This is a genomic window from Streptomyces sp. NPDC047042 (assembly GCF_040644035.1).
Classification (GTDB): Bacteria; Actinomycetota; Actinomycetes; order Streptomycetales; family Streptomycetaceae; genus Streptomyces.
The window spans coordinates 1-115,343 of sequence record NZ_JBEYVP010000024.1; the positions used below are offsets into that span (position 1 = coordinate 1).

93 protein-coding genes, 3 pseudogenes and 1 riboswitch (1 of these 97 running past the window's edge) are annotated in these 115,343 nt (G+C 70.5%); of the genes and pseudogenes, 26 read left to right on the top strand and 70 right to left on the bottom strand.

Annotated features, from left to right (window positions below; translation table 11 throughout):
- Positions 1–140 precede the first annotated feature (140 nt).
- The 9 genes from ABZ855_RS27015 to rimP all read right to left on the bottom strand — a co-directional run bounded on the left by ABZ855_RS27015 (position 141) and on the right by rimP (position 12,504).
- Positions 141–1,088: a bifunctional riboflavin kinase/FAD synthetase gene (locus ABZ855_RS27015; RefSeq protein ID WP_360811066.1), complete on the bottom strand. Its 948-nt coding sequence runs from the start codon at positions 1,086–1,088 to the stop codon at positions 141–143.
- Between the two features lie 255 nt (positions 1,089–1,343).
- A complete protein-coding gene (locus ABZ855_RS27020) occupies positions 1,344–4,991 on the bottom strand; it encodes a trypsin-like peptidase domain-containing protein (protein ID WP_360811068.1) in 3,648 nt (1,215 codons plus the stop codon).
- Positions 4,992–5,249: 258 nt separating this feature from the next.
- Positions 5,250–6,158 (bottom strand): tRNA pseudouridine(55) synthase TruB, encoded by a 909-nt coding sequence (truB, locus tag ABZ855_RS27025; RefSeq protein WP_360811070.1) that lies wholly within the window; start codon positions 6,156–6,158, stop codon positions 5,250–5,252.
- A complete protein-coding gene (gene rbfA / locus ABZ855_RS27030) occupies positions 6,155–6,598 on the bottom strand; it encodes a 30S ribosome-binding factor RbfA (protein WP_319214048.1) in 444 nt (147 codons plus the stop codon). The genes truB and rbfA overlap by 4 nt, the downstream gene beginning before the upstream one ends.
- Before the next feature lie 63 nt (positions 6,599–6,661).
- A complete protein-coding gene (locus ABZ855_RS27035) occupies positions 6,662–6,955 on the bottom strand; it encodes a DUF503 domain-containing protein (RefSeq protein ID WP_360811072.1) in 294 nt (97 codons plus the stop codon).
- Positions 6,956–7,250: 295 nt separating this feature from the next.
- Complete coding sequence (gene infB, locus ABZ855_RS27040) at positions 7,251–10,400, bottom strand: translation initiation factor IF-2 (protein ID WP_360811074.1); 3,150 nt, start codon at positions 10,398–10,400, stop codon at positions 7,251–7,253.
- A gap of 147 nt (positions 10,401–10,547) precedes the next feature.
- Positions 10,548–10,826, bottom strand: coding sequence for a YlxR family protein (locus ABZ855_RS27045; protein ID WP_360811076.1), 279 nt, complete (start codon positions 10,824–10,826; stop codon positions 10,548–10,550).
- 101 nt (positions 10,827–10,927) lie between these two features.
- A complete protein-coding gene (nusA, locus tag ABZ855_RS27050; RefSeq protein ID WP_360811078.1) occupies positions 10,928–11,986 on the bottom strand; it encodes a transcription termination factor NusA in 1,059 nt (352 codons plus the stop codon).
- A 2-nt stretch (positions 11,987–11,988) separates the two neighbouring features.
- Positions 11,989–12,504 (bottom strand): ribosome maturation factor RimP, encoded by a 516-nt coding sequence (gene rimP / locus ABZ855_RS27055; RefSeq protein WP_360811080.1) that lies wholly within the window; start codon positions 12,502–12,504, stop codon positions 11,989–11,991.
- 215 nt (positions 12,505–12,719) lie between these two features.
- On the opposite strand from rimP, the gene ABZ855_RS27060 reads away from it, so the two are divergent.
- The 3 genes from ABZ855_RS27060 to ABZ855_RS27070 are packed head-to-tail and all read left to right on the top strand — an operon-like array spanning position 12,720 to position 14,777.
- The gene (locus ABZ855_RS27060; protein WP_360811081.1) at positions 12,720–13,283 is read left to right on the top strand and encodes a hypothetical protein; all 564 of its coding nucleotides are present in this window, start codon (positions 12,720–12,722) and stop codon (positions 13,281–13,283) included.
- Positions 13,280–13,795, top strand: a complete 516-nt coding sequence (locus tag ABZ855_RS27065; protein ID WP_360811083.1) for a ferritin-like domain-containing protein — start codon at positions 13,280–13,282, stop codon at positions 13,793–13,795. Before ABZ855_RS27060 ends, ABZ855_RS27065 begins: the two co-directional genes overlap by 4 nt.
- Before the next feature lie 40 nt (positions 13,796–13,835).
- Positions 13,836–14,777 (top strand): aminoglycoside phosphotransferase family protein, encoded by a 942-nt coding sequence (locus ABZ855_RS27070; RefSeq protein WP_360811085.1) that lies wholly within the window; start codon positions 13,836–13,838, stop codon positions 14,775–14,777.
- 258 nt (positions 14,778–15,035) lie between these two features.
- On the opposite strand, the gene ABZ855_RS27075 is transcribed toward ABZ855_RS27070, so the two are convergent.
- The 6 genes from ABZ855_RS27075 to dxr all read right to left on the bottom strand — a co-directional run bounded on the left by ABZ855_RS27075 (position 15,036) and on the right by dxr (position 22,581).
- Positions 15,036–16,739 (bottom strand): proline--tRNA ligase, encoded by a 1,704-nt coding sequence (locus ABZ855_RS27075; protein ID WP_360811087.1) that lies wholly within the window; start codon positions 16,737–16,739, stop codon positions 15,036–15,038.
- 90 nt (positions 16,740–16,829) lie between these two features.
- On the bottom strand, positions 16,830–17,405 hold the full coding sequence (locus ABZ855_RS27080; protein ID WP_360811089.1) for a GNAT family N-acetyltransferase: 576 nt from the start codon (positions 17,403–17,405) through the stop codon (positions 16,830–16,832).
- Between the two features lie 96 nt (positions 17,406–17,501).
- On the bottom strand, positions 17,502–18,356 hold the full coding sequence (locus ABZ855_RS27085) for a GNAT family N-acetyltransferase (RefSeq protein WP_360811091.1): 855 nt from the start codon (positions 18,354–18,356) through the stop codon (positions 17,502–17,504).
- A 197-nt stretch (positions 18,357–18,553) separates the two neighbouring features.
- Positions 18,554–19,711 carry a flavodoxin-dependent (E)-4-hydroxy-3-methylbut-2-enyl-diphosphate synthase gene (gene ispG, locus ABZ855_RS27090; protein WP_360811093.1) on the bottom strand — a complete coding sequence of 386 codons (1,158 nt, stop codon included), beginning with the start codon at positions 19,709–19,711 and terminating at the stop codon, positions 18,554–18,556.
- Between the two features lie 252 nt (positions 19,712–19,963).
- Entirely contained in the window at positions 19,964–21,256 is a 1,293-nt protein-coding gene (locus tag ABZ855_RS27095; RefSeq protein ID WP_360811307.1) for a site-2 protease family protein, read from the bottom strand.
- Positions 21,257–21,264: 8 nt separating this feature from the next.
- The gene (dxr, locus tag ABZ855_RS27100) at positions 21,265–22,581 is read right to left on the bottom strand and encodes a 1-deoxy-D-xylulose-5-phosphate reductoisomerase (RefSeq protein WP_360811095.1); all 1,317 of its coding nucleotides are present in this window, start codon (positions 22,579–22,581) and stop codon (positions 21,265–21,267) included.
- 154 nt (positions 22,582–22,735) lie between these two features.
- Here dxr and ABZ855_RS27105 point away from each other — a divergent pair, with 154 nt between their 5' ends.
- A complete protein-coding gene (locus tag ABZ855_RS27105; RefSeq protein ID WP_319209909.1) occupies positions 22,736–23,188 on the top strand; it encodes a lamin tail domain-containing protein in 453 nt (150 codons plus the stop codon).
- 89 nt (positions 23,189–23,277) lie between these two features.
- On the opposite strand, the gene ABZ855_RS27110 is transcribed toward ABZ855_RS27105, so the two are convergent.
- Positions 23,278–25,257 (bottom strand): acyl-CoA dehydrogenase family protein, encoded by a 1,980-nt coding sequence (locus ABZ855_RS27110; protein ID WP_360811097.1) that lies wholly within the window; start codon positions 25,255–25,257, stop codon positions 23,278–23,280.
- A gap of 338 nt (positions 25,258–25,595) precedes the next feature.
- Here ABZ855_RS27110 and ABZ855_RS27115 point away from each other — a divergent pair, with 338 nt between their 5' ends.
- The 3 genes from ABZ855_RS27115 (at position 25,596) to ABZ855_RS27125 (ending at position 30,204) form a co-directional block, all read left to right on the top strand.
- The gene (locus tag ABZ855_RS27115; RefSeq protein WP_360811099.1) at positions 25,596–26,609 is read left to right on the top strand and encodes a LacI family DNA-binding transcriptional regulator; all 1,014 of its coding nucleotides are present in this window, start codon (positions 25,596–25,598) and stop codon (positions 26,607–26,609) included.
- Positions 26,610–26,810: 201 nt separating this feature from the next.
- Complete coding sequence (locus ABZ855_RS27120; RefSeq protein WP_360811101.1) at positions 26,811–28,862, top strand: glycoside hydrolase family 31 protein; 2,052 nt, start codon at positions 26,811–26,813, stop codon at positions 28,860–28,862.
- 154 nt (positions 28,863–29,016) lie between these two features.
- The gene (locus ABZ855_RS27125; protein ID WP_360811102.1) at positions 29,017–30,204 is read left to right on the top strand and encodes a sulfotransferase; all 1,188 of its coding nucleotides are present in this window, start codon (positions 29,017–29,019) and stop codon (positions 30,202–30,204) included.
- A gap of 37 nt (positions 30,205–30,241) precedes the next feature.
- Here ABZ855_RS27125 and ABZ855_RS27130 read toward each other — a convergent pair whose 3' ends face one another.
- The 7 genes from ABZ855_RS27130 to ABZ855_RS27160 form a co-directional block, all read right to left on the bottom strand.
- Positions 30,242–30,961, bottom strand: a complete 720-nt coding sequence (locus tag ABZ855_RS27130; RefSeq protein ID WP_360811104.1) for a hypothetical protein — start codon at positions 30,959–30,961, stop codon at positions 30,242–30,244.
- Between the two features lie 94 nt (positions 30,962–31,055).
- Positions 31,056–33,407: a glycoside hydrolase N-terminal domain-containing protein gene (locus tag ABZ855_RS27135; RefSeq protein WP_360811105.1), complete on the bottom strand. Its 2,352-nt coding sequence runs from the start codon at positions 33,405–33,407 to the stop codon at positions 31,056–31,058.
- Positions 33,404–35,368, bottom strand: a complete 1,965-nt coding sequence (locus ABZ855_RS27140) for a beta-galactosidase (RefSeq protein ID WP_360811107.1) — start codon at positions 35,366–35,368, stop codon at positions 33,404–33,406. The genes ABZ855_RS27135 and ABZ855_RS27140 overlap by 4 nt, the downstream gene beginning before the upstream one ends.
- A complete protein-coding gene (locus tag ABZ855_RS27145; protein ID WP_360811109.1) occupies positions 35,368–37,602 on the bottom strand; it encodes a 1,4-beta-glucanase in 2,235 nt (744 codons plus the stop codon). Before ABZ855_RS27145 ends, ABZ855_RS27140 begins: the two co-directional genes overlap by 1 nt.
- Before the next feature lie 157 nt (positions 37,603–37,759).
- Positions 37,760–38,686, bottom strand: coding sequence for a carbohydrate ABC transporter permease (locus tag ABZ855_RS27150; protein ID WP_360811111.1), 927 nt, complete (start codon positions 38,684–38,686; stop codon positions 37,760–37,762).
- Positions 38,683–39,825, bottom strand: a complete 1,143-nt coding sequence (locus ABZ855_RS27155; RefSeq protein WP_360811113.1) for an ABC transporter permease subunit — start codon at positions 39,823–39,825, stop codon at positions 38,683–38,685. The genes ABZ855_RS27150 and ABZ855_RS27155 overlap by 4 nt, the downstream gene beginning before the upstream one ends.
- Positions 39,825–41,504: an extracellular solute-binding protein gene (locus ABZ855_RS27160; RefSeq protein WP_360811115.1), complete on the bottom strand. Its 1,680-nt coding sequence runs from the start codon at positions 41,502–41,504 to the stop codon at positions 39,825–39,827. Before ABZ855_RS27160 ends, ABZ855_RS27155 begins: the two co-directional genes overlap by 1 nt.
- A gap of 363 nt (positions 41,505–41,867) precedes the next feature.
- Here ABZ855_RS27160 and ABZ855_RS27165 point away from each other — a divergent pair, with 363 nt between their 5' ends.
- Positions 41,868–44,774: a glycoside hydrolase family 3 C-terminal domain-containing protein gene (locus ABZ855_RS27165; protein ID WP_360811117.1), complete on the top strand. Its 2,907-nt coding sequence runs from the start codon at positions 41,868–41,870 to the stop codon at positions 44,772–44,774.
- Positions 44,775–44,892: 118 nt separating this feature from the next.
- Here the strand turns inward: ABZ855_RS27165 and ABZ855_RS27170 are convergent, their stop codons facing one another.
- The 3 genes from ABZ855_RS27170 to ABZ855_RS27180 all read right to left on the bottom strand — a co-directional run bounded on the left by ABZ855_RS27170 (position 44,893) and on the right by ABZ855_RS27180 (position 50,802).
- Positions 44,893–46,350, bottom strand: coding sequence for an aldehyde dehydrogenase family protein (locus ABZ855_RS27170; protein WP_360811119.1), 1,458 nt, complete (start codon positions 46,348–46,350; stop codon positions 44,893–44,895).
- A gap of 209 nt (positions 46,351–46,559) precedes the next feature.
- The gene (locus ABZ855_RS27175; RefSeq protein ID WP_360811121.1) at positions 46,560–48,311 is read right to left on the bottom strand and encodes a PucR family transcriptional regulator; all 1,752 of its coding nucleotides are present in this window, start codon (positions 48,309–48,311) and stop codon (positions 46,560–46,562) included.
- A gap of 97 nt (positions 48,312–48,408) precedes the next feature.
- A complete protein-coding gene (locus ABZ855_RS27180) occupies positions 48,409–50,802 on the bottom strand; it encodes an ATP/GTP-binding protein (RefSeq protein WP_360811123.1) in 2,394 nt (797 codons plus the stop codon).
- A 307-nt stretch (positions 50,803–51,109) separates the two neighbouring features.
- Between ABZ855_RS27180 and gabT the strand changes: the two genes are divergently transcribed.
- Both gabT and ABZ855_RS27190 read left to right on the top strand, forming a co-directional pair.
- Positions 51,110–52,444 carry a 4-aminobutyrate--2-oxoglutarate transaminase gene (gene gabT, locus ABZ855_RS27185; protein WP_360811125.1) on the top strand — a complete coding sequence of 445 codons (1,335 nt, stop codon included), beginning with the start codon at positions 51,110–51,112 and terminating at the stop codon, positions 52,442–52,444.
- 183 nt (positions 52,445–52,627) lie between these two features.
- Positions 52,628–53,470: a phosphatase PAP2 family protein gene (locus tag ABZ855_RS27190; protein WP_360811127.1), complete on the top strand. Its 843-nt coding sequence runs from the start codon at positions 52,628–52,630 to the stop codon at positions 53,468–53,470.
- Here ABZ855_RS27190 and ABZ855_RS27195 read toward each other — a convergent pair.
- The 9 genes from ABZ855_RS27195 to ABZ855_RS27235 form a co-directional block, all read right to left on the bottom strand.
- The gene (locus tag ABZ855_RS27195) at positions 53,462–54,244 is read right to left on the bottom strand and encodes a hypothetical protein (protein WP_360811129.1); all 783 of its coding nucleotides are present in this window, start codon (positions 54,242–54,244) and stop codon (positions 53,462–53,464) included. The two genes, ABZ855_RS27190 and ABZ855_RS27195, sit on opposite strands and share 9 nt — an antisense overlap.
- On the bottom strand, positions 54,241–54,939 hold the full coding sequence (locus ABZ855_RS27200) for a hypothetical protein (RefSeq protein WP_360811131.1): 699 nt from the start codon (positions 54,937–54,939) through the stop codon (positions 54,241–54,243). Before ABZ855_RS27200 ends, ABZ855_RS27195 begins: the two co-directional genes overlap by 4 nt.
- A 142-nt stretch (positions 54,940–55,081) precedes the next feature.
- A complete protein-coding gene (locus ABZ855_RS27205; RefSeq protein ID WP_360811133.1) occupies positions 55,082–55,534 on the bottom strand; it encodes a hypothetical protein in 453 nt (150 codons plus the stop codon).
- A 178-nt stretch (positions 55,535–55,712) separates the two neighbouring features.
- Positions 55,713–57,146, bottom strand: coding sequence for an FAD-dependent oxidoreductase (locus ABZ855_RS27210; RefSeq protein WP_360811135.1), 1,434 nt, complete (start codon positions 57,144–57,146; stop codon positions 55,713–55,715).
- Positions 57,147–57,158: 12 nt separating this feature from the next.
- A complete protein-coding gene (locus ABZ855_RS27215) occupies positions 57,159–57,974 on the bottom strand; it encodes an ABC transporter permease (protein WP_360811137.1) in 816 nt (271 codons plus the stop codon).
- Positions 57,975–58,901 carry an ABC transporter permease gene (locus ABZ855_RS27220; RefSeq protein WP_360811139.1) on the bottom strand — a complete coding sequence of 309 codons (927 nt, stop codon included), beginning with the start codon at positions 58,899–58,901 and terminating at the stop codon, positions 57,975–57,977.
- A complete protein-coding gene (locus ABZ855_RS27225) occupies positions 58,901–60,064 on the bottom strand; it encodes an ABC transporter ATP-binding protein (RefSeq protein WP_360811141.1) in 1,164 nt (387 codons plus the stop codon). Before ABZ855_RS27225 ends, ABZ855_RS27220 begins: the two co-directional genes overlap by 1 nt.
- Positions 60,065–60,117: 53 nt before the next feature.
- Positions 60,118–61,365, bottom strand: coding sequence for a spermidine/putrescine ABC transporter substrate-binding protein (locus ABZ855_RS27230; RefSeq protein ID WP_360811143.1), 1,248 nt, complete (start codon positions 61,363–61,365; stop codon positions 60,118–60,120).
- Positions 61,366–61,422: 57 nt separating this feature from the next.
- Positions 61,423–62,946 (bottom strand): gamma-aminobutyraldehyde dehydrogenase, encoded by a 1,524-nt coding sequence (locus tag ABZ855_RS27235; protein WP_360811145.1) that lies wholly within the window; start codon positions 62,944–62,946, stop codon positions 61,423–61,425.
- 207 nt (positions 62,947–63,153) lie between these two features.
- On the opposite strand from ABZ855_RS27235, the gene ABZ855_RS27240 reads away from it, so the two are divergent.
- Positions 63,154–63,750 (top strand): NADAR family protein, encoded by a 597-nt coding sequence (locus ABZ855_RS27240; protein ID WP_360811147.1) that lies wholly within the window; start codon positions 63,154–63,156, stop codon positions 63,748–63,750.
- An 865-nt stretch (positions 63,751–64,615) separates the two neighbouring features.
- Here ABZ855_RS27240 and ABZ855_RS27245 read toward each other — a convergent pair.
- Positions 64,616–65,557 (bottom strand): DUF4190 domain-containing protein, encoded by a 942-nt coding sequence (locus tag ABZ855_RS27245; protein ID WP_360811149.1) that lies wholly within the window; start codon positions 65,555–65,557, stop codon positions 64,616–64,618.
- Between the two features lie 193 nt (positions 65,558–65,750).
- Here ABZ855_RS27245 and ABZ855_RS27250 point away from each other — a divergent pair, with 193 nt between their 5' ends.
- Positions 65,751–66,815 carry an adenosine deaminase gene (locus tag ABZ855_RS27250; RefSeq protein WP_360811151.1) on the top strand — a complete coding sequence of 355 codons (1,065 nt, stop codon included), beginning with the start codon at positions 65,751–65,753 and terminating at the stop codon, positions 66,813–66,815.
- Positions 66,816–66,852: 37 nt separating this feature from the next.
- Entirely contained in the window at positions 66,853–67,536 is a 684-nt protein-coding gene (locus ABZ855_RS27255) for a glycerophosphodiester phosphodiesterase (RefSeq protein WP_360811153.1), read from the top strand.
- 12 nt (positions 67,537–67,548) lie between these two features.
- On the opposite strand, the gene ABZ855_RS27260 is transcribed toward ABZ855_RS27255, so the two are convergent.
- Positions 67,549–69,240 (bottom strand): sigma-70 family RNA polymerase sigma factor, encoded by a 1,692-nt coding sequence (locus ABZ855_RS27260; RefSeq protein ID WP_360811155.1) that lies wholly within the window; start codon positions 69,238–69,240, stop codon positions 67,549–67,551.
- 272 nt (positions 69,241–69,512) lie between these two features.
- Between ABZ855_RS27260 and ABZ855_RS27265 the strand changes: the two genes are divergently transcribed.
- Positions 69,513–70,739 (top strand): serine hydrolase domain-containing protein, encoded by a 1,227-nt coding sequence (locus ABZ855_RS27265; protein WP_360811309.1) that lies wholly within the window; start codon positions 69,513–69,515, stop codon positions 70,737–70,739.
- On the opposite strand, the gene ABZ855_RS27270 is transcribed toward ABZ855_RS27265, so the two are convergent.
- The 3 genes from ABZ855_RS27270 to ABZ855_RS27280 form a co-directional block, all read right to left on the bottom strand.
- Positions 70,681–71,208, bottom strand: coding sequence for a hypothetical protein (locus tag ABZ855_RS27270; RefSeq protein WP_360811157.1), 528 nt, complete (start codon positions 71,206–71,208; stop codon positions 70,681–70,683). The two genes, ABZ855_RS27265 and ABZ855_RS27270, sit on opposite strands and share 59 nt — an antisense overlap.
- An 89-nt stretch (positions 71,209–71,297) precedes the next feature.
- The gene (locus ABZ855_RS27275; protein ID WP_360811159.1) at positions 71,298–72,488 is read right to left on the bottom strand and encodes a spermidine/putrescine ABC transporter substrate-binding protein; all 1,191 of its coding nucleotides are present in this window, start codon (positions 72,486–72,488) and stop codon (positions 71,298–71,300) included.
- Between the two features lie 170 nt (positions 72,489–72,658).
- The gene (locus ABZ855_RS27280) at positions 72,659–74,098 is read right to left on the bottom strand and encodes a gamma-aminobutyraldehyde dehydrogenase (RefSeq protein WP_360811161.1); all 1,440 of its coding nucleotides are present in this window, start codon (positions 74,096–74,098) and stop codon (positions 72,659–72,661) included.
- Between the two features lie 166 nt (positions 74,099–74,264).
- Here ABZ855_RS27280 and ABZ855_RS27285 point away from each other — a divergent pair, with 166 nt between their 5' ends.
- The 7 genes from ABZ855_RS27285 (at position 74,265) to ABZ855_RS27315 (ending at position 81,080) form a co-directional block, all read left to right on the top strand.
- Positions 74,265–74,780, top strand: a complete 516-nt coding sequence (locus tag ABZ855_RS27285) for an Lrp/AsnC family transcriptional regulator (RefSeq protein ID WP_360811310.1) — start codon at positions 74,265–74,267, stop codon at positions 74,778–74,780.
- 2 nt (positions 74,781–74,782) lie between these two features.
- The gene (locus ABZ855_RS27290) at positions 74,783–76,183 is read left to right on the top strand and encodes an aspartate aminotransferase family protein (protein WP_360811163.1); all 1,401 of its coding nucleotides are present in this window, start codon (positions 74,783–74,785) and stop codon (positions 76,181–76,183) included.
- A 183-nt stretch (positions 76,184–76,366) separates the two neighbouring features.
- On the top strand, positions 76,367–77,131 hold the full coding sequence (locus ABZ855_RS27295) for an ATP-binding cassette domain-containing protein (RefSeq protein WP_360811165.1): 765 nt from the start codon (positions 76,367–76,369) through the stop codon (positions 77,129–77,131).
- A complete protein-coding gene (locus ABZ855_RS27300; RefSeq protein ID WP_360811167.1) occupies positions 77,113–78,552 on the top strand; it encodes a hypothetical protein in 1,440 nt (479 codons plus the stop codon). The genes ABZ855_RS27295 and ABZ855_RS27300 overlap by 19 nt, the downstream gene beginning before the upstream one ends.
- Before the next feature lie 118 nt (positions 78,553–78,670).
- Positions 78,671–79,084, top strand: coding sequence for a VOC family protein (locus ABZ855_RS27305; protein ID WP_360811169.1), 414 nt, complete (start codon positions 78,671–78,673; stop codon positions 79,082–79,084).
- A gap of 23 nt (positions 79,085–79,107) precedes the next feature.
- On the top strand, positions 79,108–80,229 hold the full coding sequence (locus ABZ855_RS27310; RefSeq protein WP_360811171.1) for a Rossmann fold nucleotide-binding protein: 1,122 nt from the start codon (positions 79,108–79,110) through the stop codon (positions 80,227–80,229).
- A gap of 152 nt (positions 80,230–80,381) precedes the next feature.
- The gene (locus ABZ855_RS27315) at positions 80,382–81,080 is read left to right on the top strand and encodes an LAETG motif-containing sortase-dependent surface protein (RefSeq protein ID WP_360811173.1); all 699 of its coding nucleotides are present in this window, start codon (positions 80,382–80,384) and stop codon (positions 81,078–81,080) included.
- Between the two features lie 81 nt (positions 81,081–81,161).
- Here ABZ855_RS27315 and ABZ855_RS27320 read toward each other — a convergent pair whose 3' ends face one another.
- From ABZ855_RS27320 to rlmN, 5 genes are all read right to left on the bottom strand, one after another.
- Entirely contained in the window at positions 81,162–81,962 is an 801-nt protein-coding gene (locus ABZ855_RS27320) for a maleylpyruvate isomerase family mycothiol-dependent enzyme (RefSeq protein ID WP_360811175.1), read from the bottom strand.
- A gap of 25 nt (positions 81,963–81,987) precedes the next feature.
- Positions 81,988–83,004, bottom strand: coding sequence for an ABC transporter ATP-binding protein (locus ABZ855_RS27325; RefSeq protein ID WP_360811177.1), 1,017 nt, complete (start codon positions 83,002–83,004; stop codon positions 81,988–81,990).
- Positions 83,005–83,006: 2 nt separating this feature from the next.
- Positions 83,007–84,698 carry an iron ABC transporter permease gene (locus ABZ855_RS27330; protein WP_360811179.1) on the bottom strand — a complete coding sequence of 564 codons (1,692 nt, stop codon included), beginning with the start codon at positions 84,696–84,698 and terminating at the stop codon, positions 83,007–83,009.
- Entirely contained in the window at positions 84,674–85,756 is a 1,083-nt protein-coding gene (locus ABZ855_RS27335) for a thiamine ABC transporter substrate-binding protein (protein ID WP_360811181.1), read from the bottom strand. The genes ABZ855_RS27330 and ABZ855_RS27335 overlap by 25 nt, the downstream gene beginning before the upstream one ends.
- An 81-nt stretch (positions 85,757–85,837) precedes the next feature.
- Positions 85,838–85,943: riboswitch (TPP riboswitch) on the bottom strand.
- Between the two features lie 34 nt (positions 85,944–85,977).
- The gene (gene rlmN / locus ABZ855_RS27340; protein WP_360811183.1) at positions 85,978–87,084 is read right to left on the bottom strand and encodes a 23S rRNA (adenine(2503)-C(2))-methyltransferase RlmN; all 1,107 of its coding nucleotides are present in this window, start codon (positions 87,082–87,084) and stop codon (positions 85,978–85,980) included.
- Between the two features lie 259 nt (positions 87,085–87,343).
- Between rlmN and ABZ855_RS27345 the strand changes: the two are divergent.
- The 3 genes and pseudogenes from ABZ855_RS27345 to ABZ855_RS27355 form a co-directional block, all read left to right on the top strand.
- A pseudogene (locus ABZ855_RS27345) lies at positions 87,344–88,001 on the top strand (ATP-binding protein); the annotation flags it as partial.
- A 115-nt stretch (positions 88,002–88,116) separates the two neighbouring features.
- Positions 88,117–88,558: pseudogene (locus ABZ855_RS27350) on the top strand (hypothetical protein); the annotation flags it as partial.
- Positions 88,559–89,288: 730 nt separating this feature from the next.
- Positions 89,289–89,537: a hypothetical protein gene (locus ABZ855_RS27355; RefSeq protein ID WP_360811185.1), complete on the top strand. Its 249-nt coding sequence runs from the start codon at positions 89,289–89,291 to the stop codon at positions 89,535–89,537.
- A gap of 1,096 nt (positions 89,538–90,633) precedes the next feature.
- Here ABZ855_RS27355 and ABZ855_RS27360 read toward each other — a convergent pair.
- From ABZ855_RS27360 to rpsB, 6 genes are all read right to left on the bottom strand, one after another.
- Entirely contained in the window at positions 90,634–91,305 is a 672-nt protein-coding gene (locus ABZ855_RS27360) for a hypothetical protein (protein WP_360811187.1), read from the bottom strand.
- A 125-nt stretch (positions 91,306–91,430) separates the two neighbouring features.
- A complete protein-coding gene (locus ABZ855_RS27365; RefSeq protein WP_360811189.1) occupies positions 91,431–92,558 on the bottom strand; it encodes a phosphatidate cytidylyltransferase in 1,128 nt (375 codons plus the stop codon).
- Complete coding sequence (gene frr, locus ABZ855_RS27370) at positions 92,558–93,115, bottom strand: ribosome recycling factor (protein ID WP_055532806.1); 558 nt, start codon at positions 93,113–93,115, stop codon at positions 92,558–92,560. The genes ABZ855_RS27365 and frr overlap by 1 nt, the downstream gene beginning before the upstream one ends.
- Positions 93,116–93,264: 149 nt before the next feature.
- Positions 93,265–94,023: a UMP kinase gene (pyrH, locus tag ABZ855_RS27375; protein WP_360811191.1), complete on the bottom strand. Its 759-nt coding sequence runs from the start codon at positions 94,021–94,023 to the stop codon at positions 93,265–93,267.
- 203 nt (positions 94,024–94,226) lie between these two features.
- The gene (gene tsf / locus ABZ855_RS27380) at positions 94,227–95,063 is read right to left on the bottom strand and encodes a translation elongation factor Ts (RefSeq protein WP_319209820.1); all 837 of its coding nucleotides are present in this window, start codon (positions 95,061–95,063) and stop codon (positions 94,227–94,229) included.
- A gap of 99 nt (positions 95,064–95,162) precedes the next feature.
- Positions 95,163–96,059, bottom strand: a complete 897-nt coding sequence (gene rpsB, locus ABZ855_RS27385; protein WP_360811193.1) for a 30S ribosomal protein S2 — start codon at positions 96,057–96,059, stop codon at positions 95,163–95,165.
- Between the two features lie 271 nt (positions 96,060–96,330).
- On the opposite strand from rpsB, the pseudogene ABZ855_RS27390 reads away from it, so the two are divergent.
- Positions 96,331–96,921, top strand: a pseudogene (locus ABZ855_RS27390) (M23 family metallopeptidase); the annotation flags it as partial.
- A gap of 130 nt (positions 96,922–97,051) precedes the next feature.
- Here ABZ855_RS27390 and ABZ855_RS27395 read toward each other — a convergent pair.
- From ABZ855_RS27395 to ABZ855_RS27475, 17 genes are all read right to left on the bottom strand, one after another.
- A complete protein-coding gene (locus tag ABZ855_RS27395; protein ID WP_360811312.1) occupies positions 97,052–97,609 on the bottom strand; it encodes a helix-turn-helix domain-containing protein in 558 nt (185 codons plus the stop codon).
- A gap of 88 nt (positions 97,610–97,697) precedes the next feature.
- The gene (whiG, locus tag ABZ855_RS27400) at positions 97,698–98,540 is read right to left on the bottom strand and encodes an RNA polymerase sigma factor WhiG (RefSeq protein WP_360811195.1); all 843 of its coding nucleotides are present in this window, start codon (positions 98,538–98,540) and stop codon (positions 97,698–97,700) included.
- Positions 98,541–98,863: 323 nt separating this feature from the next.
- The gene (dprA, locus tag ABZ855_RS27405; protein ID WP_360811197.1) at positions 98,864–100,069 is read right to left on the bottom strand and encodes a DNA-processing protein DprA; all 1,206 of its coding nucleotides are present in this window, start codon (positions 100,067–100,069) and stop codon (positions 98,864–98,866) included.
- Positions 100,066–101,691, bottom strand: coding sequence for a YifB family Mg chelatase-like AAA ATPase (locus ABZ855_RS27410; protein ID WP_360811199.1), 1,626 nt, complete (start codon positions 101,689–101,691; stop codon positions 100,066–100,068). Before ABZ855_RS27410 ends, dprA begins: the two co-directional genes overlap by 4 nt.
- Positions 101,691–102,089 (bottom strand): YraN family protein, encoded by a 399-nt coding sequence (locus ABZ855_RS27415; RefSeq protein ID WP_360811201.1) that lies wholly within the window; start codon positions 102,087–102,089, stop codon positions 101,691–101,693. The genes ABZ855_RS27410 and ABZ855_RS27415 overlap by 1 nt, the downstream gene beginning before the upstream one ends.
- Positions 102,090–102,195: 106 nt before the next feature.
- Positions 102,196–102,504 carry a DUF2469 domain-containing protein gene (locus ABZ855_RS27420; RefSeq protein ID WP_003965949.1) on the bottom strand — a complete coding sequence of 103 codons (309 nt, stop codon included), beginning with the start codon at positions 102,502–102,504 and terminating at the stop codon, positions 102,196–102,198.
- Positions 102,505–102,559: 55 nt separating this feature from the next.
- Positions 102,560–103,096, bottom strand: coding sequence for an NUDIX hydrolase (locus ABZ855_RS27425; RefSeq protein ID WP_360811203.1), 537 nt, complete (start codon positions 103,094–103,096; stop codon positions 102,560–102,562).
- Positions 103,086–103,838, bottom strand: a complete 753-nt coding sequence (gene lepB, locus ABZ855_RS27430; RefSeq protein ID WP_360811205.1) for a signal peptidase I — start codon at positions 103,836–103,838, stop codon at positions 103,086–103,088. Before lepB (ABZ855_RS27430) ends, ABZ855_RS27425 begins: the two co-directional genes overlap by 11 nt.
- 37 nt (positions 103,839–103,875) lie before the next feature.
- The gene (gene lepB / locus ABZ855_RS27435) at positions 103,876–104,895 is read right to left on the bottom strand and encodes a signal peptidase I (RefSeq protein ID WP_360811207.1); all 1,020 of its coding nucleotides are present in this window, start codon (positions 104,893–104,895) and stop codon (positions 103,876–103,878) included.
- Positions 104,786–105,868, bottom strand: coding sequence for a signal peptidase I (lepB, locus tag ABZ855_RS27440; protein WP_360811209.1), 1,083 nt, complete (start codon positions 105,866–105,868; stop codon positions 104,786–104,788). The genes lepB (ABZ855_RS27435) and lepB (ABZ855_RS27440) overlap by 110 nt, the downstream gene beginning before the upstream one ends.
- Positions 105,861–106,577 (bottom strand): signal peptidase I, encoded by a 717-nt coding sequence (gene lepB / locus ABZ855_RS27445; RefSeq protein ID WP_360811211.1) that lies wholly within the window; start codon positions 106,575–106,577, stop codon positions 105,861–105,863. The genes lepB (ABZ855_RS27440) and lepB (ABZ855_RS27445) overlap by 8 nt, the downstream gene beginning before the upstream one ends.
- 60 nt (positions 106,578–106,637) lie before the next feature.
- Positions 106,638–106,988 (bottom strand): 50S ribosomal protein L19, encoded by a 351-nt coding sequence (gene rplS, locus ABZ855_RS27450; protein ID WP_013000407.1) that lies wholly within the window; start codon positions 106,986–106,988, stop codon positions 106,638–106,640.
- A 133-nt stretch (positions 106,989–107,121) separates the two neighbouring features.
- The gene (gene trmD / locus ABZ855_RS27455) at positions 107,122–107,943 is read right to left on the bottom strand and encodes a tRNA (guanosine(37)-N1)-methyltransferase TrmD (RefSeq protein ID WP_360811214.1); all 822 of its coding nucleotides are present in this window, start codon (positions 107,941–107,943) and stop codon (positions 107,122–107,124) included.
- Positions 107,943–108,509 carry a ribosome maturation factor RimM gene (rimM, locus tag ABZ855_RS27460; RefSeq protein ID WP_360811216.1) on the bottom strand — a complete coding sequence of 189 codons (567 nt, stop codon included), beginning with the start codon at positions 108,507–108,509 and terminating at the stop codon, positions 107,943–107,945. The genes trmD and rimM overlap by 1 nt, the downstream gene beginning before the upstream one ends.
- Before the next feature lie 83 nt (positions 108,510–108,592).
- Entirely contained in the window at positions 108,593–108,832 is a 240-nt protein-coding gene (locus tag ABZ855_RS27465; protein ID WP_006373563.1) for an RNA-binding protein, read from the bottom strand.
- Between the two features lie 2 nt (positions 108,833–108,834).
- Positions 108,835–109,254 carry a 30S ribosomal protein S16 gene (gene rpsP, locus ABZ855_RS27470; protein ID WP_319209782.1) on the bottom strand — a complete coding sequence of 140 codons (420 nt, stop codon included), beginning with the start codon at positions 109,252–109,254 and terminating at the stop codon, positions 108,835–108,837.
- Between the two features lie 352 nt (positions 109,255–109,606).
- Complete coding sequence (locus ABZ855_RS27475; protein WP_360811219.1) at positions 109,607–110,203, bottom strand: hypothetical protein; 597 nt, start codon at positions 110,201–110,203, stop codon at positions 109,607–109,609.
- 595 nt (positions 110,204–110,798) lie between these two features.
- On the opposite strand from ABZ855_RS27475, the gene ABZ855_RS27480 reads away from it, so the two are divergent.
- Positions 110,799–111,647 carry an SAM-dependent methyltransferase gene (locus ABZ855_RS27480; RefSeq protein WP_360811221.1) on the top strand — a complete coding sequence of 283 codons (849 nt, stop codon included), beginning with the start codon at positions 110,799–110,801 and terminating at the stop codon, positions 111,645–111,647.
- A 91-nt stretch (positions 111,648–111,738) separates the two neighbouring features.
- Here the strand turns inward: ABZ855_RS27480 and ffh are convergent, their stop codons facing one another.
- Entirely contained in the window at positions 111,739–113,298 is a 1,560-nt protein-coding gene (gene ffh / locus ABZ855_RS27485) for a signal recognition particle protein (RefSeq protein WP_360811223.1), read from the bottom strand.
- Between the two features lie 118 nt (positions 113,299–113,416).
- On the bottom strand, positions 113,417–115,343 hold the 3' portion of the coding sequence (locus tag ABZ855_RS27490) for a [protein-PII] uridylyltransferase (protein WP_360811225.1). Its footprint extends 551 nt past the window's final position; 1,927 of the gene's 2,478 nt are visible here — the last part of the coding sequence; its start codon lies off the right edge, out of view; its stop codon occupies positions 113,417–113,419.

Below are 115,343 nucleotides of genomic sequence, written 5' to 3' on the forward strand. Positions count from 1 at the left end.
GGCCCCCCATACCCGCGCCCCACCCCCCCCACACCCAACCGGTCCCCCCCCTCTCGGGTTTTATTTAGTCCGGCGCCCGGTGCCCTCGGGCACCGGCCGCCTTCTCTTGTGTACCTAGCTACCCACTGCCTACCTCGGCGCTATTCCGCCGCCGCGATCAGCTCACGGCACTTCTTCACGTCCTCCGACATCTGCACGAGCAGCGCGTCCAGGGAGTCGAACTTCGCCTGGCCGCGCACGAACTCCAGGAAGTCGACGGCGACGTGCAGACCGTACAGATCGAGGCCCACCCGGTCGATGGCGTACGCCTCCACCGTCCGCTCCGTGCCGTCGAACTGCGGGTTCGTGCCGACGGAGATCGCGGCCGGCATCGCCTCGCCGTCCGCGTGCAGCCAGCCCGCGTACACACCGTCGGCCGGAATCGCGGTGTGCGGCAGCGTCTCGACGTTGGCCGTGGGGAAGCCGAGTTCGCGGCCTCGCTGGGCTCCCCGGACCACGACGCCCTCCACCCGGTGCGGGCGGCCGAGGATCTCGCGCGCGCCACCGAGGTCGCCCTCGCCGACGAGGCGCCGGGTGAGCGTGGACGAGAACGGCTCGCCGCCGCCCGCCTCGCCCGACACGAACAGGTCGACGACCTCGACCTCGAAGTCGTAGGTGCGGCCGAGTTCCGCCAGGAACTCCACGTTGCCGGCGGCCTTGTGACCGAACCGGAAGTTCGGGCCCTCGACGACCGCCCGGGCGTGCAGCTTGTCGACCAGGACCTTGACGACGAAGTCGGCCGGGGAGAGCTTCGAGAACTCCTTGGTGAACGGGAGGATCAGTACGGCGTCGACACCCAACTCGGCCATCAGTTCGGCGCGACGGTGGTGCGGGGCCAGCAGCGGCGGGTGGCTGCCGGGGCGCAGGACCTCGCTGGGGTGCGGGTCGAAGGTGACGACGACCGAGGGAATGCCCAGCTCACGAGCGCGGTCCACCGCGTGCCGGACGATCAGCTGGTGTCCGCGGTGGACTCCGTCGTAGGAGCCGATGGTGACGACGCTGCGTCCCCAGGCCTCGGGGATGTCCTCCAAGCCACGCCAGCGCTGCACTGTGACCGCTCCTCGTCGAACCCGTGTCCGTGTCTGCCTCTTACTCAGGCCTTCTCACGCAGGCCTTCTCACGCAGGTCTAAGGGTGCCATGCCGAGCGCGCCCCGCCCGCATCGGCATGGAGGCTGTGACAGGGCGCACGCGACCGATTGTCGACTGTCGCCTCGAATGTCGCCCCGGAGCGGGCCTCGGAACGTGGTCCGGAGCATGATCCGGGCGGAAACCAGGGGAAAATCAGGCGGGAACCAGGCGGGAATCAGGCATGACTGTGCGCGGACCAGGCGGGGGCCCGGACACCCGCCAGGTTCTCGATCATGCGGCGGGTGCTGGGGCCGACCACCGCCGCCCATTCCCCCGGGGTCTCGGTCAGCCAGCCCGCCACCAGCACCGCGAACCCGGGTACGCGTCTGCTCAGCTCGACCAGGAGGCAGTCGAAACGCGTCGCGCCGTCCGGTGTGCGGACGAGCAGCAGCCCGCAGCGGTGCACCAGCCCGCGGGTGCGCGCCTCGCCATGGCGGTGCGCGCCCTCCACGGTCGCCCTGAGCAGCGCGGTCAGGACGGTGGGGTCGTGCTCCTTGGCGAGGAGGGCTTCGAGGAGTTCATGCCGCAGGGGGTGTGAGGCGGGCGTCCCGGGCGCGGCGAGCACGGTCGCCAGGGCCGCGCGCACCGATGCGGGGCCGCCGTCGAGGAGACAGGTGATGAGGGGCAGGAGTACGGGCCGGACCGCGGGACCCCGGCCCAGGCGCCGGTCGACGTACTCGGCCATGTGCCCGGCGGTCTCCGGCCGACGGCCCACCACCTCCCCCACGAGGGCGGCGACCCGGCGGGCCAGGGCCGGGGTCGTCAGGTCGGCAAGGGTGTGCAGGGCGTCGTCGGCCGTCGGCCCGAGCAGCCTGGTCCGGAACGCGTCGAGGACCGGTTCCGGGTGGGTCGCGAGAGCCGCGCCCAGGGCGCTCGGCGGGAGATGCGGGTCACCGGACGTGAAGTGCCGCAACGCCTGCGGGAGATGACGGTCGCGGGTGTGTGGATCACGGACGAGGAGCGCGAGCGCACCGCCGTGCAGGGTGCAGTCTGCCGGGCGGGCGAGCAGCGCGAGGGCCGCGTAGCGCAGGAGGTCGCGGTCGGCCTCGGTGCGCGCATGAGGTGCGGCGCGCGGTGCGTACGCCATCGCCGCGACCCGCCGGGCCGGCCGCTCGTCGTGCGCCCATCGGTCCACGGCCCGACAGAGGGCGGACGGCTCCTCCTCGGCGAGCACGGCGAGGAGTTCGTCCCCGCGCCGGTGCCCGCTGTCGACGAGCACCTCGGTCAGATCGTCCAGGGCCCGGTGGCGGTGGGTGTGCAGCAGCGCCTGTGCCGCGGTCGCCACGGTCGCGTCCGGCATCGCGGGCAGCGGACGGTCGTCGTCGAACCAGCACGCGAGAAGCGGCTGCACGGCGGTGGGGTCGGCGGCGAGCAGGTCGGCCACGGCGTCCAGGTAGCGGGGCCGGTCGGACCGGTCCGGAGGGTCGTCGCCGGCGACCAGCCGGCGCAGGAGGTCGACACGGGTGGCTTCGGGGAGCGGGAGGGCGGTCCAGAAGGAGGGACCCCACTCCGGAGGCACCGGCCGGTTCTGTCGGCGGCAGCTCACGATGTGGTCGGCGAGGAGACGCAGGACATGGGTGTACGGGGTCGCGTCGGGGACCTGGCGGAGTACGTCGGTCAGGAGATGGATGGCCCACCAGGTGGAGGCCGTGGCGCGGGGCGCGGACCCGGGGTTCAGTGCCTGCACCAACTCCCGCAGCCGGTGCGCCAGTTCGGGGGCGCCGTGCTGGCGGGCGAGCAGCAGCATCGCCTGGACGACCGGCCCGATGCGGTGGTGCGGTACGGGGACGGGAGCCGTGTCCCTGTCCTTGCCGTTGTCCGGGCGGCGCCGGTGGACCAGGGCGTGCAGTGCCTCGTCCAGGTCCAGGTGCGTGCCCTGGATCCAGTCGGCGAGTTCCTCGTGGGCGAAGCGGTAGCCGGTGCCCGCGGGGACGAGGAGTCCCTCGGTGAGGACGGCGGAGGCCCAGCCCGTGCCGCCGCCCAGGCGGGCCGGGGCGGGGCCCCAGGGGAACACGGACTCGAAGGACGCGCGGTCCAACTCGCCCTGACCGGGGCCCAGGCTGCGCCGGGCGGCCTCGTGGACCTGGCCGGACACCCTGGCGGCGAGTCGGCGTACCGACGTGCCACGCAGGCCGTTCTCGACGGCGAGGCGGACGGCGATGCGCAGGCACATCAGGTCGAGGTAGGCGGTGAAGACGGTGTGGCGGTCGAGCCGGGGGGTGCGGGCGTCGGGGGCTTCGGGAAGTGCGGGCAGGGCGGCGCGGACTTCGGAGAGGAGACGGAGGGTGAGGGGGTGGCGGGCGTCCTGGGGCGTCAGGGCGGACGGAGGGATGGCGTAGCGGACTTGGGCCTGCCGTGCCTCGGCTTCGGTGAGGTCGGTGAGGAGGAGGTGGTGCGGAGGATGGGGCTGGGGGTGGGACTCGGGCTGGGGGTGGGACGGGGACTCGGGTTGGGGTGCGCGTTCGGATGCGCCCGCCGTCTGCTCCCAGTACTCCGGGCGGCAGGCCATCACCAGGCGGGCGTTCGTCTCGTGGAGCCAGGTCTGCGTCGCCCTTGTCCAGTCCTTGGCGCGGTGGGCCAGGAGCGGCGGCATCTCCTCCGGGCCGTCGAGGAGGAGCAGAAGGGGGCGGCCGGTCCGGTGGGCGAGGCGGGCCAGGCGTTCCGGGGTGATGTCGCCCAGGTCGGTGCCGTACGCACCCGACGCGGCCACGATCCGGGCCGCGCGGTCCAGTGCGCGGCGGGCCGCGTCCGCCACCGACGTGTCGTCGTCGCGCAGGTCGGCGCCGCGCAGCCACAGGGTGGGCGCCGGTTCCGTGTCCTGGTGGCGGCGGGCGGCGAGGGCCGCGAGTTCCGTCGTACGGCCGCTGCCCGGGGCCCCGACCAGGCCGAGGAGGACGGCCGGGGTCGCGCGTTCGACGGTGAACGCCTTCAACTCGCGGGCCAGTTCCGCCCGTTCGACCGGCTCGACCGCTCCCGCGTCCACACCGGCCGACGTACGCCCCATGAAGCCCGCCAGCGCGCCCGGCGGTCCGTCCGAGCCCACCGAGGTGGCCGTGAGTTCCAGGACGCCGGCGAGATTCAGGTCGGCGCCGTAGGCGGGCACCGTCGCCGCGTTGCGGGCGAGGAGGTCGGTGAGCGGGCCGAGGCCGCCCGGCTGCCGGTCGCGCAGCGGGAGGGCGAAACCGGCCGCCCGATGTCCGGCCGGTTCTCCCGGCGCCGCCGTGGGCTGCGGTGACAGGGCGGTGCCCAGGACGCCCAGCACCGCTCCCGTCGTACGGTCGAGCACCGGTCCCCCGGCCGCGCCGCCGCCCAGTCGCAGTGCGTCACTACCCGCAGTGCCGATGGCCAACTCGAGGGCGTCGGAGAGGAGATGGAAGCGGTCCGTTGCCGTGTACCTGACGTCCGTGGTGCCGAGCACGCGCGCCTCGCGCCAGCCGCCCGCCATGATCCGTACATACGTGCCGGTCGCGACCCGGTCCCTTACGGAGACGGGGAGCGGGTCCACCCGCAGGCCCTCGGTGTGTACGAGGGCCAGGCCGAGCGCCGGAAGAGGGGTGACCGCGTCCGCCGTCGACACCGCGCACGTACGGTCTGCGGCGCTGTGCAGGACCAGCCGGGCCAGGCCGTCGACCGCCTCGTGGCTGGTGATCAGCGTGCCGTGGTGGTCGGCGACGAAGCCCATGCCGCGTGGGCGTCCGGCCAGGTCACACACCCGGACGAGCGAATCGTCGGCAGCCTCCGCGGCCGCTTCGCCGTCCCGCTCCTTGGGCGCACCGGCCGACGGCCGACGGCCGCCCCCGGCGCGCGGGCCCCGTCCCGTCATCGTCGACCTCCCCGCCGAACACGCGAGCCTGCGTACGCACGCGTCTACGTCGACGGTAGGCAATCGATGATCAGCAGGACAGGGCGTGCGGCGAACGCGCCCCCTTCCGCCCCCTCAGTTCACTCCGAGCGCCTGCCCGGACGGGTGAATGAATCCTGAGGGGTGGATACACCTCTGGGTGGGGGAACCGAGGGGGAACCGTGGAGCGGCGGGAACGTGTCCCCGTGATCGCCGCTCCACGGCGCGGCAGCGGCAGGCTCAGACGAAGACCGCGAGGCTCTTCGCCTTGCCCTTCTCCTCCTCCACCAGGGCGAGGAACCGCCCGGCGGGATCGAACACGGCGACGGCGCCCGCGCCCGCGTACTCCTCGGGCATCTCCAGCCGTACACCGTTCGTCAGCAGGCGTGCCCGACGCTCGTCCACGTTCCAGCGCGGGAACGCGGCCGTGGCTGCCTCGCCGATCGGCATCACCGTCAGCTCCTGCTGCAACTGGTCGAGCGTCCGCGCCCCGTCCAGCTTGTACGGGCCGACCCGCGTCCGGCGCAGCGCGGTGAGGTGACCGCCGACCCCGAGATCGGCGCCCAGGTCCCGGGCCAGGGCGCGGATGTACGTGCCCGAGGAGCACACCACCGACACGACCAGGTCGAGTACGGGGGTCCCGTCGGCCGCGACCGCCTCCCGGACGTCGTACACCGCGAAGGACGAGACGGTGACCGGGCGGGCCGGGATCTCGAAGTCCTCGCCCTCACGGGCCCGTTTGTAGGAGCGCACGCCGTCGATCTTGATGGCGCTGACCTTGGACGGCACCTGCATGATGCGGCCGGTCAGCTTGGCGACGCCGGCGTCGATGCCCTCGCGGGTGACCGCGGAGGCGTCGGTGGAGGAGGTGATCTCCCCCTCGGCGTCGTCGGTGAGCGTGTTCTGGCCGAGGCGGACGGTGCCCAGGTACTCCTTCTCTGTCAGCGCCAGATGGCCGAGCAGCTTGGTCGCCCGCTCCACCCCGAGGACGAGCACGCCCGTGGCCATGGGGTCGAGGGTGCCGGCGTGTCCGACGCGGCGGGTCCTGGCGATCCCGCGCATCTTGGCGACGACGTCGTGCGAAGTGAAGCCCGACGGCTTGTCGACAATGACAAGACCGTCGGGCGTCCTGGTGTTCTTCTGCGTCATTCGGCGGTGTCGTCCTCGTCGTCCGGCTTCTTGTACGGGTCCGCGTCACCGGCGAACGCGGCGCCCGCGGACGCCTGGCGCACCTGTGCGTCGGAGGCACGGGCCTTGTCGAGGAGGTCCTCGATGTTCTTGGCCGTGTCCGGGAGGGCGTCCGCGACGAAGGTCAGGGTCGGCGTGAACTTCACACCCGCGGCCTGGCCGACCGCGGAGCGCAGAACGCCCTTGGCGCTCTCCAGACCGGCGGCCGCGGCTGCCCGCTCCTCCTCGCCCCCGTACACCGTGTAGAAGACGGTCGCCTCCCGGAGGTCCCCGGTGACCCGGGTGTCCGTGATGGTGACCTGGGTGCCGAGCCGCGGGTCCTTGATCCCGCGCAGCAGCTTCTGGGCCACCACCTCTCGGATGAGGTCAGCCAACCTCTTCGCCCGCGCGTTGTCGGCCACTGGTCCGTCTCCCGTTCTTTCTGTTCTGCGTTTTCGGTCGTTCGTCCGTGCTGGGCACCGGCGCTAGTCGTCCTCGCCGTGGAGGCGCCGTCGTACGGACAGCAGTTCCACTTCGGGGCGGGCGGCGACCAGTCGCTCGCACTGGTCCAGCACATCGGTGATGTGCTCCGTGTCCCCTGCCACCACCGCCAGGCCGATGCCGGCTCTGCGGTGCAGGTCCAGGTGCTCGACCTCGGCCGCGCTCACCGCGTACTTGCGCTGCAGTTCGGCGACGATCGGGCGGACGACGGAGCGCTTCTCCTTCAGCGAGCGTACGTCGCCGAGCAGGAGGTCGAAGGACAGAGTCCCCACGTACATGTGTGTATCCGGATGACCCGCCGGTGCGGGATCGATGGCCCCGCCGACGGTGTGGGCGGGGACATCGAGAACGGTACAGCGTGTGGGCCGGTGGCTCGACGGGATTGTTCCTCGCCCCCGCCGCCCCTACCCGTCCCATCCCTGGGGGCTGCGCCCCCAGACCCCCCTTTCGCGCTGAAAGCGCTCGTCCTCAAACGCCGGACGGGCTGAAAATCAGCCCCTCCGGCGTTTGAGGACAAGGTTCGTTCAGCCCCAGCCGGCCGACGGGGACCTCTCCCTGTCGGCCAGCTACCGCTTAGCCGCGCGGCTTCTCGCGCATCTCGTAGGTCGCGATGACGTCGTCGACCTTGATGTCGTTGAAGTTGCCGAGGTTGATACCGCCCTCGAACCCTTCGCGGATCTCGGTGACGTCGTCCTTGAAGCGACGCAGACCGGAGATGGTGAGGCTCTCCGCGATGACCTTGCCATCGCGCAGCAACCGCGCCTTGGTGTTGCGCTTGACCTCGCCGGAGCGGACCAGCACACCGGCGATGTTGCCCAGCTTGGACGAGCGGAAGACCTCGCGGATCTCCGCCGTACCGAGCTCGACCTCTTCGTACTCCGGCTTGAGCATGCCCTTGAGGGCCGCCTCGATCTCCTCGATGGCCTGGTAGATCACCGAGTAGTAGCGGACGTCGACGCCCTCGCGCTCCGCCATCTGCGCCGCGCGGCCCGCAGCGCGGACGTTGAAGCCGATGACGATGGCGTCGGAGCCGGTCGCCAGGTCGATGTCCGACTCGGTGACCGCACCCACACCGCGGTGCAGGACGCGGATGTCGACCTCGTCGCCGACGTCGAGCTGGAGCAGCGAGGACTCGAGAGCCTCCACCGAACCGGACGCGTCGCCCTTGATGATGAGGTTGAGTTCCTGCACCAGACCGGCCTTGAGGGCCTCGTCCAGGTTCTCCAGGGAGAACCGGACACCCCGGCGGGCGAAGTTGGCGTTGCGCTCGCGCGCCGCCCGCTTCTCTGCGATCTGACGCGCCGTACGGTCCTCGTCGACGACCAGGAAGTTGTCGCCGGCGCCCGGGACGTTGGTGAGACCCAACACCAGGACGGGGGTCGACGGGGTCGCTTCCTCGACGTTGTTGCCGTTGTCGTCGAGCATGGCCCGGACTCGGCCGTACGCGTCGCCGACCACCATCGTGTCGCCGATGCGCAGCGTGCCGCGCTGGACCAGGACCGTCGAGACGGCACCGCGGCCACGGTCGAGGTGGGACTCGATCGCGATGCCCTGCGCGTCCTGCTCCGGGTTGGCCCGCAGGTCGAGCGAGGCGTCCGCGGTGAGGACCACGGCCTCCAGTAGGGCGTCGATGTTGAGGCCCTGCTTGGCGGAGATGTCGACGAACATCGTGTCGCCGCCGTACTCCTCGGCCACCAGACCGAACTCGGTGAGCTGACCGCGCACCTTGGTCGGGTCGGCGCCCTCGACGTCGATCTTGTTGACCGCGACCACGATCGGCACGTCGGCCGCCTTGGCGTGGTTCAGCGCCTCGATCGTCTGTGGCATCACACCGTCGTTGGCCGCCACCACGAGGATCGCGATGTCGGTCGACTTGGCACCACGGGCACGCATGGCGGTGAACGCCTCGTGACCCGGGGTGTCGATGAAGGTGATCTTGCGCTCTTCGTCGTTGACCTGGGTCGTGACCTGGTACGCACCGATGTGCTGGGTGATACCGCCGGCCTCGCCCGCGACGACGTTCGTCTTGCGGATGGTGTCGAGGAGGCGGGTCTTACCGTGGTCGACGTGACCCATGACGGTCACGACCGGCGGACGCGCGACGAGGAACTCCTCGCCACCCTCGTCCTCGCCGAACTCGATGTCGAAGGACTCGAGCAGCTCGCGGTCCTCCTCCTCCGGGCTGACGATCTCGAGGACGAAGTTCATCTCGTCCGCGAGGAGCCTCAGCGTCTCGTCGGAGACGGACTGCGTGGCGGTGACCATCTCGCCGAGGTTCATCATCACGCCGACGAGCGACGCCGGGTTGGCGCCGATCTTCTCGGCGAAGTCGGTCAGGGAAGCACCACGCGACAGGCGGACGGACTGTCCGTTGCCGCGAGGCAGCATGACGCCGCCGACCGACGGGGCCTGCATGGCCTCGTACTCCTGGCGCCTCTGCCGCTTCGACTTGCGACCACGACGCGCGGGACCACCGGGACGACCGAAGGCGCCCTGCGTGCCACCACGGCCACCCGGACCACCGGGACGACCGCCGAAGCCGGGACGACCGCCGCCGCCACCGCCGGGACCACCGGGACGGCCGGCGAAGCCGCCGCCACCGCCACCACCGGGACCGGCCGGACGACCGGCGAAGCCGCCACCGCCGCCACCGGGACGACCGGCGAAGCCGCCGCCGCCACCGGGACGACCGCCGCCACCGCCGGGACCGCCCGGACGACCGCCGCCGCCACCGGGACCGCGGCCACCGGGGCCACCACCGGGACGGGGGCTGCCGGCAGCGGGACGCTGCGGCATCATGCCGGGGTTGGGACGGTTACCGCCGGGGCCGCCACCGGGACGCGGAGCGCCACCGGGACCACCCTGCGGACGGGGCATGCCGCCCGGGGTCGGACGGGCGCCGCCCGGACCCTGGGGACGGGGAGCACCCTGGCCGCCGCCCGCACCCTGCGGACGCGGACCGCCGGCGCTGGGAGCGCCACCGGGGCCACCCTGGCCGCCGGGACGCGGGGCGCCCTGCGGACGGGGCGACTGGGGACGCGCCATGCCGGTGGAACCACCGGACGTGAAGGGGTTGTTGCCCGGACGCGGACCCGCGGGACGGGCACCGCCGGGACGCGGGGCGGCCTGGCCACCCGGACGCGGGGCGCCCGGACGCTCGGCACGGCCCTGGCCGCGGTCCTGACCCTGGCCCTGGCCCTGGCCGGGACCCGAGGGACGGGCACCGGGACGCGGGGCGCCGGGACGGGCACCGCTGCTGGGACGCGGGGCCTGTGCGGCGGCCGGAGTGACCGGGGCCGACGGCGGAGCGGTGAACTCCGGCGTGGTCGGCGCCGCGGGGGCCGGCCTCGGCGCGGGCCGGGGACCCGGCGTCGGACGCGAGCCCTGAGGGGCAGGCGTGACGGGGGTGACCGGCGCGCTCGGTGCGGCGGGCGCCGCCGGGCGCTCGGCCGCGGCGGGCTTGGGGGCCGGCGGCCGCGGGGCAGCCGGACGGGCCGACTGCGCCGGGGAGGGCGCGCCGGGCTTGGGGGCAGGCTTGCGCGGGGCGCCGGGCTTGGCGCTGCTGCCACCCTGGAAGGCGTCTGTCAACTTGCGTACTACGGGCGCCTCGATCGTCGAGGATGCCGATCGGACGAATTCACCGAGTTCCTGGAGCTTGGCCATGACAGCCTTGCTCTCCACCCCGAACTCCTTGGCGAGTTCGTATACCCGGACCTTAGCCACTTCGCTCCTTTTAGGTCCGGGTTGCGGCCGGACCGTCGCTACTTCATGGGCGTACTCATCGCGTGCTCATCGAGTGCTCATCGCAATCTCGACCTACTTCCAACTCGCGGGGGTACCAGAGCCGCACGGGGTTCCGCGCGACGCGTCCTACGGTGTTGCCTGCTCGACGTACTGGCGCAACGCCACGGTGTCGAGCACTCCCTGGGCACGCAGTGCCCGTGGGAACGCCCGGCGGCGTACCGCCAGGTCGAGACAGACCACGGCGGGGTGCACGTACGCACCCCGGCCGGGCAGCGTACCGCGATGATCAGGGACACATTCGCCCTCGACCGCCACGATGCGCAGCAGATCCTTCTTGGCCGCTCGCTCCCGACACCCCACACAGGTGCGTTCAGGGCATACGCGGGCACGCGTCCGGCCAGACACTCCTAAGTCTACCTCCCCGCAGCGACCTCACCCATTTGAGGCAAGAATCGAACGGTTGTTGTCGTGATCTCAGCCACCTGCGGCTTGGATCTATTCCCCCGCTAGTCCCGGGACCGTCCGCCAGGCCTCTCGGCAGCCCTCTCATCAGCCCTTTCGGGCTGCCTGTCGGACTGCTGATCGGACGGCTGCTCGGTGTCCGGACGGATGTCGATCCGCCAGCCGGTGAGCCTGGCCGCGAGCCGGGCGTTCTGGCCTTCCTTGCCGATCGCCAGCGACAGCTGGTAGTCGGGGACCGTCACGCGCGCGGAGCGGGCCGCGAGGTCGACGACCTCCACCTTGTTGACCCGGGCGGGTGACAGCGCGTTCGCCACCATGTCGGCCGGGTCGTCCGACCAGTCGACGATGTCGATCTTCTCGCCGTTCAGTTCCGCCATGACGCTGCGCACCCGGCTGCCCATGGGACCGATGCAGGCCCCCTTGGCGTTCAGGCCGCTGCGCGTCGACCGTACGGCGATCTTCGTGCGGTGACCGGCCTCACGCGCGATGGCCGTGATCTCCACGGAACCGTCGGCGATCTCGGGCACCTCCAGCGCGAAGAGCTTCTTCACGAGGTTGGGGTGCGTGCGCGAGAGGGTGACGGACGGACCGCGCACGCCCTTCGCCACTCGTACGACGTACGACCGCAGCCGCAGCCCGTGCTGGTAGGTCTCGCCGGGGACCTGCTCCTGCACCGGCAGGATGGCCTCCAGCTTGCCGATGTCGACCAGCACGTTCTTCGGGTCGCGGCCCTGCTGGACGACACCGGTGACGATGTCGCCCTCGCGGCCCGCGTACTCGCCGAGCGTCGCGTCGTCCTCGGCGTCGCGCAGGCGTTGCAGGATGACCTGCTTGGCGGTGGTGGCGGCGATCCGGCCGAAGTCCGACGGAGTGTCGTCGAACTCGCGTGCCTCCTGCCCCTCCTCCAGCTCCTGGGGGTCCTCCTTCGCCCACACGGTCACATGACCGGTCTCCCGGTCGAGCTTCACGCGCGCGTGGCGGCGGCTTCCCTCGGTGCGGTGGTAGGCGATGAGGAGGGCCGACTCGATCGCTTCGACCAGCAGGTCGAAGGAGATCTCCTTCTCCCGCACCAAGCCCCGCAGGGCACTCATGTCGATGTCCACGGCTACGCCTCCTCCTCTTCCGTCATGTCTTCCTGCTTGCCCTTGCGGTTGAACTCGACCTGGACGCGGGCCTTGTCGATGTCGTCGAAGGCGAGCCTGCGGGCGGTGGCCTTGCGGCCCTTCACGCCCGGTACCTCGAGGTCCACGCCCGCGTCGTCCACGGTCAGGATCCTGGCGACCACTTCGCCGCCGCCCTCGGTGAGCTGGAACCTCACCAGCCGGTCCACGGCACGTACGTAGTGCCGGTGCTCGGTGAGCGCGCGCTCGGCGCCGGGGGTGCCGACCTCCAGGGTGTACTCCCCCGCGCCCATCGCGTCGGTCTCGTCGAGCTTCGCCGAGAGCGCACGGCTCACATCGGCGACCGCGTCCAGATCGGCACCGTCGTCGGAATCGACGACGACCCTCAGCACTCTCTTGCGCCCGACGGACTCCACTGCGATCTCTTCGAGATCGAGACCCTGCGAGCTGACGAGCGGCTCCAGGAGCTCTCGAAGCCTCTCGCTCTGGGTGGTGCTCATCCGGGTGACTCCTCGGCCGCGTGTGCTGTTGTGGGTAGGTCGTGTGTCAGGTCAAAGGGTATCCGGTCCCGGAGGGTGTTGCCGTCCACGGGAACACCGGCCCTCGCCCGGCTGCGCCGGTGGCGGGTGGCGGGTCGGGGCGCGGGTACGGTGATCACGGGCGTGCCGCCCATCCCTGGTGTTCCGTTCGTACGAGCCCTGCGAGGACGTCTGCCGTGCCGTTCCCCCCGCCGTCGCACACTCCGCCGGGAACCCCTCCTGGTCCGCGCCGAAGGACCCTGCTCGCCTCGGCCGCGGGCGCCGCCCTCCTCGTGGGCTGCTCCGCCGAGCCCGACACGGACGCCACGAGCGCCGGCAGTCCGTCGGTCGCCGAACGCACACGCGCGCGTGCGGCTCAGGACAGCGCGGGTCTCGTACGGCAGTACGACACGGCGATCGCCGCGTTCCCGGTGCTGGCGGAGCGGCTGTCGGAGCTGCGGGCGGAGGTCGTGCGCCACGCGGAGGTGCTCGGGGGCGCCAGGCAGACGCAGACGCCCACGCCCTCGCCGGTGTCGCCGTCCGCGTCGCCCACGGCTGCCGCTTCGGCTTCGGCTTCCGCTGCTGCGGCTCCGACTAGCGAGCGGGACGCTCTCGCCGGGCTCGCCGCCGCCGAACGGACGCTTGTGGACCGGCGTATGAAGGCGCTGCTCGATGTGCCCGGGGAGCTGGCGCGGCTGCTGGCCTCGGTCGCGGCTGCCGGGGCCGCGCATGTGTATCTGCTGACGGAGGGCGTGAAGTGAGCGGGGCTGGTTTTCAGGGGGCGGAGAAGACACGGAAGGCGGAGGAGGACGCCGGTGAACTGACCGCGCTCCAGGCCGCCTTGGGCGCCGAGCACGCGGCGGTGTACGGGTACGGGGTTGTCGGCGGGCTGATCGGCGAGGACCGCCGGGGCGAGGCACGGGCCGCGTACGACGCCCATCGGGCCCGGCGCGACGAGCTGGCGCGCGCGGTGCGGGCCCTCGGGGGTACGCCGGTCGCGGCGGCCGCCGGGTACGCGCTGCCGTTTGCCGTGTCGGACTCCGACGCCGCCGTCCGTCTCGCCGCCGAGCTCGAGGAGCGGGTCGCCGGGGTGTACTCCGACCTGGTCCGGGCGACCGGGGGCGAGCGGCGCCGGACGGGTGCCGAGGGGCTGCGGGAGGCCGCGGTGCGGGCGGTGCGCTGGCGGGGTGGGAGCGTACCCTTCCCTGGTCTCGCCGAGCGGGCCGGCGCCGCGTCGGCACCGGGCACGGCGTCGGCGACACCCACGGCGTAGCCCGTACCGCGTACCGCGCACCGGAAGGAACGACTCGCGCATGGCTTTCGAACCGCCGCCCCGTCTGGTGAGGGCGCTCGGCGAGACGGTACCGGACGGTGACGACTGGCTGGCGCGGCTGCCCGTGGTGGCCCAACAGGCCGTGGATCTACGCGTGTTGAGCGTGGAGCGGGTGCAGGTTCCGGGCGGTCGCAGCAGTCTGGTCGTACTGGTGCGACGGGCTGACGGCACGCCCGCCGTCCTGAAGCTCGCGCCGCGCCGGGCCCGGCCGGAGAGCGAGCGGGCGGCGCTCGCGCACTGGGGTGGGGCGGGCGCGGTGCAGTTGCTGGAGTCGTCCGCCGGTTCCGCCGGTTCCGCCGGTGGTACCGGTTCCGCCGACGAGGGTGTGCTGCTGCTCGAACGGCTGCATCCGGATGTGTCGGTGCGGTCGCTGCCCGAGGCGAAGGCGCTGCTCGAGGCGGCGGGGGCACTGCGGCGGCTGTGGGTGGAGCCTCCGGCGGGCTCGGCGGCGGTGTTCGAGACGGTGGCCGCGCGGACCGGGCGGCAGGCCGAGGCGATGTCGGCGAGTGCGGGTGTGGACGCGCAGGTGGAGTCACTGGTCGGGGCTGCGCTGGCCGCGCGCGCGGAGTTGCTGGTGGCGCCGCCCGAGGCGCGGTTGCTGCATGGGACGTTCCGACAGAGCAAGGTGCTGGCGGCGGAGCGGGTGCCGTGGCTGGCGGTGGGACCGGATCCGGTGGTCGGGGAGTGCGCGTTCGATTTGGCGCGGCTGGTGCGGGACCGGGTGGAGGATCTGATCGCGTCGCCGTCGGGGGCGGCGATCACTCGGCGGCGGGTGAGGCGGCTGGCGGAGTCGCTGGATGTGGATCAGGAGCGGTTGCGGGGGTGGACGTTGTTCCGGGCGGTGGAGTCGGGGGTGCGGGCGCTTCGGGTGGGGCGGGTGCGGGATGCGGAGTTGTTGTTGGAGTTTGCTGGGTGGCTTTGAGGAAGCGGGGCGGTTTCGGGTGCCGGTGGGTGGGGGGTTTCGCGCAGTTCCCCGCGCCCCTGAATCAGCCGGTGCGTACTCGGGTGCCGGTGGGTGGGGGGTTTCGCGCAGTTCCCCGCGCCCCTGAATCAGCCGGTGCGTACTCGGGTGCGGGGTGGTGGGGGCTTGGCGCGCAGTTCCCCGCGCCCCTGGGGGGCGGCTCCACCTGGGGTGGGACGTGGTCCCAGGCCGTGGGGGGACGGCCTGGGAGGTGGGGGGTCAGGTGGTGGTCAGGCGGGTGATTGCTTCCTCTACCGTCAGTTCCTCGCGTTCGCCCGTGCGGCGGTCCTTCAGTTCGAGGATGTTTTCGGCTGAACGGCGGCCTGCCACCAGGATCTTCGGTACGCCGATCAGTTCCGCGTCCGTGAACTTGACGCCCGGGGAGACGCCGGCGCGGTCGTCGACCAGGACGCGGGCGCCGGCCGCGGCCAGCTTGTCGGAGACCTCGAGGGCCAGTTCGGTCTGGAGGGCCTTGCCGGCGGCGACCACGTGGACGTCGGCCGGGGCGATCTCCTTGGGCCAGCACAGGCCCTGCTCGTCGGCGTGCTGCTCGGCGAGGGCCGCGACCGCGCGGGAGACGCCGATGCCGTACGACCCCATGGTCACGCGGACGGGCTTGCCCTGCTGGCCGAGGACGTCGAGGCTGAGGGCGTCGGCGTACTTGCGGCCGAGCTGGAAGATGTGGCCGATCTCGATGGCACGGTCCAGCTTGAGGCCGGTGCCGCAGACCGGGCAGGGGTCGCCTTCCTGGACCACGACGGAGTCGATGTACTCGTCGACCTCGAAGTCACGGCCGACGACGACGTTCTTCGCGTGCAGGCCGTCCTTGTTGGCGCCGGTGATCCACGCGGTGCCGGGCGCGACGCGCGGATCGGCGAAGTAGCGGACCTTCTCCAGGCCCTGCGGGCCCACGTAACCCCGTACGAGGTCGTCGCGGCCCGTGAAGTCCTCGGCGGTGACGAGTTCCACGGCGGCGGGCGCGAAGTGGGCCTCGACCTTGTCCAGGTCGACCTCACGGTCGCCGGGGACGCCGATCGCGACGATCTCGCCGTCCACCTTGATCAGGAGGTTCTTGAGCGTGGCGGAGGCGGCCACGTTCAGATACGCGGCGAGCGTCTCGATGGTCGGGGTCTCGGGGGTGGGGATCTCTTCGAGGGCGGGGACGGCCGAACCGTCGACCGGCTGGAGCGCGTACGTGATCGCCTCGGTGTTGGCGGCGTAGTCGCAGTTGGGGCAGTCGGCGAAGGTGTCCTCGCCCGCCGCGGCGGGGGCGAGGAACTCCTCGGACTTGGAGCCGCCCATCGCGCCGGCGGTGGCCGCGCAGATGCGGTAGTCGAGGCCGAGACGGGCGAAGATCTTCTGGTACGCCTCGCGGTGCAGGGCGTACGACTGGGCCAGCCCCTCGTCCTCCAGGTCGAAGGAGTAGGAGTCCTTCATCAGGAACTCGCGGCCGCGCAGGATGCCGGCGCGCGGGCGGGCCTCGTCGCGGTACTTGTTCTGGATCTGGTAGAGGATCACGGGCAGGTCCTTGTAGGACGAGCACTGGTCCTTGACCAGGAGGGTGAAGATCTCCTCGTGGGTGGGGCCGAGGAGGTAGTCGCCGCCCTTGCGGTCGTTGAGACGGAACAGCTCGGGGCCGTACTCCTGCCAGCGGCCGGTCGCCTCGTAGGGCTCCCTCGGCAGCAGGGCGGGCAGCGTGACCTCCTGGGCGCCGATGGCGTCCATCTCCTCGCGGACGACGCGCTCGACATTGGCCAGGACCTTCTTGCCGAGCGGCAGCCAGGACCACAGACCGGCGGCCGTACGGCGCACATAACCGGCCCTGACCAGCAGTTTGTGGCTGAGCACCTCGGCGTCGGCCGGGTCGTCACGCAGTGTCTTGACCATCAAACGGGACATGCGCTGGACCTGGGCCTGGGCCATGATTCTCGACTCCTGCTGCGTAAGGGTGATGGCAGGAGGTTAGCCGGGGGGTGCGGGGCGGTGGAAATCGGTTATCCGCGGGGACACCCCTCAGCGGCGGCGCAACGGCAGGGGGGCGCCCATCACGGCGTACGGCTTCGGGGCGCTGGGGAAGAGCACCTGGCGGGCCAGGTCCTCGTAGCCGAGGGAGTGGTAGAGGCCGCGGGCCGGGCTGTCGGTGTCGATCGCGGAGAGGATCGAGCGCGGTTCGGCCGCGCCGTCGGTGATGGTGGTGATGAGGGCGCGGCCGACGCCGATGTTCTGGTAGGTCGGGTGAACGTGCAGTTCGGTGATCACGAAGGAGTCGTCGAGCCAGGCGTCGTGGCCCTGCCTGCGCAGATAGGGCTCGACGACGGTGGACCACCAGTGCGTGCGGTCGTTGGGCATGCCGTAGACGAACCCGGCGAGCCGTCCCTCGGGGGTGGTCGCGCCGAGCGCGCGGGCACCGGGATAGGTCATGTGCCGCAGAACGATCTGCCGGCGTACGGCGACCTCGTCGGCGCCGAGTCCGAACGCCACCGCCTGGACGGCCAGCGCCTCGTCGACCCGGGCGGCGAGGTCGAGGGGGCCTACGACCACGTCGTGGCGGTGGGGGTGACGGTGGCCCTGACCGGGGAAGCGCGGCATGTCGGGAGACTACAGGGGGTGCGGAGGCCGTTCGGCGGGGGCGGGCGGATGTGGCTGAGCCTCGCCCCCGGGGTCGCACGACCAACGGCCGCCGTTTCAGAACAGGACGCTCATGAACGCGCCGACCTCCTGGAAGCCCACCTTCAGATACGTCCGGCGGGCAGGGGTGTTGAAGTCGTTCACATACAGGCTGACCACCGGGGCCACGTCCGCGAGGGCGTAGCGCAGTACGGCGGCCATGCCGGGGGCCGCGAGGCCCATGCCCCGGTACTCGGGGGCCACCCAGACGCCCTGGATCTGGCAGGCCTGCGAGGTCGCGGCGCCGATCTCGGCCTTGAAGGCGACCCTGCCGTGCTCGTCGAGGCGGGCGAAGGAGCGGCCGGAGCCGACCAGTTCGGCGACCCTGGCCTGATAGAGGAGGCCGCCGTCACCGGCGAGTGGCGAGATTCCGACCTCCTCGGTGAACATCGCCACGCACGCCGGCATGATCGTCTCCATCTCGTCCTTGCGGATACGGCGGACGTACGGATCCGGGGCGACGAGGGCCGGGTCGGGGAGCCGGTCGGTGACCATCAGGGGCTGGTGGCGGCGGACTTCGCGGGCGGGGCCCCAGCTCGGTTCGAGCAGCCGCCACAGCTGGGTGGTGGCTTCGGCGGGGCCGACGATGGAGGAGCAGCGGCGGCCGGCTCGCCTGGCGCGGTCGGCGAAGGCGCGTACGGCTCGGGGGGTGGCGCAGATCGGGACGAGGTTGGCGCCCGCGTAGCAGAGGCTCGTGAGCATGCCGTCCTCGTACCAGCCCCACATCTCGCCGCCGAGGCGCCAGGGGTCGAGGCCGGCTACCTGGACACGGGAGGTCACGAAGGCGTTCGCGACCGGCTCGCGGCCGAGGACGGCGAGTGCGGCGTCCAGGTCGCCGGGTTCGAGCACCCGGGAGGTGGTCTGCGTCAACACGTGCGGGGCCTCACCAATGCGGTCTGCTAGATCTCCGCACTGTACCTGCGGAAGCTGGGCGGCGTCGTGCTGTGGGTGATGCCGCTTGCTTGTGCGTGACCGTTGGCTTGGGTGGCCGGCCCTGAACGGGCCTTGTCCTCAATCGCCGGACGGGCTGGTTGGTCAGCTCCTCCGGCGTTTGAGAAGCGGGGGTTCGATCAGCCCGCCACGGCCACCGAAGGTTCGCCGGAAGCGATTCCGTCCGCCTCCATCTGTTCGGCGATCTTCAGGGCCTCCTCGATCAGGGTCTCCACGATCTTCGACTCGGGGACGGTCTTGATGACCTCGCCCTTCACGAAGATCTGGCCCTTGCCGTTGCCGGAGGCGACGCCGAGGTCCGCCTCCCGCGCCTCGCCGGGGCCGTTCACCACGCAGCCCATGACCGCGACGCGCAGCGGGACCTCCATGCCCTCGAGGCCCGCCGTGACCTCCTCGGCAAGCTTGTAGACGTCGACCTGGGCTCGGCCGCAGGAGGGGCAGGAGACGATCTCCAGGCCGCGCTGGCGGAGGTTCAGCGACTCCAGGATCTGGTTGCCGACCTTGATCTCCTCGACCGGCGGCGCGGACAGCGAGACGCGGATCGTGTCGCCGATGCCCTCGCTGAGGAGCGCGCCGAAGGCGACCGCCGACTTGATGGTGCCCTGGAAGGCGGGACCGGCCTCGGTGACTCCCAGGTGGAGCGGGTAGTCGCAGGCCTCCGCGAGCTGCCGGTAGGCGTTGACCATGATCACCGGGTCGTTGTGCTTGACCGAGATCTTGATGTCCCGGAAGTCGTGCTCCTCGAACAGCGACGCCTCCCACAGCGCCGACTCGACGAGCGCCTCGGGGGTTGCCCTGCCGTACTTCTGGAGCAGCCGCTTGTCGAGCGAACCGGCGTTGACGCCGATGCGGATCGGCGTGCCGTGGTCCTTGGCAGCGCGCGCGATCTCCTTGACCTGGTCGTCGAACTGCTTGATGTTGCCGGGGTTCACGCGCACGGCGGCGCAGCCGGCCTCGATCGCGGCGAACACGTACTTCGGCTGGAAGTGGATGTCCGCGATCACGGGGATCTGCGACTTGCGCGCGATGGTCGCGAGCGCGTCCGCGTCGTCCTGAGTGGGGCACGCGACGCGGACGATCTGGCAGCCGGACGCGGTGAGTTCGGCGATCTGCTGGAGCGTGGCGCCGATGTCCGACGTACGCGTCGTCGTCATCGACTGCACCGACACCGGGGCGTCGCCGCCCACGGCCACCGAACCGACCTGGATCTGTCGGCTCTTGCGGCGTTCGGCGAGCTTCGTCGGAACGGACGGCATGCCGAGAGAAATCGCAGTCATCTGCTGTGCAACCCCAAGTTGTGGTTCAAGGTCCGGTCCCGGGAAACAGCGGGCTCCAGGCTTCGAGATTACGGCACGTGCCCAGGCCCGGGCACATCCCGCACGTAAACCCACTCATTGGGGATAGCAATGGGGACAGCAATGGGAACGGCCGGGCGCGGTGAGGTTCTCCCACCGTGCCCGGCCGTCGCTGTCGCCACAGTGAACGTCAGAGCGAACATCACTGCGAACGTCTCCGTGACCGCCGTATGTCTACGAGATGCGCACCGGGTTGACCACGTCCGCCACCAGGACCAGGAGCGTGAAGCAGATGAAGATTCCCGCCACCACATAGGCGACCGGCATCAGCTTCGCCACGTCGAACGGGCCCGGGTCCGGGCGCTTGAGCACCTTCGCCGTGTTCCGGCGCAGCGACTCCCACAGGGCGCCCGCGACATGGCCGCCGTCGAGGGGCAGCAGCGGGAGCATGTTGAAGAGGAACAGGGACAGGTTGAAGCCCGCCACCAGCATCAACGCCATCGCCAGTTGCTGGGTGGGCGGGATGTCCAGGGTGAAGATCTCGCCGCCCACGCGGGCCGCGCCGACCACGCCCATCGGGGAGTCCGGCGCGCGTTCGCCGCCGTCGAAGGCCGCGTTCCACAGGGCGGGGATCTTGCCGGGCAGGCTCGCGATGGAGTCGACGGCCTCGCCCATCCGGTCGCCCATCCAGGTCAGCGAGTCGCCGAAGTCCTGGCGGACGATGCCGGTGGCCGCGCTGAAGCCGAGGAAGCCGGCCGTGACGTACTTGCCCTGGACGATCTGGCCGCTGGAGTCCTTCTTCGCGACCTGGTTCGTGGCGATCTTCGCGTGGAGGGTGACCTCCTCGCCCTTGCGGTCGACGACGATCGCCACCTCCTTGCCGGGGTTGGCGCGGATCTCGTCCGACAGCTTGTTCCAGGTGTCGACCTGGACCCCGCCGAAGGAGAGGATCTTGTCCCCCGCCTTGAGGCCGGCCGCCGCGGCCGGGGAGGCAGCGTCGGTCTTGCGGCAGTCGTCGCGGCCCTCGCTCTGGGCGATGACGCACTGGGAGACCGAGCTGACGCTGGTGGTCTGCTGCGAGACGCCGAAGCCCATGAGGACGGTCAGGAACAGGCCCACCGCGAGGATCAGGTTCATGAACGGGCCCGCGAACATCACGATGACGCGTTTCCACGGCTTGCGCGTGTAGAACAGGCGCTTCTCGTCACCCGGCAGCAGTTCCTCGTAGGACTGGGCGCGCGCGTCCTCGATCATGCCGCGCCAGGGGGAGGTCGAGCGGGCCTCTATGCGGCCGTCCGCGCCCGGCGGGAACATGCCGATCATGCGGATGTAGCCGCCGAACGGGATCGCCTTGATGCCGTACTCGGTCTCGCCCTTCTGGCGGGACCAGATCGTCGGGCCGAAGCCGACCATGTACTGCGGTACGCGGATGCCGAACAGCTTCGCCGTGGACAGATGCCCCAGCTCGTGCCAGGCGATCGACACCAGCAGGCCGATCACGAAGACGACTATGCCGAGGATCATCATCAGTGCCGTCATGCACGGGCCTCCGCCGCTTGCTGTGCGTTCGCTTGCTGTGCGCTCGCTTGCTGGGTCATCTCTCGCTGTGTCTTCGTCCGCTGTGTCAGTTCCCGGGTCCTCGTCCGTGCCCAGGTCTCCGCCTCAAGGACGTCCGCCACGGTCAGGGAAGTTCCCGTACGGGGTGTGCCGTGCTCCTCGACGACCCTGGTCACGGTCTCCATGATTCCGTTGAAGGGCAGTGCGCCGCCGCGGAACGCCTCCACGCACTCCTCGTTCGCCGCATTGAACACCGCGGGGGCCGTGCCCGCGAGCTGCCCGACGTGCCGGGCGAGGCCGACCGCCGGGAAGGCCTCCGTGTCCAGCGGGAAGAACTCCCACGTCGACGCCTTGCTCCAGTCGAAGGTGGGGGCCGCGTCGGGAACCCGCTCCGGCCAGCCCAGGCCGATGGCGATGGGGCCGCGCATGTCGGGGGGCGTGGCCTGCGCCAGTGTCGATCCGTCCGTGAACTCAACCATCGAGTGGACATACGACTGCGGGTGCACGACCACCTCAATGCGGTCGAAGGGAATGTCGTAGAGAAGGTGTGCCTCGATCACCTCCAGGCCCTTGTTGACGAGCGTCGCGGAGTTGATCGTGATCACCGGGCCCATCGCCCAGGTGGGGTGCGCGAGCGCGTCCGCCACCGTCACATCGGCCAGCTGCGCCTTCGTACGGCCGCGGAAGGGGCCGCCGGACGCCGTGACGACGAGCTTGCGCACATCGGCGCGGGTGCCGGCCGCCAGCGCCTGAAACAGGGCCGCGTGCTCGGAGTCGACCGGGATGATCTGGCCGGGTTTCGCGAGCGCCTTGACCAGCGGGCCGCCGACGATGAGCGACTCCTTGTTGGCGAGCGCGAGAGTGCGGCCGGCCTCCAGGGCGGCGAGGGTGGGGGCGAGGCCGATCGATCCGGTGATGCCGTTCAGCACCGTGTGGCAGGCGGTGGCGGCGAGGTGGGTGGCCGCGTCCGGTCCGGCGAGGATCTCGGGGAGCGGCTGCCCGGCGCCGTACCGCGCGGTCAGCGCCTCGCGCAGGGCCGGTACGGCGTCCTCCCGGGCCACGGCGACCGTGCGTACGCGCAGCTGGTGCGCCTGTTCGGCGAGGAGCTCGATCCGACCGCCCGCGGCGGAGAGCCCGGTGACCCGGAAGCGGTCCGGGTTGCGCAGCACGAGGTCGATGGCCTGGGTGCCGATCGACCCGGTGGAACCGAGGATCACCACGTCCCTGGAGCCGCCTTCGGCGACGGGGTCGAAGACGAGGTGCGGGTCTGCGAGTGGGGCTGGACTGTCGGTCATCCCTCCATTGTGGCCGTAGCCACCGACAGTGAGGACAGGGCGTCCCTCGGGTGAGTGGCTATAAGGGGAACTCACACATAGATCATGTGATAACACTTCTGTCCTGGTCGGCGTATGCCCGGCCAGTCGTGGACGAAATCCTGGGGGGATCTCGATGCGCATTCGACGCGCTGCCCTGCCCGCACTCGCGGGCGCCGTGGCCCTGACCGGCGCGGTTCTGAGCACTCCGGCCGAGGCGGCCGGCGGTGTGGTCATCCGGCACGTGTGGTTCGACAGTCCGGGTTCGGACACCGGCTCCAACGCCTCCCTCAACGGGGAGTGGGTGGAGATCAAGAACACCGGCTCGGCGGCGATATCGCTCAAGGGCTGGATCCTGAAGGACGTCGCCAACCACAAGTACACCTTCGCCAATCTGAAGATCGGCGCGGGCAAGACGATGAAGATCCACACCGGCCAGGGCAGGGACACCACGGTGTCCAAGTTCCAGAACCGGCGCGCGTACGTCTGGAACAACACCAGCGACACGGCGATCCTGACCAGAGCGAACGGGGCGAAGGTCGACGACTGCAAGTGGTCGACGAGGGACCCCAGCGACAAGTGGTGTTAGCTCCGCTGGATGGGCGGTGCATTGCCCGCGGGTAGGTGGGGGCTTGTCGCGCAGTTCCCCGCGCCCCTTTGAGGGGCGCGGGGCCCGTGTCAGCGGATGGGGCGGTGGACGTTTTCGTGGTGGGTCGGGCCGGGGGTGGCGTCCGCGATCCAGGGGCCCTCGCCCGAGAGGTCGACCACACCCTCCTCCAGCCAGGTGTACGTACCGGCGAGGACGCCCTTGACCACCGTGCGGTCGACGTCGTCGGTGTTGTTCCACAGCCGGCCGAAGAGTTCCTCGACGCGGACGCGGGCCTGGCGGCAGAAGACGTCGGCCAGTTGGTAGGCCTCGCGGCCGTTCTGGCCCTGGGTGCGCAGGAGTTCGGCGCGTACGCAGGCCGCGCTCATCGCGAACAGTTCGGCGCCGATGTCAACGATTCGGCCGAGGAAGCCCTGCTTGGTCTCCATCCGGCCCTGCCAGCGCGACATGGCGTAGAAGGTGGAACGGGCCAGCTTGCGGGCGCTGCGCTCGACGTACCGCAGATGCGGCGAGAGGTCGACCTCGTGCTTGAACTCGCTGTAGGAGTTCGGCAGTTGACCCGCGCCGGTGACCAGCTTCGGCAGCCACTTGGCGTAGAACACCCCGGCGTTCGCGCCCGCCCTCGCCTTGTCCGAGAGGGACTTGTCGGGGTCGATGAGGTCGCCGGCGACCGTCAGATGGGCGTCGACCGCCTCGCGGGCGATCAGCAGGTGCATGATCTCCGTCGAGCCCTCGAAGATGCGGTTGATCCTCAGGTCGCGCAGCATCTGCTCGGCGGGGACCGCCCGTTCGCCTCGGGCGGCGAGCGACTCGGCGGTCTCGAAGCCGCGTCCGCCGCGGATCTGGACGAGTTCGTCGGCCATCAGCCAGGCCATCTCGGAGCCGTACAGCTTGGCGAGGGCGGCCTCGATGCGGATGTCGTTGCGGTTCTCGTCGGCCATCTGGGAGGACAGGTCCAGGACGGCCTCCAGGGCGAAGGTGGTGGCCGCGATGAAGCTGATCTTCGAGCCGACCGCCTCGTGCAGCGCGACCGGCCTGCCCCACTGCTCCCGTACGCCCGACCACTCCCGGGCGATCTTCAGGCACCACTTCCCGGCGCCCACGCACATCGCGGGCAGTGACAGGCGGCCCGTGTTCAGGGTGGTCAGGGCGATCTTGAGGCCGGCGCCCTCGGGGCCGATCCGGTTGGCGGCCGGGACGCGCACCTGGTGGAGGCGGGTGACGCCGTTCTCCAGGCCGCGCAGGCCCATGAAGGCGTTGCGGTGTTCGACGGTGACGCCCTCGGAGGCGGTCTCGACGACGAACGCGGTGATCCCGCCCTTGTGGCCCTCGGACTTCGGTACCCGGGCCATGACGACGAGGAGGTCGGCGACGACTCCGTTGGTCGTCCAGAGCTTGACCCCGTCGAGGACGTAGTCGTCGCCGTCCGGTACCGCGGTGGTGGCGAGGCGGGCCGGGTCGGAACCGACGTCCGGTTCCGTCAGCAGGAACGCGGAGATGTCGGTGCGGGCGCAGCGCGGGAGGAACTCGTCCTTCTGTTCCTGGGTGCCGAAGATTTTCAGCGGCTGCGGTACGCCGATCGACTGATGGGCGGAGAGCAGCGCGCCGAGCGCCGGGTTCGCGGAGCCGACCAGGGCGAGCGCCTTGTTGTAGTACACCTGGGTGAGGCCGAGGCCGCCGTACTTGGTGTCGATCTTCATGCCGAGGGCGCCGAGCTCCTTGAGCCCGTTGATCACCTCGTCCGGGATCCGGGCCTCGCGCTCGATGCGGGCCGCGTCGATCTGCGTCTCGCAGAAGTCGCGCAGCCTGGTGAGGAACGCCTCGCCGCGCTGTGCGTCCTCGGTGGGCGGCAGCGGGTGCGGGTGGATGAGGTCGAGCCGGAAACGGCCCAGGAACAGTTCCTTGGCGAAGCTGGGCTTTCGCCAGCCCTGTTCCCGGGCGGCCTCCGCGACCTGGCGGGCCTCCCGCTCGGTGACGGTGGGCCTGGCGTGGGGACCGGCGGGGGGTTTGCCCGCGGGGTCGACGGTGGGTTTGACTGGGCTTGCGGACATGAGGCACACCTCGCCGCGAATCGGGATCTTGAGGACCATGCGTTACTGATCAGTGCTACTCGATCGTTGGTACCCGATTCCGGGCGACCTCACCAGTCCTCGTGCGGCCATCCGGCCGGGCGGGGATTCGCGCGAGTACTCCCCAGCGGCCACACGGGGTGCGAAAGTTGCCGTCCTGGCCGAAAAACCTCCGAGAAACCTAGTCGAAGCGCTTCGACAACATATGGACACCCACCTCGGGTGGGGATACTGTCGTTCCACCCCACACTCGCCGTTACCCGTCACTGTTGTCCGTTACGCGCACTGTCGAAGCGCTTCACACATGCTTGGAGAGCTGGATGGTCACTCTCGCCGAGGTCGCGCAGCACGCCGGAGTCTCGGCGAGCACGGTGAGCTATGTCCTCAGCGGCAAGCGGTCCATCTCCGCGAGCACCCGGCAGCGGGTCGAGCTGAGCATCCAGCAGCTCGGCTACCACCCGAACGCGGGCGCCCGGGCGCTGGCGAGCAACCGTTCCAACATCATCGCCCTCATGGTCCCGCTGCGTACGGACATGTACGTGCCCGTGATGATGGAGATCGCCATCGCGGTCGCCACCAGCGCCCGCACGCACGGGTACGACGTGCTCCTGCTCACCGGCGAGGAGGGTCCCGACGCCGTGCGCCGGGTGACCGGCAGCGGGCTCGCCGACGCGATGATCCTGATGGACGTCGAACTCGACGACGAGCGGCTGCCGTTGCTGCGCGGGACGGACCAGCCGTCGGTGCTCATCGGGCTGCCGGCCGCCACCGAGGGCCTGACCTGCGTCGACCTCGACTTCGGGGCCACGGGAGCGTTGTGCGCCGAGCATCTCGCGAAGCTCGGGCACCGCGACATCGCCGTCATCGGCGAGGCGCCCGCGGTCTACGAACGGCACACGGGTTTCGCCGAGCGCACGCTCGACGGACTCCGGTCCCGGTCAAGGGAGTTGGGGGTGCGGGTGCTGCACCGGCCGTGCGAGGGCGGGTACGACGCGATGACCGTGACCCTGGCCCGGATCTTCGACGAACGGCCGGGCACCACGGGGTTCGTCGTGCAGAACGAGTCGGCGGTCGAACCCCTGCTCGCGCTGCTGCGCCAACAGGGACGCGCGGTGCCGGAGGACGTGTCGGTCATCGCGGTCTGCCCGGACCAGGTGGCCACCCAGGCCTCGGTGCGGCTGACGTCCGTCGCCATTCCGGCGCAGGAGATGGGACGCCGTGCGGTGGAACTGCTGATCGCGAAGCTCGACGGGCACGGCGGCGACGAAGTCGCGCTGATCGCACCCGAGTTGACGGTGCGGGCGAGCACGGGCCCGGCGCCGGTCGCTTCCTGATCCGCGCATCTCCCGCGCTTGTCTCCTGGTTCGTCCGTCCGATAGTTCGTCCGCCCGACCCCACAACCTCTACTCACACGCACACTCACACCCGACTCCCGGATGTCCGACGGGCGTTGGGGACCCCTGCCTGTCCCGGTCCGGCAGAGCCTTGCCGGATTCGGTTCCTCTCCCCCCACTCCTTCCTTCAGGAGCCGCCACGTGAACCAGCCCGCCGAAACCCTGCCCCCGTCCGGCACGGTCAGCCTCGCGCAGTCCTCCCCCACCGTCGGTACGTTCCGTGAGCGGGACGGCGCGCTGGAGTGGAGCGGCCGCCAGGAGACCGTACGGATAGAGCCCTGGGGCCCGGACGCGGTCCGGGTCAGGACCCGGCTCGGCGGGCCCGTCCTGGAAGGGCTGCCGGGTGCCCTCCTCGACACGCCGGAGTCGACGCCGTACACCGTCAAGATCGAGGACGGGCAGGGGCAGTTGACCGTCGGGGCGTTGACCGTCGAGGTGAGCGCCGAGGGCCTGATCCGCTTCCTGCGCACCGACGACGCCGGCGAACTCCTCGCCGAGGAGCGGGCGCACTTCTGGTGGCCGGGCTCGCGCCTCTACACGGCCGTCGGCAACGGCTACCACCGGCTGGAGCAGCGGTTCGCCGCCTACGAGGACGAGAAGCTGTACGGGCTCGGCCAGCACCAGCACGGTCTGTTCGACCAGAAGGGTGTCGTGCTGGACCTGGTGCAGCGCAACGCCGAGGTGTCCGTGCCGGTGCTCACCTCCAGCCGGGGGTACACCCTGCTGTGGAACAGCCCGGCGATCGGGCGGGTGGAGCTGGCGGGCAACGGGACGCGCTGGGTGGCGGATTCGGCCCGGCAGATCGACTACTGGATCACGGCCGGGCAGCCGGCCGACGCCCAGCGGCGCTACAGCGCGGTGACGGGACGTACGCCGATGCTGCCGGAGTGGGCGGCGGGCTTCTGGCAGTGCAAGCTGCGCTACCGCACCCAGGACGAACTCCTGGACGTGGCAAGGGAGTACAAGCGGCGCGGGCTGCCGCTGCGCGCCATCGTGTGCGACTTCTTCCACTGGACTCATCTGGGCGAGTGGAAGTTCGACCCGGCCGAGTGGCCCGACCCGGCCGCCATGGTCCGCGAGTTGGAGGAGATGGGCGTCAAACTCGTCGTCTCCGTCTGGCCCTCGGTGTCGCCGCTCTCCGAGAACCACCAACTCATGGAGCAGCGCGGCTACTTCATCGGCACGCAGTACGGTCCGATGGCGCACGCCGACTGGCCGGACAAGGGCGTCGCGTCCACCGTCCAGGTCGCGTTCTACGATGCCACCAACCCCGAGGCACGCGAGTTCGTGTGGTCGAAGATCCGCGACAACTACCTTGCCCCGTACGGCATCACGGCCTTCTGGCTGGACGCCTGCGAGCCGGAGCTGAAGCCGGGCTTCCCGGAGAACCTGCGGTACTGGGCGGGCCCGGGGCTGGAGGTCGGCAACCTCTACCCGGTCGAGAACGCCCGCACCTTCTACGAGGGCCTGATCGCGTCCGGCGAGGACGAGGTGATCAGCCTCAACCGCTCGGCGTGGGCGGGCAGTCAGCGCTACGGAGCCGCCCTGTGGTCCGGTGACATCGGCGTCGACTTCCCGACCCTGCGCCGCCAGATCGCGGCCGGCCTCAACACCGCCCTGTCCGGCATCCCCTGGTGGAACACCGACATCGGCGGGTTCCACGGCGGCGACCCGGACGACCCGGCGTACCGGGAGGTGATGGTCCGCTGGTTCCAGTTCGGCGCGTTCTCGCCACTGATGCGGCTGCACGGGTTCCGTGACCCGGGGATGCCGCTGGGTCCCGACATGACCGGTGGGCCCAACGAGGTGTGGTCGTACGGGGAGGAGGCCGGCGCGATCCTGGAGCGGTATGTGCGGCTGCGGGAGCGGTTGAAGCCGTATGTGCTGCGGGTGATGCGTGAGGCGCACGAGGAGGGGCTGCCGGTGATGCGGCCGCTGTTCCTGGAGTTCCCGGACGACCCGGCGGCGTGGGGCGTCGACGACGCGTATCTCTTCGGGCCCGATCTGCTGGTCGCGCCGGTTCTGTCGGCGGGGGCGACGAGCCGGACGGTGCGGTTGCCGGCGGGGGCGGGCTGGACTGACGCGTGGACCGGTGAGGTGTATCAGGGTGGGAGTGAGGTCACTGTCGATGCGCCGCTCGACCGTATTCCGGTGTTTTTGCGGGACGGGGTGAGTTTGCCCATCGCGGAGTAGGGGTTGCCCTTGGCTTCGGGGGGGGTGGGGTGCGGTTGGGGGGTGGGTGCGGGTGCTTCGTGGCTTGTCGCGCAGTTCCCCGCGCCCCTATAGGGGCGCCTCTGCCCCCGGGAATACTTCAACTGCCTTGGTCTCACGCCGGAAGGAAGCTTTCGTGTCTGCTGTTCCCCTCGCCCTGACGTTCGCCAATCTTTTACTGCGGCCCGCCTTGGGGTCCCGGCGTGAGCCCGAGCGGGTGTTTGAGCGGATCGTCGGGAAGGCGGGTGGGGCCGAGGGGGACGAGGCGTTTGTCGAGAGCTTTCGGCCGTTGCTCGTCGAGTGGGCGGGCGACGAGGAGCTCTCGCCCATCGGGTGGCAGTCGGCTCAGGCCCATGTGCGCCGGCATCTCACCAACCGGGCCCGGATCCGGCGGCTGATAGCCGAGCAACCCGCCATCGCCGAGGAGCCCATCGAGAAGCCGGTGTTCGTGGTGGGCCTGCCGCGCACCGCCACCACGCTCACCCACGGCGTGCTGTCCCTCTCCGACGAACACCGCTGCCCCCGGCTCTGGGAGTTGCTCGCCCCGGGCCTCGAACCGTCGCCCCAGCAGCGGCAGAAGGCGATCACGTCCGCTCGCCGGACCCTCGACGGCACGTACCGGCTCAGCCCGCGTTTCCGCGAGATCCACCCCATGACCGCCGAAGGCCCGGAGGAGTGCACCTTTCTCCTGCCGCACGCCCTGGTGCCCCTGTCGCAGGCCCGTCTGCCCGAGTACCACGCCCGGCAGTTCGAGCGGGACTTCATCCCCGACTACCGCCATCTCAAGGAGTGCTTCCAGGTACTCCAGTACGGCCGGCCCCGGCGCCGCTGGATCCTCAAGTCGCCCATGCACACCGGGAATCTCGACGCCCTGCTCACCGTGTTCCCCGATGCCACGCTCGTGTGGACCCACCGCGACCCGGCGACCGCGGTCGCCTCCTTCTGCAGCCTGGTCGAGTGCGGAATGGTCCTCTCCCGGCGCACGGTCGACCTGCCCGCCCTCGGCGCCACCTGGCTCGACCTGCTCAGCCGCTCGGTACGGCGGGGACTGGCGGCCCGGGCCGGCTTCCCGCGCGAGGCGCTGGTGGACGTGCCCTACTCGTGGCTCGGCTCCGACCCGGCCGCGGGTGCGCCGAAGCTCTACGACGCCGTCGGCGCCCGCTGGACCGAGGCCGACGCCGCCCGGCTCCCGACGGTCTCCACCCACCTCAGGGGCAGCCGACCCCACCGCTACGACCTGGCCCGCTACGGCCTGACCAGGGAGGACGTCGAGGCGGCCTTCGCCGACTACAACACCCTGCGGGCCGAGGTCGACCGCGCCTGAACGGCGCGGCCGGCCCCGGCCCGTCGGTACTCCCGCGTCAGCTGCTGCTGACCGTCAGGCTGTTGGTGGCGAAGTCCAGACCGCCGGAGGACGAGGTGATCTCGAACCCGAACTGCACGTCACCGATGGTCTCGTTGCCGAACCAGCCCTTGGTGTCCTTGATCCACTTGAGGATCGGGAGGATGTTGACGGAGCCGGACGTCGAGTTGGAGGTGCGGACGAACGAGAAGACCTCGTTCGCGCCGTTGTTGCCCTTGTAGACGGTCCAGGTGTGGCCGCCCAGTGTCACGTTGCCCTGCGAGGTGCCGAGCGGGCCGACGGCTCCGGTCTTGTTGACCCAGAGCATGATCTCGTAGTCGTAGTCGGTGTCCCAGATGTCGTACGACGTGTTGTACGCGCCGGACGACGGGACCGTGACGTTGTAGTTGCTGGTGAGCGAACCGAGCGAGGTGATCGACTTGTTGACCACCTTCTTGGAGTTGGGGTACGACTTGATGCCGCCGGTGTTCGGGTGGTTCGCCCAAACACCCCAGTTGGTGCCGGAGTTGGCCCAGAAGCACTGGCTGCCGGCGCCGGAGCCCCAGATGTTGTTGTAGAGGGTGTAGCCGTTCAGGCTTGTGTTGCCGTACTGGTCGCAGGTGTTCCAGACGGCGGCCGAGGCGGGGGCGGAGGCGACACCGACGGTGACGCCGAGCGCCAGAGCGGGGGCCAGCATGGCCTTGGTGATCCGGCTCAGCATGCGGGTGCGTGTTGCCATGGGGGTTCCTTCCAAGGGTGGGGGGAAATGCGTGTGTGGGGATTGCGAGTGGGGGGTTGTCTGCTGTTGTCTGTCGCGCTGTTCCTCGGTGGGATTACCGCGGTCCCAGGTCGAGAACGCGGTCTTCTCCGGCGACGAGATCGAGCGGGCGTGCGCCGGAGGAAGTCCTGAGGTCGATCCGGTGGGTTCGGGTGGGTCGTACGACGGCCCGGCCTCGCCCCGGCCCCCAGTCGAGGTCGACCTCCGCGCCGAACCTCGTCCGTACGCCCCGGAGTCGGCCCGAGGGCCAGGTCGCCGGGAGCGCCGGAAGGAGGACCAGTCGGTCGGGGGTCGACTGGATGAGCGCCTCGATGAGCACCGCGGGCAGGGCGTGGGCGGCGTCCGCGTTGTAGACGTCCCGCCCGGGGTAGTGGGCGCTCATCAGGGAGGCGTGGAAGAAGTCGCCGTCGAGCACCTGACCGAGGGCGTGGGTGACCCGTTCGCCGTCGCGGAGGCGGGCCGCGATCAGCGCGTGGTGCAGGTGTCCGTGCGCCGAGTCGTTCTCGGCGCCCCGGAGTTGGAGCGCACGGTGAGCGGCGGCGGCGAGGTCGGGGGTGTCGTAGGGGTTGATCTCGTCGAGCGGCCAGACACCGTAGAGATGGCTGAGGTGTCGGTGGTCGTAGGTGTCGTCCAGGCCGGGCCACGCCCATTCGGCGAGCGCGCCGTCGGCGTTGACGCGGTGTGGCGGTAGGCGGTCGGCCAACTCCCGCCAGCGGTCGGCCCGTTCGGAGTTTCCGGGGTCTCCGGGGTCTCCGGGTTCTCCGGGGTCTCCGTGGTCTCCGGAGTAGTGGTCGGCGGCGGTGAGCAGGGCGTGCCTTGCCGCCGAGAGGTCCATGGCCGCGTTGATCGCGCCCCAGCTCGCGCCTGCGGGACGGTTCTCCGGTGAGTAGGAGGGGACGACGACGAGGTTGCCGTCGGCGTCGGTGCGGGTGAGGAAGTCCTCGTAGAACAGGGCTACTTCGGCGAGCAGGGCGGCTGTGCGCGGATCGCGGACGCCTTCGGTTTCGTCGTGGTCGACGAGCGGTTTCAGCAGCCAGTCGGCGCCTGCCGTCCAGAGGTGGAGCGGATACTCGCGGGAGAAGTGGTACGCGCCTCCCGACTCGCCGTCGGTGTGCGAGGGCGCGACCAGGCCCCGGGCACCGAAGACCGCGCGGGCGTTCTCCCGCCAGTCGTCGATCTGACGGTTGATCAGAGATGCCTGTGCTGCGGTGACTTCAGGGAGGGCGCCGGCCACCGCCGACGCGGTCTGGAGGTTGAGGTTGGCGTTGGTGGTGAACGCTCCGGACCACGCGGTGTTCCAGTCGCCGGTCCACAGGCCGGGCAGCCGGGGCGGGAGCATTCCGCTGGCGGAGAGCAGGTGGTAGCGACCGGCGGCGAAGAGACGCTCCAGGAGCGCGGGGCTCTTCGTCCGGGCGAGCAACTCGGTGCCGGGGAGGGCACGTTCGGCTTGTTCGGCGTCGAGTTCGAGGGTGACGCGTTGGTAGGCGGTGCGGTGGAGGGGGATGTGGCGGGCGAGGAGCCGGTCGTACGTCCGCTCGCCCGACGTAAGTGCGCCGTCGCCCGACCCGGGTTCGCCGTCGTCCGACCCGGGTTCACGGTCGTCCGGCCGCGGGCGCTCGTCGTCCTCCGCGTCCGACAGCAGGTCGCGCAGGGCCCGGGCGTCCTCCGCCGTGTCCCGTTCGCCGAGGTGCCGGACGACCCGGGTCAGCAGCAGCACGGACTCCGCGCCCTCCGCCCGGACGCCGGGCGGGGCGAGGGTGGTGGTCCCGCCCGTCGGGACGACGAGGGTCACGCCGGTGTACGCGCGGTCGCTGCCCGGGTAACGGACACGGAGGGTGATCAGGGCGCCCTCGGGGGTGCGCACCACACTCTGGCCGACGCCCAACTCGGCTGGGGCGTTGGGGAGTCGGTGATCGAGGTCGATGTCGAGGGTGTGGTGGGGGGCGAGGGTGACGTGCTGGACGATGACGTCGTCCGCGCGGGACACGAAGACCCGGCTGCGCCACCCTTCGCACTCCGCCTCGACGACCCCGGTGGTGAAGTCGACGGACCGGCGGTATTCACCGGCCTCCGCCGTCGGTGGTCCGCCGCGCAGGCGCACCTGGAACGCCGGGTGGAAGGGCTGCACCCACTGCAGCTCCCGCCCGTCGGTGAAGCCTTCGGCGGCCGTCGTGTCCCCGGCCAGCAAGCGGTCCTGGACGGTGGCCAGTTGGTCCGCGAGGTGCGGTGGGCGGGCGTGTTCGCTGCCGTTCGGGCGGACCAGGGTGTGGTGTGTGACGACGACACGGTCACCGTCCGGGGCGCCGAGAACCAGGGCGCCGTGGCGGCCGTTGCCGCTCAGGTAGCCGTCTTCCCAGCGCGCGGCGGGACATGGTTCCCAGGTTCCGTGGACGGGTCCGTCGGTCATGGCTTCAGCACCGCCACCCCGTAGCGGCCCAGCGACACCTCGTCCATGACGATGTCGCCGGTCAACAAGTCGCGGTGCACACCGGGGACTTGGACGGTCACGGGGTCGGTGCCGTGATTGAGCACGAAGAGCAGCTCACCGCGCCGGACCGCCTCGACCCCGGCCGGCAGCGCGTCCAGCACCGGTCGGACGCCCGCGTCGGCGCCGATCCGGGCGAGGAGGTCCCGCAGCGCGTCGGGCTCGGGGAGCGTGGAGAGGTACCAGGCGTTCCCCTTGCGCAGTACCGCGGGCAGCCCGTCGAGTTCGCCGCCCTTGTACGCGGTCACCTCGTCGGGGTCGTCGGCCTCGAGTTCCTCGGACCACAAGTGCCCCTGGAAGCCGTCCACTTCGACCGTCTCACCCGCGTCCAGTGGCCACCACTCGTGCAGGGTGCGCAGTCCGAAGAGGCCGCGCAGCCGGGCGTCCATGCCGCCGGGCCGTACCCGGTCGTCCTCGTCGGCGACGCCGGTCAGGAAGCCGCAGACGAGGGTGCCGCCGCCGCGTACGTAGGCGAGGAGGTTGTCGATCGCCGCGTCCGTGAGCAGGTACAACTGCGGTACGACCACGAGCCGGTAGGCGGACAGGTCGTGCTCGGGATGGGCGAAGTCCGTCGTGAGATGCGCTTCCCACAGGGCCCGGTGCCAGGCCCGTACGACCTGCGGGTAGTCCGCCTCGGAGGAGAGCCGCCCCTCCTGGGCGCCGCCCCACCAGGCGTGCCAGTCATGGAGAACGGCGATGTGGTTCGTCGTCTGACTGTCCGTCACTGCAGTGCTGATGGAGGCCAGTTCGGCGCCGAGCTGCTTGACCTCCTGGTAGGTGCGGCCGTGCTCGCCGGCGTGGCTGACCATGCCGGAGTGGAACTTCTCGGCGCCCTGCCGGGACTGCCGCCACTGGAAGTAGCAGACGGCGTCGGCACCGCGCGCCACCGCCTGGAGCGACCAGAGACGGTTGAGCCCGCGCGGCTTGGGGTGGTTGACGCCACGCCAGTTGACCGGACCGGCCGCCTGTTCCATCAGCATCCACGGTCCGCGTGCCTGCGAACGGGTCATGTCCTGTACGAGTGCGCCCTGCTGGGCACCGAACGGGTCGCGCGGGTCGGGATAGAGGTCGACGGAGACGACGTCCTCCTCCTCGGCCCAGCGCCAAGCGTCCTGACCCACCCACATCGGCATGAAGTTGGTGGTGACCGGCAGGTGCGGGGTGTGGCGGCGGACGATGTCGCGTTCCGCGAGGTAGCACTCCAGAAGCGCGTCGGAGGTGAACCGTTTGAAGTCGAGCACCTGGGCGGGATTGCGCATGTAGTGCGGAAGGCGTGGCGGCAGGATCTCGTACCAGTCGCCGTACCCCTGGCTCCAGAACGCCGTCCCCCAGGCCTCGTTGAGAGCGTCCAGCGTGCCGTACCTGTCCTGGAGCCAGCGGCGGAACGCGGCGGCCGACTCGTCGCCCCAGTCGTAGGTGCAGTACTCGTTGTTGATGTGCCACATGGTGAGGGCCGGATGACTGCCGTAGCGGGCGGCCAGGTCCTCGGTGATGGCGGCGGCGTAGCGGCGGTAGACCGCGCTGGAGTGCGAGAAGTGCTGGCGCCCGCCCCACCATTCGATCCGCCCGTCCTCGGCGACCGGCAGGGTCTCCGGGTGCAGCCGGCCCATCCAGGGCGGCGGCGAGGAGGTGGGCGTGGCGAGGACGACGCCGATTCCGTCTGCGTGCATGAGGTCCATCAGCCGGTCGAGCCAGCCGAACTCCCGTGCGCCGGGCCGGGGTTCGAGCTTCGCCCAGGAGAAGACGCCGAGCGTGACGGAGTTGACCCCGGCATCCTTCATCAGCCGGACGTCCTCGTGCCAGGTCTCCTCGGGCCACTGTTCGGGGTTGTAGTCGCCGCCGAAGAGGATCCGCCCCCGGGTGGCGTCGCCGAGCCCCGGCATCAGACGGGGTCCCCGTACTGGATACCGCGCCCGTTGGTGGCGAGGTAGACGCGGCCGTGGATGCGCGGGTCGCCGGTGATCACTTCGCCGGTCCAGCCCCACTGATGGGCGTCGTCGTTGATCCGCGTCCAGGACTTCGCCTCGTCGTCGGAGCGGTAGACGGCGGTGATGGTGTCGGTGGAGCCCACCATGTAGACGGCGGGGTAGGCGGCACCCTCGGCCGCGCGGCCGAAGCCGAGCGTGTACGCCGCCCAGCAGCTCGCCACCTTGGTGAAGGTGGCCCCGCCGTCGGTGGACCGGTAAAGCCCGTTCCACTTGACGCTCAGCCACAGGTCACCGGACCTTCCCGGCGCCGCGACCAGCTCGAACTGGCTGTCGCCTGCGGGCAGCCCGCCCGCACGGGCAGTGAACGAGAGGCCACTGTCAGTGCTGGCGTATAGCGTTCCTATGTCGGTGTCGTATGCGTAGAAGCGCGTCGGGTCGGCCGGGTCGGCGACCGGCGTGGCGCCCTTCGGGAAGGAGGAGATCTCGGACCAGGTCGTGCCGTTGTCCGTGGAGCGGTGGGCTGGGTACTTCGTGCCGTCCCAGTGCACGAAGGTCCACAGCAGCACGCTGCCGTCGGCGTTGGTGGCGATCGGCCCCGGTGCGTTCTTGGCGATGTCGGGCTGGGCAGCGAAGGGCGCCCAGCTCCGCCCGCCGTCGTTCGAGAAGGCGCCGTTGCCGTTGTCGCCCCACCCGGTACGGACGACGTACGACGGCTTGGCCGCGGCCTGGGCGAGTCCCGTCGCCGACCCGAACACGGGGTTCGACGCCATGCCGCGCGACGGAGACGCCGTGAGCCGCTCGTGGTACATCACGCCGATGTCCCCGAGTCCGCTGAGCAGGTGCGCCTCCCCGACCGGGGGCGAGATCAGCTGGCGCACGGACGTCTCCTCCAGGCCGCGGATCTGCGGGGCCCAGTGCTTGAGGTCGCGGGTGCCGTAGAGAGTCGCGCCGGTCCCGTACACGATGTGGCGGGAGTCGTAGGGGTCGAGGGCGAGGGCCTGGATCCACCAGCCGAACTTGGGCGCTGCGGCGCCCCACTTGAGAAAGGGGGTTTCGGACACGTCGAACACAGCGGTGTCCTTGAGGGACGTCCAGGTACGGCCACCGTTGGTGGAACGGAACACCGTGTCGATGTCGGCCCAGCGGTTGTTGGTCGAGACGACGAGGGTGCCGGCCCGGCAGGCGTCGACGGCGACTCCGCCGTAGGCGAAGGTGTCGGCGGAGCCGTCGGCGGTGGTCCCGCCAGGCCTGACCGGGGTCACGTCCGTCCAGCGGCCGGTCGTGGTGCGCAGCCTGTGCACGCTGCCGTCCGACTGGCCGTTGGGCCCTGCCGCGTTGCCGTACGTCACGTACAGGTCGCGGGTGTGGTGGTCGTAGGCGGCGCGGATCGGCACCTTGGCGGAGGTGGCGCCGACGGGCTGTCCGGGTACGGCTTCCCAGGTGGTGCCGTCGGAGGTGCGGTACAGGTTGGCCGTACCGGCGGTGCCGTTGCCGTCGCCGTCGCCCCACCCGGCGTAGACGGTGCGGCCGGCCGCGACCAGGAAGGTGACGCCCTGGCCGCTCGCGCTCGGGGTGGCCGGGAAGGTGGTCGCGGGTGCCCAGGTGGCGCCCCGGTCGGTGGACTTGAGCAGTCCGTCGTGCCGGGTTCCCAGCCACAGGGTGTCGCTGTCGCGCGGGTCGACGAGGAGCCGTTCGCCGGTGCCTCGCCCGTCCTCGTTGGCGCCGAGCTTCACGGTCAGGTCGGTACGGGCCCAGGTCGCGCCCCGGTCCTCGGAGCGCAGGACGGCACCGTTGCCGGCCCACGACTGGGCGTAGGTGCCGAGGGACAGGTAGACGCGGTCGGGGTGGGCGGGGTCGACGGCGATCGCCTCGACTCCGAGGAGGTTCCAGTCGTCCCACCCGAGGTGATCGGTGAGCGGCGTCCAGCGCGCGGCTCGCTCGTCCCAGCGGTAGGCGCCGCCGATGTCGGTACGGGCGTAGGCGAGTCCCCGTACGGAGGGGTGGAAGAGCACTCCGGTGACGAATCCGGTGCCGCCGATGACGGCGGTGCGCCAGCGGTAGGCGGGGGACGCGGCCTCGGCGGAGGTGGCCGCCCGGGCCGCCGTACCGGAGAGAGACACGACGGACACCGCGGCGACAGCGGCCGAACCGGCAAGAACAGCACGTCTACTCGGACGGGACGAAGACATGACTTACCTCGATCTTGAAAAAAGGGGAGGAAGACGCGCCCCAAAGGGGCGCGGGGCGGTGACATTTGCGGCTCCGCCGCGTGGGCGCGATCAACCACAACGGCCCCGCGGCCGCCATCAGCCCGCAAGAGGCATCGTGTACGGCGAACCCTGAGCGTCAGCCCTTGATCGCCCCGGTCAGCATCCCCTTCTTGAAGTGGCGCTGGACGAACGGCGACGCCACCGCGACAGGGATCAACGCGAGGACCATCACGGCCATCTGCAGCCCCAGCGCCGACAACTGCCCGGTACGGACCGCCTGTTGCAGTCCCGTGGGGTTCGCCGTGTTCTTCTGGACGAGCTGGATGAGCACGTTCTGCAACGGCATCATGTCCTGATCGCTCAGGTAGATGGACGCGTTGAACCAGGCGCTCCAGTACCCGACCGCGTAGAACAGGGAGATCACGGCCAGCACCGCCCGGGAGAGCGGCATGATGATGGTCAGCAGGATCCGCAGATCCCCCGCCCCGTCGATCCGCGCGGACTCGGTGAGCTCGGGCGAGATCCCCATGAAGAAGGCCCGCAGGACAAGGATGTTGAAGACGCTGACCGCGCTGGGCAGGATCAGCGACAGATAGGTGTCGGTGAGGCCCAGCGTCTGCACCAGAAGGTACGTCGGGATGAGGCCGGCCCCGAAGAACATGGTCGCCATCATGGTCAGCAGGAAGAACCGGTGGCCAAGGCTGCCCGGCCGGGAGAGCCCGTAGGCAGCGAGCACCGAGACCGCCATCGAGAACAGCGTGCCGAACAGCGTGACACCGCCCGAGACCATGATCGCCCGGCTGACCTGGCCGCCGCTGAGCAGTTCCGTGTAGTTGACGAACGTGATGCCCTGGGGGATCACGACGAGCCCGCCGACCCGGTCGATCACCGGTTTCGGGGAGAGGCTGGTGACGATCACGATCCAGAGCGGGCCGAGCACGCCCAGACAGCAGAGCGCGAGGAAGCCGCCCTTGGCGGTGAGGCCGACCTTGCTCGGCGCCTCCTCCCACACGGGGCGGGCGGGGGCCCGGAGGCTGCGGACGAGCTGCGTGTTGAGGCTCACTTCTTGTACACCCCCTGCTCGCCCAGCAGATGCGCGAACTTGTTCGCGGCCAGGACGAGACACACTCCGATGGCTCCCTTGACGAGGCCGACCGCGGCCGCGTAGCTGAAGTCGCCGTTCTGGATACCCATGTTCCACACGTAGGTGTCGAGGACCTCGCTGACCCCCACGCCGACCGCGTCCCGCTGGAGCAGGAACTGTTCGAATCCGACGCTCAGCGCGTCGCCCACCCGCAGGACCAGCAGCAGTGCGATCACCGGGCGCAGCGCGGGCAGCGTCACGTGCCACATACGGCGCCAGCGTCCCGCGCCGTCCATGGCGGCGGCCTCGTACAGGTCGGTGCTGACTGCGGCCAGCGCGGCGAGGAAGACGATGATCCCCCAGCCGGCGTCCTTCCAGACGGCCTGCGCGGTGACCAGGTACTTGAAGAGGTCCGCGTTGGTCATCAGGTCGAACCCGGTCCACCCGTGGTCCTCCAGGGTCTGGGCGATGATGCCCGCGCCGCCGAAGATCTGCTGGAAGACGGTGACCACGAGGACCCACGAGAAGAAGTGCGGCAGGTACATGATCGCCTGTGCCACGGCCCGGACCCGGGGCCGGACCACGCTGTTGATGAGCAGCGCGAGGGCGATGGGGACCGGGAAGAACAGGACCAGCTGGAGCGCGAACAGCAGGATCGTGTTCTGCACCGCGTCCCAGAACAACGGGTCGTCCACCATCCGCGAGAACTGCTCCACCCCGACCCAGGGGCTGTGGAAGATCGCGGTGATGCCGTTGGTGGAGATGTAGGGGTCGTAGTCCTGGAAGGCGACGACGTTGCCGAGCAGTGGAACGTAGTTGAAGACCACGAGCAGACAGATGACGGGCAGTGTCATCAGGATGAGCGCGCGGTCGCGGCGCAGCCGGACCCGCCAGGGAATCTTGCGCGCCGTGCCTGCCCTACCCGCCTTGCCTGCCTTACCCGCCCTGCCTGCCTTGCTCTCGTCGATCGCCCTGCCCGCTCTGCCCGCTTTGCCTTCCGCGAGCGTCCCGCGTGCACCCCGTCCCGTCGCCACGGTCGCGGCGACCGCGGCCGTCGGTTCCCCGGCGGCCGCGGGAGAACTAGTCCCGTCGGGCCTGCTCCCCGCCGTGAGAGACATCAGTTGCCGCTGCCGTTCTGGTCGATGAGCTTCTTGTACCAGTCGCGCAGCTGGTCGCCGCCGGAGGACTTCCAGGTGGAGATGGCGGCCTGCACGTCCGACAGCTTGCGGTTGCCGCGTACGAAGTCGATCTCCAGCTGCTCGAACTGGCTGGAGAGGTTCGCCCAGCGGGTCGGCTCGACGATGTTCATGCCGAAGGTGGACGTCTTCTTCATGAAGGCGCCGTTCCGCTGCTGCCACTCGACCTGCTTGCGGGCGACATCGGGGAGGTCGGGGTGGGCGTAGTAGGCGGCCGGCGCGGCCAGCATCACCCAGGCGTTGAGCACCTCGGAGTTGCCGAGGTCGTTCTTGACCGGAACGCCGTCCTTGACGGTGTAGTGGGTGCCCTCGACGCCGTAGTCGACGAGCATCCGCTCCTTGGTGCCGTAGGGCGCGGCGGAGAAGTTGGCGGCGGCCAGCGCGTTCTCGATCGTGGCCTTCGAGGCGCCCTTGCGGATCAGCGACCAGATGGTGGCGGGCTGGGAGGCCCACAGCGTCGGGTCGCCGCCGTCGGCGCCGTAGATGTCGATGGCGTCGATCTCGAGGTCCGGGTTGGACTGCGCCTGCTCGGAGGCCTTTCCGTACCAGTCGGCGATGTTGGTGTTCCAGACCAGGACCTGCCCGGCGGTGAACCGCTGGCCCTGGTCGCCCGTGCGCGCCTTGTCGTCGGGGTGGACCACACCCGCGTCGAACAGCTTGCGGACCCACTCCAGTGCTTCGAGGTACTCGGGCTGTTCGATGCGGTACGTCAGCTTGCCGTCGGAGCCGATGTTCCAGCCGAGCGTCCCGGCGGGGAGGACGCCGAAGTTGTTCCACGCGGACCAGGTCATGTCGTTGCAGGCCCACACCTTGGCCTTGGCGCTGGTGGCCTCCTTGGCCCAGCTCAGGAACTCGTCAGGCGATGTGGGTACCGAGTAGCCCTTCTTGTCGAAGAGGTCCTTGCGGTACAGCGGCGCGATCCAGTTCGCGGTGGCGGCCGGCATCGGGATGCCGCGCAGCGCGCCCCCGAAGATGCCCATGCGCCAGGCGTCGGACGGGATCGCGGCCAGGTTCGGGTACTTCTTGACCTTGTCGCCCGCGAGGTAGGGGCCGAGATCCATGAACTTCGCGGTGACGGCGTTCGAGATCTTGCCGACCAGTTCCCAGCTCGGCACGACCACCATGTCGGGTATGGAGCTGGAGGCGAGGACCGCGCCGAGCTTCTGGCCGTAGGTGTTGCCGTCCTGGTTCTGCCAGGTGATCTTCGTGCCCGCCGCGGCGTCGAGCGCCGTGTAGTAGGCGCATCCGGCCTTCGGCGGCGAGCCCCAGAACGGGGACATGATCTTGATGGGGGCGCCGGTGCCGAGCTTCGCCGGGACCGAGCTGGCGAGGGCCGCGAGGTCGACCTTGCCGGTGTAACCGGCTGCGGAGCCGTTCTTCGACGGAAGGTCCGGCTGGGCGACCTTGCTGGCGGCGAACGCAGGCAGCAGCTTGGCCGCGGCCTTGCCCGAGGTGGTCCCGTCGTGCGACCCGCCGTCCGACCCGCCGCAGGCGGAGAGCAGAGGCATCCCGCCCGCCACCGCTGCGGTGACCACCGCGGTGGAGGCGAGGAAGCTTCTCCGGCTGGGGGCGGAGGAGGCGGAAGCGGCGTTCGGCGTCATTGCGTCAACCCTTCATGGCGCACCAGGACACCCGGCGGTGGGGCCGTCGGCTGTGGTGTCTTGAGTGGATCTGGCTGAGCTGAAGCGTTTCTCCGACCACTGCGACGGTTCACCCGTAGTCGAAGCGCTTCGATGTTGCTGCGAGGTTAAGTGAACACCTGAGGGCGCACAAGGGTCGGATCCAAGATTCCTCAGCAGTACCGGACCTCGCACAACAGTCCCAACCACCCCCATAAGCGGCCTGACATCACAGGCAGGAAACGGAGTTGTTGCGCGCGGGTCTCTTGACACCCACCCCCACGTCGAATGAGCATCGAAGCGCTTCGAATGTGCCGAGCCGCTCCATCGCAAAGGGAACCCCAAGTGACCGCACAAACGCCGCCTTCGCCGCCATTCCGGGATCCGCAGCTGCCGACCGCGAAGCGCATCGACGACCTTGTCTCGCGCCTCACCCTCGACGAACGCATCGCGTTCCTGCACCAGTTCGCGCCCGCCGTCGAGCGCCTCGGCGTCGCCGCGTTCCGCACCGGCCAGGAGGCGCTGCACGGGGTCGCCTGGATGGGCCCGGCGACCGTCTTCCCGCAGTCGGTCGGTCTCGGCGCGACCTGGAACGAACAGCTCGTGCGGCGCGTCGGCGAGGCGGTGTCCAAGGAGGTCAGGGCGATGCGCGCCCGGGACGACCGCGTCGGCCTCAACGTCTGGGCGCCCACGGTCAATCTGCTGCGCCACCCCCTGTGGGGCCGCAACGAGGAGGGCTACTCGGAGGATCCGAAGCTGACCTCGGCGATCGCCACCGCGTACACCCGCGGCCTGCGCGGCGACCACCCCACGTACTGGCGCACGGCCCCGGTCCTCAAGCACTGGCTGGCCCACAACAACGAGACCGGCCGGGACATCACGTCCTCCTCGGTCCGCCCGCGCGTCCTGCACGAGTACGACCTGCGCGCCTTCCGCGAGACGGTCGAGGCGGGCGCGGTGGCGGGCGTGATGCCCGCGTACAACCTGGTCAACGGCCGCCCCAACCACGTCTCGCCGCACCTGAAGCAGCACCTGCGCACCTGGACCGACGAGGACCTGCTGGTCTGCTCGGACGCCGCCGCGCCCTCCAACCTGGTCGACTCGGAGCACTACTTCGACACCCACGAGGAGGCGACGGCCGCCGCGCTGATCGCCGGCGTGGACAGCTTCACCGACCACGGCACGGACAGCTCGAAGATCCTCGCCCGTCTCCAAGGCGCCCTGTCCCAGGGCCTGTTGACGGAGGAGGACATCGACAGGGCGGTCCGCCGCCAGCTCTCGGTCCGTTTCCGCCTGGGCGAGTTCGACCCGCGGGACGACCCGTACGCCGACACCTCCGACTTCGACACCCCGGCCCACCGCGCCCTGGCCCAGGAGGCGGCGGAACAGGCCGTCGTCCTGCTGAAGAACGACGACGGCACACTCCCCCTGGCCCCCGGCACCCGGGTGGCGGTCGTCGGTCTGCTCGCCGACGAGTGCAAGACCGACTGGTACAGCGGCACCCTCATCCACCGCTCGACACCGCTCGAAGGCCTGTACGAGCGCTTCGGCGCCGAGCATGTCGAGTTCGCCGAGGGTGTGGACCGGGTACGGCTGCGCACATCGGCCGGTACGTTCCTGCACGTACCGCCCGCCGAGGACGCGCCCGACGTCGCCCGGGGAGCCGAGGGCGCCCTCGACCCGGCCCTGCTCGCCGGCCGCACCGACCTGCCGGCGCTCACCGCCGACGCCGAGGGGACCGAGTTCGCGCTGGTCGACTGGGGCGAGGGCCTGCTGACGCTGCGAGCGCCCGACGGCCGGTATCTGTCGGTCGCCGAGGACGGCCACGTACGGGCGTCGGCGGACCAGCCGGGCGGCTGGGTCGTCCAGGAGACGTTCCGCCTGGAGCCCCACGCGAGTGACTCCCACGGATCGCACGGATCGCACGGATCGCACGAGAACCGTCACCTCCTCAGGCACGTCGGTACGGGCCGCCACGTCTGCGTCGCCGCCGACGGCGTGAAGGTTGCCGACGGGAACGAGGCCCCTCCGGAGATCTTCGAACTGATCGTCGCCGAACGTGGTGAGGAATCGGTGAAGAGAGTGGCCGCCCGGGCGGACGTGGTCGTGGTGGTCGCGGGCAACGACCCGCACATCAACGGCCGCGAGACCGAGGACCGCACGACCCTGCGCCTGCCCGCCCACCAGCGGCGCCTGCTGGAGGCGGCCCGCGCCGCGAATGCCCGGACGGTCCTGGCCCTGGTCTCGGCGTACCCGTACGCCGTGGATGTCACGGACATCCCGGCTGCCCTGTGGACCGCGCACGGCGGCCAGGCGGCCGGCACCGCGCTGGCCCGCGTCCTGGCGGGCGACGTCTCCCCGGCGGGCCGCCTCCCGCAGACCTGGTACGCGGACGACGCCGACCTGCCCGGCCTGCTGGACTACGACATCATCGGCTCCCGGCAGACGTACCTCTACTTCGAGGGCACCCCCCTGTTCCCCTTCGGCCACGGCCTGTCGTACGCGTCGTTCGCGTACGCCGACCTGACGGCGGAGACCCGGGACGACGAGACACTGCGGGTGTCGTTCACGGTCGCCAACACCGGGGACGTCACGGCGGACGAGGTGGCGCAGCTGTACGTGAAGGCGCCCGAGTCTCCGGTCGCCCGCCCGCGCAGGGAACTCCTGGCCCACCGCCGCGTCACCCTGCCCCCAGGTGTGTCAACGACAATCTCCTTCGAACTCCCGCTCAGCTGCCTGGAGTTCTGGGACGTGGCGATCGGCGGACACCGCCTCGCACCGGGCGCGTACGAACTCCTGGCGGGCGCGTCGAGCGAGGACATCCGCGTGCGTACGACGGTCCAGCTGACCGGTACTCCGCCCTCCCCCCGCCCGGTCCGCCAACTGGGCCTGGTGGCAGCCGACTTCGACGAACAGCGCGACGCCGAGATCGTCGACCTCACGAAGGTGTCCGGCGACGCGGTGACACCGGCGGGCGGCAACGAGGCCGAACTGCTCTACCGGGACTGCGACTTCGGGACGGGCGTCACCGAGATCACGGCCCAGGTGGCGGGCAAGGGACTGGTCGAGGTCGTACTGGACGACGAGGAGGAAGCGGCGGCGGTACTCACCCCGGCGCCGACCGCGGGCCCGTACGACTACACGACGGTCCGGGTCCCGCTCGCCATCGACGGCGGCGTCCACGGCGTCCACGACGTGCGCCTCAGGCTGCGCGGCCCACTGCGGCTCGCGCGCGTCGACTTCTCCGGTTGAGGGTCCGGAGCGGTCGGCACATGGAAGGGGTCCGGCACCGGAAGGCATCGGTGCCGGACCCCTTCGTGACGGCGCGTTCGCGTCATCGGCGAGTGTATGTGAAAACGGTTCCCATTAGCTAGAGGGCAAGGCCCGTCAGTACGAGAACGCGTTCGTACGTGTAGTCGTCCATCGCGAACTTGACGCCCTCGCGGCCGACCCCGGACTGCTTGGCGCCGCCGTACGGCATCTGATCGGCGCGGTAGGACGGCACGTCGCCGATGACGACACCGCCGACCTCCAGGGCGCGGTGGGCCCGGAAGGCGGTCTGGAGGTCGTGCGTGAACACGCCGGTCTGGAGGCCGTACTTGGAGTCGTTGGCGGCGGCGAAGGCCTCGGCCTCACCGTCCACCTTCCGCACGGTGAGGACCGGCCCGAAGACCTCCTCGCAGGAGACCGCGACATCGGCGGGTACGTCGGTGAGGACGGTCGGCGCGTACGAGGCACCGTCCCGCTTGCCACCGGCGAGCAGCTTCGCACCGGCCGCCACGGCCTCCTCGACCCACGCCTCGACCCGCTTGGCGGCGTCCTCGCTGACCAGCGGCCCGACGTCGGTCGCGCCGTCGGCCGGGTCGCCGGTCACCTGGGCCTCGACGGCGGCGACGATCCGGGGCAGCAGCCGGTCGTACACGGAGGCGTCCGCGATGACCCGCTGCACCGAGATGCAGGACTGGCCGCCCTGGTAGTTGGAGAACGTGGCGATACGCGTCGCCGCCCAGTCGAGGTCGGCGTCGGAGGCGTAGTCGCCGAGGACGACGGCCGCGCCGTTGCCGCCCAGCTCCAGGGTGCAGTGCTTGCGCGGCACGGAGTCCATGATCGCGTAGCCGACCTTCTCGGACCCGGTGAACGAGATCACGGGCAGCCGCGGGTCCTGTACGAGGGCGGGCATGCGGTCGTTGGCGACCGGGAGGATGCTCCAGGAACCGGCGGGCAGCTCGGTCTCGGCGAGGAGTTCGCCGATGACGAGGCCGGAGAGGGGCGTGGCCGGGGCGGGCTTGAGGATGATCGGGGCGCCCGCGGCGATCGCGGGGGCGATCTTGTGGGCGCAGAGATTCAGGGGGAAGTTGAAGGGCGCGATGCCGAGGATGACGCCCTTGGGGAAGCGCCGGGTCAGGGCGAGCCGGCCCTGACCGCCGAGGTCGGTGTCGAGGCGCTGTGCCTCGCCGCCGTTGAAGCGCCGGGCCTCCTCGGCGGCGAACCGGAACACGGAGACGGCTCGGCCGACCTCGCCGCGGGCCCACTTGATCGGCTTGCCGTTCTCGGCGGAGATGAGCTGGGCGATCTCCTCCGTGCGCTCGACGAGACGCCGGCTGACGTGGTCGAGGGCGGCGGCGCGGATGTGGGCCGGGGTGGCGGCGAACTCGTCGCGGACTGCGTGAGCCGCGGCGACGGCTTCCTCGACCTGGGCCTCGGTCGGCACGCCGACCTTGCCGACGAGGCGGCCGTCCCAGGGGGAGGTGACGTCGAAGGTGGTGTCGCCGACGGCCTGGCGACCGGCGAGCCAGAAGGCGTGGGTGACGGGCGGCGTGGAGGTCATGGGTACACGGTAGAGCGGGGTGGGCGGGGGGCTGTTTGTCCGGGGTGGAGTGGTGGGGGTCGGGGGTGGGACGGTTTGGCGTGGTGGAGTCTTCTTTTTTCAGCCCGTCCGGCGTTTGAGGACGAGGCCGTTCAGGCCGAAGCGGGGGTCTGGGGGCGGCAGCCCCCAGGGATGGGACGGGTAGGGGCGGCGGGGGCGAGCCAAACCCGCTACTCCCCCACCGCCGCCGTAGTCTTCAACGCCAGCCACAACTCCATCCGCACATCCGGATCATCCAGCGACCGCCCCAGAATCTCCTCCACCCGCCGCATCCGATACCGCAACGTATGCCGATGCACACCAAGATCCGCCGCAGCCGCATCCCACTGCCCATGCCGCGACAGCCACGCCCGCAACGACGCCACCAGATCCCCCCGCCCCGTCGCGTCATGCTCGTACAGCGGACGCAACAACCCGTCCGCGAACGCCCGCACCGCGTCATCCGCGAGCAACGGCACCACGGACCCCGCGGCCAGCTGCTCGTGCCCCACCAGCACCCGCCCCCGCCGCCGGGCCACCGACAACGCCTGCTCGGCCTGCTTGTAGGCGGCGGCAGCGGCGATGGGCCCGGCGGGCCCGGACATCCCCACCACGAGCTCGCCCTCGTCACCGGACCCCTGCGCCGAACCCGAGGAACCCGAGGCACCCGCGCGCCCCCGCACCTCCGCCCGAGCCCCCTCCACCGCCGCCGCGAACTCCCCACAGGCCTCCGCCGCCGCACCCCCGTCCACCGCGAGCACGACCAGCCGTTCCCCCTCCGGCACCACCAGGACCGCCTCCCCGGCCCGCGCGGCGGCCGACTCCAGGCACTCGGCGAGCCCGCCCAGCGGATCACCGTTCGTGTCGGCGGCGACCAGAGCCCCGGCCGTGGTCCTGCTCGCACCCCCGGCATCCCGGACCACGCCCGCTCCCACCCCCGCCGGAGCCGTCGCCGACTCCGCGACGACGATCCGGAACGGCGCGTCGAGCAGCCCGCCGTACAGATCCCCGGCCACCGCACGCGCGTGGTCGGGTTCACCGGCCAGCAGCATGCGCAGCACCGCCGCCCCGATGCGCTGTTCGGCGGCCTGCAGGGAACGGGACCGCTCGGTGGTGAGGGTCAGCAGGGCGATGGCCGAGTGCAGGGCGTACCGCTCCGCCGTACCCAGGGCCGCCGCGGTCCCCACCGCCAGCGCGGCGCGCGGCCGGCGCCCGGTGCCGAGCGAGTGCAGTTCGACGCGGTCCCCCGCGCCTTCTCCCGGCCCCGACCCCTCCCCCTCGCCTTCCCCTTGGTCGCCCCCGCCGCCCGTGCCGACGACCGCACTCGCCGGCGCCGGCCGCTCCCGCAGCCGTTCCACGTCGGCCGTGAGCCGCGCCGCCCGCCGCCCGGCCCACTCGGGCGCGGTGGCGACGACGGCACCGGACGCGTCATACAGCGCGGCCCAGCCGTCGACCTGCGAGGCGAGCGCGGCGAGCAGGCCCTCCGGACCGTCGCTCAGCGCCTGCCGGGTCAGTTCCCGCTGCGCCGCGAAGCCGGCGGTCACCGCGCGGTACTGGTCGGCGGCGATGGCGGCCGACACCGCCTTGCTGATGGCGAGGAAGGGCGTGCGGCGCGGGACTTCGAGGAGCGGGAGTCCCTCCTGGACGGCCGCCTCGACGAGCGCCTCGGGGATGTCCGCGTAGTTGACGCCGACACCGAACCCGAGGCCGACGACCCCCGCCCCGACCAGCCGCTTCACATAGCGCCGCATGGTCTCGGGGTCCTCGGCGTCCAGCTTGAGCGCGGTGATCAGGAGAAGCTCTCCGCCCTCCATGTACGGGACGGGGTCGGCCAGTTCGCTGGCGTGCGCCCAGCGCACGGGCACGTCCAGGCGGTCGCCGCCCGCCCGCACGGTCAGCTTGAGCGCGGAGTGGTGGACGAGCGAGGCGAGCGTCGGGGGCATGGGGCCTTCAGGTCTGTGTGATCTCCGTGAACTTTTGGCCGCCACGTATGAACGGCCTGTATCGATTCTGCCTCACCGTATGTACGCCGGGCTTCGCTCAGCCCCGCAGGTCGACCAGGAGGGGAGGCGCGTGCTCGCCCTCGACGGTCGTCAGGGACAGCACCGCGTGGCCCGGCGGCACCTCGTGCGCCAGTTCGGACGCCGACCAGCGCTCGCGTTCGACCGTACGTACCGTGACGGCGTCGGTGGTGACGGCCTTGCCGGTGACCAGCTTGCGCAGGGCGTGGATGGCGCGGGTCATCGGCTGGTCCGCGAAGACGGTGTGCTTGGCCACGTCCCGTGTCTCCACCCAGGCCGTGCCCCAGGCCTGGGCGAACCGGCTGCCGTCCCAGGTCGTCACACCGGAGAACGCCATACGGCAGCCGACGGCGCCGTACAGCGGCCCGTGCAGCGCCTCGGGGACGTCGCCGATCGTCCGGAGGGCGAGGACGACGCCCGCGTTCTGGGTGCGCAGCCGCTGGATACGGCGTACGGAACCGGCGGTGACCGTCCCGGTGGCGTCGTCGAGGACCAGGCAGGCGAAGTGGGGGCGCTGTGCGTCCCGTACGACCGCGCAGAACTGGGCGAGGACGAGCCGCGTGATCAGCCGGGCGGCCTCCTCGTGGCCGTGCTCGGGCAGGTCGACGCGGACACGGAGCGGATGCTGGGTGAGGGAGCGCAGGGAGAACGGCCGAGCCGTGCCGCCCCCGCCGAAGAAGCCGTCGAAGACCGGCCGGTTCAGCAGTGCGAGCCGGTCCGCGAGAACTCGGCCGACGTCCGTGGGGCTCGCCGCCTGCCGGATGCGTACGTCGAGTTCGCGCCGCATGACGGCGTGCTCGTCCCCCGCGAGGGCCTCCCGCAGGGCCGACAGGGCCGCCGGTTCGCTTCCCAGCAGTTCCCGCAGCCCCGGCAGGGCGGGGAAGCGGCCGTACGCCGCCCGGTAGGGGCCGAGCACCTGTGCGAGGGCGGTGGCGGCGCTGTCGGTGCCGACGGTGTCGAGGTCGCCGACCAGGGCCTCGGCGAGGAAGGAGGCCGCCTCGTCGGGGTCGTCGGAGTCGGCGTAGGGATCGAGGTCGTGGACGGAGTCCCGGTCCCCGATCCGTACGACCACGTCGAACGCGGAGTCGGCGGCGAGGGGGGTCCCCGGCGCGGACACCGTGACGAACGCGCACTGCCCGGTGAGCGCCCGCAGGGCCAGCGCCTCGGTCACCGGTTCGACAAGATGCCGTGTCTTGCCCGCCCCCGACGGTCCGACCGCGAGCAACGAGGTGCCCAGCACATCGGGCCCGAGCGCGGCACCGGCGCCGTGATAGGCGAGCGGCGCCCGCTCGGCGGCGACCCACCGCCCGATACGGACCTGCCCCGCGGCCAGGTCGTGACGTGCGGTACGCCGGGACAGGTCCCGGGCGCCGGAGGGGTGGGTCCAGGCCGCCGCGCCCTGCCGCAGCACGGTGTCCCGGAAGCCGGCGAGCAACCCGTCCCGCCTGGCGAGCCTCCACGCGTGCTCGACCCGGGCGCAGTCCACGTCGTTCATCCGACCGCCGGCCACCTCGGCGGTGAGCAGCTCGGCGGCCTCGTACTGCCCGGCCTCCCGGAGGTCGGGCCACTGTTCGCGGGGCCGGTCGGCGGGCGCGGGGCCGGTGGGTCCGGCGGCGGCCTTACGGGCGGCGAGGCGTTCCTTGGCGTACGGCAACCAGCCGCCGACGCGCGCGAACGGCCACACGACAAGCAGGGTGATGACGGTGTACAGACCGACCTTGAAGACGGTCGACCCGAACACGTCGAACCCGCCGGAGATCAGGGCGACGAGGGCGACGACGGCATCGACGATCGGCAGGGCGTCCCAGCCGACGCCCGGAAAGGCGTCCGGAAACACGAAGCTGAGCGTGAGGAGGGCCGCGGCGGCGGCGAGCAGCGCCCGCGAGGGCTGCGCCCGGCGTCCGACGAAATGCCGGGCGATGTCGGGCCAGCTACCGAGCCGCCCCATCCCGTAGAGCAGCACAAGAAAGAAAACACCGTTGTAGACGAGGACAGCGGCGCTGCCCTCCCACCCCTTGGGCGAGACGGTGCCGCCCCACCACCAGTCCTCCGGCGTGAACAGCTTCAGCAGCACCGACTGGTAGGGCATCGCGCCCCGCCGCCAGAGCGACCACAGGAACAGCCCGACGACGAGCGGCACCAACAACCCGACAACCGTGACCGGCGAAAGCCGCTCCGCCGCCTGCGCCCCCTTGGGCAGCCGATACCCGTACCGCCAGATCCCGGGCTTGGCGTCGGGCCGCCGCGCGTTGAGCCACTCGACGAGGGAGACAGGCGCGGACACCCCCTGCCCGCCGACCCGCGGAGCCCCCACAGGCCGAGGCGGCACAGCACCCCCACCCGGCGGCCCCGCCGGACGAGGCACAGGATTCGCATGAGTACCCCGCGCGTCCTGCGTCCCGTCGCTGTCCATCGCCCTGCCCCCTGACCAGCCGTAAGGCCCACCATCAGTCAACAGCGGCCAATCTAACGCCCCCACAAGGGGAGTTCACCGCTTACGCGGCCGACCTCGCGGAGCAGGCCTTGGCGCGCCCCCGCTCCTGAGGGTCTTTCACCGGGGCACTCGACTGTCCACCAAGTCCAACGACACACCCCCACCACTCCCAAACGGTGCATGCCCGCCCCCACCCCCCAGCCCTAGCCTGCGGAGAGAAGCGCGGTGAAAGTCCCGCGTCTGTCCCGGTCGAGAACCCCCGCCCCTCACGCCCCCAGGAGCCCTCATGACCTCCCTCCCCCAGGAGCGACGCCTCCTCACCGCCATTCCCGGACCCAAGTCGCAGGAGCTCCAGGCCCGGCGGCTTGCCGCTGTCGCGGGTGGGGTCGGGTCGGTGTTGCCCGTGTTCACCGCGCGTGCCGGTGGTGGGATCGTCGAGGACGTCGACGGGAACCGGCTGATCGACTTCGGGTCCGGTATCGCCGTGACCTCGGTCGGCGCCAGTGCCGAGGCGGTTGTGCGGCGGGCCTCCGCCCAGCTCGCCGACTTCACGCACACCTGTTTCATGGTCACGCCGTACGAGGGGTACGTCGAGGTCGCCGAGGCGCTCGCCGAGCTGACCCCGGGCGATCACGCCAAGAAGAGCGCCCTCTTCAACAGCGGCGCCGAGGCCGTCGAGAACGCCGTGAAGATCGCGCGGGCGTACACCAAGCGCCAGGCCGTCGTCGTGTTCGACCACGGGTACCACGGGCGTACGAACCTCACCATGGCCCTCACCGCCAAGAACATGCCGTACAAGCACGGCTTCGGGCCGTTCGCTCCCGAGGTGTACCGCGTGCCGGTGGCGTACGGCTACCGGTGGCCGACCGGTGCCGAGAACGCCGGTCCCGAGGCCGCCGCGCAGGCGATCGACCAGATCGGCAAGCAGGTCGGCGCGGACAACGTCGCCGCGATCATCATCGAGCCGGTGCTCGGTGAGGGCGGCTTCATCGAGCCCGCGAAGGGATTCCTGCCGGCGATCCGCAAGTTCGCCGCCGACAACGGCATCGTCTTCGTCGCCGACGAGATCCAGTCCGGTTTCTGCCGGACCGGGCAGTGGTTCGCGTGCGAGGACGAGGGCATCGTGCCCGACCTGATCACCACCGCCAAGGGCATCGCGGGCGGTCTGCCGCTCGCCGCCGTCACCGGGCGCGCCGAGATCATGGACGCGGCGCACGCGGGCGGGCTCGGCGGGACGTACGGCGGCAATCCGGTCGCCTGCGCGGGCGCGCTCGGCTCGATCGAGACGATGAAGGAGCTCGACCTCAACGCCAGGGCCAGGCGCATCGAGGCCGTCATGAAGGCACGGCTGACCGCCATGGCCGAGAAGTTCGAGGTCATCGGTGACATCCGGGGGCGGGGCGCGATGATCGCCATCGAGCTGGTCAAGGACCGCACCACCAAGGAGCCCAACCCGGAGGCGACCGCGGCTCTGGCCAAGGCCTGCCATCAGGAGGGTCTGCTGGTCCTCACCTGCGGCACTTACGGCAACGTCCTCCGCTTCCTGCCCCCGCTGGTGATCGGTGAGGACCTCCTCAACGAGGGCCTCGACATCATCGAGCAGGCCTTCACCAGCGTCTGACGTCTCCTCGGCTCCCGCCACCCCTCCGCACCACTCGTCCGTACCGGCCGACCGGCCCGGATTCCGCTTGTTTTCCGGGCCGGAGCGGGCGTCCGCAGAGCGTGTGAAGAAGGTGTGCGAGGTGGATGGCGGGTTACGGTTGCACCTGTTTCAGGCCCCTCCACTGCCGTAGGTTCTATCCAGATGAGAGATACACCCCGCTCGCAGGAAACTGCGGGTGGCACCTGGTCGGGGCCTCCCCAGCTTCGATCCGGTCGTGCCCTCGCGCACACAACCGGAGCTTCCGGCTCCGGATCTCCTCACCGGTCGGACGGTCGCCCGCCCCAAACCCCCCGGGGCGAGCGACGACCCGGCCTGATCGGCCACCCTGGAGCTACCCCCCCTGTTCCAGGGTGGCCGATTTCTCGGCTTTCCCGGAGTCTCCTCTCCTTTCTGACCCTCGCGGTCCTCCTCTTCCTCTTCGCGCTGATCACCTGGCAGGTCGCCGTCCACGGCCCCCTCGCCCGCGCGGACGAACGCCTCAGCGACTGGCTCGTCCACCCGTCCCGGGGCTGGGCCCTCCTCGCCGACCTCGGCAGCATCGTGGTCGCCGTTCCCCTCCTGCTCGCCGTCCTGGCGTACGTCGGTCTGCGCGCCCGCCGGGCGGGTACGGAGCGCTGGTGGCGGGAACCCTTCGCGGCCGGCGTGCTGATGGGGGCCGTACCGGTGATCGTCGTACCGCTGAAGGAGCTGGTCGCCCGGGCCGGGCCGCCGGTCATGGGGCCCGGCACCGGGTTCTACCCCTCCGGTCACACCGCGACGGCCGTCGTGGCCTACGGCTCCGCCACGCTGCTCCTGCTGCCGTGGCTGCGTCGTACGTCCGCCCGTCGGCTCGTCCTGGCCGGCTGTCTCGCCCTCAACGCCGCCGTCGCCGTCGGACTGGTCGTCCGGGGTTTCCACTGGCCGCTGGACGTGGTGGCGAGCTGGTGTCTGTGCGGGGCGCTGCTGATTCTGCTGCGGCTGTTCGTGCGCAGGCCCTCACCCTGATCCCGTCGGCGGCCAGGCCACCCTCCAGTGCGGTGCGATCACATGCACCGGCGTGAAGTCGGGCTCGGTGCCGCCCGGGTGGAAGGTCCGCATGGTGGTCTCGGCGGTCACCTTGAGGTCCCAGTCGATCGAGGCCCGGAGGTCACCGCAGGTGAAGTCGGCGAACAGCCGCCAGTCGACCAGTCCCCGGTCCGCCGTGTGGGGGGCGAGAACCAGCCGCCAGGCCGTACGGGCGGGGATCCGCAGCGGCAGCCGGTAATCCGGCACCACGGGTATGCCCTGTCCGTCGAGCGCGGGCCGCACCAGGGGCGGAGTCTCGTCGAGGAACACCTCCGCGTCCGGCACCTGCATGGGCGTGTAGGCCGCCAGCCCGCGCCGGCGCGACTCCGACAGTTCCTCGGAGAACGAGATCGCGGGACCGGGCTGAGGGACGAGGCTCACCCCGCTCGGTTTCAGCGGGTGGCGGCCGAGCACCTGGGCGCGCAGGCCCCGCAGGACGAGTTCCTCGTCACCGGTCGCCGCCAGGTCGACGTACACGTTGTGGCCGGTCAGAGGTATCTGCAGGGGCTCGGGGCCGACGGTGGTGCTGGGGTCGAGCACGGCGAAGGCATGGCTCAGTCCGCCGAGCCGTATGTCGAAGTTCTCGGGGTGCTCGGGGTGCTCGGGGTGCGCGGGGTGCGCGGGGTGCGCGGGGTGCGCGGGGTGCGCGGGGTGCGCGGGGTGCTCCGGGACCTGTGGTGCCTGTTTCCGTTCGCGTCCTCGCCACCACTTCACGCCTCGTCCTCCCAGCTCAGGCCGCGCGGCGGTCGGGCCGCCGTGCGGAACGGGTGGCCCGCGAGGTCCACCCTGACGGTTCCGGCGCGCCGGCCGCACACCCAGTCGAGCTCCAACTCCCAGGCCACCTGCCAGCGTTCGGTCTCCACGCGCAGTTCGAAGGTCTCCGGGTCGTCCGGGCCGACCGTGTACGAGAAGCCGGCCGGGGTGTCCTCGCCGCGCGGTTCGAGGCGGGGCGGGTCCTCGTCGAGCAGCACGGTGTAGGCGCGCACCGGGAGGATCCCGGCGTGCGGCCACAACACCCCGCGCGGTGAACGCCGTTCGAGCACGACGACCCGAAGTCCCGCCAGCACGACGGTGCGTTCGGGTGCCGTGACGTACAGCCGTACGGTGTGCCCGCTCGCCGGTACGACACGCGGGGGTTCACCGGCGTCCGCGGGCACATGTACGTAGCTGACGTCCGAGAGGTCGACGTGGAAGTCCACCGGGTCGACGTGGGGTGTTCGGCGACGCAGGAAGCGGGCCGCCGGCTCGACCAGGGCGGCGGTGACCACCAGGCTCAGGACCGAGGTGAGCCAGCCCGGGGCGACGGCGAACACCCACAGGGAGGCCGCCGCCACGACCGTGAAGGCGAGGGCCGCGACGATCGCGCGCCCTCGGGCGCCCAGACGCCTCGCTCTGTCCCCGAGCGCCACGGCGGCTCCTGTCGTAGTCAATTGCCGAGCCGCACCCGGGAGTTACCCGGGAGTCACCCGGTTGTACACAGCCGTGATCCGGCTGTACCCAGCTGCCGCCCTTGCGACACTCTGTTCGAGACAACCGCGAGAGTCCCGGGCCTCACCTGTCCTGGTCCGTCGCGAGACTCGCCGCCGCCTCGTGCATGGCCAGTTCGAGGAGCGCCGGGTCGGTGAGGGTGCCGGTGCCGTCCGGGGGGACCAGCCAGCGGACGCCTCCGGTCACCCGGCCCGGGTACGGCACGACGATCCAGGTGCCGCGTCCCGCCGTACGCACGCCCGTGCCCAGCCACCGGGCCGCGGTGCCCGGCGGCACGAAGAACCCCATCCTGGAGTCGCCGAAGTCGACGAGTACCGGGCCGGGTTGGTCGATGACACGGGTGAGGACGTCGAGGGTGGGATAGCCGAGTTCACCCGGCAGGATCAGTACGTCCCAGGCCTTGCCGGCGGGCAGCAGCACGATCCCCAGGGGATTGCGCTCCCATTCCCAGCGGCAGGCCTCGGGATCCGGAGCAACGGACGCCAGCCACTCGACCGCCGTTTTCGCCCCAGCCATGGGGGACCTCCCTTTCTCTGTGAACGCTGGTCGCGTTCATGAGAGAGAGGGAGGTTCCCCGGGGGCATTACGCGGGTTCCGCCAGGTTTCGGTAGTGAACCTGTTCATAGGCGCCCTTAAGGGGCGCGGGGAACTGCGCGACAAGCCCCCACCGCCCGGGCAGCCGACGACCAACCCACTAACTGTCGAATCCCAACCCGACCCGATCCATCGCCCTCAGCCACAGATTCCGCCGCCCCCCACGCGCATCGGCCCGCGCCAACGACCACTTCGTCAACGCGATCCCCGTCCACGCGAACGGCTCCGGCGGAAACGGCAGCGGCTTCCGGCGGACCATCTCCAGCGACGTCCGCTCCGTGCGCTCCCCCGCCAGCAGGTCGAGCATCACGTCCGCGCCGAAACGGGTCGCCCCGACGCCGAGGCCGGTGAACCCCGCCGCGTACGCCACCTTGCCCGCGTGCGCGGTGCCGAAGAACGCCGAGAAGCGCGAGCAGGTGTCGATCGCGCCGCCCCAGGCGTGTGTGAAGCGGACGCCCTCAAGCTGCGGGAAGCAGGTGAAGAAATGCTCGGCCAGCTTGGCGTAGGTCTCCGGCCGGTCGTCGTACTCGGCGCGCACCCGGCCGCCGTACGGGTAGATCGCGTCGTAGCCGCCCCAGAGGATGCGGTTGTCGGCGCTCAGCCGGAAGTAGTGGAACTGGTTGGCGCTGTCCCCGAGGCCCTGGCGGCCTCGCCAGCCGATGTCGGCGAGCCGCGATGCGCTCAGCGGCTCGGTCATCAGCGCGTAGTCGTATACGGGGACCGTGTAGGCGCGCACCCGCTTGACCAGGTTCGGAAAGATGTTCGTGCCGAGCGCGACCCGGCGGGCGCGGATCGACCCGTAGGGCGTGCGTACGGCCATTCCGGCGCCGTACGGCCGCAGGGTCAGCGCGGGGGTGTGTTCGTAGACGCGGACGCCGAGGCGGAGGCAGGCCCGTTTGAGGCCCCAGGCCAGTTTCGCCGGGTTGAGCATCGCGACGCCGGTGGGGTCGTGCAGGCCGGCCAGGAAGGTGGGGGACGCGACCTGCTCCCGTACCGCTTCCGTGTCCAGGAACTCGGTGCCGTTCGCCAGGCCCCTGCCTGCCAACTCCTCGTGCCAGGAACGGAGTTCGGCGGCCTGGTGCGGTTCGGTGGCGACGTCGATCTCACCGGTGCGTTCGAAGTCGCAGTCGAGGGAGTGACGGGCGACGGCCTTCTCGATCTCGTCGAGGTTGCGCGCGCCGAGTTCCTCGAGCCGGTGGATCTCGTCCGGCCAACGGGCCAGACCGTTGGCCAGACCGTGGGTGAGGGAGGCGGCGCAGAACCCGCCGTTGCGGCCGGAGGCGGCCCAGCCCACCTCGCGGCCCTCGACGAGCACGACGTCCCGGCGGGGGTCGCGCTCCTTGGCGATCAGCGCGGTCCACAGCCCGCTGTACCCGCCACCGACCACCAGCAGGTCGCAGGTCTCGCCGCCGGTGAGGGCGGGCTCGGGGCGCGGCCTGCCGGGGTCGTCCAGCCAGTACGCGACGGGCTGGGCGTCGGAAAGAGACTTGGTCCAGCGATTTACGTTTCCATGGGTCATGGCGCTTGGGGCCATGATTCCAACTCCCTACGAATTCTTCTGTCTGTTGCGGCGGTTTCCGATGACCATTCCGGTCAGTACGAGCAGTACGGCGATCAGGAACATGGCCGTACCGATGACATTGATCTGGACGGGCGTTCCGCGCTGGGCCGAACCCCAGACGAACATGGGGAAGGTGACGGTCGAGCCCGCGTTGAAGTTGGTGATGATGAAATCGTCGAAGGAGAGCGCGAAGGCGAGCAGCGCACCCGCGGCGATTCCGGGGGCCACGATGGGCAGGGTGACGCGTACGAAGGTCTGCACCGGCCCCGCGTACAGGTCCCGGGCGGCCTCCTCGAGCCGTGGGTCCATCGACATCACGCGTGCCTTCACGGCGACGACGACGAAGCTGAGGCAGAACATGATGTGGGCGATCAGGATCGTCCAGAAGCCCAACTGCGCGCCCAGGTTGAGGAACAGGGTGAGCAGCGAGGCCGCCATGACGACCTCGGGCATCGCCATCGGCAGGAAGATCAGCGAGTTGACGGCCCCCCGCGCGCGGAAGCGGTAGCGCACCAGCGCGAAGGCGATCATCGTGCCGAGGACGGTCGCGCCGACGGTCGCCCAGAAGGCGATCCGCAGGCTGAGCGAGAGCGAGCCGCACATTCCGGCGACCCCGCACGGATCACGCCAGGCGTCCGTCGAGAAATGCTGCCACTCGTAGTTGAAGCGGCCCTTCGGTTTGTTGAAGGAGAACACCGTGACGACGATGTTCGGCAGCAGCATATAACCGAGTGTCACCAGTCCCGCGATGACGACGAAATGGCTCTTGAGCCAGCGCCCGATCGAGTTCAGGAAGGCCATTTAAACCAGGTCCTCCGTCCCGGACTTACGGATGTAGAGGGTGACCATGGCGAGAATCGCGGCCATGAGAAGGAAGGAGAGTGCGGCTGCCGTCGGATAGTCGAGGATGCGCAGGAACTGCGTCTGGATGACGTTGCCGATCATGCGGGTGTCGGTGGAGCCGAGGAGGTCGGCGTTGACGTAGTCGCCGCTCGCCGGGATGAAGGTGAGCAGTGTCCCGGAGACGACTCCGGGCATCGACAGCGGGAAGGTGACCTTGCGGAACGTCGTGAACGGCCGGGCGTAGAGGTCGCCGGCCGCCTCGTGCAGCCGTCCGTCGATGCGTTCGAGCGAGGTGTAGAGCGGCAGGATCATGAACGGCAGGAAGTTGTACGTCAGACCGCACACCACCGCGAGCGGCGTGGCCAGCACCCGGTCCCCCGCCGTGATGCCGAGCCAGCTGGTGACGTCCAGGACGTGCAGTGAGTTGAGGGCGCCGACGACCGGGCCGCCGTCCGCGAGGATCGTCTTCCAGGCGAGCGTCCGGATCAGGAAGCTGGTGAAGAACGGCGCGATGACCAGGATCATGATCAGGTTGCGCCAGCGTCCCGCGCGGAACGCGATCAGATAAGCGAGCGGATACCCCAGCACCAGGCACAGGAGCGTCGCGGCACCGGCGTACAGCACCGAGCGCAGGAACTGCGGCCAGTAGTCGGACAGGGCGTCCCAGTAGGTCGCGAAGTGCCAGGTGACCTTGTAGCCCTCCTCCAGTGAGCCCGTCTGCACGGACGTGGAGGCCTGGTAGACCATCGGCAGCGCGAAGAACACGAACAGCCACAGGAGGCCGGGCAGGAGCAGCCAGTACGGCGTCCAGCGGCCCCTTCTTCGCAGGGGCTTCTTGGCCGGCGCGGGCACCAGGGGCGGCGCGTCTGGGGTCGCGGTGGCCATCAGGCGGCCTCTTCCTCGTCGACCGTCTTCACGCCTGCGTCTATGTCCTGGTCGGCGTCAAGCCCGAACGTGTGCGCGGGGTTCCAGTGCAGGACGACCTCCGCGCCGGGGGTCAGCCTGGCGTCGCGGTCGATGTTCTGGACGTACACCTCGAACTCGGGGCAGACGGGGCTGTCGACGACGTACTGCGTGGAGACGCCGATGAAACTGGTGGCGGCGATCTTTCCGGTGATGCGGTTGCGGCCGGCCGGAATGTCACCGGCGTCGTCCGCGTGCGTGAGGGAGATCTTCTCGGGGCGGACCCCGACGAGCACCTTGCCGCCGGTCCTGGTCGGCGCCGAGCAGCGTGCCTCGGGCAGCAGCAGCTTGCCGCCGCCCGCCTTGAGGACGATCTCGTCGCCGCTCTTGGTGTCCACCTCGGCCTCGATGAGGTTGGAGGTGCCGAGGAAGTTCGCGACGAAGGTGGTGTGCGGGTTCTCGTAGAGATCGGCGGGCGAGCCGAGCTGTTCGACCCTGCCCCCGTTCATCACGGCGACCGTGTCGGCCATCGTCATGGCCTCCTCCTGGTCGTGCGTGACATGGACGAAGGTGATGCCGACCTCGGTCTGGATGCGCTTGAGCTCCAGCTGCATCTGGCGGCGCAGCTTGAGGTCGAGGGCGCCGAGCGGTTCGTCGAGGAGCAGCACCTTGGGGTGGTTGATCAGCGCGCGGGCGACGGCGACGCGCTGCTGCTGGCCGCCGGAGAGCTGATGCGGCTTCTTGCGCGCCTGCTCGCCCAGCTGTACGAGCTCCAGCATGTCCTCGACCTGCTTCTTCACCGACTTGATGCCGCGCCGGCGCAGACCGAAGGCGATGTTCTCGAAGATGTCGAGGTGCGGGAAGAGGGCGTACGACTGGAAGACGGTGTTCACCGGCCGCTTGTACGGCGGCAGGTGGGTGACCTCCTGCTCGCCGAGGAAGACCGTCCCGGAGGAAGGTTCCTCCAGGCCCGCGATCATCCGCAGGGTCGTGGTCTTTCCGCAGCCGGAGGCGCCGAGCAGGGCGAAGAAGGAGCCCTGCGGGACGGTGAGGTCGAGGGGGTGCACGGCGGTGAAGGAGCCGTACCGCTTGCTGATCCCGGAGAGACGGACGTCGCCGCCGTGGTCTGTGCTGGTGCTGGTCATGATGTGGTCCTTGGGGAGTCGGAGGGGTGGCGCACCGCTGGGGGCAGGCGGGGCTACGCCCCCGTCAACTTCGCGAACTTCTCCTCGTACGCCGTCTCTTCTGTCTGGCTCAGGGACCGGAACGCGTGGGACTTCGCGGCCATCGCCGCGTCGGGAATGATCAGCGGGTTGTCCGCCGCGTCCTTGTCGAGCTTCGCGAGGTAGGGCTTCACCCCGTCGACGGGACACACGTAGTTGATGTAGGCGGCCAGTTCGGCGGCCGGCTCGGGCTCGTAGTAGTAGTCCATGAGCCGCTCGGCGTTCGTCTTGTGGCGTGCCTTGTTGGGGATCAGCATGTTGTCGCTCGAGGTGATGTAGCCGCTGTCCGGGATGATGAAGTCGATGTCCGGGCTGTCCGCCTTGAGCTGGACCACGTCACCCGCCCAGGCGATACAGGCCGCGAAGTCGCCCGAGGTCAGGTCGGCCGTGTAGTCGTTGCCGGAGAAGCGGCGGATCTGGCCCTTGTCGACGGCCTTCTGGAGGCGGGCGATCGCCGCGTCGTAGTCGTCGTCGGTGAACTTCGCCGGGTCCTTGCCCATGTCGAGCAGGGTCATCCCGATGCTGTCGCGCATCTCGGAGAGGAACCCGACGCGCCCCTTCAGCTTGGGGTTGTCGAGCATGTCGGAGACCGACTTCACCTCGATGCCGTCGAGCGCCTTCTTGTTGTAGGCGATGACGGTCGAGATGCCCTGCCAGGGGTACGAGTAGGCGCGGCCCGGGTCCCAGTCGGGGCTGCGGAACTGCTGGGCCAGGTTCGCGAACGCGTGCGGAAGGTTCGACGCGTCGAGTTTCTGGACCCAGCCGAGCCGGATCAGCCGGCCGGCCAGCCAGTCGGTGAGGACGATGATGTCCCGGCCGGTGTCCTGGCCCGCCGCGAGCTGCGGTTTGATCTTGCCGAAGAACTCGACGTTGTCGTTGATGTCCTCGGTGTACTTGACCTTGATACCGGTCCGCTCGGTGAACGCGTCGAGCGTGGGGTGGTGCTTCTCGCTCTCGTCGACGTCCATGTACTCGGTCCAGTTGGAGAAGTTGACGGTCTTCTCCTTGGCCGAGTGGTCGTCCGCGGAGACGCCTCCCGCGGTCTTGCCGGCCGCGGGGATCCCGCAGCCGGTCAGCGCACCGAGGCCGCCGGCCACCAGGGCGCCGCCCGCGGAGGCGCGCAGCAGGGACCGGCGGGTCAGGGCGGCCCTGCCGTTTCGGAAGCTGCGCCGCATGGCGGCCAGCTGGGCCGGTGAAAGGCGGTCGGGCTCGTACTGCTCCATGCGCGTGGTGCCCTTTCGGAAGGGTGGGCGGCCGCTGGTCGGTCGGCCTATGTCCGGTCAGCGGTCCCCGAAGATCGTGCGGTGCCAGTCCTTGCGGGCAACCGCGGTGTTGTCGAACATGACGTGCTTGATCTGTGTGTACTCCTCGAACGAGTACGCGGACATGTCCTTGCCGAAGCCGGACGCCTTGTACCCTCCGTGCGGCATCTCGCTGATGATCGGGATGTGGTCGTTGACCCACACACAGCCCGCCTTGATCTCACGGGTGGCGCGGTTGGCCCGGTAGACGTCCCGGGTCCAGGCGGAGGCGGCGAGACCGTAGGGCGTGTCGTTGGCGAGACCGATGCCCTCGTCGTCGCTGTCGAAGGGCAGGACGACCAGCACGGGCCCGAAGATCTCCGACTGGACGATCTCGCTGTCCTGGGCGGCGTCGGCGACCAGGGTGGGCCGGTAGTAGGCGCCGCTCTTCAGCTCCCCCTGAGGAGCCTCGCCGCCGGTCACCACGCGCGCGTAGGCACGCGCCCGCTCGACGAAACCGGCGACACGGTCGCGTTGCGCGTGCGAGATGAGCGGCCCGATGTCGGTCGCCGGGCCGAACGGATCACCGACCCGTACGCCCTCCATCAGCGCGGCGGTCCTGGCGACGAACTCCTCGTACAGCGGGCGTTGCACGTACGCGCGCGTGGCGGCCGTGCAGTCCTGCCCGGTGTTGATGAGGGCGCCGGCGACAGCGCCGTTGACGGCGGCGTCGAGATCGGCGTCGTCGAAGACGAGGAAGGGGGCCTTGCCGCCGAGTTCCAGGTGGAGCCGCTTGACGGTGGCGGTGGCGACCTCGGCGACCCGCTTGCCCACGGCGGTGGACCCGGTGAAGGACGTCATGGCGACATCGGGATGCCCGACGAGATGCTCACCGGCTTCCTTGCCGGTCCCGGTGACGATGTTGACGACACCGTCCGGGATCCCGGCCGCGGTGGCCGCCTCGGCGAAGAGGAGGGAGGTCAGCGGGGTCAGCTCGGCGGGCTTGAGCACGATGGTGTTGCCGGCCGCGATCGCCGGGAGAATCTTCCAGGCGGCCATCTGGAGCGGGTAGTTCCAGGGCGCGATGGAGCCGACGACACCGATGGGTTCCCGGCGGACGTACGAGGTGTGGTCGCCTGAGTACTCCCCGGCCGACTGGCCCTGGAGATGCCGGGCGGCGCCCGCGAAGAACGCGGTGTTGTCGATCGTGCCCGGCACGTCGAACTCTCGGGTCAGCTTGAGGGGCTTGCCGCACTGGAGGGACTCGGCGCGCGCGAATTCCTCGGCTCGCTCGGCGAGGACGGCGGCGAAACGGTGCAGCGCGTCGGAACGCTCGCCCGGAGTGGCCCCGGCCCAGCCCGGGAAGGCCGCGCGCGCGGCGGCGACAGCGGCGTCCACGTCCGCGTGACCGGCCAGCTCGTACGAGTAGACCGTGTCGCCGGTGGCCGGGTCGACGACCGCGAACGTGTGGCCGGAGGTGCCGTGGGTCGGACGGCCCGCGATGTACTGCGCGCCTGCCGCGAGCCGTTCCTGTGCCGGGAAGCGATGGCCCGAATTGTGCATGTCGCTCTCCTCCGCCGCCCTCCCCGTACTGCGGGGGTCAACGTAGCTCCGAGTCGATTTGAGTGCCGATCCTGACAGAGTAAGTGGACTCCAACAAGTGATTCCGTTGTTGCCTTTTGGTTACGCGACGGAATCTGTCGGCGAGGTGTCCAGTCGGACGGGAAATCAAGGGACGCGATGTCAGTGGTGACTGCCAGACTCGCGTGCATGGGGAAACTCGCTCAGAAGCCGGAAAAACCTGGGAAGCCGGGGCAGATCGATTCATGGGAGGCGCTGACCAGGGAAGTCCGTGCGGGGACCCAGGTCAAGTACCTGCACTTCTGGGGGCACCGGCCCCGCCCGGACGGCGGTGTGGGGGCGAGCTGTCTCAGCCAGTGGTGGCCGGCCGCGTTTTCCGTTGACGGGGTGGAGTACGCGACGGCCGAGCACTGGATGATGGCCGCCAAGGCCCGCCTGTTCGAGGACGCGGAGGCGGAGCGCCGGGCGATCTCGGCACCGAACCCGGCACTGGCGAAGAAGGCCGGCCGGCTGGTGCGCGGCTTCGACGAGGCCGTGTGGGAGCGCGAGCGGTTCGCGATCGTGGTCGAGGGCAGCGTCCACAAGTTCGCCGCGCATCCCGCGCTGCGGGAGTTTCTGCTGGGCACGGGCGAGCGCGTCCTGGTGGAGGCGAGCCCGGTGGACCGTGTATGGGGCATCGGCCTCGCCGCGAACGACGAGGCGGCGATGAACCCGGAACGCTGGCGCGGCCCAAACCTGCTGGGCTTCGCGCTGATGGAAGCACGGACTCGGTTGCGAGAAGGCTGAGGTGCCGCCGGCAACCTTGACTGGTCCGGGCTGCAGCGGAGGACTGGCGGCACCACGAGACCGGCCCGCACCCCCACGCCGGTGACACAGCCACACCCGGCCCACACCGGCACGGGGTTCGCCCGGGACCGTCAAAGCCGCCGGTCACCGGTCAGAGGCACCCGCCACCGACACACCCGGGGCCCGCCGGATGGGGCCAACCCCACCGACGCGCGCATTCCGCCGCAACCCACGGATGGGGCCACAGCCGCGCCGGCGTGCTCATTCCGCCGGGCCCGGCAAGGCCTCCGGCCACCGGCTACACACACCCGACACCGACACAGCCGGGGCCCGACGCATAGGGACGCCCCCGCCGACGCGCGCATTCCGCCGAGACGGGCAAAGCCGCCGCTCAACGGCCACACGCCGGACGCCGACACAGCCGCGCCCTGCGGACGGGGCCACCCCCGCCGACGTGCGCTCTCCGCCGGGACCGGCAAAGCCGCAGCTCACCGGCCGCACACACCCGACACCGACACAGCCGCGCCCGACGCATGGGGCCAACCGCACCGACGCGCGCATTCCGCCGGGACCCACGGATGGGGCCACAGCCGCGCCGGCGTGCTCATTCCGCCGGGACCGGACAGAGCCCGGCGCGACAAGTCGCACACACCGACGGCGGCACAGAGGGCTGGGCCCCGCCTACGTGGGCGGGCGTTTCGCTGGGACCGGGCAGGGACGGCCGCCTCCGGACGCACGGCCCGGGGGCGGTACGGGACGCGCACCCGCCAGCTGCAGCTCCACGTTCTCGCGGCACGCGCACCACGTCGGACCCGGCCGAGCCGCCTCCCGGGCCGCTCGGTCGGACCGGACCTGTACCCCAGCCCTACCGGGGCTGGGACAAGACGCTCGAGTAGCTGCCCTCGTCGGTGTTCAGGGAGCCCTGCTCGCCCAACACGATCAAGAGGGCGCCCAGCGCCACGGCCAGGACGATGCCCACGGCACCGCAGATTATCCCGGCCAGTGCCTGGCCCGCGTTGGTCGCCTGGCCCCGGCGGGCCCGCTGGCGGGCGACCAGGCCGAAGACCACGGCGAGGATGCCGAGGACGATCGCCAGCGGCCAGATGCAGAAGACGGCGGCCGAGACGATGCCGACCACGAGTGAGGCCGTACCCAGGCCGTTCATCGGCTGCGGCGCCATGGGGGCCCAGCCGTAGCCGGGCCCTCCGCCGTACGTCGGATACGTGGGCCCGGAACCGGCGTATCCGGGCTGCTGCGGATAGCCGTAACCCGCCCCTGACGGATAGGACGGGTAGGCGTACGGGGCCTGTCCGGGGCCGTCGGGTGCTATCGGCGGCGGGGGGACCGGTGCGCCGGGTGCGCCGGGCTGGGTGTAGGCGGCCTGCGGGGCGGGGGGTGCGAAGGGGTTGTCCCGCGGGGCGCCCGCCGCGGGGCCGCCGGGCGGGGCGAAGGGGTTGGACCAGGGCCGGGAGTCCTGTGCGCCCGACGGGGGTGAGACGACCGTGGGGGTGGAGGGAGGGGGCTGGTTGGTGTCGCCGTTGGTCCAGTACAGGGTGGTGGCGGGGCTGTCGGAGCCGGAGCCGGGCCCGTCCGCCGCCGGCGCCGCCCACGGGTCGCGCTCGGCGCCGGAATCCGCCGCACCCCCGGGCGCGGACTCGGCCGGAGGCTTCTCCAGCGGGACCCGCGCAGGTGTACCGCTCGCGGCAGGGCTCTCCCCGGCGGCTCCGCCGCTCTCCGCACCCCCCGAACCCGCCCCCTCCGCAGGCATGTTCTCCGGCGAGTGCGGCGGCTGCGCGGCATCGGACATGCTCGGGGTCCCCTCGTTCGTACGTTCTGTCATGCTACGGCCCGGGGTCAGAGGGGCGACGGGGGCACCTCGTAACCCACAGGCGTCTCCCCGCAGGCCCGTCCTACGATGATCCCCGAGTCATCGATCAGCCGATCACCCGCGTCCCGCCGGCCTCCGCACGGTCCGGGGCGCCGTTCCCGGGGAGGAACCCTTGACAGACCACCACCAGCGTGACGCAGCCGGCGCCCGCGACCCGCACGCCTTCATCGCCGGGCTGCCCAAGGCCGAACTGCACGTCCACCACGTCGGCTCCGCCTCCCCCCGGATCGTCTCCCAGCTGGCCGCCCGCCACCCCGACTCCCAGGTGCCCACCGATCCCGAGGCCCTGGCCGACTTCTTCACGTTCACGGACTTCGCCCACTTCATCAAGGTGTACCTGTCCGTCGTGGACCTCGTCCGCACACCCGAGGACGTACGGCTGCTGACGTACGAGATCGCCCGGGACATGGCCCGGCAGCAGGTCCGCTACGCCGAGCTGACCATCACCCCCTTCTCCTCCACCCGCCGGGGCATCGACGAGCGGGCCTTCATGGACGCGATCGAGGACGCCCGCAAGTCGGCGGAGGCCGAGTTCGGGACCGTACTGCGCTGGTGCTTCGACATCCCGGGCGAGGCCGGTCTCGAATCGGCCGAGGAGACGGTACGGCTCGCCACCGACGACCGGCTGCGCCCGGAGGGCCTGGTGTCGTTCGGGCTCGGCGGCCCGGAGATCGGCGTCCCCAGGCCGCAGTTCAAGCCGTACTTCGACCGGGCGATCGCCGCCGGACTGCGGTCGGTGCCGCACGCGGGCGAGACCACGGGACCGGAGACGGTGTGGGACGCGCTGAACCACCTGCGCGCCGAGCGCATCGGGCACGGCACGAGTTCCGCCCAGGACCCCGAACTGCTCGCGCACCTCGCCGAGCAGCGCATCGCCCTGGAGGTCTGCCCGACCTCCAACATCGCCACACGCGCGGTGCGCACGCTCGACGAGCACCCCATCAAGGAGTTCGTGCGGGCGGGCGTCCTGGTCACGATCAACTCCGACGACCCGCCGATGTTCGGCACCGACCTCAACAGCGAGTACGCGGTCGCCGCCCGGCTGCTGGACCTCGACGAGTGGGGTATCGCCGACCTCGCGAAGAACGCCGTGGAGGCCTCCTTCCTCGACCCGGCGGGCAAGGCGGCGCTGGCCGCCGAGATCGACACGTACACCTCGGAGTGGCTCGCCCCCTGAGGCACCTCGTCACCTTCCGCCCCAGCACAATGGGGTCATGCAGAACGTGACCGCCGTGGCCCATCGCGGCGACCCCTACCGCTTCCGTGAGAACACGACCGACTCGCTGCGTTCCGCGCTCGAACAGGGCGCGGACGCGGTCGAGATCGACGTACGCCTCACCCGTGACGGCGTGCCCGTGCTGCTGCACGACGCGACGCTGAAGCGGCTGTGGGAGCGGGAACGGCCGCTGGCCGCACTGTCGTCGGCCGAGGTGAGCGGGCTGACGGAGGGCGGGGTGCCGACGCTCGCGGAGGCGCTGGCGGTGACCGAGGGCAGCCGGGTGATGATCGATCTGCCGGGGTCGCCCGATGTGCGGGCGGCACGGCGGGTACTGGACGTGGTCCGGGAGTGCGCCGCGCAGGACCGCGTGTACTACTGCGCGGACGCCCCGGCGATGCTCGCGGTGCGGGCGGCCGACCCGTCCGCGGAGATCGCCCTGACCTGGAAGAGCATCGCACCGCCGCGCCCGGCCCTGCTCGCCGAGGTACGCCCGCGCTGGCTCAACTACCGCTTCACTCTCGTCGACCGGGCGCTCGTGGCGCGGGTGCACCGGGGCGGCCACCTGCTGTCGGTGTGGACCCCGGACACCCGTCGTGCCATGCGCCGGCTGCTGGACGCGGGCGTCGACTCGATCACCACCAACCGGATCGACGCGCTGTGCGCGCTGCGGAAGGGCTGAGATCGCGAGAGCTCAGGGGGTCCCCACTCTGGACTCCTGAGCCACGGTCGCCGGGTCGGCCGGGGTGTCCCGGGTGACGTACTGCGGGACGGGGGCGTCGTCCTTGCCGGTGTCGCGGACCAGGCCGTAGCGGATGGCGCCCTCGGGGGGTCCGACGGTCACGTCGTCCTCCACCTTGTCCCAGGTCGTCGGGAAGACGTTCAGGCCGTAGTCGGCGCCGCGTTCGTTCACGGTGAGGGTGACGGCGCCGTCCACGTAGAAGTACTCGTTCTGCCACATCTGCTGGGTGCCGGGCGGCGGGACGGCGTAGCCGGTGGACGCGCTGCCCATCCCGGTGGCGGAGGCATCGGTGCTGCTCACCCGGTCGTCCATCCGGCGGCCGCCGCCCGAGGCCACGTGGAAAAGCCTGCCCTTCAGGCCGGTCCAGGCCGGCATGACCAGGCTGCCGGCCCGGTACTGCGGTGAGATCTGCCAGCGGACGAGGACATAGCCCCGGCCGGTGAGCGTCACGCTGTCCCCGCGGTGGTTCATGGTGGCGTGCGCGCCGCCGGTGCTCGTGATCCCCGACTCGGGCCGCCGTGGGAGGACCGCCGGCCGTGCGTTCGGGTCGGGCGCCGGGTCGACTGCGTCGACGACCGTCCCGTACAGGTCGGGCGCGGGCCGCGTCGGCGAGGGGCTGGGAGAGGGCGAGGCCGACGGCGAGGGGGACGGCGACGAGGACCGGGGCGAGGCCGTGACGGGCGCCTTGGGCTGCGGGTGGGCCGTGGGGGCGATGACGGCCGGCGGCGGGTCCTGGGCGGGCTGCGTCACGACGTACGCGCCGCCCGCGACGATCGTCGCCCCGGCGCTCAGGGCGACGGCCGGCTTGGTCAGGGCGCCCAGCACCTTGCCCGACCAGCCGACGGAGGCCCCGGTGGTGGCAGCGACGGCGGTTTTGCCGCCGAAGGCCAGCGACAGGGTGAACCCCACGGGCAGCGGGACGAGCGCGATGCCGACCAGCAGCCGTTCCGCCGGTACGACGGCCTCCTCGCCGGGGCTCGCGCAGTAGGCGCACCCCCGGATGTGCCGGGCCAGCCGCTTGCGCCACACGGAGTCCGGGGGGCCGTCCCAGCGGGCGGTCAGTTCGCGCAGGTCGGGGCAGGCGCCGTCGAGCGCCCGTACGATTCCGCGTGAGACCTCCAGTCGCTCCTTCATCCGCTGGACGCGTACGGCGGCGTGCTGCCTGCTGATGCCGACGGCGGCGGCCAGCTCACGGCGGCTGAGTTCGCCCGCGACCTCCAGCCACCACAGGGACAGCAGCTCCCGGTCCTCGCCGTCGAGCCAGCGCACCGCCTCCGCGACCTCGCGCCGCTGCCCCTCCAACTGGAGCCGCAGTACGGTGAGTTCGGCGAAGTCGGCGGCGTCGTCGGCCGTGCCGTCACGCAGGGTGTCGGTCGTACGGCGGCGGGCGCGGTCCCGGATCTGCCGCATCGCGATCGCCACGAGCCACGACCGGAAGCTGTCCGGGTCACGCAGGGAGCCGAGGTTCTCGACGGCCCGGAGCATGGTCTCCTGCACGACGTCGTCCACGTCCGCGTGCCCGTTCAGGGCGCGGCCGACAATGTTGTAGACCAACGGCAGCCAGCCCGCGACCAGCTCGTCCAGCGCCCGCCGGTCACCGGCCTGCGCCGCAGCGATGGTGGAACTCCACTGGCGCCCGTCCACAAAAGCACCCTTTCTCGTACGTGTGTGCACCTTACGTCGCGCTATGCACACCAGTTCCCCACGAGGTCGCCCGAGGAGACGGATCAGGGGCACCGCCGATAACACTTTTCGGGCGATCCCTAGGTGCGAACCCCGACAAGATCCGGACGCGGTACGCCAGTTGCCCCGAGTCGGACCCCGGGGTCGGCGTCGTCCTCACCGACGATCCCCGCCACTCCACAACGATCAAGAATGTGAACATCAACACCAGCCGCCACCACCAGGAGCAGCCGATGCGCATGCGCACCCGTACCGTCGCCAGAGCCACAGCCCTCGCGACCGTTCTCACGCTCGCCCTCGCCCTGCCGGCCGGTGCCCTTGCCGCTCCCGTGTCGGCCGCCTCCGCCACCGACCCGGCGACCGTGCCGGACCCGGCACCGAACGCGAAGGCCCTGCGGGCCGCGCTCGCCGGTTTACCGGACGCGACCGCGACCGCCGCCCTGGTACGGGTCGGCGGCAGCGGCGGGAGCTGGCGGGGCAGCGCCGGGGTGCACGACCTGGAGAGCGGGCGGGCGGCGGACCCGAACGCGCGCTTCCGGGCCGGATCGACGACGAAGGTGGTCACGGCGGCGGTCGTGCTCCAACTCGCGGCGGAGGGCGAGGTGGACCTCGGCCGCCCGGCCCGGCACTACCTCCCGGACCTGATCCCCGCCGCGTACGAACGCGTGACCGTACGTCAACTGCTGAACCACACCAGCGGCATCCCGGCCGCCGACGCCCCCGGTACGACCTTCGAGGAGTGGTACGCACACCGCTTCGACCTCAATTCGCCCCGCGCGATGGTCGTTTCGGCCACCGCCAAGAAGCCCGAGTTCACGCCGGGCACCCAGCAGCACTACCTCAACATCAACTACACCGTCCTCGGGCTGCTGATCGAGCGGATCACCGGCCACTCGTACGACCAGGAGACCGCTCGCCGGATCTTCGCCCCGCTGAGGATGCGGCACACGTACTTCCCCGGCTCCGACCCGGACATCCGGGGGCCGCACAACCACGGCTACCAGGCGGTGCCGCGCGCGGACGGCACGACGGAGTACCGCGATGTCACGGTGTGGGGCACCACGGACGGGTGGGCGGCGGGCTCCATGATCTCCACGACGGCCGACCTGGAGCGGCTCCTGAAGGGCCTGTTCCGCGGGCGGGTCGTGCCGCGGCCGCAGCTGGAGGAGATGTTCACCGTCCCCGCCGACGTGCCCGGTGCCACGATGAGCGCGGGTCTCCAGCGGTACGTCACCGACGACGGCACCGAGCTGTGGCTGAAGACGGGTGGCCGTTGGGGCTACAACGCGGCGATCGCCGCCACCCGCAATCTGTCCCGCACCCTCGTGTACAGCGTCAACTCGACCGATGCGAAGGGCAAGGGCATGAATCCCGTGGCCGAGCGCATCCTGCGAGCGGCCTTCACACCGCGACCCGACCCCCGCCCGAAGGCACCGCTGTCAACGCCTCCAGCCTCTTGATCCGCTTCCGCACGACGTACAGCGGGATCACGCCGAACACCCCGAACGACATGTCGATCACCGTCCACCACAAGGGAATTCCCCGGATCGGCCCGCAGATCAAGGCGAGCGGGATGACGCCGGCGCAGGCGATCATGCCGAACTCGACGACCCAGATGTTGCGTACGGGGTCGCGGTAGGGCCCGTAGAAGGCGACCGCGATGACGAGGTGGGCGAAGGCGAGCCAGTCCGTGCCGTAGAGGACGAAGGGGTAGCGCCGGTCCGTGGCGTCGAGCCCGTCACGGACCCGCTCGATCCAGTCCATCAGCCCCGGCAGGTGCTCAGGGACGGCGAGGGCCCGCAACAGGCTCTCGGTCCAGCGCAATTCGTGAACCAGGGGAAACGCCGTGGCGCCACTGAGCGCCAGACACACGACGAAGAGGACCAACCAGGCGCGGATGCCCCGGAGCAGGGCGGCTCTGTCGCTCATGGGGACAGCATACGCCCGAGTTGAACACGTTCAAAAACGCAGAGGCCGTTCAGGCAATGCCCGTTCCAGGCGAGGCCGTTCAGGCCTGTTCACAGCCCCACGATCGCGTTCCACCGCCTGGCGAACCCCACCCTCTCCTTCCCGGTGATGTCCCGGGCGATCGCCAGCCGTCGGCGCATCGCGCTGTCGGGGAAGATCAGCGGGTCCTCGGCGAGGGCCGCGGTCTCCTCGTCCTTGGCGGAGGCCAGCACGTCCCGCGCCGCCGGCACCGGGCAGACATAGTTGACCCACGCGGCCAGTCCGGCGGCGACCTCGGGCCGGTAGTAGTAGTCGATCAGCGCTTCCGCGTTCGCCTTGTGCCGGGCGAGGTTCGGGATCATCAGCGACTCCGCCCACAGTTCGGCGCCCTCCTCCGGGACGACGAAGCGGATGTCCGGGTCGTCCGCCTGGAGCTGGATCACGTCACCCGAGTAGGCCTGGCAGGCGAGCACGTCGCCGCTCGCGAGGTCCTTGATGTAGTCGTTGCCGGTGAAACGGCGGATGTGCCCGGCGCGCACCCGCCGGGCGACCTGCTCGCAGACCAGCTCGAAGTCGTCCGCGGTCCACCGGGTGATGTCGACCCCGTTGCCCTGCATGAGCAGCGCGAACGCCTCGTCCAGCCCGGAGAGAAGAGTGACGCGCCCTCTGAGGTCGTCCGCCCACAGGTCGGACACGTGCCGGATCTCCCGGCCGAGCCCGCGCCGGTTGTACGCGATACCGGTGATCCCCGACTGCCACGGCACCGTGAACCGGCGACCGGGGTCGAAGGCGGGTGAACGGAGCTGCGGGTCAAGGTACTTGGCCACGTTCGGCTGCCGGGCGCGGTCCATCTCCTGGACCCACCCCAGCCGGACGAACCGCGCACACATCCAGTCGCTGACGACGACGAGGTCCCGGCCGGTCGCCTGGTGGTTCATCAGCGCGGGGCTGACCTTCCCGAAGAACTCGTCGTTGTCGTTGATCTCCTCGACGTAGTCGACGGCTATCCCCGTACGCCGCTCGAACCCCTCCAGCGTGGGCCGCCGCCGCGTGTCCTCGTCGTCGGTGTCGATATAGAGGGGCCAGTTCGCCCAGGTCAGCCGCTTGTCCCGGGCGGACAGATCGGTCGCGGCCCGTTTTCCCGGGGCCACATAGGCGGCGGGCACACCGCAACCGGCGAGCGCCACACCCCCACCGACCACCCCCAGTGCGCGCAGCAGGGACCGCCGGTCGAGAGCCGCGGAAACACGTGACACTGACATCCCGTCAGCATGCCCGCGACACGCGCGGCCGGGCAATCGACGCCAAGCCGAGCGATACGGCGCCACAGTGGCACCCTGTCGGCCCCGCGACCCGTTCAGCCCGCCCCGGAACCACGCGGCCCCGGACGGAGAACTCCCGTCCGGGGCCGCGCCCTTGCCGCGACGAACCGTCAGCCGCCGAGGGACGTCATGACGTGCTTGATCCGCGTGTAGTCGTCGAAGCCGTACCCCGAGAGGTCCTTGCCGTAGCCGGACTTCTTGAAGCCGCCGTGCGGCATCTCCGCGACCAGCGGGATGTGGGCGTTGATCCACACGCAGCCGAAGTCCAGGGTCTTCGACATCCGCATCGCACGCGCGTGGTCCTTCGTCCACACGGACGAGGCGAGGGCGTAGTCGACGCCGTTGGCCCACTCCACGGCCTCCGCCTCGTCCGAGAAGGACTGCACGGTGATGACCGGGCCGAAGACCTCGTTCTGGATGATCTCGTCGTCCTGCTTCAGGCCCGACACGACGGTCGCGGCGTAGAAGTAGCCCTTCTCACCGACCTGGTGACCGCCCGCCTCGACCTTGGCGTGGGCGGGCAGCCGCTCGATGAACCCGCTCACCTGCTTGAGCTGGTTCGGGTTGTTCAGCGGCCCGTACAGCACGTCCTCGTCGTCCGGCTGCCCGGTCTTCGTCTCGGCGGCGGCCTTCGCGAGCGCCGCCACGAACTCGTCGTGGATGGCCTCCTGGACGAGCACGCGCGTGGCCGCCGTACAGTCCTGGCCGGCGTTGAAGAAGCCCGCCACGGAGATGTCCTCGACGGCCTTGGCGATGTCGGTGTCCTCGAAGACCACGACCGGCGCCTTGCCGCCCAGCTCCAGGTGCACCCGCTTGAGGTCCTTCGACGCGGACTCGGCGACCTGCATCCCGGCTCGTACCGAACCGGTGATCGACGCCATCGCCGGCGTGGGGTGCTCGACCATCAGCCGGCCGGTGTCACGGTCGCCGGTGACGACGTTGAAGACACCCCTGGGCAGGATCGAGCCCATGATCTCGGCCATCAGGACGGTGGAGGCGGGCGTCGTGTCCGACGGCTTCAGCACCACCGTGTTGCCGGCCGCGATCGCCGGGGCGAACTTCCACACGGCCATCATCATCGGGTAGTTCCAGGGCGCGACCTGCGCGCAGACCCCGACCGGCTCGCGCCGGACGATCGACGTCATCCCGTCCATGTACTCACCGGCGCTGCGCCCCTCCAGCATCCGCGCCGCACCCGCGAAGAAGCGGATCTGGTCCACCATCGGCGGGATCTCCTCGGACCGCGTGAGCCCGACCGGCTTGCCGGTGTTCTCCACCTCGGCCGCGATGAGCTCCTCGGCCCGCTCCTCGAACGCGTCCGCGATCTTCAGCAGGGCCTTCTGCCGCTCGGCCGGCGTCTTGTCCCGCCAGGCGGGGAAAGCGGCGGCGGCCGCCGCCATGGCCGCGTCGACGTCCGGCTGCCCGGACAGCGGCGCGGTCGCGTACGCCTCGCCCGTCACGGGGTTGACCACCTCGGTGGTCCGCCCGTCGGCGGCGTCCCGGAACTCACCATCGATGTAGTTGCGCAGACGACGCAGCTCGGTGCTCACTGCCGGCCCTCCAGGTTCGGGGTGTCCATGGGTTGAGACACCCACCCTATTCCGCATTCCGACGTTTTCAACACCCCCGCTCCCCCGGAAGCTGCGAAATCCGCAAGACAAGCGTCCATGAACAACGAATTTCATCGATCGAGCCTTGCGAAACCGTCGACACCTCGTGCACAGTGAGCGCGTGGCCAGTCGAAGCGCAGAGCACAGGGACTCCCGCGAGTCCAGGAACGGCACTCCCCAGCTGGACGCCGTCTCCCTCGCCATCATCGAACAGCTCCAGGAGGACGGCCGTAGACCGTACGCGGCGATCGGCAAGGCGGTGGGCCTCTCGGAGGCGGCCGTGCGCCAGCGCGTACAGAAGCTGCTCGACCAGGGCGTGATGCAGATCGTCGCCGTCACGGACCCGCTCACCGTGGGTTTCCGCCGGCAGGCGATGGTCGGCGTCAACGTCGACGGCGACCTGGACCCCGTGGCCGACGCGCTGAGCGCCATGCCGGAAGTCGAGTACGTGGTGATGACCGCGGGTTCCTTCGACATCCTCGCCGAGATCGTGTGCGAGGACGACGACCACCTGCTGGACGTCATCAACAAACGCATCCGGGCGCTGCCCGGCGTGCGCTCCACCGAAAGCTTCGTCTACCTCAAGCTCAAGAAGCAGACCTACATGTGGGGAACCCGATAACCGTGACGACCACCGACAGCCACACTCCCAGTTCCAGTTCCAGTTCCGACGACCTCAGCCGCTCCGCCTACGACCACCTGTGGATGCACTTCACCCGCATGTCGTCGTACGAGAAGGCACCCGTCCCGACGATCGTCCGGGGCGAGGGCACGTACATCTTCGACGACAAGGGCCGGCGCTACCTCGACGGCCTGGCCGGGCTGTTCGTGGTCCAGGCCGGTCACGGGCGCACCGAGCTGGCCGAGACCGCCTTCAAGCAGGCGCAGGAGCTGGCGTTCTTCCCCGTGTGGTCGTACGCGCACCCGAAGGCCGTGGAGCTGGCGGAACGTTTGGCCCACTACGCGCCGGGCGACCTCAACAAGGTCTTCTTCACCACCGGTGGCGGCGAGGCCGTCGAGACCGCCTGGAAGCTCGCCAAGCAGTACTTCAAGCTGGTCGGCAAGCCCACCAAGTACAAGGTCATCTCGCGTGCCGTCGCCTATCACGGCACCCCGCAGGGCGCCCTGTCCATCACCGGCCTGCCCGGCCTGAAGGCGCCCTTCGAGCCGCTCGTCCCCGGCGCCCACAAGGTCCCCAACACCAACATCTACCGCGCCCCGATCCACGGCGACGACCCGGAGGCGTACGGCCGCTGGGCCGCCGACCAGATCGAGCAGGAGATCCTCTTCGAGGGCCCGGACACCGTGGCCGCCGTCTTCCTGGAGCCGGTACAGAACGCGGGCGGCTGCTTCCCGCCCCCGCCGGGCTACTTCCAGCGGGTCCGCGAGATCTGCGACAAGTACGACGTGCTGCTGGTGTCGGACGAGGTCATCTGCGCCTTCGGCCGCCTCGGCACGATGTTCGCGTGCGACAAGTTCGACTACGTCCCGGACATGATCACCTGCGCCAAGGGCATGACCTCGGGCTACTCCCCGATCGGCGCGTGCATCATCTCGGACCGGCTCGCCGAGCCGTTCTACCAGGGCGACAACGTGTTCCTGCACGGCTACACCTTCGGCGGCCACCCGGTGTCGGCGGCGGTGGGCCTGGCCAACCTCGACCTGTTCGAGCGCGAGAACCTCAACCAGCATGTGCTCGACAACGAGGGCGCGTTCCGTTCGACCCTGGAGAAGCTGCACGACCTGCCGATCGTCGGTGACGTCCGCGGCAACGGCTTCTTCTACGGCATCGAACTGGTCAAGGACAAGGCGACCAAGGAGTCCTTCGACGCGGAGGAGACGGAACGTATCCTCTACGGCTTCGTCTCCAAGGCCCTCTTCGAGAACGGCCTGTACTGCCGGGCCGACGACCGCGGCGACCCGGTCATCCAGCTCGCCCCGCCGCTGATCGCGGACCAGCAGACGTTCGACGAGATCGAACAGATCCTGCGCGCGACGCTCACGGAGGCGTGGACCAAGCTGTAGCCTCCGGCGATTGTGCGGCCCGGGTACACCCGTACGAGTGAGAACGGGTGTACCCGGGCCGTGTGCTGTCCGGCGTTCCCGGCCCGGATCCCTAGCGTGCCCTGTAACCGATCGGCCCTGTCTTCGTTCCCCCGCACGGGGGATGGACTCAGGGAATTACGGATCTGAACGAGGTGTACGCCCATGGTGGCCCCGCCGGACAACGACGTGCTCTGGGCTCGCGCCCTGCACTTCCAGCACAACGACGGCTCGCCCGCGCTGAGCGGCGTCTCGCTCGGTGTCCGGGAGGGCGAGATCCTCGCCGTGAGCGGCCCGCGCGGCTGCGGCAAAACGACCCTGCTGCGCTGCCTCTCGGGGCTGGTACGCCCGCTGCGGGGCGAGGTCTGGTTCAACAGCGTGCCCGTGCACACGATGGGCCCGCTCACCCGCGAACGGCTGCGGCGCGACCGGTTCGGCTGGATCGACCCGGCCCCGGTCCTCGTACCGGAACTGAACGTCTGGGAGAACGCGGCCCTGCCCCTCATGCTGCGCGGCACCAGTCGCCGGCGCGCCAAGACGGCGGCCCTGGAGTGGCTGGAGCGCCTGGACATCGGCGACCGGGCCCGAAAGCGTCCGTACGAGCTGCGGCAGTCCGAACGCCAGCGCGTCTCGATCGCGCGGGCGCTCGCCCCGGCCCCCACGGTCCTGTTCGCGGACGAACCGACGGCGCCCCTCCACCGGGCGGACCGCGCCCACGTACTCAGAACCCTGACGACAGCGGCCCGCTCGCACGGCATCACGGTGGTCCTGGCGACGCATGACGCGGACACGGCGGCGCTGGCGGACCGCACGGTCTCGTTGCTCGACGGGCGGCGCGTGAACACCGTCCATCTGCCCCCGGTCGTCGAGACTCCCGCCGACACCGGGAGCGAGACGGAAGGCCGGGCCGCGTGCTCGCTCTCCGTCTAGCCCGCCGCGCGCACCCGGGCGTCCAGCTCCGCCGACTGCTGGTCGCGACGGCGTCGGCGGCCACGGGTTTCCTTCTCCTGGGCACACTGGGCCACGCCCTCGCCCACCAGGACACACCTGGCGGATCGGTCCTGCGGCTGGCCTGGTGCGTGGCCCCGCTGGCAGCCACGGTCTACTTCGCGGTGACGGTGGCCCGCACGGACCCCGGCACGAAACCGCGCCCCGGCCTGGCGGCGATCGGCCTGGGCCCGGCCCGCCTGATGGCCATCTCGGCGACGACGACAGCCCTGTCCTGCACCCTGGGTTCGATGGTGGCCCTCCTGTTCTTCCTCCACCTGCGCGGCGACCTGACCGGCATGCCCTTCGACGGCGACGCGGCGGACTTCCTGGCCGCCGACCAGCCCCTCCCCCTCCCGGCCGCCCTGACCCTGCTCACCCTCGTCCCGGTGACGGCATCACTCTCGACGGCCCTGACCCTGCGCCCAAGAATCCCCGCCCCCACCCGCCACCACAGGTACGGCCGCTTCACCACCCACCTCCACCGCCCCACCGCAAACAGCAGCGCCGCCGAGGCAACCCGCCCGCCTGCGGGCAGTCGTGCCGCCGAGGCCACACGCGACACCCCGCAAGCCGGCCCGCCGTCTGTGGGCAGTCGTGCCGCTGGGGCGGCACGGGTGGGCGCAGGCGGCACCCCGCAAGCGCCGGGCAGCGCATCCCACCCCCCGGCAGCAACCCCGGGTTCCACCGAAACCCCGGCCCAGGAAACCCACCTCACCCCCACCGACCCCACCCCCACCGACCCCCACGCCCTCCCCACCCCCCGAGACCTCCCCTGGGGCATCGCCGTACTCGCCGCAGGCCTAGCCGTGGAGGCCTACGCCACCCGCACCCCCCACACCCCCCTCGCCATCCCCGGCGGAGCCACCGGCAGCCCCGCCGCCGTACTCATCGGCTGGACCCTCACCGCCCTGGGCCTCGCCCTGGCCGGCCCCGGCCTCGCACACCTGTGCGGACGCCTGCTGCAAGCAGTCCGCCCCGGCGCCCTCCGCCTCCTCGCCGGCCGCGTCCTCATGGAGGAGGCGACCCGTATCGGCCGCCCCCTGGGCGTCGTCTGCGCGGTGGCGTCGGGCGCGTACGCCATGATCGCGCTGTACGACGACGCCGCCGACGACCCGTCCCTCGGCCCCCTCACCACCCTGGGCGCCCTGGTCGTGGTGGGCTGCACCGTCGGCGCGCTCCTCACGGCCGCCGCCGAGGCCAGGCTCGCCCGCGCGGACACCACCGCGGCCCTGCTCCGCCTCGGCGCACCGGCCACGACCCTGCGCACCGCCGCCGGCCTGCGCGCGGCCGCCCTCCTCGCCCTGTTCGCCCCCCTGACCCTCCTGATCGCCGAGCTGGCGGCACTACCGCTGACGGCCTGAAACCCGTACTGAAAACCCGTACGAAAAAAATCCGCTCGCACCGATGAGTTCCGCACAGCCCCCGGGTCTACCCCACCGAACAGCACGACACCCCCACCCACCAACGGGAGAGACCCTCATGAGCGAGTACCAGCAGATGATCTTCGTGAACCTGGCCGTCAACGACGTCGCCGCGTCGAAGAAGTTCTTCACCGAGCTCGGCTACACGATCAACCCGCAGTTCACGACCGACGACACCGCCTGTGTCGTGATCAGCGACACGATCATCGCGATGCTGCTGAGCAAGTCCCGCTACGCCGACTTCACGAAGAAGGAGATCGCGGACTCCACGAAGACCAGCGAGGTCCTGATCTGTCTGAGCGCCGAGAGCCGGGCGAAGGTGGACGAACTGGTCGACGGGGCACTCGCGGCGGGCGGTACCGAGCCGCGCGAGGCGCAGGACTACGGCCAGATGTACGGCCGTGCGTTCGACGACCTCGACGGCCACACCTGGGAGGTCATGTGGATGGACCCGGCGGCCGTCCAGGGCTGACCCGACCGTGCTTACATGGGCGGGTGCAGACGAGCCCCGCCCATGCGGCCCACCACGACGACCGTGAGATCGAGACGCTCGAGGAGTTCGACGCGGTCGTCTCCGCACGCGGCACACTCGCCGGATTCCGCGTCCAGGCCGTCGATCTGACGGACCGTACGAAGGAGTTGCTGACCAGCTCCGCCACGGGCACCGTCTTCCTCGGCTGCCCGATGCGCCCGGACGCGGCGGCGAAGGTCCGCGCGGACGGCGCCCTGGTCTTCCCGCCGGTCCCGGACCTGCCCTTCGACCCGTACCGCGGCCGCCTCTACGCGCCGGACGAGTTGTTCGCCGGGCTCGACAAGGGCTACGAGCAGACGCCGGACGCCCTCGGGTACGCCTGGTTCCAGCGCACCAAGGCCGACGGCGACATCTACGCCTCGATGCTGCGCTCCGTCCACGACGACGCCATCTCCGACGCCCTCGACGAACTCCTGCGCGCCACACAGGTGGTGGGGGTGATGGGGGGTCACGCGATGGCACGCGGCACGCAGGCGTACGCCGGTGCCGCGCGCCTGGGGCGCGAGCTGACGCGCGCCGGGTTCACGGTGGCCACGGGCGGCGGCCCGGGCGCGATGGAGGCGGCGAACCTCGGCGCGTACGCGGCACCCTTCGACGACACCATGCTCGACGACGCGTGCGAACTCCTCGCCGGGGCGCCCTCGTTCACGCCCTCGATCACCGACTGGGCGCGCGCCGCATTCGACGTCCGCGCCCGCTGGCCCAAGGGGGGCGGCTCGGTGGGCATTCCGACCTGGTTCTACGGGCACGAGCCGCCGAACGCCTTCGCCTCGCACATCGCCAAGTACTTCGCCAACGCCACCCGCGAGGACGGGCTGTTGGCCCGCTCGACCGCGGGGGTCGTCTTCCTGCCGGGTGCCGCCGGGACCGTACAGGAGATCTTCGACAACGCGACGCCGAACTACTACGAGTCGCGCGGCGAGCCAACACCCATGGTCCTGGTGGACCGTGTCCACTGGACCGAGCGGCTGCCCGCCTGGCCGTTGCTCCAATCCCTGGCGCGGGGGCGGGCGATGGAGGCCCGAATTGCCCTGGTCGACCGGATCGAGGACGCTCCGGCGGCGTTGAAACGCCTTGCCGGTTAACGGGTAGGCAAAACAAATGCCTGGAGCCTGCATACAGATTGACAGCCCTTATGCCGCGCTTATAAACCTGTGAGACTCGTGGGGGTGACGAGGTGATGAGGTCTCTTCACTCCCTCCACCCCCCTCAGTTGTGCATCCCGTGAAGGGCAACCGTGTCCATATCTTTCCGTAACGCACGTTCCGTGCGCATTCTCGGTGTTGCCTCCGCCTCGGCCGCGCTCGCGCTTGGCGTCGCCGGCAACGCGTTCGCCTGCAACATCACTGAGTTCTCCGCCGTCGCCAAGTGCGACGGCGAAAAGGGTGTCATCAGCGTCACCGACAAGGACCCGTCGGGCACCCCCGCCACTGTCACCGTCTACCTGGGTGACAAGGTCATCGGCACCCAGGACATCGTGGGCAGCCGTGAGGGCGTCACCGTCGACTTCTCGGAGGACTGGGCGCCGAACACGACGTACCGCGTGCACGTCAAGGCCGGCAAGCTGGTCGACGACTACGTCAAGCCTGACGTTCTCACCGGTGGCGAGGCCTGCAAGACGGAGACGACCCCGTCGCCGACCCCGACCCCGCCGGCCTCGGAGACCCCGAAGCCCTCGGAGCCCGCCGCCACTCCGACCCCGTCGGCGTCGGAGCCCGAGGAGTCCGCCACGCCGACTCCGTCGGCCTCCGAGAGCACCCCGGGTGCTCCGGCGGACAGCGTTCCGACGCCCGCGGGCGGTAGCTCCAACCTCGCCGAGACCGGCGCCAGCTCGAACACCGGCATGATCGCCGGCATCGCGGCTGCCCTGGTCGTCGTCGGTGGCGGCGCCGTCTTCTTCGGCCTGCGCCGTCGTGGTGCGTCCAACAACAGCTGACGTTCCGCTCGCCGTATCCGCAGTACCTGGCTGTACGTTGTGGCCCGTCCCCGAGTCCGGGGGCGGGCCACCGCGCTGTCGTCAGCCGAAAGTCGCCCTCCGCAGCCAGAACTCCAGCAGCTCGCGCTCTCCGAGGATCTCCAACCCCGGGCTGTCCAGCGGCAGTCGGCGGTAGAAGGCGAGCATGACGTCGGTGAGCGGACCGCGCAGGGCGACCGTCGCTTTTTCGTGGCCGCGCCGCCAGACGACACCGCTCTCGGTGAGCTCAACCAGCCACTCGGCGTTCAACTCCGGCCCGCTGTCCGTGGCGTGGAGATGGATGCTGTGGCCCGGTCCGCGTCGCAGCTCACTCGCCGCGTCGTGCGGCTGCGTCCGCTGTACGAACTCGACGATCTGCAGCCACTCGTCGATCGCGTCGGCGGCGATGTCGGCCGCGACCTCGTACGGCAGCCCGGCGGCGAGGGTCGCGTCCGCGCGGTGGACGGTGATCTCGTGGGCCATCCGGCGCGCCCAGAAGCCCGAGGTGTGGATCCCCGCCCACGCCCACACCTTGGTGTCGGGCCCGGCCTCGCGCAGCGCGCCGACGACCAGTTCACCGGTCTCGGCCAGCCACGCGTCCAGCGCGGCGGCATCCCCCTGGGTCTCAGGGCCCTCGCACAGGGGTATCAGATCCTCGTCGATGTCCTCCTCGGCCCGCGCCCGCACCAGCGCGTCCACCCAGCGCAGCGCGCCGCCCGTGTGCCGCACCAACTGCTCCAGCGACCAGTCCGGGCAGGTCGGCACGGTCGCGGACAGCTCGGCGCCGGAGGTCACGACAGCTCTCAACTGTCCGATCTGATGGGCGATTTCATCGCAATAGCGGTCATGTGCGAGTGTCGTCATGCCCCGAACCCTATGAGGGGTCCCGTCAGCCGAGCACGACAATTTCGGCCGCGTCGAAGGCCACCCCGACCTCGTCCCCTGGCTCCGGCGCCGCCCGCAGCGCACACGCGGCCTCCAGGCGGGGCGCGTTTTCGGGCTGGAGCTGTACGGCGACATGCGTACCCCGGAAGGTACGCGCGGCCACGGTGCAGCGCAGGCCCTCGGCGGCGGGCACCAGGCGCACCCCGGCGGGCCGTACGAGCAGCGTGCGCGTCCCCTGGGGGGCGCCCTCGGGGACCGGGACCTTGCCCCAGGGGGTGTCCGCGGCCTGCCCGCTCACCGTCGCGTCCACGACGTTGTCGAAGCCGAGGAAACGGGCCACGAACTCGTCGGCGGGTTGCTGCCAGACCTCAAGTGGCGTACCGGACTGGGCGATTCGCCCCTCACGCATCACGATCACCCGGTCGGCGAGGGCGAAGGCCTCGCCCTGGTCATGGGTGACGGCGAGCACGGTGGTGCCCAACCGGCCCAAGAGTTCCCGGAGTTCGACGACGAGCCGCTCGCGCAGCGAGCGGTCCAGCTGGCCGAGCGGTTCGTCGAGCATCAGCAGCCGGGGGCGCGGCGCGAGGGCGCGGGCGAGGGCGACGCGCTGCTGCTCCCCGCCGGACAGCGCGGCGACGGCCCGACGGGCGGCGCCGGGCAGCCCGACCAGTGCCAGCAACTCCCTTACGCGTAGCTCCTGTTGCGCCTTGGACACGTGGTGCATGCGCAGCCCGAAGGCGACGTTGGCGCCGACGTCCCGCTGGGGGAACAGCTGGTGGTCCTGGAACATCAGGCCGACCTCACGCTTGTGCGCGGGCACCCCGGCGAGGTCCCTGCCGTCGAGCGACACCCGCCCCGCGTCGAGGGGTTGGAGGCCGGCGACCGCCCGCAGCAGCGTCGATTTCCCGCTGCCGCTGGGGCCGAGCACGCACACGGTCTCGTGCTCGGCGACATCGAGGCCGACGCCGTCCAGCACGGGCCGCGACCCGAACCGTACGGTCGCTCCGTCGAGACTGAGCATGGTCAGAACTCCCCCGTCCGGTCGGTCCGCAGCCGCTCCAGCACGAGCAGGGCCACCGCGCACACCAGCATCAAGATCGTCGAAAGGGCCATCGCCTGGCCGTAGTTGAGGTCACCGGGGCGGCCCAGCAGACGGGCCACGGCGACCGGCAGGGTCGGGTTGTCGGGCCGTGCGATGAACACGGTCGCCCCGAACTCGCCCAGCGACACGGCGAACGCGAACCCGGCCGCGACCAGCAGCGCCCGCCGCACGATCGGCAGATCGACCTCCCGCCAGACCCGCCACGGCGACGCCCCGAGCACCGAGGCCGCCTCTCTGAGTCGCTCGTCCACGGCCCGCAGCACCGGCAGCATGGTCCGCACCACGAACGGCACCCCGACCAGCGCCTGCGCCAGCGGTACGAGGATCCAGCTGCTGCGCAGATCGAGCGGCGGCTCGTCGAGCGCGATCAGGAACCCGAACCCGACGGTCACCGCCGACACCCCGAGCGGCAGCATCAGCAGTGCGTCGAACCCCCGTACGAGCCGCCCGGCGTCGCGCCGGGTGAGCGCCACGGCGGCCAGCGACCCGACGACGACGGCGATGGCCGTGGCGGCGACGGCGTACTGGAGCGAGTTGCCGATGGCGGCGATCGGCGCCACCAGGAAGATGCCCGAGTCGTCGCGGCTGAGCGCCCGGTAGTAGCCGAGGCCCGCGCCGCCCGGTGTGGCGAACGACCGCTGCACGAGCACCGCGAGCGGCAGCACCAGCAGGAGGGCGATGCTGGTCAGCACCCCGGCGAGCAGCGCCCACTGGCCCCGGCCGCGTGGCCTGCGGGCGGTCGTCTCCGGTGCCACGAGCCGCAGCGCGCTCTCCCGTCGCCGTACCGTCCCGGCGTGCACGGCGAGGATCGCGCCCACCGCCACGAACTGCACGATCGTCAGCACGGCCGCCGTACCGAGGTCGAAGATCTCCGAGGTCTGCCGGTAGATCTCCACCTCGAGGGTGGCGAAGGTCGGCCCGCCGAGGATCTGCACCACTCCGAAGGAGGTGAAGGTGAAGAGGAAGACCATGAGCGCGGCGGCGGCGACGGCGGGGGCGAGAGCGGGCAGTGTGACCTGCCGCCAGGCGGTGAACCGCGAGGCCCCGAGCACCCGCGCGGCCTCCTCCTGCCGTGGGTCGAGCTGCGCCCAGAGCCCGCCGACCGTCCGTACGACGACGGCGTAGTTGAAGAAGACATGCGCGAGCAGGATCGCCCACACGGTCGTGTCCAGCCGTACGCCCCACAGTTCGTCGAGCAGCCCGCCGCGCCCGACCAGTGCCAGGAACGCCGTACCGACCACGACGGTCGGTATCACGAAGGGCACGGTCACCACGGCCCGCAGAATCTGCTTGCCCCTGAAATCGAAGCGTGCGAAGACATACGCGCCGGGGAGCGCGATCAGCAGCGTGAGCGCGGTGGACGCGAGCGCCTGCCAGACGGTGAACCAGAGCACGTGCCGAATACCGGAGTCGCCGAGCACGTCCCCCAGCTGCCCCAGCCGCCAGACCCCGTCGACGTGCAGACCGCGCGCGACGATCGCGGCGACGGGATAGGCGAAGAAGAGCGCGAAGAAGACGACGGGCAGCACGAGCAGGGCACCGCGCAGAGCGGCGCCCCGCCTGCGCGCGGGCGCCCCGGCTACCTCGGCTACTTCAGTACGAGCGATGTCCACGACTTGACCCACTGGTCACGGTCTTCGGCGATCTTCGCGGGGTCCATCGTCTCGGGGTCCTTGGCCTGCGGCCCGTACTCGGTGAACTCGGCGGGCACCTTGGCGCCCTCGCGCACCGGGTACACGAACATGTTGAGCGGCATGTCCTCCTGGAAGGTCCTGCCGACCAGGAAGTCGAGCAGCGCCTTGCCGCCCGCGCTGTTCTTGGCGTTGCTGAGCAGCCCCGCGTACTCGATCTGCCGGAAGCAGGTGCCCATCGCGACCCCGGTCGGAGCGGCGGTCGGCTTCGGGTCGGCGAAGATCACCTCGGCGGGCGGCGAGGAGGCGTACGAGACCACGAGGGGCCGGTCGCCCTTGGCCTTCTTGCCGCCGGCCGACCCGGAGAACTCCTCGTTGTACGCCTGCTCCCAGCCGTCGACCACCTTGACGCCGTTGGCCTTGAGCTTGGCCCAGTAGCCGGTCCACCCGTCGTCGCCGTACTTGGCGGCGCTGCCGAGCAGGAACCCGAGTCCGGGCGAGGAGGTGGAGGCGTTCTCGGTGACGAGGAGGTCCTTGTAGGCGGGCTTGACCAGATCGTCGAAGGACTCGGGTGGGGTCAGCTTGTGCTCGCTGAACCAGCCCTTGTCGTAGTTGACGCAGATGTCGCCGCTGTCGATCGGGGTGACCCGGTGCTTGTCGTCGTCGGTCCGGTACGCGGGCAGGATCGCGTCGGCGTCCTTCACCTCGTACGACTGGAACAGGCCGTTGTCGAGCGCGCGGGAGAGCAGGGTGTTGTCGACGCCGAAGAAGACGTCGCCCTGCGGGTTGTCCTTGGTCAGGATCGCCTTGTTGACGGCCTGCCCGGCGTCGCCGTCCTTGAGGACCCTGACCTTGTACCCGGACTGCTTCTCGAAGGCGGCGAGGACGCCCTTCGAGACGGCCCACGAGTCATGGCTGACCAGGGTGACGGTCTTGGATTCCGCAGCCGAACCGCTGCCGCCGTCCTCGGACCCGCACGCGGACAGCGCGACGAGCCCGAGCCCGACGGCAAGGGCCGTGACCTGCTTGGTGATGCTCACTGGATTCTTCCTCCTGGGATGACCAGGAAGAGACGCGGCCCTGCCCGGACCCCGTGACGGGTTCCGGGCAGGGCGCAACAGCTTGAGTGATGACCGAACTTCCTACCCAGAATGACCTGGGCGAGGTTCAGAGGGTCTGCGGGCTGTCCCGCACTCTCAGCGCTGTGGCGCTCCCCTGCCGGAATATGAAGATATGAACGACATGTATGTACGACGTAAGACTACCGCTCGGTGGCCGCCAGCTGACCGCAGGCCCCGTCGATCTCCTGACCCCGGGTGTCACGAACGGTCACGGGCACCCCGTGCGCGGCGATGGCCTCGACGAACGCCTTCTCGTCCTCGGGCCGCGAGGCGGTCCACTTGGACCCCGGAGTGGGGTTCAGCGGGATCAGGTTGACGTGCACGGGCTTGCCCCTGAGCAGCCGCCCGAGCCGGTCACCACGCCAGGCCTGGTCGTTGATGTCCCTGATCAGCGCGTACTCGATGGACAGCCGGCGCCCCGACTTCGCCGCGTACTCCCACCCGGCGTCGAGGACCTCGCGCACCTTCCACCGCGTGTTCACGGGTACGAGGGTGTCGCGCAGCTCGTCGTCCGGCGCGTGCAGGGAGATGGCGAGCCGGCACTTGAAGCCCTCGTCGGAGAACCGGTGGATGGCCGGCACCAGCCCGACGGTCGAGACGGTGATCCCCCGCTGCGACAGCCCGACACCGTCCGGCTCGGGGTCGGTCAGCGCACGGATGGCACCGACGACGCGCTTGTAGTTGGCCAGGGGCTCGCCCATGCCCATGAACACGATGTTGGAGAGCCGCGCGGGCCCACCGGGGATCTCCCCGTCCCGGAGCGCACGCATGCCGTCCACGATCTGGTGCACGATCTCGGCGGTGGACAGATTCCGGTCGAGCCCCGCCTGCCCGGTCGCGCAGAACGGGCAGTTCATCCCGCACCCCGCCTGCGAGCTGATGCACATGGTCACCCGGTCCGGGTACCGCATCAGCACCGACTCGACGAGCGTCCCGTCGAACATCCGCCACAGCGTCTTGCGGGTGGTGTCCTGATCGGTCGACAGATGACGCACGACCGTCATCAGCTCGGGAAGCAGCGCCTCCTGCAGCTTGCCGCGCGAGGCGGCCGGGATGTTCGTCCACTCGGCCGGGTCGTGCGCGAACCGCCCGAAGTAGTGCTGCGAGAGCTGCTTGGCACGAAACGGCTTCTCACCGATCGCGGCAACGGCCTCTTTACGCTCGGCGGGCGTGAGATCGGCAAGATGCCGCGGCGGCTTCTGAGCTCCGCGCGGGGCGACGAATGTGAGTTCTCCTGGCTTAGGCATGGCTGTATCAGTGTCGCAGATCGAATGGTGTGACCTGGGGCGCGAGCTGCGGGTGGTGGCCGTTGTCGGTCGTCCCCGGCCATCTCGGGCCCCCGCGGAGGGCCCACAGACGGCCCGGCCCACCGTGGTCGAAGGGTGCGTCTGCGCTGGTAGAGCCCGTGCAAGCGCTACCGGGTCGGAAACGCCATGGCCCACTCTGCAAGACGGGCCGCTGGGCAGACGGACCGTCCATGGGCCCCCAGCGAGGGGGCGAGGGACACAGGGACCGACCGATGACCCCGTCGTCCAGGCAACCGAAATGGTCGAAGGCCTCGTAGCCGAGATGAAACGTCGCCTTCAGTCCCTTCCCGGGACCGTGTTCCTGCCGCTGATCCGCATCGTGGACAAGGCACAGGTGGCGTTCATGTGCCCGGTCAAGGACGCCGACAAGAACCCCTGCGGCGGTTCCAAGGCCTCCTGGGGACCGAGTCCCAGGCCAAGGCGGCGCTCGGTGCCACCTGCTGCGCCCAGGCCCGGAAAGGGAACGCTGGTCGTCGCCTCCGACGGGATCGCCATTCCCACCGGACAGGCATCCATCACGATCCGCACGCACTGGTCAACGACGACGAAGCCGATGCCATCGCCGACCGAGCCAAGGCCCTGCGCGACGGAGTCACCACCCTGCACCTGATCGAGCGGGGCGAGGAACACGACCCGCTCGCCGACATCGCCGCGTCGTCAGCGACGCCACCCACGTGCGCACTCAGGACATTCTCAAGCGGCTGTCCGCCTCCAACACCGACGCCTACAGCCGCTGGTCGTTCATCGACCTCAAGCACGTTCCGGACGGCACCGGAGCCGAGCCCCACAAGTCCGCTGGCGTCATGGGCATCGGCCGCGACCGGGCCAACCGCGACCCCGACGGTTCCGCTTCCGCCGCCGAATGGCAGGGAGCCAACCCTGACGGGCCAGGGGACATGGGGAACCCCCTGCCCCCTGGCCCGCCTCTCTGGCCTTGACCTGAACAAATGATTGATCAGGAAGGGATTCCGCATGTACCCCGACCACACCAGCCACGCGCCCGAACAGCGGGCCGTGGAAGTCCACCACCCCACCCCCATCCCGCCCGTCATCGCCGTTCCTACGCCGCTCCTTCCCGTCCAGCCCTGCCGCATCCCGGCCGTCGCGTCCGTCGTCCTGCCTGACGGACGGGCCGTTACGCCATCGAGCCGCCAAGCCCGAACCGGTCGCCACCCCGCCTGTCGTCCCCCGCGGCCGTGAACATGGCCCTCGGCGGCGTCGGGTTCCTCGCCGTGTGCGGCGGCTTCCTCCTGCTCACCTCGTTCATCGCCGCCCTCACCGCGTTCGTCACCAGCTCATCACCCTGGCTGGCGTCATCTTCGGAGGCTTCATCGCCGTCCAGGTGTTCAGCGAGCGCGGTCACAAGGGCGCCATCACGGTCAACATCCGCAAAGCCGTCATCAAGCGCGACCACTCCGCAGCTGAAACATGCGTCTCGATGAAGAGGAGGGGGGCGTACAAAAGGGCTCCAGGCCATCCACCTGGAGCCCTTGCGCTGCCGATTAGCGGGGCCCACCCCCACACAGAATCTCCAACACCCGAAGAGCCGCAGCGCGAACACGAGGGTCATCATGGCCAGTCGCGACTGCGGCAACCGCAGCAACGAGAGTCATGAAAAGCAGGGCGGGCGAGTACAGCGAAAATTGCTCCATACCGAGAACGGTAGGAGCCAAAAAGGCATACCTCAAGCAGCATTATCGCAGGGCAAATACCCGATGGCAAGAGGGCAGGGAATCCCCAGGAATTTCTTATTAGCACGCTCGCCCGACCAGTAGATAGGGCAGATGACACTCAGCCCATCCATTTACATGAAACTTGAGGGACGAAATGCCACATTCAGGCCATAACGTAGATGACTCTACGATTTCTGGATGATTGACAGTGGGCGGTGCAGTCCCCGCGAGCGTAGGTGATTTGGTACCGCCCGACCGCCTGATCCGGACTATCAACCCTGATCGCACTCGTCGTGAACGGCGTCGGATACGCCAGGGTGGACCGTCACCTCCGCTCCGCATGCTTCAAGGAGGGAGGACACATGATGGACACCCGCACAGGACAGAGCGAGGAACTCTCCGCACCGTCCCACCCCATGGCCGTCGCCTGCCGTCTGTTGCCCGACTGGCAGACGAGGACGGACAGTTGGTGTGCCCCCGCCGACGCGTGTCCTGGATGCGTTGGACGGCACCTTCCGGAACGAGATCGACGAAGCAGCGTCCCCCGTGGACGCGCTGGGGAACGTCTGGCGCGAGTGGGCCGAGGATAACGGCGTGCGCCCCGGTACAAAGCAGGTGTTCGGCCGCAACCTGCTCTCCATCGTTCCTCTGCTCAACCGCACCCACCCCCGCGACCCGTACGGCCGGCAGGTGGTCGCCTACAACGGGATCACCCGCTGATCGGGGCCGGACCATATTTGCCTGAGTCGCGACTCAGAGAAATACTTTTCCAACCTGCGGAGGACTCGGTGAGCACACCGGCCCGCCCGGTTTCACACCTGCGGGCAGTACTCAGAGCGGCTGTCGACGATGGCCTGTTGCCCCGAAACCCGTGCGTACCGAGGTCCGTACGCCCGCCGACAGTCGAGAGGCGAGCGAACATCGCGAACGGGACCGTCTGGCGAAGCGACTTCAACGTGCAGGAGTGGAGGCGTGCACTCGCTGCTGCGGGCCTGATTTCCGAAGCCGAGAAGGGTGCCAAGTGCGAGTCCGCGCGCGTACGCACACCTCATGCCGGACAGCAGTGCGAGAAAGCGGCAGGCCCGCGCACGGGACTTCAAGCACTTCGGAGCGTCTACGCAGAGCAGCCGCTCCGAATGCCAGAAGATGCCCTGAATTGATCGGATCAAGATCTCAAGAGGAAATCGAACGAAAGATTCGGACAATCTATTTTCGTTTTGAATTAAGCAACGTTCATGTGAGAATCATTGACCAGTAGTTCCCACACGCGTTATCGCCCTGGAACACAGATCGGAACGTGTATGTCGCAAGAATTTTCCCCCGCTGAGCTGCACGACAAGTACAAGTCGCTGTGGCTGGTCAGTTGGGGCGTCCTGGCTCTCGCCGCTCTCGCGCTTGCTCACGAAGCGCTCTCGATGGTCCCAAAAGATTGGCGTTTGATCGGAGCGGGCATCGCCGTTGTAGTTTGCTTGGTCATCCTGTACCCCTTTCGGAGCAAGGGGCGTCTGCACCTGCGCGCGGCATTCGAGAGCGGGGTACGACGCGGCATAGCACTGGAGCAACAGCGTGCAGCCGCGCGCGCTGTCGCTGACGAGAACGAGGAGTAACTCCGCCCAGCGCTCCAGGCGCACACAAAGTCCGCATAGGAGCCGACCGGCCAGGCGACACGGCCCGGAGACGGCGGCCCCGCACATCAATCAGGCCCCCACTCGCGCCAAACGCGCAGGTAGGGGGCCTCTTTTTGCGGGATCCTTGCCGTTTCTCCTGGCTCAGGCATGGCCATACCAAAACCCCAGCTCGGCGGCCGTCCGCCCGCTCACCGCGGCGCAGCCGCCATCACCCCCCGAAGCTCCGCCACCTCCCGCTCCAGCTCGCGGTAGTGGTCGCTGACCTTCTGCCGGGCCGTCGGGGTGACGCGGCCACCGTCCAGTTCGGTCAGCCGGTCGCCCAGGGCGGTGAGGCCCGTCTGCCAGTCGTGCCAGCCGTCGGCGCCCTGGGTCGCGGCCAGCTCGCCCCGGGCGGCGCGCAGGGCCTCGTGGGCCCCCTCGCGCAGCGGCACCAGGTCGGCGCGCAGCCGTTCGGTGCGTTCACGCAGGTAGACGAGGGACTCGCCGTAGCCGGCGAACGTCTCCCGCAGCTCGGTCATCGACCTGACCTGGTCCCCGAGCGCCTCCAGCCAGGGCAGGGCCACCTCGACGCCGTGCTCGGCCGCCTCGACGGTCGCCGTACGGACCTCGAGGTAGTTCTGGGAGACGCCGTCCAGGTCGGCGAAGACGCTCATCGCGCCGAGGGTCTGCTCGCGGATCGTGTCCGAAGGGAGTCCGTCCCCCCGGTCGAGCAGCGCCTCGATCCGCTCCAGCTCACCCCGCACCGCCCTGCGCAGCTCCAGCAGCGCCTGATGAGCCGCGTCGGCGGTCTCGACCGGGCCGGCGACAGCTGCCAGCCCCTCGGCCTGCCGCTGGCGTCTTGCCCGACTACGCCCCCACATGCACGCCACCCCTTCCGGACGGATCGACCGCACTGAAGTCGATCTTAGGTTCGAAAGGGGTGGTTTCAGGCCGTCGGAGGTCTTTCACACGAAACCCGGACCGTACTGGAACATTCCGGCCGTCCTCAGCCCACGAAGGCGACGAACAGCAGCCACACCACGGGAGCCGTGGGAAGCAGCGAGTCCAGCCGGTCCATGATGCCGCCGTGTCCGGGCAGCAGCGTGCCCATGTCCTTGATGCCCAGGTCTCGCTTGATCATGGACTCGCCGAGGTCGCCGAGCGTCGCGCTGACCGCGACCGCGAGGCCCAGCAGCAGTCCCTGCCACCAGGTGCCGTCGTCGATCACGTACGCCATCAGCAGCGCGCCCGCCACCATCGCGAACGCGACCGCGCCGAACAGGCCCTCGCGGGTCTTGCCGGGGCTGATGCGCGGGGCGAGCTTGTGCTTGCCGAAGCGCCAGCCGATCGCGTACGCGCCCGTGTCGCTGACGACGGTCAGGAGGAGGTACGTCATGACGCGCTGCGCACCGTCGTCGGCGGTGAGCATCATCGCGACGAAGGTGGCCAGGAACGGGACGTAGAAGGCCGCGAAGACGCCCGCCGTGACATCCCTGAGGTAGCCCTCGGGAGGTTCCGTCATCCGCCAGACCAGGACCGCGAGCGCGGTGAGCGCCATGGCGACCCACGCGCCCCCGGGCCCCCGGACGTATCCGGAGACGACCATCGCGGCCCCGCCGAGCGCCAGCGGCACCAACGGCGCCCTGATGCCCTTGCGTTCCTGGAGCCTGGACGTCAGTTCCCACAGACCCACCACGACGGCGACCACGATCACCCCGACGAAGGCGGCCTTGACGACGAACAGCGACGCGATGATCACCGCGCCGAGTCCGACGCCGACGCCTATGGCCGCGGCGAGGTCCCGGCCCGCGCTCTTCTTCTGCGGGGCGGGGGCGGGCTGCTGGGCGTCGTCGGGCGTGGGCATGGAATCCGGCTTCTGCGGCACCGTCCCATGGGGCTGTGCCTGCGGCATCTCGTCGCGGAACAAAGGGCCGCCCGGCCGAGCGGCCCCCCGCTCGTCATCCTGGTCTCCGCCGTGTGCGGGTACGTCGGGCACGATGGGCATGGGGCGAGTCTGCTGCGCGTGCTGCGCATCGTACGCGGGACCCGCCGGGGCAGCCCCCTGGACAGGCCCTCCGTCGGACGGCCCCCAGTACCCGGCGTGGGGCGGCGCCCCCCAGGAAGAGTCGTTCATCAGACTTCGAGAAGCTCCGCTTCCTTGTGCTTGAGAAGCTCGTCCACCTGCGCGACGTACTTCGCGGTGGTGTCGTCGAGCTCCTTCTCCGCGCGACGGCCCTCGTCCTCGCCGACCTCGCCGTCCTTGACGAACTTGTCGATGGTGTCCTTGGCCTTGCGGCGGATGGACCGGATCGAGATCTTGGAGTCCTCGGCCTTGGTCCGGGCCACCTTGATGTAGTCCTTGCGGCGCTCCTGGGTGAGCTCGGGGAACACCACGCGGATGATGTTTCCGTCGTTGCTCGGGTTGACGCCGAGGTCGGAGTCGCGGATCGCCTGTTCGATGTTGCGCAGCGCGCTCTTGTCGAACGGGGTCACCACGGCCATGCGCGGTTCGGGCACGGAGAACGAGGCCAGCTGGTTGATCGGCGTCAGCGCGCCGTAGTAGTCGGCCACGATCTTGTTGAACATCGCCGGGTGCGCACGACCGGTGCGGATCGCGGCGAAGTCCTCCTTGGCGACCACGACGGCCTTCTCCATCTTCTCCTCGGCCTCGAGGAGGGTCTCTTCGATCACCACTTGCTCCTGCGTGTCTTGAGTAGGCCCGGCTGCTGTTCTCGGTCCGCGGCCGGCTGCGTCGCGTCTTCTTCCTGCACGGTTCCCGACCGCCAGGACATTGTCCATCCCCCGCTCAGGGCCAGTCCCCGGTCAGGGCTGATCCCTTGTCAGTCCCGGCCGCTCTGGTCACCGACGAGAGTGCCGATCTTCTCACCCTTGACGGCCCGAGCGATATTGCCCTCGGTCAGAAGCTCGAAGACCAGGATCGGGAGCTTGTTGTCACGGCACAGCGTGATCGCGGTCATGTCTGCGACCTTGAGGTCCCGGGTGATGACCTCGCCGTAGCCGAGCGAGTCGAACTTGACGGCTGAGGGGTTGGTCTTCGGGTCGGAGTCGTAGACCCCGTCCACGCCGTTCTTGCCCATCAGCAGCGCCTCGGCGTCGATCTCCAGGGCGCGCTGCGCGGCGGTCGTGTCGGTGGAGAAGTACGGCATGCCCATACCGGCCCCGAAGATGACCACACGGCCCTTCTCCAGGTGTCGTACGGCACGCAGCGGGATGTACGGCTCGGCGACCTGGCCCATGGTGATGGCGGTCTGGACCCGGCTGTCGATGCCCTCCTTCTCCAGGAAGTCCTGGAGCGCGAGGCAGTTCATGACGGTGCCGAGCATGCCCATGTAGTCGGAGCGGGCCCGGTCCATGCCCCGCTGCTGGAGTTCCGCGCCGCGAAAGAAGTTGCCGCCGCCGAGGACGACGGCGATCTGGGAGCCGTCGCGTACGACGGCCGCGATCTCTCGGGCGATCTTGTGCACCACGTCGGGGTCCACGCCCAGGCCCCCACCGCCGGAGAAGGCCTCTCCGGACAGCTTCAGCATGTACCGGCCGCGCACTTTGCCGTCGTCGCTCTTCTGGGCCTTGGTGGTCATGGAGAATCTCGCCTCTTCACGTGTCACACATACGAAGGAGGCCATTGCCGGTGGGGTGTCGATCGCATCCCATGCTCGGCAATGGCCTCCTCGTCAGATCTGCTGTCGTCCGCCACGCGCGCGTGCGTGACGACGTACGTGCGCGACTGTCGTCGACCCTATAGGTATGCCTACGTGGGCCGCGCGTCGATCGCGGTACGGACTCAGATGCCGACCTTGATGCGCGTGAAGCGCTTCAGGGTGACACCGGCCTCGTCCAGGACCTTCTGGACGGACTTCTTGTTGTCCAGCGCGTACGGCTGGCCGAGCAGCGTGGCGTCCTTGAAGAAGCCGTTGAGGCGACCCTCGACGATCTTCGGCAGGGCGGCCTCGGGCTTGCCCTCGGCGCGGGTGGTCTCCTCGGCGACGCGGCGCTCGGACTCGACGACCTCGGCCGGCACGTCCTCCTTGGAGAGGTACTTCGGCGCGAAGGCGGCGATGTGCTGGGCGATGCCCTTGGCGACCTCGGCGTTGGGCTTGTCCAGCTCGACGAGGACACCGATCTGCGGGGGCAGGTCGGGCATCGTGCGGTGCATGTACGCCAGCACGAAACCGTCCGCGTACTGCGCGAAGCGGTCCAGGACGATCTTCTCGCCCAGGTTGGCGTTGGCCTCGTCGACGTACGCCTGAACCGTCTTGCCGGGCTCGATCTCGGAGGCGAGCAGCGCCTCCAGGTCGGCCGGGGAGGTCTTGGCGACGTGCTCGGCGAGCGCGTTCGCGGCAGCCTGGAACTTCTCGCCCTTGGCGACGAAGTCCGTCTCGCACTTCAGCTCGACGAGCACACCGGAGGTGTTGTCGTCGGCGATGATCGAGACGACCGCGCCGTTCTCGGCGGAACGGCCCTCGCGCTTGGCGACGCCCTTCTGGCCCTTGATGCGCAGGGCCTCGACGGCCTTGTCGACCTCGCCCTCGGCCTCGTCGAGCGCCTTCTTACAGTCCATCATGCCGGCGCCGGTGAGCTCACGGAGCTTCTTGACGTCGGCGGCGGTGTAGTTCGCCATGATTCTCGGAGTCTCTCTCGAAGTCTGAAAGATCTGCGGATCGAACGGCGGGGGCCCGATGGAGGTGCCCCCGCCGTCGACAACCCGAAGGGGTGAGGGTCAGGCCTGCTCGGCGGCCTCGGCCGGAGCCTCGGCGACGGGGGCCTCGGCAGCAGCCTCAGCCTCGGCGGGAGCCTCGACAGCAGCGGCCTCGGCGGCGGGCGCCTCGGCGTCGTCGGCCTTCTTCTCGCCCTCGAGGAGGTCGCGCTCCCACTCGGCGAGGGGCTCGGCGACGGCCTTCTCGCCCTTGTCACCGGTGTTGACGCCGGAACGGGACATGAGGCCCTCGGCGACAGCGTCGGCGATCACACGGGTGAGCAGGGTGACGGAGCGGATCGCGTCGTCGTTGCCCGGGATCTTGTAGTCGACCTCGTCGGGGTCGCAGTTGGTGTCGAGGATGGCGACGACCGGAATGTTGAGCTTCCGGGCCTCACCGACCGCGATGTGCTCCTTCTTGGTGTCCACGATCCAGACGGCGCTGGGCACCTTGGACATCTCGCGGATACCACCGAGGGTCTTCTCCAGCTTGGCCTTCTCGCGCGAGAGCACGAGAAGCTCCTTCTTGGTGAGACCCGACGCGGCGACGTCCTCGAAGTCGATCTGCTCGAGCTCCTTGAGGCGCTGCAGACGCTTGTAGACGGTCGAGAAGTTGGTGAGCATGCCGCCCAGCCAGCGCTGGTTGACGTAGGGCATGCCGACGCGGGTCGCCTGCTCGGCGATCGCCTCCTGCGCCTGCTTCTTCGTGCCGACGAACATGACCGTGCCGCCGTGGGCGACGGTCTCCTTGACGAACTCGTAGGCGCGGTCGATGTACGACAGCGACTGGAGCAGGTCGATGATGTAGATGCCGTTGCGCTCCGTGAAGATGAAGCGCTTCATCTTCGGGTTCCAACGACGGGTCTGGTGACCGAAGTGGACGCCGCTTTCCAGCAGCTCCCGCATCGTGACGACGGCCATGGCCGTTCTCCTTGTGTTTCTCGGTTGTGCCGCGGGTACCGGCCGGCACCCGCGCCTGACGCCCGATTGCGCCTTGCCGCGAGGGACCGAGAGGCGCTGACACCCGCCCTGTACGGGGCCTGGTGTCGGGGCGTGCGAAGTCGACCCGGTGACCCGGATCGCCAAAGGAAGTGTACGGGACCGGCGGGCCCCCGGGTGACGCCGATATCCACAACCGGTCAGTACTCCACAGGCCCGCCCGGACCGTCACGAAACACGCCAGTCTCGGCCCATGCGAGCGAACCGAGAAGCACGTCGAGGCCCGTCCCTGCTGCTGCCCCTGGTCCTGGCCCTGCTGTTGACCCTGACGGCGTCGACAGCAAGGGGAGCCGGGGCACCCCCGCCCACGGAACCCCCCGTCGCGGACGCGCCTCCCACCCCCGCGCTCGCCCGCACCTGGCCGGTGGGGACCCGCCCCCTGGTCCTACGAGCCTGGGAACCGCCCCCGACGCCCTACGCCGGGGGCCACCGGGGCGTGGACCTGGCAGCGGTGTCCGGCGCCCCGGTTCGCGCGGTGGCCGCGGGCCGGGTGCACTTCGCGGGCCGGGTGGCGGGCCGAGGAGTCGTCTCCGTGGAACTCTCGGGCACGGGCACCCCGCCCCTGCGCACAACGTACGAACCGGTGACGGCAGCGGTGGAGAAGGGTGCGGAGGTGGCGGCGGGCGAGGTGGTGGGCACGCTGGAGCCAGGAAGCGGCCACTGCCCGACAACATGCGTGCACTGGGGCCTACTGAGAGGCGAAACCTACCTGAACCCCCTCACCCTCCTACCCCCCTGGCTCCTCCACACGGCCCCCTCCCGCCTCCTACCGGTACTGGGCGTATCGCCGCCCCCCGCTGCGGGCAGTCGTGCCGCTGGGGCGGCACGGGTGGGCGCAGCGGCACCCGCGAGCGCGGCGAGCGAAGTACCCACGACGCCCGCACCAACGCCTCGCACCGGCTCACGGAGCCGCTTCAGCCCCGCACACCCCGCAACGCCATCCCCACAGCCGCTTCCGTGATCACCGCGGAATCCTCCGCCACCCCGAACTCGATCCGCCGCACGGCCGCGTCCACGATCCCCTGCAACAACATCGCCGCCATCCGAGGCTGCGCATGCCCGACATCCCGCAACGCCTCGACCACCATCGCGACCAGCGCCCCGTGCGCCGCCCGGATCTTCTCCCGGGCCCCCGCGTCCAGCTCACTCGCCGAGATCGCCACCACAGCCCGGTGCCGCCGGTCCCCCACCAGGGCGAGCTGCCGGCGCACATACGCCTCGACCTTGTCCTCGGGCCCGTCCACCGCGGCCATCGCCGCCTCGACCTCCGCCGCCCAGACCGGGAAGTCGACCTCGCACAGCTCCTCGACGACCGACGCCCGCGACCGGAAGTACTCGTAGACGGACGACCGCGCGAGCCCCGTCCGTTCGGCCAGGGCCGGGAAGGTCAGCGCCTCCGTCCCGCCCTCGGACAACAGGGACCTCGCCGCGTCCAGCAGGGCGGCTCGCTGCATCGACCGGTGCTCGGCCACGGAGGCCGCTCGAATCCTTGGCACGTCAACACTGTACGGACGTGCCGCACCGTAAGGGAGACACTCCGGACTCCGGACTCCGGCCCGCTCAGCGACCGAAGCTCGCCAGCTTCGCGCGCAGTTGCAGGACGGACTTGGTGTGGATCTGGCTGACCCGGCTCTCGGTCACGCCCAGCACGTTGCCGATCTCCGCGAGGGTGAGCCCCTCGTAGTAGTAGAGCGTCACCACGGTCTTCTCCCGGTCGGGCAGCGTGCTGATCGCCCGGGCCAGGAACCGCCGCAGCTCCCGGCCCTCGGCCACCTCGACCGGGTTGTCGGCGGCGGTGTCCTCCAGCGTGTCCATGAGGCTCAGCCGGTCCCCGCCCTCGCCGCCCGCGTGCAGCAGCTCCTCCAGCGCGACGACGTTGGCCAGGGACAGCTGGCTGAACACCGCGTGGAGGTCGTCGACCCCGATGCCCATCTCGGCGGCGACCTCGCCCTCCGACGGCGTCCGCCGCAGCCGCGCCTCCAGCGTCGCGTACGCCCGCTCCACGTTCCGCGCCTTCTGCCGCACCGACCGCGGGATCCAGTCCAGCGCCCGCAGTTCGTCGATCATCGCGCCCCGGATACGTGTGATCGCGTACGTCTCGAACTTGATCTCCCGTTCGATGTCGAACTTCTCGATCGCGTCGATCAGCCCGAACACCCCGGAGGAGACGAAGTCCGCCTGCTCGACATTGGGCGGCAGCCCGACGCTCACCCGGCCGGCGACGTACTTCACGAGCGGCGAGTAGTGCAGGATCAGCTGCTCGCGCAACCGCTCGTCACCCGTCGTCTTGTACGAACGCCACAGTTCGTCGAGCGTCGAGGGAGCGGGCGGGCGCACGTTACCGCCGTCGCGGGCGGCCGGTGGGGCCGCCGCCCGGTCGGACCCGGAGGTGTGCTGGGGCATTACGTCGCCTTGTGCCGTTCTGCCGTGAACCGGTGGGGTCTGGATGGGTGCCCGGGTGGGCCGTCGGTCTGTTGCGGTCTGATGTCGAATTACCCGTCTGGTCGAATTGCCTTTCCGACTCCCGGTCTGCACCGGAATCCACGTGAGCGTAGCGTGACTGAGGTGTCGCAGTGTGCGAGGACCGGGGGACGGGGTGCACGCAGATACGTTCCGCTGGACGCCCCTCGGGGTCGCGGCCATCGCCCTGTGTGACCATCGGAGCGGACCAACTGCGGGAAATACCAAGGGCGTCGGGCATCCCCCGGACGGCCGAACACGCTCGGTCAGCATCTGTCCCGCCCGGACCGGACGGAGATCATCGCTTGGCGTGTCAACTTCCAGCCGTCGTCGTGTCGTTCGACGTAACCAAGCGATCGGAGCTCGTACAGCCTGGCGACCGCGTCGTCCTTCGCCGTCGAGGCGCCCCGCGCGATGTCGTCCACCGTCGCCGTCCCGCGCGCGGGCAGCGCGGCCAGGACGCGTTCCGCCGCCGGTTCCAGCAGGTCACGCGGGAGAACAGGCCCGCGTCGGTCGGGCGCCAGGTCGCCCATGTCACCGACCAGTTCGGCGACTTCCGCCGCGTCGGTGACCAGCATCGCGTCGCCGCGCAGGAGTTCGTGCACCCCTGCGGAGAGCCCGCTGGTGGCGGGGCCGGGGACCCCCATCGTGAACCGCCCCAGCCGCTGCGCCGCCCGCGCCGTGACGAGCGATCCACTGCGGTACGCGGCCTCGACGACCACGGTCCCCCGGGTCAGGGCCGCGATCACCCGGTTGCGCATCACGAACCGGCTCGGCGTCGGATGGTCACCGGGCGGCAACTCGCCCACCACCAGGCCCTGTTCGGCGATCCTGGTGATCAGCTGGGTGTGCCCGCGAGGGTAGGGCCGGTCGACCCCGCAGGCCAGTACGGCGACCGTGGCCCCGCCCGCGCCGAGCGCACCCCGGTGCGCGGCCCCGTCGACCCCGTACGCGCCCCCCGAGACCACCACCCAGCCGCGTTCCGCGAGCCCGGCGGCGAGGGTGGCCGCCATATGGGCGCCGTACTCGGTACAGGCCCGGGCCCCGACGACGGCGACGGACCGCAGCGCCCACATCCGCAGGCTGGGCCGCCCGCGCACCCACAGTCCCGTGGGCCGCGCGTCCCCGAGGTCGTCGAGCTGGGCCGGCCACTCCGGCGCGCCGGGCCACACGAACCGCACCCCCGCCGCCCGGGCGACGGCGAGATCCCGCTCGGGCTCGGCCTGCGCGGCCCGCGCGCACAGCCCCGCCCACCGGGTCCCGGTGACGCCGGTCAGCATCGGACCGCCGTCCCGCAGCCGCCGGACCACCTCGACGGCCCCGCTCTCCCGGACCCAGCGCCCGGCGACCTCGTCCCCCGGTTCCACGACCCGGGTGAGAAAGACCCGGGCGAGCCCCTCCGCGCCCGGCCGGTCGGCCGCCTCCCCGGGCGCGGTTTCGCTCGCCCCGGTGCCGGCCGCGTCCCCCGTCATGTCAGCGCCCCGATGGCCATCGGCACCCCGCGCGGCACCCCCGTGCGCAGTTGCAGCGCCAGGGCGACGTCCGTCGCGTCGGGCCGGTCGTGGCCGACGAGGTCCGCGACGGTCCACGCCACCCGCAGGACCCGGTCGATCCCGCGCGCGGTGAGCACCCCGCGCTCCAAGTTCCGCTCGGCCTCCTCCATCGCGCCCGGCATCGCGTGCCAGCGGCTGCGCAGCTCCCGCCCAGGCACCTCGCTGTTGGTCCGCCACGGCGTCCCCACGAACCGGGCCGTCGCCCGTTCCCGGGCCGCCCGCACCCGCTCGGCGACCGTCGCCGTGGACTCGCCCCGAGCCCCGCACTCGACGAGTTGCGAGCGCGTGACCCGGTCCACCTCGACCCTCAGGTCGACCCGGTCGAGCAGCGGACCGGAGAGCCGGGCCTGATAGCGCCGGATGACGGAGGGCGGGCACTCGCAGAGTGTGTCCCGCTGGGAAAAGCGTCCGCAGGGGCAGGGATTGGCCGCCAGAACCATCAGGAACCTCGCTGGGAACCGTACGACCCCCGCGCTCCGCGCGATCACCACGTGCCCGGACTCGAGGGGCTGGCGCAGGGCGTCCAGCACCTGGCTGCCGAACTCCGGAGTCTCGTCCAGAAAGAGGATTCCGCGGTGGGCCAGCGAGACCGCACCTGGCCGTGCGACGCCCTGTCCGCCGCCCACGAGGGCCTGCATGGTGGCCGAGTGGTGCGGTGCGCAGTAGGGCGCCGTGTCGATCAGGGGTTTGCCCGGTGGCAGCAGTCCGGCGACCGAGTGCACGGCGGTGACCTCCAGCGACTCCTGCCGGGTGAGCCGGGGCAGCACCGCGGGCAGCCGCTCGGCGAGCATCGTCTTGCCGGCTCCTGGCGGGCCTTCCAGGAAGACGTGGTGACCGCCGGCCGCGGCCACTTCCATCGCCGTGCGCGCCGAGTGCTGGCCCACGACGTCGGCCAGGTCGTGACCGTTGTCGTACGCGGCGGCGCCCACGCTGTGCATGCCCGTGGCCGCGCCGGTGCCCGGCATCCGCAGGCCCGCCATCAGGGGGTCCGGGCGGCCGTGCTCGTCCGGTTCCTCCTCCGGCACCGGCTCGTCCGCGAGGACGGCGATCAGCTGCCGCAGACTGCGCACACCGAGCACCGACACCCCGGGGACGAGTGCGGCCTCGGCTGCGGCGCACTCCGGCACGACCACCTGTTCGTAGCCCGAGTCGGCCGCCGCCAGCACGGCCGGCAGGATGCCCCGGACGGGCCGTACCCGGCCGTCGAGGCCCAGTTCGCCGATCATCACGATGTCGGCGAGGACCCGGGGGTCGATCCGCTCGGCGGCCCCGAGGACGGCCGCGGCGATGGCGAGGTCGAACCCACTGCCACTCTTGGGCACGGACGCCGGGCTGAGCCCCACGGTGAGCTTCTTCTGCGGCCAGGCTGCTCCGGAGTTGACGACCGCCGCCCGGACCCTGTCCTTGCTCTCCGTCAGGCTCTTGTCGGGCAGTCCCACCAGGGTGAACGCGGCGACGCCGGGTTCGAGATCGGCCTGGACCTCGACGACCACGCCCTCGACGCCCACCAGCGCCACCGAACACGTACGGGCGAATCCCATCACGCCACCCCCCGGGCGTGTTCCACCACGGGCGCGCCGCGCTCGGGCAGCAGAACGCCGACCAGGTCGATACGGACGCCGCCGGGTGGTGCTCCCCCGTGTTCCTGGACCCAGCGTTCGGCGAGGCCCCGCAGCCGCTCCGCCTTGGCCGGTGTGACGGCCGCCATCGGATGCTGGAAGGCGCCCGCCGGTCCGGCCGCCCGCCGGGTCTTGACCTCGCAGACGACGAGGGCGTCGCCGTCCCGGGCCACGATGTCGATCTCGCCGGTCCGGCCGGCGCGCCAGTTGCGGTCGAGGACCGTCATCCCGGACTCGGTCAGCCGCCGTGCGGCCAGCTCCTCGCCGTACCTGCCCAGTGCCCCGCGTTGCGCGCCGCATTGTGCGTTGCGTGTGTTCATGTCGGCACCACCTCCGGCGCCAACAATGCGGGCAGATCAACGAGCTATTGGATCTTGGTGGACAACCTCGGCATTGTGGATAACCTCGCCACCCGCACGAGTGACATCAGCCGCCCGGGAGCTCCAGATCGCTCTTGTTCAGCTCCTCAATGTTCACGTCCTTGAACGTGAGCACCCGCACCTGCTTCACGAACCGGGCCGGCCGGTACATGTCCCACACCCAGGCGTCCGCCATGGACACCTCGAAAAACACCTCGCCCTGGACCGAGTGCACCTGCATCTCGTAGTCGTTGGTGAGGTAGAAGCGCCGTTCGGTCTCGATCACGTATTTGAACAGACCGACGACATCGCGGTACTCCCGGTAGAGCTTCAGCTCCATCTCGGTCTCGTACTTCTCGAGGTCCTCGGCGCTCATGGCATGTTCCCCTTCAGCCGTGCGTCCCCCCATTGTGCGCCAGTACCGCGAGCCCCTAGACGATTTCCGTGTCGAGGACCTCGGGCGTGGCCGGGGGACCTTCGTCGAGCACCTTGCGCAGAAGCTCGGCGAGTCTGGTCGGATACACCGTCTCATGTGCCCGGGTCAGTTCCTGGCACGTCCACCAACGTGCTCCGGCGACACTGCGCCGTTCCAGCTCCGTGAGACCCGTGGCCCGGGTCCTCGTCGTGTCCGTACGGGCCAGGAAGTACCACTCGTCCTGGTCCCAGCGGCGCCCCGCGAACGGGAAGGAGCACCTGCGCCGCCACAGCACCGGGCCGAGTTCGACCTCGGTGATGCCGGTCTCCTCCGCGAGTTCCCGCAATGCGGCCTCCTCGCGCGTCTCGTCGCCCTCCAGACCTCCGCCGGGTGTGAACCACCAGTCGTCGGCCGGATCGTCCGGCTCGTGCCCGTGCAGCAGCAGAATCCGGTCCCGCGGATCGAGAAGCACCACCCGGGCCACCCTGCGAACACCGCCGGTGTACGGGTCGTCCGCAGCGCCGTCCGCAGCGCCGTCCGCCTCAGCGGGCACCGGCGGGCTCCGCCACCGCGACGGCGCGCCGTTTCGCCAGCCGCCCGGCGATGGGCCCGTAGGCGCCGCCGCCCAGGACGAGAACCCCGCCCACCACGATCGCGACGGTGAGCAGCCGCAGCGGACCCGGCGTGGACAGCGCTCCCAGGGGCTCGAAGCCCGTAGGACGGGGCAGCATGCCCTTCATGGGCCACACCACGGCGTCGACGCGGGCCTCCACCCCACTGCGCGACACCGTGCCGTTGAAGGCCTCGGTGAGATGCGCCGTGGAGTCCAGGGAGCCGGTGCGCTCGTCGCCGAGCAGGAACAGGCGCCCCTCGGGAACCTTGATCGACGGGATGCCGACCAGCTCGGCGGCCTGCCCCTTGCGCAGGTAGGACTCCTGGATCTGCTTGCCGTTGACGGTCAGCTTGCCGTCCGTACAGCAGGCGATCGTGTCCCCGCCCACGGCCACGACCCGCTTGACCAGCGCCATGTCGCCCCAGCTCGCCTGCCGGAAGACCACGACGTCACCGCGCTTGATCTCGCTGCCGTCGATGCGCTGGCCGAGGACCCGGTCACCGGCCACGATGGTGGGCGACATGGAGTCGGTCGGCACCGTGTAGGGCTGGTAGAGGATCGCGCCCCAGACGAAACCGCCGAGGAAGAGCACACAGCCGAGGGCCACGGCCAGTCCCGACAGCTTGCTGCCGAGCCCGCCGTGGCCCTCGTCCGTACGCGTACGTGTCGTCGTACTGCTCATCCCAGTGGTCTCCCAGATCGCTGCCTGGGACGGCACCCTACCCGGCGGTACCCGACCCGGGAACACCGGAGTTTCCGACGGTAACGGGAGCGGTCGTACGGCCGGCCGCGCGGCGCCTGCGCCACAGCACCAGCGGGACCGCGCCCGCCAGGCCCAACGCGCCCGGGGCCGCGGCGCTCAGGTTCTGGTCGAAGGTGTCGGGAATCGGCAGCGTGTCCCAGCGAGTGGGCGGCCAGGCGACCACGATGGCGCGGCCGACGACGTTGCCCACGGGGACGAAGCCGTTGTTCTTGTCCTCCTGGTGGTACCGGGAGTCCAGCGAGTTCTGGCGGTGGTCACCCATGACCCAGATTTTGCCAGTGGGTACCGTGACCTTGAACTGGCCGCCCTGGTCGTCGACGCTGCACGGGGTGTTCCCCGCGTACACGTACGGCTCGTCGAGCGCCTTGCCGTTGACCTTCAACGGGCCCGTGCCGTTGCACTCGACGGTGTCGCCGCCGACGCCGATGACCCGCTTGATGAGGTCCTTCTCGTTGGCGGACGGCATCAGGCCGATCCAGCCGAGGACCCGCTGCACGGGGTTCGGTTCGACGGTCGGCTCGCCCGCCAGCCAGTCGGCGGGGTCGTGGAAGACGACGACCTCACCGCGCTCGGGCTCCGAGCCGAACCACGGGGTCAGCTTGTCGACCAGGACCCGGTCACCCTGCTCCAGCGTGTGCTGCATGGAGTCCGAGGGGATGGAGAACGCCTGCACCAGGAACGTCTTGATCAGCAGCGCGAGGACCAGCGCGATACCGATGAGCAGCGGCAACTCCTTCCAGAAGGAGCGCTGCTTCCTGGGCCTGTGGCCGGGTTCGTCGGCGTCCTGCGCCGGATCCTCCCCGGAGTCCCCACTGCCCGTCCCGGAGGACCCTGAGTCGGCTCCCAGGGGCCCCGGGGCCCCGGAGTCACTCTCGGCGGGGACGGCGTCCTCCGCGGCCGGCCGAACCGGGTCCACGGGGCGCTGTTCCTCGGGACCGTCCTGTCCGGACCGTGCGCCGACCGCCAAATCCCCCACATCCACTCCTCACTCCGAACCGCCGCCCGCGCCGGATGCGACGCAGGCCCACCACTCCCATAACGAGCGGGAGTTCCGCAGGGGTCGGGAGCGGGATCGATCCATACCGATCCGCGGAAGCCACCCTATGCGACGCGCCGAGGGCGTTGGCCGACCCGCCCGGCACGGTCGAGAACGTGTCCGGCTCTTCCAGACGGGTCATGTGACCGACCGGCCAGGCGATGACCATGGCCCGGCCCACGACGGAGTTCAGGGAGACGGTGCCGCCGAACCCCTCGGTGCGGTGGTAGCGGGAGTCGGCGGAGTTCGCCCGGTGGTCGCCCATCATGAACAGGCGCCCCGCGGGGACCTTCACCTCGAAGGCGAAGGAGGAGGGCTTGTTGCCGGGGTGGATGTAGTTCGTCTCGTTGAGCGGCATGCCGTTGACGGTCACCCGGCCCTGGGCGTCGCAGCACTTGACGGTGTCGCCGCCGACCGCGACGACCCTCTTGATGAGGTCCTTCTCGTTGTCCGAGGGCAGCAGCCCGATGAAGGTGAGCGCCTGCTTGACCTGTTTGACGACGACCGGGTCCGCGCTCTTGGTGGCCGCCGGTTCGTCGTCGAGCCAGCCGCCGGGGTCCTTGAAGACGACGACGTCACCACGCTGGGGCTCCGAGCCGAACCAGGGGGTGAACTTGTCCACGAGAACACGGTCGCCGATCTGGATCGTGTTCTCCATCGAGCCCGACGGGATCACGAACGCCTGCACGAGGAACGTCTTCAGGACCAGGGCTATGAGGACGGCGACGCCCACCAGGAGCGGTATCTCCTTGACGGCCGAGCGCCGCCGGCGCGCCTTGACCTTGCGCTGCAGTTTGCGCCGCTCGGCCCGGCCCGGCCTGGCGGCGGCGCCGGCCGCCCGGCGGGAGCCGGTGGGCAGCAGCTGGTCGGCGACGGTGGTGGGCACACCGCGCGGTTTGCCCCGGTTACCCATGGACACCGTCCGCGGCGGGCACGCGCGCGTACGCGCCGGGGCGGTCCAGCCGGGTCCAGTGCTCGCGTGGCCAGGCGATCCATTCCGCTCGGCCGATCACCCTGCCGACGGGGATCATTCCGCCGCCCGGCGAACCCAGATGGTCCCGCGAGTCGCTGGAGTCGCTGCGGTGGTCCCCCAGCAGGAAGAGTCTGCCCTCGGGCACGACCACGTCGAAGGACACCGTGGACGGGCTGTCACCGGGGTAAATGAACGTCGACTCGTCGACCGACCGGCCGTTCACCTCGACCTTCCCCTCCTTGTCGCAGCAGACCACGTGGTCTCTCCCCACACCCACAACGCGCTTGATGTAGTCGGCGTGCCCGAAATAGCCGGTGCCGTCGAACACGATGACGTCACCGCGCTGCGGCTCGGCACCGAAACGGTACGCCAACCTATTTACGAGAACGCGGTCCCCGATCCTCAATCCGCTCTCCATCGAGCGGCTGGGAATTTCGAACGGCTGGAGGACGAACCTGCTGAAGAGGAGCAGAAAGAGCAGGCAGACCAGCAGGGTCAGGGTGATCCGTCCACCCGGGAGCCATTCGGCCGCCCGGGACCACAACGCGAAACGCGACCGGCCCTCCGGCCCCTCGGTGTCCGAGTCTGCCTCGGATCGAACAGGGCGGGAGGAGCGGTCGCGCTCCGTCGGCTGTGCTTCGGTGTCCATCGGGGCAGGATGTTATCCGGCCTCGATGTGAGCCCTCTTTGTATCGGGCTCACCAAAGGCTCAGTTGTCGCGCTTCTCCTTGATCTTCGCGGCCTTGCCGCGCAGCTCACGGAGGTAGTACAGCTTCGCGCGACGCACGTCACCACGCGTGACCAGCTCGATCTTCTCGACGATCGGGGTGTGCACCGGGAAGGTGCGCTCGACGCCGACGGAGAACGAGACCTTGCGGACCGTGAAGGTCTCGCGGACACCGGCGCCCTGACGGCGGATGACAACGCCCTTGAACTGCTGCACACGGGAGCGGTTGCCCTCGATGACGCGGACGTGGACGTTGACGGTGTCACCCGGGCGGAAGGCCGGGATGTCGCTGCGCAGCGACGCGGAGTCGACGGAGTCGAGCAGGTGAGACATTTCGTCTGCTTTCTTCGTTGATGCCACAGGTCATCAACGGGAGCTTGATTTACGGAAGGATGCTGTCCGTGCCGGGGCGGGCGTCGTGTCCCCCCGTGGCAGGGGCGCACGCCGGACGACGCACAACAGCGACCTATTCTTCCATGGCCTCTGGTCTGCGCCAAAATCGGCCGTCGGCGGAGGGCCGCCACCCCATGATGGAGAGCGTCTCGCGGTCCTTCTTGTCGAAGGCCGACGCGTCGGTCTGCTCGATCAGGTCGGGTCGGTTGGCCCCCGTACGGCGCAGTGCCTCGTCCCGGCGCCAGCGCGCGATCTTCCCGTGGTGGCCGCTGAGCAGCACGTCCGGGATCTCCCGGCCGCGCCACTGGGGCGGCTTGGTGTAGATCGGCCCCTCCAGGAGGTTGGCCATGGCGCCCGGCGCGAAGGAGTCGTCCCGGTGCGACTCGGCGTTGCCGAGGACCCCGGGCAGCAGCCTCGCGACGGCCTCCGTGATCACCAGTACGGCCGCCTCGCCGCCGGCGAGCACATAGTCGCCGATGGACACCTCGTACACGGGCATCCGGGTGGCGTACTCGTCGATGACACGCCGGTCGATGCCCTCGTAACGGGCAGGCGTGAAGACCAGCCACGGCCGCTCGGACAGTTCGACGGCGAGCGCCTGGGTGAAGGGGCGGCCGCTGGGCGTGGGCACCACGAGCGCGGGGGCCCCGGAGCCGGTCTCGTATCCGTCGGCCAGCACGTCGTCCAGCGCGTCGCCCCAGGGCTCGGTCTTCATGACCATTCCCGGGCCGCCGCCGTAGGGCGTGTCGTCGACGGTGTTGTGGCGGTCGTACGTCCAGTCCCGAAGGTGGTGCACACGCACGTTCAGCTGTCCACGCGCGCGTGCCTTGCCGACGAGCGAGACGTTCAGGGGTTCGAGGTACTCGGGGAAGATCGTGACGACGTCGAGACGCATTACGACTCGTCCCGCGTCGAGGCACTGTGCCCATCAGCGACTTCGTCGCGGGCAGCCCGGTCGTCGATCAGGCCCGGCGGCGGGTCGATGACCGCCCGCTGCTCCTCCAGGTCGATCTCCACGACGATCTCCTCGACGAACGGGATGTACACCTCGCTGCCGTCGGGCCGCTCCACGACGAACAGGTCCTGGGAGGGCAGGTGGGAGATCTCGGTGATGCGCCCGATCTCGGTGCCGTCGGTCAGGACCACGTCCAGGTCCATCAGCTGGTGGTCGTAGTACTCGTCCTCACCCTCGGGCAGTTCCTCGGGGTCGACGTCCGCGATCAGCAGGATGTTGCGCAGGGCCTCGGCGCCGGTCCGGTCGCGTACACCCTCGAAGCGCAGCAGGAGACGGCCGCTGTGGACCCGGCCGGTCTCGATGGTCAGCGGGCCCGCCGCGGCCGGATCGGTGGCCAGGACGGCACCGGGACCGAGCCGCAGTTCCGGCTCGTCCGTACGTACCTCGACGGTGACCTCGCCCTTGATGCCGTGGGCGCGGCCCACGCGCGCGACTACGAGCTGCACTTTCTGAAATCTCCTGTCCTACGACTACGGGCCGGGGACGGCCCATGAGGCCCTCCCCGGCCCGAGCCGGTGCTACGTGGTGATCAGCGAACCTGGTCCACGTCGACAAGGTCGACACGGACACCGCGGCCGCCGATGGCACCCACGACGGTGCGCAGAGCACGTGCGGTACGGCCGTTGCGGCCGATCACCTTACCGAGGTCGTCGGGGTGGACCCTGACCTCCAGAACGCGCCCGCGACGCAGGTCGCGCGAGGCGACCTGCACTTCGTCGGGGTTGTCGACGATGCCCTTCACGAGGTGCTCGAGAGCCTCCTCGAGCATGCTCAGGCCTCGGTCGACGTGGACTCGGCCGCAGCGTCGTCCTTCTTCTCAGCCTTCTTCTTCTGGGTGATGGCCTCACCCTTGCCCGTGTCGTCGCCGCCCAGGGCCTCGAACGACGGGCGCGTGGCCTTGGGAGCGGCCACGAGGAGCGGAGCCGGGGCGGGCAGACCCTTGAACTTCTGCCAGTCGCCGGTCAGCTTGAGGATGGCGAGAACCGGCTCGGTCGGCTGCGCGCCGACACCCAGCCAGTACTGCGCACGCTCGGTGTCGACCTCGATGCGCGAGGGGTTCTGCACCGGGTGGTACAGGCCGATCTCCTCGATGGCCCGGCCGTCACGGCGGGTACGGGAGTCGGCGACGACGATGCGGTAGTGAGGCGAACGGATCTTGCCCAGACGCTTCAGCTTGATCTTGACTGCCACGGGAGTGGGTTCTCCTGGAATTGACGTGGTTGGGCACGGCAAGGTTGCCGCGTGGGGTTGCGGTACCCGAGTGCCCGATGGACGCGTCAGCCGGAGGCGAGAGGGTTCCTGTGCGGCTGTCGAGTACAGCTGGCCATTCTGCCACACCCTGCGGGTTGCCTGAACCGGAGAGCGTTGCCTGGGCCCACGCCTGAGAGGCACCCCGCGACAGGGTGCCGTGGTGGCCGGTCGCGCGTCCCGGCGCCGGCCGGGGTGCCGCTGCCACGCGTGCGCGGCACCCCGACGAGCGTCTCCCACGTGTCCATCCGGCACCCACGAGATGCCGGGTTCGTCCACGTGACGAGGTGGAGCCTCAGGCGGCGCCGGCGATCTCGGGGATCCTGAACGGCTTGCCGCAGCCACCGCACACGATCGGCGCCTGGGCCAGCACCGACGGGACGACGCGCACGTTGCGACCGCAGTCGCAGACCGCCTTGACGCGCACCCCGCCCCCGGAGGAACCGTGCCGGGCGGCCGGCCCGCGGAACGTACGGGTCGTGTCGGAGGTGGTGGCGACGGTGTGCGCCTTCAGGGCCCGCTGCAGCCGCTCCATGGTGGGGCGGTAGCGCCGCTTCGCCTCGGGGTTGAGCGTGACCAGGGAGAAGCCGCTGCTGGGATGCGGTTCCTCCGGGTGGTCCAGGCCCAGCTCCTCGGCGATCGCGAGGAATCTGCGGTTGTGGTATCGGCCGGCCCGGGAGGTGTCGCGGACTCCACGGGCGGCGGCGATGCCATGGACTGCCTCATGCAGCAGTCGCTCGAAGGAGAGCGCGTGTCCGCAGGCGGACGACGACTCTCCGATCAGGGACTCGGGCGCGGCAAGATCGGGCAGCTCGGGGTGGTACCGCTGAATGTCGGCCCACGCCTGCGCCAGCTCTGCGGCGAGAACAGGTGGTGTCTGTGTCGTGCTCACGTAATGACAACGAGCCTGAGTGCCGCTGTGTTCCGATTCCGGGCCATCCCAAATAATTTGCACGTACCCGTCAGTTGCCGCTGATGCGTCCTGACGAGGGCGGGTGCGCTGATCTGCGGAGAAGCCTCACAGCTCATACCAAGCCGGTGCGTAGCCCCACGTACGACCCGGCGCGTAGACGCCGTCCCCACGCCGGGACGCCTGCGGTCGGCCGGTGCGCAAGAGGCGTTTCGGCCGCTCTTGCCCCCACCTCGGTAGGCGCGGGCCACGACGGCGACGTTACCCGGTGCGTCATCGACGCCGGGGACCGACCCGTCCGCGGCGACCAGACACCGTACGGTCCCCCGCGCTCCCCGCTGCAATTGCCTGAGGCGTGCGCACGGGTGCCCTTGCCATGGCGCGATGCTACGGGCCCACGTTGCCGGCATGTGAATTCTTTCCGTGAGCACAGCGAGCACACAACCTCGGCCCGACAACCCCTGGACGACAGGACCCTTGCGGAGTTTCCTGGCATACGGGGGAAGTGCGAGCGCACTGAACGGGGACCACCACATCGAAGAACAGCGGCAACTCTCGGCGGATTGGGGCGCTTTCGATGACACCTACGCTCGTGCGGCAGCACCAGCCCCACACGGGTCCGGCGACCCGTGTGGACCTGTGCACACGCGCGCGTGACTGGTCGGAGATCCAGGAGCGGATGCTCGTACCGCTCTACGAGACCGTCTACGAGCGGCTGGAAGTGAGCAGCGGCACCCGAGTGCTCGGCCTGGGCTGCGGCTCGGGCCTGGCCCTGCTGATGGCGGCCTCCAGAGGCGCCGCCGTCACCGGTGTCGAAACCTCGTCACCGCACCGGCTGAGCCTCGCCCGGCAACGCCTGCTGCCCGAATCGGCGGGTCCACGCGCGCGTGCCGACATCCGGCTCATGGCCAGTCGCCCCGACCGGGAGGAGACTCCCGCCTACACCCTGGTGACCGCGTTCGAACCGATCGGCTGCCTCGCCGGCGACTCCGAGGGCCTCGGCGAGACACTCGCGGCGACGGCGCCCACAGTCGGGCGGGGCACCCCGGTGGTGCTGGCGGGCTGGGGTCCCCCGGAGCGCTGCGCCACGTCGGCCGTACTGCGGGTCGCGGCCCGGCTCGCGGATCCACTGCGCGTCATCGGCGGCTGGCGCCCCTCGCTCCGCGACGACCTGGAGGACGTCGCCCAGCGGGCCGGCCTGCGTCCGGACGGCTCCGGGCGAGTGGCGTGCCCGTTCGGGTACGCGAACATGGCCAGCGCGTTACGCGGGCTCCTGTCGACGGGACTGTTCGACGCGGCGATCGCGGCGACCGGCCAGGAACAGGTGGACAAGGAACTGGCGGAGGCGCTGCATCCGCACCAACGGCGGGACGGAACGATCTGGATGCCGAACGTCTTCCGGTACCTCATCGCCCGGACGGCGTGAAACACCCGTACAGCCCGTAACAGCCACTGCGCCGACCGATCCGCCCAGGCGCCCTTCCCGCGAGGGGCGCCCGAGCGAGGTACGGCAGCTGTCAGCCCATGAACTTCTTGAACTCGTCCGGCAGTTCGAAGTCCTGACCGGCCTGCTGACCCGGCAGACCGAACGCGCCACCCGGAGCGCCCTGAGCACCGGCGGCCCTGCGCGCGGCCTCCTCCTGCTCCTGCTGCTTGCGCTTCATCGGGTTGCCGGAACGCTGCTTGCCCTTGGCCTGCTTGGGCTGCTTCTTCGACCGACCCGGACCGCCGCCCATGCCCGGCATCCCGGGCATCCCCGGCATGCCGCCGCCCTGGGCCATGCGGGACATCATCTTGCGGGCCTCGAAGAACCGCTCGACCAGGCCCTTCACCGCGCTGACGTCGACACCGGAGCCCTTGGCGATACGGGCGCGGCGCGAGCCGTTGATGATCGTCGGCTCCTGGCGCTCGGCCGGGGTCATCGACTTGATGATGGCCGCCGTACGGTCCACATCGCGCTCGTCGAGGTTGTTGATCTGGTCCTTGATCTGCCCCATACCGGGCAGCATGCCGAGCAGCTTGCTGATGCTGCCCATCTTCCTGACCTGCTCCATCTGGGCCAGGAAGTCGTCCAGGGTGAAGTCCTGGCCCTTCTTGGACGCCAGCTTGGAGGCCATTTTCTCGGCCTCTTCCTGACTGAACGTCTTCTCCGCCTGCTCGATCAGGGTGAGCAGGTCACCCATGTCGAGAATGCGGGAGGCCATCCGGTCGGGGTGGAACGCGTCGAAGTCCTCGAGCTTCTCGCCGTTCGACGCGAACATGATCGGCTTGCCGGTCACCGAGGCGATGGAGAGCGCCGCACCACCGCGGGCGTCACCGTCGAGCTTCGACAGGACGACACCGTCGAACCCGACACCGTCCCGGAAGGCCTCGGCCGTGTTCACGGCGTCCTGGCCGATCATCGCGTCGACGACGAAGAGGATCTCGTCGGGCGAGACCGCGTCCCTGATGTCCGCAGCCTGCTGCATCAGCTCCGCGTCGATACCGAGGCGGCCGGCGGTGTCCACGATCACGATGTCGTGGACCTTGGTCTTCGCGAACTCCATGGAGTCCTTGGCGACCTTGACCGGGTCCCCGACCCCGTTGCCCGGCTCGGGCGCGTAGACCGCGACCCCGGCCCGCTCGGCGACGACGCTGAGCTGGTTGACGGCGTTGGGGCGCTGGAGGTCGGCGGCGACGAGGAGGGGCGAGTGCCCCTGGTCCTTGAGCCACTTGCCGAGCTTGCCCGCGAGGGTGGTCTTACCGGCACCCTGGAGACCGGCCAGCATGATGACGGTCGGGGGCTGCTTGGCGAAGCGCAGTCGGCGGGTCTCGCCGCCGAGGATCGTCACGAGCTCTTCGTTGACGATTTTCAGGACCTGCTGAGCGGGGTTCAGGGCCTTGGAGACGTCAGCGCCGAGGGCACGCTCCTTGACGTTCTTGATGAACGTCCGCACGACCGGCAGGGCCACGTCGGCTTCGAGGAGCGCGATACGGATTTCGCGGGCCGTGGCGTCGATGTCCGCTTCGCTGAGCCGGCCCTTGCCCCTGAGGGTCTTGAAAGTCGCTTGCAGGCGGTCAGAAAGAGTATCGAACACGGCGGCGTCGGTCCTTGGGGTCGGCGACAGTTTGGGCTGCCCTCCAGGGTATCCGGCCCCGCAAGCAAATCGTCCCCGCCTGCTTAATCAGCAGGCGGGGACGGAAACCTGTGGGCGGTCACGCCCGCAGTGTCTCCTCCAGCTTCCGTGCCACCGCGGACGCCTCGCTCCCTGGCAGAGGCTCACCCTTGCCTGTGGTCACATAGAAAGCATCGACGGCATTCGACCCCAGCGTGCTGACGTGCATGCTCCGCACCCGCACCCTCGCGTCCTCCAGCGCCCGTCCGATCCGGTGCAGCAGCCCCGGGGCGTCCTGGGCGCGGACCTCGATCACCGTGGCCTGCCGGGATGCCGTCGGATGGACGGTCACCCGCGCCGGCGGCGCCACCACGCCCCGGCGCCGGGGGTAGGCCGCGTCGCGCTCCGCCAGGCGGCCCGCGATGTCCAGGGAGCCGTCCAGGGCCCGTACGAGGTCGGCGCGCAGGCGGGCCGCCTGGGGCAGGGAGCCGTATTCGGCGGCGACGCGCCAGTCGAGGAGCAGGACCGCGCCCTCGACGCCGTCGGGGAGGTCCAGTGCGCGGAGTTCCGCCGTGCGGACGGTCAGCCGGTGCATCGCGAGGACGCCGGCCACGGCGGGCAGGACGCCCGGCTGGTCGGGGACGGCGATCAGGAGTTCGACACCGAGGGGTTCGGGTTCGCCCGCACCCTCCGCCGGGGACTCGGTTTCGGACGCCTCGGCCGGGGGCTCGGTCTGGGCGCGCAGCGACAGCACCGGGCCGCCGGTGCGGAACGCCTCGATGGCGAGCCGTTCCTGTTCGGCGGTGGGCGCGCCGGCCTCGGGTTCCTCGGGGGCGTCTCCGGCGAGCACGGCGGCGACCCGTTTCACCAGGTCGGCGACGAGCGAACCGCGCCACGACGACCAGGCGGCCGGGCCGGTCGCCAGCGCGTCGGACTCGGTGAGCGCGTGGAGGAGCTCCAGGGTGCTCTGCGTGCCGACGGCCTCGGCGACCGAGCGGACGGTGGCCGGGTCCTCCAGGTCGCGCCGGGTGGCGGTGTCGACGAGCAGGAGGTGATGACGTACGAGGGTGGCCAGCACCGCCACGTCGGCGCGGTCGAAGCCGATGCGGGCGGCCACGTCCTTGGCGATGATCTCGCCGGCGACGGAGTGGTCCCCGGGCCAGCCCTTGCCGATGTCGTGGAGGAGCGCGGAGACGAGGAGGAGGTCGGGGCGGCTGACCCGGCGGGTGAACTCGGAGGCGCGGACGGCCGTTTCGATCAGGTGGCGGTCGACCGTCCAGATGTGGACGGCGTTGCGCTGCGGGCGGCAGCGGACCCGCTCCCAGTCGGGCAGGAGGTGGGTGATCAGTCCTTCGGCCTCCAGCGCTTCCCAGACCTCGATGGTGGGGCGGCCGGAGCCCAGCAGGGTGACCAGTTGTTCGCGGGCCTCGGCCGGCCACGGGGTGGGCAGCGGGCGCGCTGCCGCCGCCATGCGGCGGACGGCGTGCAGGGAGAGCGGGAGGCCGGCCTGGGCGGCCGCGGCGGCGGCACGCAGGGGCAGTACGGGGTCGCGGTCGGGGCGCGCGGCGCGGGCGAGCACCACTTCGCCGTCCTGTTCGACGACGCCTTCCGCGAGGGGGGAACGTTCCGGCGCCGGTTTGCCGCCGCCCAGCATGGCGCGCAGGCGCGGGCGTACGGCGCGTGATCGCAGTACGCGCCCCACCTCGCGCCAGGTCACGTCGCTGGCGTACGACACGACGCGTGCCGCCTCGTACACCTGGCGCAGGAGGGTGTCGGCGTCGAGGAGGCCGAGTTCGGCGGCGACCTGGTCCTGTTCCTGGAGGGCGAGGCGATCGGTGGCGCGGCCGGTGGTGAGGTGGAGGGCGTCGCGGACGTCCAGCAGACGGCGGCGCGCGTCGTCGAGGCCTTCGCGGGGGGCGTCGGCGAGCCAGGAGGCCGCGACGGCGCGCAGGGCGGTGGCGTCGCGCAGGCCGCCGCGGGCCTCCTTGAGGTCGGGTTCGAGGAGGTACTGCAGCTCGCCCTGGCGT

Excerpts from the sequence above, each read along its gene's own strand:
- ABZ855_RS27245 (WP_360811149.1), bottom strand. The coding sequence starts at position 65,557 with ATGTCCGATGCCGCGCAGCCGCCGCACTCGCCGGAGAACATGCCTGCG.
- ABZ855_RS27275 (WP_360811159.1), bottom strand. The coding sequence starts at position 72,488 with ATGTCAGTGTCACGTGTTTCCGCGGCTCTCGACCGGCGGTCCCTGCTG.
- ABZ855_RS27115 (WP_360811099.1), top strand. The coding sequence starts at position 25,596 with ATGGTCACTCTCGCCGAGGTCGCGCAGCACGCCGGAGTCTCGGCGAGC.
- ABZ855_RS27070 (WP_360811085.1), top strand. The coding sequence starts at position 13,836 with ATGGCTTTCGAACCGCCGCCCCGTCTGGTGAGGGCGCTCGGCGAGACG.
- ABZ855_RS27410 (WP_360811199.1), bottom strand. The coding sequence starts at position 101,691 with ATGGGATTCGCCCGTACGTGTTCGGTGGCGCTGGTGGGCGTCGAGGGC.
- ABZ855_RS27075 (WP_360811087.1), bottom strand. The coding sequence starts at position 16,739 with ATGGCCCAGGCCCAGGTCCAGCGCATGTCCCGTTTGATGGTCAAGACA.
- ispG (WP_360811093.1), bottom strand. The coding sequence starts at position 19,711 with ATGACTGCGATTTCTCTCGGCATGCCGTCCGTTCCGACGAAGCTCGCC.
- ABZ855_RS27295 (WP_360811165.1), top strand. The coding sequence starts at position 76,367 with ATGGTGGCCCCGCCGGACAACGACGTGCTCTGGGCTCGCGCCCTGCAC.
- trmD (WP_360811214.1), bottom strand. The coding sequence starts at position 107,943 with ATGCGTCTCGACGTCGTCACGATCTTCCCCGAGTACCTCGAACCCCTG.
- rimP (WP_360811080.1), bottom strand. The coding sequence starts at position 12,504 with ATGAGCACCACCCAGAGCGAGAGGCTTCGAGAGCTCCTGGAGCCGCTC.
- ABZ855_RS27240 (WP_360811147.1), top strand. The coding sequence starts at position 63,154 with ATGGGGAAACTCGCTCAGAAGCCGGAAAAACCTGGGAAGCCGGGGCAG.
- gabT (WP_360811125.1), top strand. The coding sequence starts at position 51,110 with ATGACCTCCCTCCCCCAGGAGCGACGCCTCCTCACCGCCATTCCCGGA.
- lepB (WP_360811209.1), bottom strand. The coding sequence starts at position 105,868 with ATGGGTAACCGGGGCAAACCGCGCGGTGTGCCCACCACCGTCGCCGAC.
- rlmN (WP_360811183.1), bottom strand. The coding sequence starts at position 87,084 with ATGCCTAAGCCAGGAGAACTCACATTCGTCGCCCCGCGCGGAGCTCAG.
- ABZ855_RS27230 (WP_360811143.1), bottom strand. The coding sequence starts at position 61,365 with ATGGAGCAGTACGAGCCCGACCGCCTTTCACCGGCCCAGCTGGCCGCC.
- ABZ855_RS27235 (WP_360811145.1), bottom strand. The coding sequence starts at position 62,946 with ATGCACAATTCGGGCCATCGCTTCCCGGCACAGGAACGGCTCGCGGCA.
- ABZ855_RS27325 (WP_360811177.1), bottom strand. The coding sequence starts at position 83,004 with ATGCTCAGTCTCGACGGAGCGACCGTACGGTTCGGGTCGCGGCCCGTG.
- ABZ855_RS27110 (WP_360811097.1), bottom strand. The coding sequence starts at position 25,257 with ATGTCCGCAAGCCCAGTCAAACCCACCGTCGACCCCGCGGGCAAACCC.
- ABZ855_RS27270 (WP_360811157.1), bottom strand. The coding sequence starts at position 71,208 with ATGAGCGACAGAGCCGCCCTGCTCCGGGGCATCCGCGCCTGGTTGGTC.
- ABZ855_RS27415 (WP_360811201.1), bottom strand. The coding sequence starts at position 102,089 with ATGAACACACGCAACGCACAATGCGGCGCGCAACGCGGGGCACTGGGC.
- ABZ855_RS27365 (WP_360811189.1), bottom strand. The coding sequence starts at position 92,558 with ATGAACGACTCTTCCTGGGGGGCGCCGCCCCACGCCGGGTACTGGGGG.
- ABZ855_RS27465 (WP_006373563.1), bottom strand. The coding sequence starts at position 108,832 with ATGCTCGAGGAGGCTCTCGAGCACCTCGTGAAGGGCATCGTCGACAAC.
- ABZ855_RS27210 (WP_360811135.1), bottom strand. The coding sequence starts at position 57,146 with ATGGCCCCAAGCGCCATGACCCATGGAAACGTAAATCGCTGGACCAAG.
- lepB (WP_360811205.1), bottom strand. The coding sequence starts at position 103,838 with ATGAGCAGTACGACGACACGTACGCGTACGGACGAGGGCCACGGCGGG.
- ABZ855_RS27175 (WP_360811121.1), bottom strand. The coding sequence starts at position 48,311 with ATGCCCCCGACGCTCGCCTCGCTCGTCCACCACTCCGCGCTCAAGCTG.
- ABZ855_RS27190 (WP_360811127.1), top strand. The coding sequence starts at position 52,628 with ATGAGAGATACACCCCGCTCGCAGGAAACTGCGGGTGGCACCTGGTCG.
- ABZ855_RS27130 (WP_360811104.1), bottom strand. The coding sequence starts at position 30,961 with ATGGCAACACGCACCCGCATGCTGAGCCGGATCACCAAGGCCATGCTG.
- ABZ855_RS27205 (WP_360811133.1), bottom strand. The coding sequence starts at position 55,534 with ATGGCTGGGGCGAAAACGGCGGTCGAGTGGCTGGCGTCCGTTGCTCCG.
- ABZ855_RS27180 (WP_360811123.1), bottom strand. The coding sequence starts at position 50,802 with ATGGACAGCGACGGGACGCAGGACGCGCGGGGTACTCATGCGAATCCT.
- ABZ855_RS27160 (WP_360811115.1), bottom strand. The coding sequence starts at position 41,504 with ATGACGCCGAACGCCGCTTCCGCCTCCTCCGCCCCCAGCCGGAGAAGC.
- ABZ855_RS27155 (WP_360811113.1), bottom strand. The coding sequence starts at position 39,825 with ATGTCTCTCACGGCGGGGAGCAGGCCCGACGGGACTAGTTCTCCCGCG.
- ABZ855_RS27265 (WP_360811309.1), top strand. The coding sequence starts at position 69,513 with ATGCGCATGCGCACCCGTACCGTCGCCAGAGCCACAGCCCTCGCGACC.
- ABZ855_RS27170 (WP_360811119.1), bottom strand. The coding sequence starts at position 46,350 with ATGACCTCCACGCCGCCCGTCACCCACGCCTTCTGGCTCGCCGGTCGC.
- whiG (WP_360811195.1), bottom strand. The coding sequence starts at position 98,540 with ATGCCCCAGCACACCTCCGGGTCCGACCGGGCGGCGGCCCCACCGGCC.
- rpsB (WP_360811193.1), bottom strand. The coding sequence starts at position 96,059 with ATGGCCGTCGTCACGATGCGGGAGCTGCTGGAAAGCGGCGTCCACTTC.
- ABZ855_RS27225 (WP_360811141.1), bottom strand. The coding sequence starts at position 60,064 with ATGACCAGCACCAGCACAGACCACGGCGGCGACGTCCGTCTCTCCGGG.
- ABZ855_RS27105 (WP_319209909.1), top strand. The coding sequence starts at position 22,736 with ATGCGCATTCGACGCGCTGCCCTGCCCGCACTCGCGGGCGCCGTGGCC.
- ABZ855_RS27140 (WP_360811107.1), bottom strand. The coding sequence starts at position 35,368 with ATGCCGGGGCTCGGCGACGCCACCCGGGGGCGGATCCTCTTCGGCGGC.
- ABZ855_RS27255 (WP_360811153.1), top strand. The coding sequence starts at position 66,853 with ATGCAGAACGTGACCGCCGTGGCCCATCGCGGCGACCCCTACCGCTTC.
- ABZ855_RS27320 (WP_360811175.1), bottom strand. The coding sequence starts at position 81,962 with ATGACGACACTCGCACATGACCGCTATTGCGATGAAATCGCCCATCAG.
- dprA (WP_360811197.1), bottom strand. The coding sequence starts at position 100,069 with ATGACGGGGGACGCGGCCGGCACCGGGGCGAGCGAAACCGCGCCCGGG.
- ABZ855_RS27080 (WP_360811089.1), bottom strand. The coding sequence starts at position 17,405 with ATGCCGCGCTTCCCCGGTCAGGGCCACCGTCACCCCCACCGCCACGAC.
- ABZ855_RS27020 (WP_360811068.1), bottom strand. The coding sequence starts at position 4,991 with ATGACGGGACGGGGCCCGCGCGCCGGGGGCGGCCGTCGGCCGTCGGCC.
- ABZ855_RS27135 (WP_360811105.1), bottom strand. The coding sequence starts at position 33,407 with ATGACCGACGGACCCGTCCACGGAACCTGGGAACCATGTCCCGCCGCG.
- ABZ855_RS27220 (WP_360811139.1), bottom strand. The coding sequence starts at position 58,901 with ATGGCCACCGCGACCCCAGACGCGCCGCCCCTGGTGCCCGCGCCGGCC.
- rplS (WP_013000407.1), bottom strand. The coding sequence starts at position 106,988 with ATGTCTCACCTGCTCGACTCCGTCGACTCCGCGTCGCTGCGCAGCGAC.
- ABZ855_RS27145 (WP_360811109.1), bottom strand. The coding sequence starts at position 37,602 with ATGTCTTCGTCCCGTCCGAGTAGACGTGCTGTTCTTGCCGGTTCGGCC.
- pyrH (WP_360811191.1), bottom strand. The coding sequence starts at position 94,023 with ATGACCACCAAGGCCCAGAAGAGCGACGACGGCAAAGTGCGCGGCCGG.
- truB (WP_360811070.1), bottom strand. The coding sequence starts at position 6,158 with ATGACGCAGAAGAACACCAGGACGCCCGACGGTCTTGTCATTGTCGAC.
- lepB (WP_360811211.1), bottom strand. The coding sequence starts at position 106,577 with ATGGACACCGAAGCACAGCCGACGGAGCGCGACCGCTCCTCCCGCCCT.
- ABZ855_RS27215 (WP_360811137.1), bottom strand. The coding sequence starts at position 57,974 with ATGGCCTTCCTGAACTCGATCGGGCGCTGGCTCAAGAGCCATTTCGTC.
- ABZ855_RS27420 (WP_003965949.1), bottom strand. The coding sequence starts at position 102,504 with ATGAGCGCCGAGGACCTCGAGAAGTACGAGACCGAGATGGAGCTGAAG.
- tsf (WP_319209820.1), bottom strand. The coding sequence starts at position 95,063 with ATGGCGAACTACACCGCCGCCGACGTCAAGAAGCTCCGTGAGCTCACC.
- ABZ855_RS27095 (WP_360811307.1), bottom strand. The coding sequence starts at position 21,256 with ATGATGATCCTCGGCATAGTCGTCTTCGTGATCGGCCTGCTGGTGTCG.
- ABZ855_RS27360 (WP_360811187.1), bottom strand. The coding sequence starts at position 91,305 with ATGTGGGGGCGTAGTCGGGCAAGACGCCAGCGGCAGGCCGAGGGGCTG.
- ABZ855_RS27480 (WP_360811221.1), top strand. The coding sequence starts at position 110,799 with ATGACACCTACGCTCGTGCGGCAGCACCAGCCCCACACGGGTCCGGCG.
- ABZ855_RS27035 (WP_360811072.1), bottom strand. The coding sequence starts at position 6,955 with ATGTACGTGGGGACTCTGTCCTTCGACCTCCTGCTCGGCGACGTACGC.
- dxr (WP_360811095.1), bottom strand. The coding sequence starts at position 22,581 with ATGACCGACAGTCCAGCCCCACTCGCAGACCCGCACCTCGTCTTCGAC.
- ABZ855_RS27305 (WP_360811169.1), top strand. The coding sequence starts at position 78,671 with ATGAGCGAGTACCAGCAGATGATCTTCGTGAACCTGGCCGTCAACGAC.